We start from the raw sequence: 111,330 nt of genomic DNA, 5'->3' as shown, positions 1-111,330 counted from the left end.
CGTCGTCGCCGAGGGTGTCGAGCGCTCTGGACATCAGCTCGTCGGTGGCCATGCCACCAGCCTAGATGGGCCGCACGGAGGCCGGGACACCGGCGAAGTCGGCGCTGCCGGCGAGCTCGGCCCAGCGCTCGGTCTCCGCCAGGCCACGCCGGTGGGAGGCCGAGATGCGCTCGACCGCCTCGCGGCCCAGCGGCAGCCGGAGCGGCACCTCGGCGGCGTGCGCCAGGGTCACGATGATCTCGGCGGCCCGCGCCGGGTCGCCCTCCTGGCGGCCGTCGGCCCCGGCCAGGTCGGCGCGGACGGCGGCCAGCAGGTCGTGGTAGGTCTCGGACGGCTCGGTGAACTCCAGCACGTCCGCGGCGTTGAACCCGGTGCGGAAGCGGCTGGGCTCGACGATCATCACGCGGACGCCGAACGGCGCCACCTCACCGGCCAGGGCCTCGGACCAGCCTTCCAGGGCGAACTTCGACGCCGCGTAGGCGGACACGCCCGGAAAGGCCATCCGCCCGGCCTGGCTGCTCATCTGCACGATGGTGCCGGAGCCCTGGGCGCGCATGGCGGGCAGCGCGGCGCGCACCAGGGCGGCGGGGCCGAACAGGTGCAGGTCCATGAGCTCGCGCACCTGCTCGTCGCCGACCTCCTCGACCGCGCCGACCACGGCGCGGCCCGCGTTGTTGACCAGCACGTCGAGCCGGCCGAACCGCTCCAGCGCGGTGCGCACCAGGTCCGGGGCGGCGGCGACGTCCCGGACGTCGAACTCGGCGACCACGAGGGCGTCGGGGTGCTCGGCCACCAGGCCGGCCAGGCTTTCAGGGCGGCGCACGGCGGCCAGCACACGGTCACCCGCGGCGAGCGCCGCCTCCGTGAGGGCGCGGCCGAAGCCGCGGGAGGCGCCGGTGATGATCCAGGTCTGGGTGTTCTTGGCTGTCGTCATGGCGGGAACGCTAGGCCTTCGAGCGCGCTCGAACGCAAACCGAGCGCGCTCGAACGCAAACCCGGCCGCTCAGCACCCTGACTCGGCCAGCACACGGGCGGCCACCCGGTCGGCCGGGGCCGTGGCGTCCACCACGAAGTCCTCGACGGCCGCCTCGCGCAGGATCCGGTCGAGCTCGCCGGCCCGCTTCAGGTGCCAGGCGAGCCCTTCCGGGTCGTCGGCGTGCCGCCTGGTCAGGCGCTCGCGGACGGTGGCGGGCCCGGCCTGGAGGCGGGCGACGACGAGCTCGCCGCCGGTCGCCTCGGTGAAGCGGCGGCGGTGGTCGGCGGTCTCCGCCACGCCGGCCAGCAGGAGCACCCGGGCCCCTGCCGTCCGGTAGGTGGCGGCCAGGGCGCGCAGGTTGGTGATCACCAGCTCGAAGTTGAACGGGTCGTCGGCGGGGGCCGGCCAGAACCGGGACAGCCCGTCGAGGTCGACGACCGCGTGCGGGACGCCCCGGGCGGCCAGCAGGTCGCCGGCCGCCTCCGCCGCCGACGTCTTGCCGACGCCGACGGTGCCGATGATCAGTACTGCGCGCATCCGGCCAGTCTGCCAGTTCGGCCGAAGCAGCCGAACAGCCGGATCAGCCACATCAGCCAGCTCGGCCAGGTCAGCCTGACCGGTCAGGCCAGCCAGCTCGGCCTGACCGGCCTGGTCAGCCGAGGGGTACCAGGTCGGTGGTGACGAGGGCGGCGGCCAGGCCGGCCGCGTCGGGCGCGATGCCGATCCCCGGTCCGGACGGCACGCGCAGCCGCCCGCCCTCCAGGACGAACGGGTCGGTGATGTCCCGGTGGAAGTACCGCGCGCTCGCCGAGATGTCGCCCGGCAGCGTGAACCCCGGCAGCGCCGCCAGCGCGAGGTTGGCCGCCCGGCCGAGGCCGGTCTCCAGCATGCCGCCGCACCACACCGGCACCCCGGCCGCCTGGCACAGGTCGTGGATGCGCCGGGCCTCCAGGTAACCGCCCACCCGGCCGGGCTTGACGTTGACGATCGAGCACGCGCCCTGCCGCAGCGCGGTGACCGCGTCGCGGGCGGAGGTGATCGACTCGTCCAGGCAGACGGGCGTGTCGATCCGCGCCGCCAGCCGGGCGTGCGTCTCCAGGTCGTCGGGCGCGAAGGGCTGCTCGATCAGGGTGAGGCCGAAGGCGTCCAGCTTGCGCAGGTGCGCCAGGTCCACGGGGCTGTAGGCGGTGTTCGCGTCCACCTGCAGCGCCACGGCGGAGCCGAAGGTCTCGCGCACGGCGGCGACCGGTTCGAGGTCCCAGCCCGGCTCGATCTTGAGCTTGATCCGCGCGTAGCCCGCGCCGAGGTAGCCGTCGACGGCGGTGATCAGCTCGTCGAGGCTGTCCATGATGCCCACCGACACCCCGACCGGCACGCTCTCGCGCACCGCGCCCAGGTGTTCGGCCAGCGAGATCCCGGCCCGGCGCAGCTCGGCGTCGAGCAGGGCCATCTCGACCGCGGCCTTGGCCATCCGGTGGCCGCGCACCGGCTTCATCAGCTCGGCGGCGCGGGCGGCGCTCAGCCTGGGGTCGGCGGTCAGGACCGGCAGCAGGAAGCGGCGGATGACCTCGCGGGCGCCGGAGAGGTACTCCGAGGCGTACGACGGGTCCTCCTCGGCCACGCACTCGCCCCAGCCGGTCACCCCGTCGTCGGTGCGCAGCTCGACCAGCAGGGCGACGCGGTGCTCCTGGACGCCGACCGAGGTGCGGAAGGGCGAGACCAGCGGGAGCGCCACCTCGTGCAGCGCGACTTGTTTGATCTTCACGCGGAGCCGTCCTTCCTGGACAGGAGATACCAGCCGGAGCGGTCGAAGCCGGTGATGCGGTAGCCGTCGGCCAGGGCGCCGCCGAGCGCCTCGCGCAGGGCCAGGCGCCAGGCCCGGGCGGCGTCGAAGTCGCGGCGGCGCAACGCCTCGGCGTCCTCCGGTACGGCGCAGCGCAGCAGCGGGCCGGTGGCGGCGTGCCGTACGGGCTGCTCGCCGGGACCGGAGACCAGCACCGGCTCGGCGAGCTCGAGCCCGGGGTCTGTCGCCGGTGGCGGGGTGGCGCAGCCGGGGACGGGCCAGGTGACGAACAGCCGGTCGGTGAGGTCGCCGCCGTTGATCTCGTCGTTGATCGGCCCGTAGAAGTCGGGAAGGTACTCCTGGGCGTGCGCGCCCAGCCGGTGCAGGTTGAAGTAGGCGTTGCGCCGGATCAGCGGGTCGAAGGTCCACGAGATGCACGCCAGGCCGGTCTCGGCCGCCCACTGCCGCTGGTGCTGCTTGAGCGCCAGGCCGATGCCGCGGCCCTGCTGCCCCGGCAGCACGCCGGCGACGTGGGAGTGCAGTGACCCGCCGGCGGTGACGAAGCCGACCGCGACTCCCACCAGCGTCTCCCCGCTCAACGCGCCGGCCACGTAGCCTCCGGTGTGCGCCAGCGCGCGCATCGTGTCCAGGGGCATCGGCGCGTCGCCGGACTCGCTGCCCCAGACCGTGCGCAGCAGCGCGTCGGCCTGTCTCAGCTCAGAAATCGTCCCCAGCAACCTGATCTGGGGGCTGCGCTCCATCATGCGTAGAGTCTTTCGGCGGGGGCCGCGCAGGCCGTTGGCCGCGCGACCCAAGTTAGTCGGCCGACATTGTGCTGATCTCCTGCAGCCGGAGCTGCAGGGCCAGCGCCAGGCGCAGGTCGGGGTCGTCGAGGTCGAGCACCTCGGCCAGCCGGCGCAGCCGGTGGCGCAAGGTGTTGGGGTGCAGCACGAGCGCCTCGGCCGCGCGCGGGATGTCGTAGCCGGCGGCGATCCAGCAGCGCAGCGTCCGGACGTAGTCGGTGCCGTGCCTGGCGTCGTGTTCCAGGACGAGCGAGAGCGGCTCGGCCTCCAGCGAGGGCCGGAAGCGCATGGCGCGGAAGGCGTCGAGCAGGAAGAGCGAGGCGGCCAGGCGTTCGTGCCGGCCGATCGCGCCGCCGCCGAACGGGCCGCAGACCACGTCGAGGGCCTGGCGGGCCTGTTCCAGGGCGGCGGGCACGTCGGACAGGTCGGCCTGGGGCCGGCTGAACCCGGCCCGCCACTCGCCGCCGAGCTGGTCGCGGGCGCGGGCCAGCACGGTGGCGATGATCGGCTCCAGCACGGGCGCGTCGGCGGTGGCGCCGACCACCACGACCGCCTGCGCGTCGCGCGCCCCGGCGGCGGCGCGCAGCCGGTAGGCGCCGAGGCCGGTCCTGAGCAGGTCGCCGACGTAGGCGGCGGCCGACTCGGCGGAGACGCCCGGCGGGTGGTCGCCGGCGCGGCCGACCACGATGACGGTCGCGGGGGCGTCGGAGACCAGGCCGAGCGAGTCGGCCAGTTCCTTGGCCGAGCCGACGCCGCCCAGCAGGCGGGTGAGGCGTTCGGCGCGCAGCCGCCGGTCGTGGTCGGCGGCCAGGTTGGCCCGCGCCAGGTGCGGGGCGGCCAGCCGGGCGCCCTCGACGAGCACCTCGGCGGCGTCCGGGGCCAGCGGCTGGTCGCCGAGGAGCACCCAGATGCTGCCCAGGGCCTCGCCGCGGTCGCGTACCGCGATGGCCAGGCGGGGCCGGTACTCACGGGGCTCGTAGCTCCAGACCGCGACCTCGGAGCGCATGACCAGGGCGTACTCCTCGACGTGCGCGGGGTGGTCGGGCACGCGGCGGCCGAGGATGCCGTCGCGGCGCATGTCGTCCACCTCCTGGCCGGGGATGGTGGAGTAGGCCAGGACCCGCATCGACAGGTCCTCGATCGCCACCGCGCCGCCCGCGCGCACGGCCAGGTCGTTGGCCAGGGCGAACAGGTCGGCCGGGTAGCGCCCGTCCGGTTCGGTGGCCGGTCCGGTGATCGCGTGCAGGGTGTTGATCAGGGTGTAGAGGCGGCCCCAGCCGGCTTCGGCCGGGCACTGCAGCACGCCGACTCCCACGCGCTCCGCGGCGGCGGCCAGCGTCTCGGGGTCGCCCGCGCCGGCGCGCAGCACCACCGCGGCGATCCGGTGCCCGGCCGCCCAGTCCAGGAGTTCGGCGGTGGGCCGGCCGGGGACCAGCAGCACCGCGTCGGCCAGCCCGGTCCCGCTCTCGTCGGGGTCGTGGATGCGGGCCGCGCCGATCGCCACCTCGCGCCCGCGCGGCAGGGCCAGGGGGCGCAGCAGGTCGGCGCCCAGGCTGTCCAGGAGCACGCCCAGCGTGATGCCGCCGGGGTTCATCGCCGGCCCGGCCTGATGACGCGGCCTCGCCGCAGCCCGCCGAACTCGCCGCCGGTGAGCACGGGCTCGCCCTCCAGCAGGACGTGCACCACGCCGGTGGGACGCACCGACGGGTTGTCGTAGCCGCCGGCGTGGCCGATCGTGTTCGGGTCGAAGGCGACCAGGTCGGCGGTGGCGCCGGGGCCGAGCCAGCCGCGGTCGGTGAGGCCGAACTGGGTGGCGGTGGCGGAGGTGACCTTGCGGATCGCCTCGGCCAGCCCGGTCACCTTCCGCTCGCGCACGTAGCGGCCGAGGAAGCGGGGGAAGGTGCCGAAGGTGCGCGGATGGTTGGGCCCGTACGGCTCGCCGCTGTCGGAGCCGATGGCGATGAGCGGATCGGCCATGATCGCCAGGACGTCGTCCTCGTGCATGGTGTGGCAGACCGCGTACGCGTGCGGGTCGGCGATCAGCAGGTCGCACAGGGCGTCCCACGGCTCGCGCCCGTCCAGGACCTGGGCCAGCCGCAGCCCGGCCACCGCCGGGTCGGTGTGCTCCAGGATCTGCACGTCCTCGGGGTGCACCTCGCGCCACAGGCCGACCGAGGTGCCGTTGGCCGGGTCCTCGGCGGTGGCGCGCAGCGCGGCGCGGGTGGCGGGTTCGGCCAGCCGCGCGCGCATCGCCTCGACGCCGCCCTCGCACGCCTCGGGCGGCAGCATGGCCGCCAGCCCGGTGCAGAACGCCTGGTAGGGGTAGAGGTCGCCGCGCACGTCCACGCCCTGCCGCCGGGCCGCGGCCAGCTTGCCCAGGATCAGGGCGGAGCCGCCGTGCACGGCCCGGCCGGAGGCCTTGCAGTGCGAGACCTGGAGCCGGATCCCGGCGGCGCGGGCCACGTCGATCGCCTCGTCCAGCGCGCCGGCCAGGCCCTCGCTCTCGCTGCGGCTGTGCGTGGCGTAGACGCCGCCGTGCCGGCGGGCCACCCGGGCCAGCGCGATGAGTTCCGCGCGTCCGGCGTAGGCGCCGGGCACGTACTCCAGCCCGCTGGACAGGCCGACGGCTCCGGCCTCGAAGGCCTCCTCGGCCAGCGCGCACATGCGTTCCAGCGCGCCCGGCGGCAGCTCGCGCGCCATGCCGGCCGCGGCCAGCCGCAGGGTGTTGTGCCCGACCAGGGCGGCCAGGTGGTTGCTCGGCCCGGCGGCCTCGGCGGCGTCGAGGTAGTCGCCGAAGGTGGCGAAGGTCCGGGCGCCGATGCTGATCGGGGCGAGCCCGGCGGTGGCCGGGTCGGTCGGGGCCATGGTGAAGCCGCAGTTGCCGACGATCTCGGTGGTCACCCCCTGGTACAGCTTGAACGGCTGCGCCTCCGGCAGGAACGGCACGGCGTCGGAGTGGCTGTGCGGGTCGAGGAAGCCGGGGGCGACCACCAGGCCGTCGGCGTCGAGGGTGCGCCGGGCCGGTCCGAGGCCGGTGCCGACGGCGGTGACCCGGCCGCCGGAGACGGCGACGTCGGCGGTGACCGGCGGGTTGCCGAAGCCGTCGTGGACCTGACCGCCGGTCAGGATCAGCTCGTGCATGCGTCTCTCCCGGTGAGGGCCGGGGCCGGGGGCACGGAGGCCACCAGCCGTCGGGTGTAGTCGTGGTCCGGCGAGTCGAGGACCGCGGCGGTGGGGCCGCTCTCGACCACCCGGCCGTGCAGCAGCACCACGATGCGGTCGGTGATCTGGCGGACCACGGCCAGGTCGTGCGTGACGAACAGCAGGGCCGTGCCGAGCTCGGCGCTGACCGTGCGCAGCAGTTCCAGGATGTGGGCCTGCACCGAGACGTCCAGCGAGGCGGTCGGCTCGTCGCAGATGAGCAGCTCGGGGCGGACGGCCAGCGCGCGGGCGATGGCCACGCGCTGCTTCTCGCCGCCGCTCAGCCGGTGCGGGCGCAGCGTGGCGTAGGCGGCGGGCAGGCCGACCAGCTCCAGCAGCTCGCCGGGCGACCGTCGCTCGCCCGGCGCGGCCCGGCCGGCGGCCTCGGCGAGGGTGGCGCCGACCGGCATCGCGGGGTTGAGCGAGGTGGAGGGGTCCTGGAAGACGCACTGCACGACGCGGTGGCGCGGGGTGCCGGGCGGCTGGAAGGTGATCCGGCCGCCGCTGGGCTCGGTCAGGCCGAGCAGGCAGCGGGCCAGGGTGGTCTTGCCGGAGCCCGACTCCCCCACCAGGCCGAGCCGCTCGCCGGGTTCGATCCGCAGGTCGACGCCGGCCAGGGCGACTGCTGTGCCGTACTGCTTGCGCAGCCCTTCGACCAGCAGCAGCGGCTGGGCGGAGGGTTCGCGCGCGGCGGCGGCCGGGCCCTCGGGGGCGGAGGCGACCGGGCGGGGGACGACCTCGTGCAGGCAGGCGGTGAGCCGGCCCGCGCCGGCCGGACGCAGCGGCGGGCGCGCGGTGAGGCAGTCGTCGCGGCGCTGCGCGCAGCGCTCGGCGAAGGCGCACTGCCCGGCCACGTCCGCGGCCCTGGGGACCGACCCCGGGATGCCTTCCAGGCGTACGGCGGTGCGTTCCACCGCGGGCAGGGCGTTGATCAGGCCCAGGGTGTAGGGGTGGCTCGGCCCGGTGGCCAGCGCCTTGGCGGAGCCGGTCTCCAGCACCCGCCCGGCGTACATGACCTGGACGCGGTCGCACAGCTCGAAGGCGACGCGCAGGTCGTGGGTGATCAGCAGCACCGCCATGCCGCGCGCGGCCTGGATACGGGCCAGGAGCTGCATGATCTCGTGCTGGATGGTGGCGTCGAGGGCCGTGGTGGGCTCGTCGGCGATGAGCAGTTCGGGGTCGCCGGCCAGGGCGGCGGCGATGGCGACGCGCTGGCGCATGCCGCCGGAGAGCTGGAAGGGGTAGCGGCGGGCCACGTCCGGGTCGGTGATGCCGACCTCGGCCAGCCGCTGGGTGACCTCGCCGCGGGCGGGCCTGGGCAGCGTCTCGGCCAGGTGCGCCCCGGCGGTGAGCAGGGGGTTGAGCATGGCGAAGGGGTCCTGCATGAGCAGGCCGATGCGGCGGCCGCGGATCTTGCGCAGCACCCGTTCGGGGGCTCCGGCCAGCTCAACAGGCGGACCAGGCCGTCCGGCGGGTGCGGCCAGCCGGATGGAGCCGGTGGCGGTGAGGCCGGGCGGGAGCAGGCCGGCGACCGCGCGGGCGGTGAGCGACTTGCCGCTGCCCGACTCCCCGACCAGGCCCACGGTCTCCCCCGCGCCCACGGTCAGGTCGACGCCGTCCACGATCGGCCGCCCGCCCAGCCCGACCCCGAGGCCGCGCACGCTGAGCAGCACGCCGGGAGGCAGCTCGTCGGACGGGTCGGCGGGCAGGCCCGCGGGCAGGTCGGCGGTCATGCGCTGAGCCTCTCGAAGACGCGGTCACCGAGGATCGTGGCGGCGACCGCGGTGATGGTGATCAGCAGGGTGGGCGCCACCGCGGCCCACGGGTTGAGGTCGAGGATGGTGCGGTTCTCCGCGATCATCAGCCCCCAGTCGGGGGTGCCCGCGGGCAGGCCGATGCCCAGGAAGGAGAGCCCGGACAGGGCGATGAGCGCGAAGACGAAGCTGAGCAGGAGGTTGGCGGTCACCGTCGGCCCGAGGTTGGGCAGCAGGTGCCTGAACATGATCCGCCGCCCGCTCAGGCCCAGCGTGCGGGCGGCGTCGACGTAGGCGAGCTCGCGCTGGCTGAGCGCCAGGCTGCGGATCACCCGGATGTCGGCCGGCGCGCCCAGCACGATGAGCGCCAGCACCGCCGTGGCGTAGGAGCCGCCCGCGACGCCGACGACCACGATGAGGATGAGCAGCCCCGGCAGGGCGAACATCAGGTCGGTCAGCCGCATCAGGACCGCGTCCAGCCAGCCGCGCCGGTAGCCGGCCAGCAGGCCGAGGGTGGTGCCGAGCAGCGTGGTGCCGAGGGCGATCAGCACCGGGCCGATCAGCGCGGTGCGGGTGCCGGCCAGCAGCCGCGACAGCACGTCGCGGCCGAGGTTGTCGGTGCCGAGCAGGTGCTGGGCGGAGGGCCCGACCGCGCCGAGGTCGACGTCGTGCGCGCCCGGGTCGTAGGGCGCGAGCCACGGCCCGGCCAGCGTGATGAGCGCGAGCAGGGCCAGGACCGCCACGCTGGGCCCCCAGCCCTTCCGCAGGACGGCCCTCATGCCGCCGCCCCGTGCCGGACCCGGGGGTCGATCACCATGTAGAGCAGGTCCACCAGCAGGTTCACCGCGATCACCACGGCGCCGCCGAGCAGGACGAGGGCCTGGACCAAGGGGATGTCCTTCTGGTTGACGGCCTGGACGAGCAGGCTGCCCAGGCCGGGGAGGCTGAAGGCCTGCTCCACGAAGACCGCGCCGGTCAGGTTGGCCGCGGCCAGCAGCCCGGCGACGGTCATCACCGGCAGGGCGGCGTTGCGCAGCGAGTAGCTGCCCCAGACGCGCAGCCTGGACAGGCCGCGCGCCCTGGCGAAGGTCACGTAGTCCTGGCCGCCCACGTCCAGCGCCGCGGCCCTGGTCTGCCGGACCACCACGGCCGCCTGCCCGAGCGCCAGCGCGATGGCCGGCAGGACGTAGTTGGCGACCTGGTCGGAGCCGTAGATCGGCAGCCACCGCAGGGCGACGCCGAAGGTGTAGAGCAGGATCAGGGCGATGCCGAAGGGCGGGAAGGCCAGCGACACCAGCGTGCCGAAGGTGACACCTCGGTCGATCGCGCTGCCGCGGCGCAGTCCGGCGGCCAGCCCGGCGGGGATGCCGACCGCCAGGGTCAGCACGATGGCGAACCCGGCCAGCGTGGTGGTGACCGGCAACCGCTCGCCGATCACCGACAGCACCGGCTGGCGGAAGTAGACGGAGTTACCGAAGTCGCCGCCCAGCGCGCCGCTCAGCCAGTACCAGTAGCGCACCGGGAACGGCTCGTCCAGGTGGTACTGCAGGCGGATGGCGGCCCGGGTCTCCGGGGTGGAGGCCCGTTCGCCGAGCAGGGCCTGCTCGGGCCCGCCCGGGGCGAGGGCGAGCAGGCCGTAGGTGAGCACGGACAACACCAGGAGCAGGACGACGACCGCGCCCAGCCGCCGGGTGGCCACCCTCGCGAAGACCATCCGCTACCTCACCTTGATGGCGCCGATGGCGTTGACCGTCCACGGACCAATGGAGTGGACAAACTTCTCATTTAGTGCAACACCATACTGCGCGTAGTAAAGCGGAATATAGGGCTGCTCTTCGGCGGCCAGGGTGATGATCTCCGTCACCGCGTCCTGCCGCGCCTTGCCGGTCAGCCCCAGCATCGTGTTGATCTTGGCTTCCATCTCGGGCGTGGTGTACTGCGCGAAGTTGAAGCCCTGCGGCTGGGCCGCGACCTCGCCGAGCAGGTCGGGCAGCACCTCGCCCGGGTCGGGCGTGCCGTAGGACAGCTCGGACAGGCCCATCGTGAGGTCCTGGTGGCGCATCCGCTGGGCCCGCGCGGCGTCCGGCGGCAGCGGCTTGAGATCCACCTTGATGCCGATCTTGCCGAGGTCGGCGGCGACGGCCTGCAGCGCGTCCACGCGCTTGTCGTCGCTGGCGTAGGGGACGGTGAGGGTGAAACCGTCGGGGTAGGCCGACTTGGCCAGCTCGGCCTTGGCGGCGGCCAGGTCGTAGGGGTAGTCCGGCAGGCCGGCGACCACCTGCTCGTACTGCTCGCCGTACAGGGCCTTGAGCTGCGGCTGCGGCAGGATGGTGCGCGCGGGGGCGGCCTTGCCGCCGACGGCGAGCTGCTGGACCGCGGTGCGGTTGACGGCGTGCGCGATGGCCCGCCGGACGTGCACGTCGCGCAGGTACTTGTCCTTGACGTTGAGGGACAGGAAGGCGATGGCGTTGCCCGGGTAGAAGCGGACGTCGACCCCCTTCATGCCCTCCCACTTGCGCGCCTCCTGCGGCGGGATGAGCGTGGTGCCGTCCACCGACCCGGACGAGACCGCCAGCCGCATGGCCTCCGGCTCGCCGATGGCGGTGACCTTGACCCGGTCGAGCGTGGCCTTCGGACCCCAGTACTGGTCGTTGCGCTCCAGGGTGACGCCGTCGACGGTGAACGCGGTCACCTTGTACGGGCCGGTGCCCAGCGTCGGGACCTCGGGGGTGCCCAGCGTCTGCGGGTTGGCCTCGGCCAGCTTCTTCGGCACGATCTGCCAGATCAGCGCGGCGTTGGCGAGGAAGGTCGGGTTAGGCGACTTCAGCTCGACGGTCACCTGGTCGGGCGCGGTGACCTCGACCTTCTTCACGGTGATGACCGTGCTGGCGGCCTGGGAGGCGAGCTCGGGGTCGAGGTGGCGTTCCAGGGAGTAGGCGACGTCCTCGGCGGTGACCGGGGTGCCGTCGGAGAAGCGCACGCCGGGACGCAGCTTGAAGACGTAGGTGCCGGGCTTCGGCTCGGTGAACGACTCGGCCAGCGACGGCTTGATGGAGCCGTCCTCGCCGAGGGTGACCGGCGTGTCCAGGATCGCGAACTGCACCAGCGTCGAGGGGGTGTTGAAGCCGTGGGCGATGTCGAGCACCGTCGGCGGGGAGGGGGTGACCAGGGTGAGCGAGGCGGCACTGCCGCCTGAGCCGCTCTTGGCGCCTCCGTTGGTGGCGCAGCCGGTCAGGAGCAGAGCGCCGGCCAGCGCGCCGGCGGTCAGCTTGCGGAGCTTGGGTGGCATGGGACATCGCCTCGTATCGGGGGTGGACTCGGCTGGGGTGTGGGTCAGGTGGATCCGGGCGTGTCGCGGGTCAGGCCCGGTGGGAGGCCGAGCGGGCGGGTGCCGTCGGGCTGCCGGGTGAAGCGGAGCCGGTAGGCGCCGGGCGCGCTGATCAGCAGGTCGTCGCCGTCGGGGCGCAGGTGCAGCAGTCCCGCGGTGAAGCCGCCGCCGGGCGCGGGCTCGATCGGCTCGGCCAGGCTGAGCCCGACCTCGGCGGTGCCGCGTTCGGTGATCGTGGCCAGCACCCCGGTCTCGTGGCTGAGGTAGACGGCCGGCGGCAGCGTGGATCCCTCGGCCGGGGCCGCGCCAGGGAGGTGGGCGCGCCCCCGGCCGGGGAAGTCGGTCCGCCCGGCCACCAGGGCGCCGTCCCGAGGCTCCAGCCAGAGCCCGGCCGCCTCGTCCAGCCCGTGCCAGGCGCCGTCGGCGGCGCGGACGTAGGTGCCCGCGACCTCCTCGCCGCTCAGCGTGAGCCGGCCGCCGTCGGCCTCGGCACGGAAGCTGTCGCCGCTCAGGGGCTCGATCCAGTAGCCGCTCAGCGCCTCGGCCTCCGCCGGGTCGGCGTGCTCCTCGACGGGCGGGTCTTCCAGGGGCAGCCCGGCGGCCAGCCGCAGCGCCCGCGCGCCGGCCCGGCCGGGGTCGATCGAGGTGTTGTTGGTCAGCACCGCGACGCCGAGGCCCTCCTCGGGCAGCACGAGCAGTTGCGAGCGGTAACCGGGCGCGCCGCCGGCGTGCCCGATCGCCGGCCGGCCGGCGATCGTCGAGTGCGACAGGCCCAGCGCGTACGGCCGGGGCAAGCCGTCCTCCCCGGTGCCCGACCGCACCAGCAGGGCGTCCCGCACGTCCGTGCCGAGCACCCGCCCGTCGTGCAGGAACCCGAACCACGGCCCGAGGTCGGCGACGCAGGTCGCGATCATGCCGTCGCCGACCGCGCACTCCTCCGTCTCCGCCCGCCGTACCCGCCCGTCCGCCGAGACTTGATAGCCGTAGGCGAAGCGCGGCAGGGGCTCGGTGCTGTCGTCGCGGAAGTGCGTGGCGGTCATGCCGAGCGGGCCGAAGATCCGCTCGTCGGTAAACTCGCGCAGCGTCCGGCCGGTGATCCGCTCGATGATCGAGGTCACCAGGATGTAGCCGGTGTTGGAGTAGCTGAAGGCGGTGCCGGGCGCGAAGTTGACCTCGCGCAGCCCGGCCACCAGCGCCAGGGCCTGGCCCTGGGTGATCCGGGTCAGCGGCCGGCCGGTCAGCTCGGCCAGGGCCAGCCATTCGCGCAGCCCGCCGGTGTGGCGCAGGCACTGGTCCACCGTCACCGGCACGTCCAGCCTCAGCTCCGGCAGGTGCTCGCGGATGTCGTCGCCGAGCGAAAGCCGGCCGTCGCGGCACAGCAGCAGCGCCGCGGCCGCGGTGAACTGCTTGCTCATCGACGCGATGTCGAACCGGGTCCGCTCGTCGACCGGCACCCCGAACTCCACGCTCGCCAGGCCGGCCGCGGCGTGGCAGAGCAGATCCCCGCCGGCGTAGACGCCCACCGCGAGGCCGGGTCCGCCCGGCCGTACCAACGCCTCGACCAGCTCGGTCAACCTGCCTGCGACTTCCATGCCGGACATGGTGGCAGGGGCGCGAGCCAGGGAGTTTGTCCGTAGACGCAAAGTGTGCGGGTGCCGGATTGGCCTGCGCGACCATGGCCGCCGCCGCGGGAGGGCCTTTACTCGCAGCCCTCGAACTGGGGCACGAGCCTGGTCAGATCGAGGCCGCTCGCGCCGAACCGGCGCTGCAGCATCGTCTTGACCGCGCCGCTCTGGTACATCGCGGTCAGCGCCCGGTTGATCTCCTCGCAGCCGGCCACGTCGCCGAGCGGCAGGGCCACGCCGTACCGCTCCTCGGTGAAGGGGGCGTTCAGGATGGTGAAGGCGTCCCGGTCACGGGCCGCGTAACCGGCCAGGATCAGGTCGCCGGTCGAGACCGCCTCCACCTCGCCCCGGCGCAGCAGTTCCACGCACTCGCCGTAGGTCTTCGCCGGGACCAGCACCGCGGCGATCCCGCGCGCCTCGACGATGCGCGCGGTCGAGATCGAGCCCGAGGCCTGGCACAGCCGCCGCCCGGCCAGGTCGCGCACGTCCCTGATGGCCGTGATGCCCCGCCGGACGAGGATGTCCTGCCTGGCCACGTAGTACGGCCCGGCGAAGGTGACCTGCTCCTTGCGCGGCGGGCTGATGGAGTAGGTCGCGATGACCAGGTCGGCGCTCCCGTCGCGCAGCTTGTCCTCCCGGCCTTCCGAGGTCGTCGCCACGAAGGAGACCCGCTTGCCGAGGTAGTCGGCGATGTAGCGGGCGACGTCCACCTCGAAGCCCTCGAAGCCGCCGGACCCGGTCTTCAGGCCCAGTCCCGGCTGGTCCGCCTTGACCGCCACGACCAGCTCGTCCCGGTCGAGGATCGAGCCCGTCGCCGCGTCACACCCCACCGGCGCCGCCCCCAGCGCCGCCGCCACCATGCCCCGGAGCGCCAGGCTCCCGCTCGTCCGTCCCCGCCGCCTCACTTCTCCGACCGTAGGCAGCCGCCGTGAACCCCCGGTGAACGCCGCCCGGCCATCGGGTCAGCGGTCGGGGGCGTCAGGGGGTGCGGCGCTCCTCTTCCTCCTCGCGCAGAGCATGGGCCAGGCGGGGGGCCGGTCGAAACGACTCCGGCGGAGGGGCGATCATGGGGTGATGAGCATCCGACGTGTCGTCCCCGACCTGCCGGCCGGCGATCCGGCCGCCGCCGCCCGGTTCTACACCGAACTCCTGGGCTTCGAGCTGGTCATGGACCAGGGCTGGGTGGTGACGGTGGCCTCGCCGGCCAACCCGACCGCGCAGGTCACGCTGGTACGGCCCGAGGGCCTGCAGCCCGAGCTCTCCATCGAGGTCGAGGACGTCGACGCCGTGCACGCGGCGGCCCAGGCGCGCGGGGAGGAGATCGTGTACCCGCTCACCGACGAGCCGTGGGGCGTGCGCCGCTTCTTCGTGCGCGACCCGGCCGGGCACGTGGTGAACGTGGTCTCGCACCGCTGACCGGCCGGACCGGCGCCGTCCCGCCCAACAGGGCCCAGGAGGGGTACAACGCCGGAAAGCCGCCCCGGGCCAGGCTAGGCTCTGACCTGACGAGACGTCGGCGCGAAGGGATCCGATCACCATCAGCGACTCCCCTCCCCCGCCCCGTCCGGCGCGACGCTGCGTGGTCGAGTCGGCCATCGTGGTGAACAGCCGCGACCGCAGCCTGGCCGACGTCGCCCACTGGACCTGCCCGCACGGCGAGCACGCCGGTAACGGGTGCGTGGCCTGCTACCACGCCTCGGCCTCCCCCGACCCGGCGCTGCCGGCGTGGGAGGTGGCGGCGTGGTTCACCACCGAGCGCTCGGTCCCGATCCGGGCGCTGCAGGACGTGCACCGGCACGACCGCAACTACGTGCTCACCCAGCCGTCCACGCCGCTGGTCTACCTGCTGAGCGCCAACGTGCGGGCCGCCTCGGCGACCGAGGCGGTGGCGGGCGTGGTGGGCTTCCTGGTCCAGAACGAGCACATCGACGACGCGTTCACGGTGACCGAGATCCGCGCCGTCCACTAGCGCCTCTCCCCCGCCCCGCCACCCCGGCGCGTTTCGAGCCGGGCTCGCGGGGTTACCAATGGCTACATCCTCCCGGGAAGGGGATGTGATGCGCGTTCTGCCGCTGTCCGAGGTCCGGGCCACCATGATCGAGCTGGTGGGCGGCAAGGCCGCCGGGCTCGGCGAGCTGATCGCGGCGGGCGAGCGGGTGCCGGACGGCTTCTGCCTGACCGTCGAGGCCTGGCGGGCCGGGGATGTGCCCGAGCCCGAACTGCTCGACGCCTACCGGCGGCTGGGCGGCGGGCGGGTGGCGGTGCGGTCGAGCGCTACCACCGAGGACCTGCCGGAGGCCAGCTTCGCCGGGCAGCAGGAGACCTTCCTCGACGTCGAGGGCGAGCAGGCGCTGGTGGCGGCGGTAGAGCGGTGCTGGGCGTCGCTGGACAGCGAGCGGGCGCGCGCCTACCGGGCCAACGCGGGGATCACCGGCGCGGAGATGGCGGTGGTGGTGCAGCGCATGGTCGATCCCGTGGTGGCGGGGGTGATGTTCACCGCCAACCCGATCACCGGCTGCCGCACCGAGACGGTCGTGGACGCCGCGCCGGGCCTCGGGACGGCGATCGTCGAGGGCACGGTCGTGCCCGACCACTACGTGCTGGGGGCGGGGGCGCCTGCCGTACCGGCGGGGTGCCTGACGGGCGGGCAGCTCGAACGGCTGCGCGCGGCCGGGTGGCGGCTGCAGGCCCGCTTCGGGACGCCGCAGGACGTGGAGTGGGCCTTCGACGCGGACGGCACGTTGTGGCTGCTGCAGTCACGGCCGGTCACCACGCTCTTCCCCGCGCCGCCCGGCACCGGCGACACCCGGCTCTACCTGGAGTTCGGCCACCTGCAGGGCATGCTCAGGCCGGCCACGCCGATGGGGGTGGCGATCCTCAAGCTGGGCGCGGGCCTGTGGCTGGCGGCGGCGGGGGCGAAGGTCGACCGGCGCGACCCGATGCCGCGCCTGGTGCCCATCGGCGGGCGGCTCTACCTGGACCTCACCGACTTCCTGCGCAGCCGGGTCACGCGCGCGGGCCTGGGGGCCTCGCTGGAGACGTACGGCCCGCGGGTGCAGCGCGCGGTCGAGCGCATGCTGGACGATCCCCGCTTCGCGCCCAGGGCCGGGCTGCCCTTCCGGCTCGGCACCGCGATCCGGATGACGGTACGGCTGGGCCCGGCCGGGCTGGTGGGTGTGGCGCGCTGCCTCCTCCGGCCGGACGACGCCCGCGCCCGGGCCTACCGGGCGGTGCACCGCATCCGGAACCGCGTCAGGCCCCCGGCCGGGCTCACCGGCTCCGCCGAGCGGCTGCGCTGGATCGTCGAGGACTCCCACCGGCCGCTGACCAGCATGACCCTGCAGGGCCTGATGTGGCCGCTGGCCACCGGCCTGCTCGTCGGGCTCGCCCCCGCCGCGCTGCTCGACGGGATCGCCTCGGACGAGGAACTCGGCGAGGTGCTGGGCGGCATGCCGTACAACGTGACCACGGACATGGACCTGGCGCTGTGGCGGGTGTCGGTCGCCGCGCGCGCCCACCGGGAGCTGTTCCTGGAGACGCCGCCCGAGGAGCTGTCGGCCCGCTTCCTGGCCGGGGACCTGCCCGAGATCGGGCTGACCGGCTTCCTGGCCAGGTACGGCATGCGGGCCGCGGCCGAGATCGACGTCGGGATGCCGAGATGGGCCGAGGACCCCGCGCCGTTGTTCGCGGCCATCGCCAACTACCTGCGGGTGACCGATCCCGAGCAGGGCCCCGACCGCCGCTTCGCCCGCGCGGCGGCGAAGGCCGACCGCATGATCACCACGCTGACCCGCCGGGCGGGGCCGGTGCGGGGGCGGGTCGCGGGGTTCCTGATGCGCCGCTCGCGCAAGCTCACCGGGCTGCGGGAGATCGGCAAGTTCGCCTGGTTGCCGATGTTGCGGGCGGCCCGCGAGCAACTGCTGGCGATCGGCGCCGACCTCGCCGCGCGTGGCCTGCTGGAACGGGCGGACGACGTCATGTTCGTCGACCTGGCCGAGCTCGGCCGGATCGTGCACGACGGGGCCGACCTGCGGGCGGTGATCGCCGAACGGCGGGCGGAGTACCGCCGGGAGCTGCGCAGGCACTCGGTGCCGGGTGCGCTGCTGTCCGACGGGACCGACCTGGAGACCGTCGTCGAGCCGCTCCCGGCGGTCGACGGCGTGCTCACCGGGATGGCCGGCGCGGCCGGGCGGGCCACCGGGCGGGCGCGGGTCATCCGTGACCCGGCGGGGGCGCGGATCGAGCCAGGCGAGATCCTGGTCGCGCCCACGACCGACCCGGGGTGGACGCCGCTGTTCCTCACCGCGGCGGCGCTGGTCACCGAGACCGGCTCGCCGGTGGCGCACGGGCCCACGGTGGCGCGGGAGTACGGCATCCCGGCGGTCATCTGCGTGCGGGACGCCACCCGGGAGATCAGGACGGGGCAGCTCATCACGGTGGACGGCGCGGCGGGCACCGTCACCTTGGACGAGAGCTGAAGCCGGCCGGGACAGGGCCTGGAGCGCCGGCCGGGGCAGAGCCGGGGGTGAGCCGGGACGAGGCCGGGGGTCAGGCGGGACGAGGCCGGGGTCAGCCGGTCATGCGGAAGAAGGCGATCGCCCGGCGCCCGGCGTCGAGCTCGCGGCTGCTGACCCCGTTGGCGGACAGCCTCGGGGAGCCCGCCCAGCCCGGCCAGGCGTGGCCGCCGCCGCGCACCAGGAGGAGCTCCACCGGTGCCCGGCCGCCCTCCCAGCGGGTGCGGCGCAGGGTGGTGCCGTCGTGCGGGTCCCTGTCGGGCAGGTCGCGCCCGGTATTGGCGCGTGCCCCGGCGGGTTTGGCGAAGGCCTCGGCGGTGGCCGTCACCCCGATGCTGGCCGTACGGCCCGGCCCTGGTGAGGGCAGCGCGGTGAGCGGGCGGTGCGGGTCACGGTCGCCGTGGATGAGCAGCACGGGCACCGGGCCGCGCGGGGTGATGTCCGGCGGGAGCTGGGCGGCGACCGCCACCACGCCCCGGACGAGCTCGGGGTGGTCGGCGGCGAAGCGCAGGGCCATCCCGCCACCGTTGGAGAACCCTGCCAGGTAGACCCGCGCCGGGTCGGCCCCCTCTCGGCGGACCAGGTGGTCGATGAGGTCGCGCAGGAAGCGCACATCGCGCGCCAGGCCCGGGCCGTCGTCCCAGTGCCGGTCGAGGCCCTGGGGGTAGGCCACCAGCATGTCGCGGGCGAAACGGCCCAGCCGGGTGCCCTTGCGCATGCCCCGCGCGTCCCCGCCCCGCCCGTGCAGGGCGATGACCAACGGGACGCGAGCACCCTCGGCGGCAGTCGCTGAGGACGGGGTCGCGGGCGCGGTCGGGGTCGGGGGCGGGGACGCGGTTCCAGGTCCGGTTCCGGTTTCGGGCGCGGTCGTGGCGGCGGGCGCGGTTGCGATTCCGGGCGCGGTCGTGGGGCGTTGCAGGAGGTAGGTGCGCTGGACCCCGCCGGACTGCAGTGTCCCCCGGTTGGGCCCGGTCTTCAGCCTGCCGTGCTCCGGCCCGGGCGTCACCTCGGCGGCCCCGGGCGGCGCGGGGTTGACGGAGGGGATGACCACGCCCGTCTCCGGCGACCCGGCCGAGCACCCCGCCAGCAGGAACACCCCGGCCAGCCCGGCCGCGACGTGGTGACGTGCCATCGGCTCCCCCGTGCGATCGACTGCGCACCGACCCTACCCGCGCCCACGGCTCCCCGGTGACACCCCCTCAGGCCGGCCGCAGCCCCGGGTGCGCCCGACGGCACGCACGCCGGTACGGCCCGCACACCGTGCCCCCGTTGGCCGGGGGACGGGCAGGAGGAAGGGGTCCTCCGAGCGGGCGCCGACCCGGTGGCGGGCCAGGCATGGGAGCAGGCCCCGGGCGGGCGGCGGACCGGGGCCCAGTGCGGGCGCAGGCTCGGTGGGAGGGTCGGGCGCAGGCCCGGGAGGATGGGCGGGCGGGTCAGGGGTGGGCGTGGGCTTGGATGGCGACGCTGGTCAGGGCCAGCAGGAGCTCCATGCCCGGTTCGGTGTCGACCTGGACGGCGACCCAGGCGCGGTCCGGGCAGGCGTGCACCTGGCCCGACTCCCACAGTTGCGGTTCGAGCCGCCGGATGACCGGGGCGGTCAGCCGGAGGCGCATCTCGTTGAGGCCGCTGGTCCGGAGGATGCTGGTCCCCTGGACTGCGACGGCGACCCCGTCGGGGGTCTCGCGGACCGCCACGGCGGACCAATGGCGGAGTTCGCGGAGCGCCCGGGCCACGTACGCCCCCTGCCGGGGGGTGGACCGGTGCCTGACGGGAAACCCTGTCACCCCTCCATGCTCCACCGCCGCCCACCGTGCGGTCACCAGCCGTTCCTCAACCGTTACCAGGCAACCGGGGGCTCCCGGTCACTCCTGCGGGCGCGGCGGCCCGAAGACGTGCGAGCCGGGGGCGTCCGGGTCGTCGCCGGCCCAGAACTCGCTCCAGTGCCGGGCGAACTCGCGGCGCGACAGGGTGCCGTCGCCGTCGAGGTCGAGGCGGGCGAAGGCGGCGGTGGTGTCGGTGGGCCGGCCGTTCCAGGCCTCGATCATCCGCTGGTACTCCGCCGGGCAGATCCGGCCGTCGCGGTCCTCGTCCACGGCGTCGAACATGGCCTCGGCGGTGCCGATGACCTCGTCGGGAAGCTGGCCGAGCAGGTCGACGACGGTCAGGACGTCCTCCATGGCGACCGACTCCGGGTCGCGCGAGCGGGCGGCGAGGAGCCGCCACCAGCCGCGCATGATCGCGGTCAGCCGTTCCTCGTCGCCGGCCACCCGCGTCTGCGCCCAGCGCCGCGCGAGCGCGTCGAAGTCGCTCTCGCGCAGCAGCCCGTCGCCGTCGGCGTCCATCGCGCCGAAGACCAGTCGCACCTTGTCCCGCTGGAATGTGGTTGCCATGGCCCCGATCGTCCCCGCGGTCACGGGAGGCGACTCCTGCCCCGGGAGCCACCTTCGGCCACCGCAGGGTGAGACAACCGTCACTCCACGCGTTCGGCGTTGGACTCGTAGCCGCCACCGCCGGGGTAGACCCAGGCGCCGGTGAGCTGGCGGCCGTCGGCGCTGAAGGTGCCGGTGTAGTAGGCGGGCGAGCCGCGGTCGCCGCCCCAGATGGTGAGGGTGTCGCCCACCAGCTCGTAGGTGTAGTCGAGGGTGCTGCCGTCGTCGCCGTAGTAGCGCGACTTCAGGTCCGCGCTCGGCTCGGCCATCAGCCGCCGCTCCCGGCCGATGATCTCGAAGCCGCTGGCGTCGTCGAACTGGACGTCCTGCCGCAGGAAGTACTCGTTCAGCCAGCGGTAGGTGACCACGCCCTCGTGGCCGCCGCTGATCTTCCACGTGCCGACGAGCCGGTCCAGGGCCTTCAGTGCGGGGTCGTTGTTCATCGCCGTCTCCTTGGGTGGTGGGGTGCGCCAGTCATCCAGGTAGACCCGCGCCGGGGGCGGAACTCATCGCTCCCGGCGCCGTCGTTCTTGACACCGGAGGCCCCGATGGCCCCTCTATAGGACGGGATTTCCCGGCATCGGCCCCCACCGGCGAGGAGTGGTATGGACAACGGCTTACGCAGCAACTTCACGCCGGGCAGCACCCGCTGGGCGGTCCGGCGGGCGCAGTGGAGCGCGATGGGCATCAGCCCCGCCGACCAGGAGCGGCCCAAGGTCGCCGTGGTCAACACCTCCTCGCAGCTCTCGGTCTGTTTCAGTCACCTCGACGAGGTGGCCCGCCGGGTCTGCGCCGCCGTACGGCAGGCGGGCGGCCTGCCGTTCGAGATCCGCACCACCGCGCCCAGCGACTTCGTCACCAGCGCCGGCCGCTGCGCCCGCTACCTGATGCCCTCGCGCGACCTGGTGGTCAACGACGTCGAGGCGGCGGTCGAGGGCGCGGTCCTGGACGGGGTGGTCTTCCTGTCCTCGTGCGACAAGACCACGCCCGCGCACCTGATGGCCGCCGCCCGGCTCGACCTGCCGTCGATCGTGGTCGTCGGCGGCTACCAGCGCGGCGGCTCGTTCGCCGGCTGCTCGGTGGACATCGACACCGTCTACGAGTCGGTGGGCGCGGTGGCGGGCGGTTCGATGAGCGTGGAGGAGCTGGGCGAGCTGGCCGACGCCGCGATCGAGGGGCCGGGGGTGTGCGCGGGGCTGGCGACGGCCAACACGATGCACTGCCTGGCCGAGGCGCTCGGCATGACGATGCCGGGCTCGGCCCCGGTGCGGGCCGGGTCGGCGGCGATGTGGCGGCGGGCGGAGGAGGCCGGGGCGCGGATCGTCGCCATGATCGGCGAGGGGCTCACCGCCCGCCGGGTGCTCACCGCCGAGGCGATCGAGAACGCCGTCGAGGTCGCCCTGGCGCTGGGCGGCTCGGTGAACTGCGTCCGGCATCTGGCCGCCGTCGCCGCCGAGGCCGAGCTCGATCTCGACGTGGTCGCGCTGGTCGAGCGGCTGGGCCGCGACGCCGTCCAGCTCGCCGCGATCCGGCCCAACGGCCCGCACCAGGTGTGGGAGCTGGAGGAGGCGGGCGGCGTGGCCACGGTGCTGCGGGCGCTGCTGCCACGGCTGCACCGCGGCGCGCTCACGGTCTCCGGCCGTACCGTCGGCGAGCTGGCCGCCGTCGCCCGGCCGCCGGACGGCGTGGTGCTCCGCGAACCTCACGACCCGGTACGGCACGCGCCCGGCCTGGCCATCCTGCGCGGCTCGCTCGCGCCCGACGGGGCGATCGTCAAGCTCGCCGGGGTCAAGGCGGAGGCCGCCCGCCGGTTCGAGGGGCCGGCCCGGGTGTTCGGCTCGGAGGAGGACGCGCTCGACGCGCTGGCCGCCGGGCGGTTGCGGCCCGGCGAGGTGATCGTGCTGCGCGGGCTGGGCGTGCGGGGCGGGCCGGGGACGGTGTTCGCCGCCGGGTTCGTCGCCGCGCTCAACGGCGCGGGGCTGTCCGGGCAGGTCGCCGTGGTGACCGACGGGGAGCTGTCCGGGCTCAACCACGGTCGGTGGTCGGGCAGGTCATGCCGGAGGCGGCCGACGGCGGGCCGCTGGGTGGGGTGGCCGACGGCGACCTCGTCACGATCGACCTGGACGCGCGGGCGCTGGACGTCTCCCCGGTGCGCGAGGCCGCCCCCGCCTGCCGTACCGGCGGGGAGGAGAGCGGCCTGCTCGGGCAGTACGCCCGCCTGGTCGGCCCGATCCAGGGCGGCGCGGTGACGAGACGGCCGGGCCGGCGGTGAGCCAGGCCCGGCGGGCCGGGGTCGCCGCCCTGGTCGGGACCACGCTGGAGTGGTACGACTTCCTGATCTACGGGACCGCGGCGGCGCTGGTGCTCAACACGCTCTACTTCCCGGGCACCGACCCGACCGCCTCGCGGCTGGCCGTCTTCGCCACCTACGCCGTGGGGTTCGCCGCCCGGCCGATCGGCGGGCTGGTCCTGGGACACCTGGGTGATCGCCGGGGGCGCCGGAGCATGCTGGTGCTGACCGTCGTGCTGATGGGCACGGCGACGACGCTGATCGGGCTGCTGCCCACCTACGAGCAGCTCGGGTTCTGGGCGCCGGTGGCGCTGGTGGTGCTGCGGCTGGTGCAGGGGTTCGCGGCCGGCGGCGAGTACGCCGGGGCGGTCACCCTCGCCGTGGAGCACGCCGGTGGATCGCGGCGCGGGCTGGCGGGGGCGTGGGCGGCCAGCGGGTTCGCGCTGGCGACGCTGCTGTCGACGGGGATCTTCCAGCTCATGCTCCTGCTGCCGGAGGCGGACTTCGAGAGCTGGGGGTGGCGGGTGCCGTTCCTGCTCGGGTCGCTGCTGCTGGTGGCCGGGGTGTTCATCCGGCGGGGCGTCGCCGAGCCCGCCGCGTTCACCGAGGCGGTCCGGCCGGTCCGGGTTCCGCTCCTGGCGGTGCTGCGGGAGCGGCCTCGCGCCTTCGCCGTGGTCGTGGGGGCCCGGCTGGCGGAGAACTCCTTCGCCTACCTGTTCCCGGTGTTCGGCGTCGCCTACGCCGTGGACGTCCTCGGCGTGGAGCGGCAGGTGACCCTGCTGGCGGTGGTGATCGCGGCGGCGGTCCAGGTGGCGGCGGTGCCGCTGTGGGCGGCGCTCTCGGACCGGGTGGGGCGGCGGCCGGTGTACGCGGCGGGCGCGGTCGCCTCGGCGGTGTGGCTGGCGCCGTTCTTCCTGCTGGTGCAGAGCCTGTCGCCCGCGCTGCTCGTGCTGGGTTTCGTGGTGGGGCTCGGCGTGCTGTACCCGGCGATGCTCGCCCCGCAGGCCGCCTACTTCGCCGAGCTGTTCGAGCCGGGCACGCGGCTCTCGGGGTTCGCCGGGGCCCGTGAGCTGGGCTCGGTGCTGGCCGGCGGGCTGTTGCCGTTCGTGGCGACGGCGCTGGTGGCCTGGTCGGGGCACTGGTGGCCGGTGGCGGCCTACCTGACGCTGCTGAGCGCGGTCACCGTGGTGGCGTTGTCGTTCGGGCCGGAGACCGGCCGCCTCGCGCCGGAGCCGGCGCGGGGCGGCACGCCCGTGTCCCGGTGATCGGCCCCGCCACGGTCCGGTTCGTGGTGAGGGTCATCGCGTGCGGTGCAGCCGGGCGGCGGTGAGTGACAGCCAGGTCCAGCCGGCCACGACCGCGGCGGCGAAGGCCAGGTTGAGGCCGGGGACCCGGGCGCCGGAGGCGATGCCGAGGAAGGCGGCCAGGAACACCACGCCGGTCACCGCGGAGTAGAGCGCCCAGCCGCGCCGCCCGGCCGCGGCGTGCGCGCGGGCGAGCACGAGGCAGGCGGCGACCAGGCCGAGGAAGCCGATCCCGCCGACGGCCAGGTGCGCCAGGCCGTGCCAGGTGATCGTGGTGTCGGCGCCGATCGGGAAGCCGTCCATCGGGTCGGCGGCGAACAGCCCGGCGCCGACGACGCCGAGGCCGTAGAGCGCGATCAGGCGCGGCGCCCAGCGGCCTTCGCCGGCCCGGGCCAGGCCGGCCGCGAAGGCGAGGGTGAGCGCGCCGGTCACCAGGAAGTTGGCGATCTGGATCCAGCCGGCGTCGCCGTTGCTGAGCACGCTCACCGGGTGGCGGGTGAGGTCGAAGCCCTCGCGGGTCAGGACCTGGATCGCGGCGACCAGGACGTAGATCGGGCCCGCGACGATCCCGCAGGCCGACAGGACTCCGGTCCGCTCCCGTGCCGGGGCGGCGGCGGCCACCGCGGCGCTCATGCGCCCTCCGCCCCGAACAGCGCGCGGACCTCGGCCTCGCCCTGCCAGCCGGGCCAGTGCTTGGCGTGCAGGGCCAGGAACTGCCCGGCCAGGTCGGCGGCCTCGTCGTCGCCGGCGGCCTTGATCAGGGCGTAGGCGTCGATCTGCTCGCGCGCCGGGACGGGCGTGGTGCGGCCGTCCTCCAGCCGGAGCCTGCGGCCCATCGGCGCGGGCGCCAGCCCGGCGGTGGAGATCAGGACCCCGGCCTGGGCCATGGCCGCGCCGTGCTCGGCGATGGCGGCCATCAGCTCGGCGGGCGGCGGGCCCAGTTCGGGGTGCTCGTCGGACTTCAGCAGCAGCAGGTAGTGCATCTTCTTCTCCCTCGACCGGGCTAATACACCACTGATATATCGGTGATGTGCCATTGATACACCGGTATGCTGGAAGCTGTCCAGAGGTGGGAGGGGCATGAACAAGACCGACCAGGCGTACCAGGCCCTGGAGAAGATGATCACGTTCCAGGAGCTGCCGCCGGGCAGCCTGCTGTCCGAGCGCGCCCTGATGGAACGCACCGGCTACGGCCGGACGCCGGTGCGCGAGGCCCTGCAGCGGCTGGCCCGCGAGCGGATGGTCGACATCCACCCCAACCGCGGCGTCTTCGTCGCCGACGCCTCCATCGAGTCACAGCTCCGCCTGCTGGAGGTGCGGCGCAGCCTGGAGGAGCTGGCCGTACGGCTGGCCGCCCAGCGCGCCCAGCCGCCCCAGCGCGCGGCCATGCTGGAGCTCGCCGGGCAGCTCCAGGAGTTCACCGGCGCCGACGCGCACGAGTTCGGGCCGTTGCTGAAGGAGTCGCACGCGTTGGTCGCGGCGGCGGCGGGCAACGACTTCCTGTCGGTGGCGATGGCGCCGTTGCAGGGGTTGTCGCGGCGGTTCTGGTTCGCCAACCTGCGGGACCCGGCGCGGGAGATCAGGGCCGGGGCCGACCGGCACCAGGACGTGCTGCGAGCCGTACACGCGGGCGACGCCGAGGCGGCGGCGCGCGCGTCCCTGGCCCTGAACGACTACCTCGTGGACTTCACCCACCGAACCCTGCACACCTGACCCCGGCGGCCTTGACCACCGCCGACCCGCACGCCGTACCCCTTGCGGCTGCCGGGCTCCCACCGACCCCTGCCTGGAGCGCACCCCCAGTGACCCGCACCACCGCCCGACCCGCCGCCCCCGACGTCCACGCCCTCGGGGAGGGCCCCGTCTGGGATCCCGCCCGGCAGCGCCTGCTCTGGGTCGACATCGTCGCCGGCGTCGTCCACGAGGGCGCCCTCGACGCCGCGACCGGCGAGATCACCCCCACCGCCCGGCACACCTTCGGCACCACCGTCGGCGCGGTGGCCGTCGCCGAGGACGGCGAGCTGATCGTCGCCGAGCAGGCCGTCCTGACCCGCGTCGACCTCGCCGGCCGGCGCACGGAACTGGCCCGCGTCCTGCCACCCGGCCGGCGCAGCCGGCTCAACGACGGCGCGGTGGACCCGGCGGGCCGCTTCCTGGTGGGCAGCCTCCCGCAGGACGACCGGCAGGGCGAGGAGGTGCTCGTCCGGCTGGACGGCGAGCGCGTGACCGTCCTGGACGCCGACCTCACCGTCTCCAACGGCCTGGCCTGGAGCCCGGCGGGCGACGTGCTGTACAGCGTGGACACCGCCTCGGGCGTGGTGTGGGCACGCGGCTACGACCCGGCCGACGGCGCCACCGGGACCCGCGAGCAGGCCTTCACCGTCACCGAGGGCAAGCCGGACGGCATGTGCGCCGACGCCGAGGGCAACCTCTGGGTCGCCAACTGGGGCCTGGGCCGCGTCGAGCACCGCACTCCCTCCGGCGAGCTGCTCGGCACGATCGAGACCGGCGCGCCGCACACCAGCAGCGTCTGCTTCGCCGGGCCCGCCCTGGACACCCTGGTCATCACCACCGCCGTCCAGGGGCTGACCGAGCCGGGGCCCGCCTCCGGCCGCCTGTTCACCGCCCGCGCGGACGTCCCGGGCCTGCCGCTCCCGTACTGGCGCCCCTGACCCGGCGGTCCGCCCGGGAGGCGGGCGGGCGGCTCTATGCTGGGAGAAGGGGATCGTCGAAGCCGGCCCGCCGAGGGGAGGCCGCGACGCTCCGCAGGAGTGCGGAATCCACGACGGCTAGCGCATGATGCGGCAAATCGCTTTTGTGGATTACCTACAACACGACGGCTCTGTCCTGCCGGGTGGAGGACATTGGTGTCCTCGCCGTGATGGACCAGGCTATCGAGAGGTGCAGGCGACGCTCCGGAAGATGCGGACGTCGCCTTCGATGCTTGAGGTAGCTGGGAGGCTCAACCGGTGTTCAGTCGTGTCGCCATCGTCAATCGTGGAGAGGCCGCGATGCGGCTCATCCACGCCGTACGCGACCTTTCGGGGGAGACGGGGACGCGGATCGAGACGGTCGCCTTCTACACCGACGCCGACCGTAACGCCACCTTCGTCCGCGAGGCCGACCACGCCTACGCCCTGGGCCCGGCCTCGGCCCGCCCCTACCTCGACCTCGAGGTGCTCGAACGCGCCCTGGTCGAGTCCGGCGCGGACGCGGCCTGGGTGGGCTGGGGCTTCGTCGCCGAGGACCCGGCCTTCGCCGAGCTGTGCGACAAGATCGGTGTGACCTTCGTCGGCCCGAGCGCCGAGGCGATGCGCCGGCTCGGCGACAAGATCGGCGCCAAACTGATCGCCGAGGAGGTCGGGGTGCCGGTCGCGCCGTGGAGCCGCGGCGAGGTCGCCACCCTGGAGCAGGCGCTGCGCGCCGGCGACGAGATCGGCTACCCCCTGATGCTGAAGGCCACCGCGGGCGGCGGGGGGCGCGGCATCCGCATGGTGGCCTCCCGCGAGGAGCTGACCGACGCCTACGAGCGCACCAGCCAGGAGGCGCTGCGCGCCTTCGGTTCCGGCGTGGTCTTCCTGGAGCGGCTGGTGACCGGGGCCCGGCACGTCGAGGTCCAGGTGATCGCCGACAGCCACGGCACCGCGTGGGCGCTGGGCGTGCGCGACTGCTCGGTGCAGCGGCGCAACCAGAAGATCATCGAGGAGTCCGCCTCCCCCGTCCTGGCCCCCGAGCAGGCGGCCGAGCTGAAGGCGGCCGCCGAGCGGCTGGCCGTGGCGGTCGGCTACTGCGGCGCCTGCACCGTGGAGTTCCTCTACCACCCGGGCGAGAAGCTGTTCGCCTTCCTGGAGGTCAACACCCGGCTGCAGGTCGAGCACCCGATCACCGAGATCACCACCGGCACCGACCTGGTACGGCTGCAGCTCCACGTGGCCGCCGGCGGCAGGCTGGAGGGCGAGCAGCCCGCCGAGCTCGGCCACGCCGTGGAGGCCCGGCTCAACGCCGAGGACCCCGACCGCGACTTCGCGCCCGCCCCCGGCCGCATCGCGCGCCTGGTGCTGCCCGCCGGCCCCGGCATCCGGGTGGACACCGGCGTCAGCGAGGGCGACACCATCCCGGCCGACTTCGACTCGATGATCGCCAAGATCATCGCCTACGGCCGCGACCGCGACCAGGCCCTCGGCCGGCTGCGCCGGGCGATGGCCGAGACCACGGTGATCATCGAGGGCGGCGCGACCAACAAGAGCTTCGTCCTCGACCTGCTCGACCAGCCCGAGGTGGTCGACGCCAGCGCCGACACCGGCTGGATCGACCGCGTGCGCGCCGAGGGCCGCCTGGTGAGCCACCGGCACTCCGCCGTCGCCCTGGCCGCCGCCGCCATCGAGGCCTACCTCGACGAGGAGGAGGTCGCCCGGCAGCGGCTGCTGGCCACCGCGCACGGCGGCCGGCCGCAGGTCCAGCACGACACCGGCCGCCCGCTCGACCTCAAGCTGCGCGGCGTGGGCTACCGGGTGAGCGTCGCCCGCGTCGGCCACACCCGCTTCCGCGTCGGCGTCTCCGGCGGCGGCGAGGTGCACCCGGCCGACGTCGAGATCGAGCGCTTCGACGAGCACAGCGGCCAGATCGTGCTCAACGGCCGCCGCTTCCGCCTGGTGTCGGCCACGCACGGGCCGATCCACCTGGTCGAGGTGGACGGCGTCACCCACCGGGTCGGCCGCGACGAGGGCGGCGTGGTCCGCTCCCCCGCCCCCGCGCTGGTGGTGGCCGCCCCGCTGGCCGCCGGCGACGAGGTCGAGGCGGGCGCGACGCTGCTGGTCCTGGAGAGCATGAAGATGGAGACGGTGCTGCGCGCGCCGTTCCGTGCCCGGGTGCGCGAGTGCGCGGTCAGCGCGGGCAGCCAGGTCGAGACCGGCGCGCCGCTGATGCGGCTGGAGCCGCTGGGCGACGAGGAGGCCGCTGAGGCCGGGCAGGCCGCTGAGGCGGTCGAGATCGACCTGCCCGCCGAGCCGGCCCAGGCCTCCCCCGCCGAGCGCGTCGAGCGCGGCCTGCAGGCCCTGCGCAGCCTGCTGCTCGGCTTCGACGTCGACCCGCACGACCAGCAGCGCGTGCTGTCGGACTACCTGGCCGCGCGCGCCGAGCTGGGCGGGCGGCTGCTGGAGGGCGAGCTCGACCTGCTCACCGTCTTCGCCGACCTGTCCGAGCTGAGCCGCAACAAGCCGGTCGGCGGCCTCGACCTGGAGCCGGACAGCGCGGTGCACAGCCCGCGCGAGTTCTTCCACAGCTACCTGCGCTTCCTCGACGTCGAGCGGGCCGGGCTGACCGAGGACTTCCAGGCCAAGCTCGCCGCGGTGCTGGCCCACTACGGCGTCACCGGCTTCGACCGCACGCCCGAGCTGGAGGAGGCGGTCTTCCGCATCTTCCTGGCCCAGCAGCGGATGGGCGCCGACGTGCACGTCGTGTCCGCGCTGCTGCGCCAGTGGCTGGCCGACGCGCCGCCGCTGGAGTCGCTCGCCGAGCGGGCCGGGCTCACCCTGGAGCACGTGGTCGAGGCGACGCAGGTGCGGTTCCCGACCGTCTCCGACCTGGCGCGCGGCATCGTCTTCCGCTGGTTCGCCCAGCCGCTGCTCCGCCGTACCCGGGCCAGGGTCTATTCGGCGGTGCGGGCCGATCTGAGCTACCTCGACCGCAACCCCGACGCGGCCGACCGCGCCGAGCGCATCCAGGCCATGGTGGCCAGCGCCGAGCCGCTGGTGCGGCTGGTCGGCCAGCGCATCGGGCGGCCCGGCTGCGACTCCGCGCCGCTGCTGGAGGTGCTGACCCGCCGCTACTACGGCAACCGCGCGCTGGCCGAGGTGGCCGTGCGGGAGGCCGGCGGCTGCCGGTTCGTCACCGCCGAGCACACCGGCCCCGAGCGGGTGACCCGGGTGGTCACCACCGCCGTCGACGTCAGCGCGCTGCCCGGCGCGATCGGCGCCATCGCCGGGCTCGCGGCCGGCGTGCCCGAGCACGGGCTGGTCGCCGACCTCTACGTGACCTGGGAGGACCAGCCGGACGTCGACGCCCTGGCGGTACGGCTCGGCGAGCTGATCGCCGAGCACGCGCCTCCCGCCGGGGTCCGCCGGATCACCATGACCGTCGCCGGCACCAGCGGCGCGGTCATGCACCACCACTTCACCTTCCGCCCCGACGGCGAGCGCGGCTTCGCCGAGGACCGGCTGATCCGCGGCCTGCACCCGCAGATCGCCCAGCGGCTGCAACTGCAGCGCTGGCGCGCCTTCGACCTCACCCGGCTGCCGTCGGCCGACGAGGAGGTCTACCTGTTCAAGGCGGTGGCCCGCAGCAACCCGGCCGACGAGCGGCTGATCGCGATGGGCCAGGTGCGCGACCTGACGCCGCTGCGCGAGTCGGACGGCCGCCTGGTCGCGCTGCCCTCGGTCGAGGGCGGCCTGGCCGCCGGGCTCGACGCGATCCGCACCATCCAGATGCAGCGCCCGCAGAACAAGCGCTTCGACACCAACCGCATCATGATGTACGTCTGGCCGGCCACCGAGCTGTCGGGCGAGGAGCTGAACGCGCTGGTCCAGCGCATCCTGCCGACCACCGCGGGCGCGGGCCTGGAAGAGGTGCTGTTCGTCGCCCGCCAGCGCAACGCGGCCGGTGAGCTGAGCGAGGTGGCCGTGCGGGTCAGCCTCGGTCCCGGCCACGGCGCGCGGGTCGAGGTGGGCAAGCCGTCGATGGAGCCGGTGCAGCCGCTGGACGCCTACCGGCAGAAGGTGCTGCGCGCGGCGCGGCGCGGCAACGTCTACCCCTACGAGCTGACCGACCTGCTCGCCGGCCCGGAGGGCCGCTTCGTCGAGCACGACCTCGACGAGCACGGCGTGCTGGTGCCGGTGACGCGGCCCAAGGGCAACAACACCGCCGCGATCGTCGCGGGCGTGGTCACCACCCCGACCCCGCACCACCCCGAGGGCGTGACCCGCGTGGTGCTGCTCGGCGACCCGACCAAGGCGCTGGGCGCGCTGTCGGAGCCGGAGTGCTCGCGGGTGATCGCCGCGCTCGACCTGGCCGAGCGGCTGCGGGTGCCGCTGGAGTGGTTCGCGCTGTCGGCCGGCGCGCGCATCTCGATGACCTCGGGCACCGAGAACATGGACTGGGTGGCCGCCGCGCTCAAGCGCATCGTGACCTTCACCCAGGCCGGCGGCGAGATCAACGTCGTGGTCGCGGGCATCAACGTCGGGGCGCAGCCGTACTGGAACGCCGAGGCGACGATGCTCATGCACACCAAGGGCATCCTGGTGATGACGCCCGACTCGGCGATGGTGCTGACCGGCAAGCAGTCGCTCGACTTCTCCGGCGGCGTGTCGGCCGAGGACAACGTGGGCATCGGCGGCTACGACCGGGTGATGGGCCCGAACGGGCAGGCCCAGTACTGGGCGCCCAACCTGGCCGCGGCCCGCGACGTGCTGATGGCGCACTACGACCACACCTACGTGGTGCCGGGCGAGTCCGCGCCGCGCCGGGCGGCCACCATCGACCCGGCCGACCGCGACATCCGCGACTTCCCGCACTCGGTGGCGGGCAGCGACTTCACCACCGTCGGCGAGATCTTCTCGGCCGAGCACAACCCCGACCGCAAGAAGCCGTTCGACATCCGCACGGTGATGCGGGCGCTGTCCGACCAGGACCACCCGGTGCTGGAGCGCTGGGCGCGGATGGCTGACGCGGAGACCTCGGCGGTCCAGGACGTGCACATCGGCGGCTGGCCGGTCTGCCTGGTCGGCATCGAGTCGCGGCCGGTGCCCCGGCGCGGCTTCCCGCCCACCGACGGCCCCGACACCTACACCGCCGGCACGCTGTTCCCGCAGTCGTCGAAGAAGACCGCCCGGGCGATCAACTCCGCCTCGGGCAACCGGCCGCTGGTGGTGCTGGCGAACCTGTCCGGGTTCGACGGCTCGCCGGAGTCGATGCGCAAGCTGCAGCTGGAGTACGGGGCGGAGATCGGGCGGGCGATCGTCAACTTCGAGGGGCCGATCGTCTTCTGCGTGATCTCCCGCTACCACGGCGGGGCCTTCGTGGTCTTCTCCAAGGCGCTCAACCCGAACATGACCGTGCTCGCGCTGGAGGGCTCCTTCGCCTCCGTGCTCGGCGGGGCCCCGGCCGCGGCCGTCGTCTTCTCCGGCGAGGTCAACACCCGCACCGCCAACGACCCGCGGGTCGCCGAGCTGGCCGCGCGCGTCTCGGGGGCCAGCGGCGCCGAGCGGGCCTCGCTCAACGCGCGGCTCACCGAGGTGCAGGCGGCGGTCCGGGCGGAGAAGCTGGGCGAGGTGGCCGCGGAGTTCGACCGGGTGCACAACATTCAGCGGGCGGTCGAGGTGGGCTCGGTGGACGCCATCGTCAGCGCCGCCGAGCTGCGGCCGCGGATCATCGAGGCGATCGAGCGGGGCATGCGCGGGCGCTGAGCCCGCACGGGGTCCGCACGGGTCCGCACGGGGTCCGCACGGACCCCGTAGGGTCGGGCGGGTGGACATTGTGAATCTGCTTCTCGGCATCCTCCAGCTCATCGTGCTGATCGTGGGCGTGATCGTGACCGCCATGTCCCGCAGTCACCGCGGGCGGGGCGCCCTGCTCGGGGTGTTCGGCTGCGTCGTGCTCGCGATCGGCGTGCTCTGGACCACCTTGCTCTCGATCTTCCTGCACGACATCATGCATGGGTTCGGCCTGTCGCCGGTCTCGGGGATGATCTCCCTGTTGTTCGGGGTGGGCACGCTGCTCTCCCTCGTCGGGACGCTGCTGCTGGTCTTCGGGGTCGCGGCGCGCTCGCCCGAGCACCGGCAGGTGTCCGGCACGCCGTACCAGCAGGGGCCGGGCGGCTACCCGCAGCAGCAGCCCCCGCCCGGCCAGCCGGGGTTCGCGCCGGGCTACGGGCCGCCCGGACCGGGACACCACCCGGGACCCAACCCGGGGTACGGCCAGCCGGGCCAGGGCGGTGCGCCCTACGGCCGGTGATATTGCCGAGCTCTTTGCCGCCTTCCGCGGAGAGGGAGGCGGATCGCCGGGTAAGTAGCCGGTCATGCGAAATGCGCTCAGCGGCGAGCAGTACTCCCTGACCGCGGGTCCCTACACCGCGGTGGTGACCGAGCAGGGCGCCGGGCTGCGGGAGCTGGCGCACGGGGGCGAGGCCCTCGTGCTGGCCTACGGGCCGCAGGAGCCCGCGCCGGCCGCCTTCGGCCAGTTGCTCATCCCCTGGCCCAATCGCGTCGACCACGGCCGCTACGAGTGGGACGGCGTGCCGTACCAGCTCGACGTGAACGAGCCCGCCTACGACTGCGCGATCCACGGCCTGGCGCGCTGGCTGCCGTGGCGCGTGGTCGAGCGCGAGAACCATCGGGTACGGCTGGCCTGCCGGTTGCTCGGCACGCCGGGCTATCCGTTCCGGCTGGCGCTGGAGGCGGAGTACAGCCTGGACGCGGGCCAGGGCCTCACCGTGTCGGTGCGCTCGCGCAACGAGGGCGAGGCCGCCGCGCCGTACGCGCACGGGGCCCACCCCTACCTCACCACCGGCGAGCCGATCGACGGCTGCACCGTGACCGCGCCCGGCCGGCGGCATCTGCCGGTCAACGACCGGATGATCCCGTACGGCTCGCCGGAACCGGTCGAGGGCACTCCCTTCGACCTGCGCGAGGGCCGCCGCCTCGGCGACCTCAAGATCGACCGCGCCTTCACCGACCTGGACCGCGACGAGGCCGGCCGCGCCTGGGTGCACCTGGCCGGCTCGGCGCGCACCACCTCGTTCTGGGCCGACGCCACCCACCCGTGGCTGGAGTTGTACACCGCCGACGAGGTGCCCGAGCGGCTGCGCCGGCAGGGGTTCGGCGTGGAGCCGATGACCAGCCCGCCCAACGCCCTGGCCAGCGGCATCGACCTGCACACCCTGGAGCCGGGCGCGAGCCTCGCCGGTTCCTGGGGCATCCGGCTCGGCTGAACGCGGCAGAAAGGCGGCACCGCCATGGCCACCACCCCGCAGGCCGACGTCCTGGTCCTGTTCGGCATCTCCGGCGACCTCGTCAACAAGATGATCTTCCCGGCGCTGTACCGGCTGACCGAGCAGGGCAAGCTCACCGTCCCGGTCGTCGGCGTCGCGGCCACCGACCTCGACCTGGACGGGCTGCGCGAGCGGGCCCGCCGCTCGGTGCTGGCCGACGTGCGCGACTTCGACGAGCGGGTCTTCGCCGGCCTGGCCGACCGGCTGAGCCTGGTCGCGGGCGACTTCACCGACGAGGACACCTTCCGGCGGCTCGGACGCGAGCTGGAGGGCAAGGGCTTCGCCAGCCACTACCTCGCCATCCCGCCCTCGCTGTTCACCACGGTCGCCGAGGCGCTGGCCCGAGCGGGCCTGAACCGGCAGGCGCGGCTGGTGGTGGAGAAGCCGTTCGGCCACGACCTCGACTCGGCCCGCGAGCTGAACCGCGAGCTCAACCGCTTCTTCGACGACCAGCACCTGCTGCGGGTGGACCACTTCCTGGGCTCGGTGCCGATCGCCGGGCTGAAGGCCACGCGCTTCGCCAACGCGCTGCTCGAACCGCTCTGGAACCGGTCCTACATCGCGAACATGCAGATCAACCTGCTGGAGGACTTCGACGTCGCCGAGCGCGGCTCGTTCTACGACTCGGTGGGCTGCGTCAAGGACGTGCTCCAGAACCACCTCCTGCAGGTGTTCACGCTGCTGGCGATGGAGCCGCCGGCCACCAGCGACGACTACGCCGAGCACATCGAGCGCTGGCGGCTGCTGCGGGCCACCCGGCGGATCTCGCGGGCGCAGACCGTGCTGGGGCAGTACACCGGCTACCAGGACGTCGAAGGGGTGCGGCCGGGCTCGACCACCGAGACCTACGTGGCCGCGCACCTGAAGGTCGACACCTGGCGGTGGTCGGGGGTGCCGTTCTACCTGCGCAGCGGCAAGTGCCTGCAGACCAGCTCGACCGACGTGGTCGTGCAGTTGCGCCGGCCGCCGCTGGACCTGTTCGGCTCCATCACCGGGGGCACGCCGGCCGACCTGCTGCGCTTCCGGTTCGAGCCGACCGCGGGCATGACCTTCGAGCTGCTGCTGCAGGAGCCTGAGCCCGGCCAGCCGGCGACGCTGATCCCGCTGGAGGTCGACTATGAGAAGGTGCTGGGCCGGCAGGAGAAGCCGTACGAGACGATCATCGACGGCGCGATCACCGGGGACACGCGGTGCTTCGCCACCTTCGCGACCATCGAGGAGTGCTGGCGCATCGTCTCGGACATCATCGACGTGGACGAGCCGCCGCTGCCGTACGAGCCGGGCTCGTGGGGGCCGGAGGCGGCGGCCAAGATGCCGGGGAGCGACGGCTGGCACCCGCCGCTCAACTCCTGAGGGCCGGGTCAGGTGCGCCGCAGCAGCGGCTGGGTGCTGCACCGGAAGGAGCCGCCGAGCGAGCGGGTGACGGCGAAGTCCACGTACTCCACCGCCACGCCGCGCCGTTCCAGCTCCTCGCCGAGGAAGGCGAAGGCCGGATCGGTCACGTAGTGGCCGGGGCCGAGCGGCAGCCCGTTGGCCGCCAGCCGGGTGGCCTGCTCGAAGTCCACCTCGACCCGCTCCCAGTCGCGCAGCACCCGCGGGAGCCCGCCGGGCAGCGCCTCCTCGCAGACGACGAGCAGGCCGTCGCGGATCAGGCCGAGCGCGCAGTCGAGGTGCAGGATGCGCTCGTGCAGCCGGACCAGTTCGACCGTGTAGCCGTGCGGCGCCAGGTGCTTGGCCAGCCAGCGCGCGCCCAGCGCGTTGGAGGCCAGGCCCGAGCTGCCGACGAGGACGTGCCGGCCGAGGACCAGCACGTCGCCGCCCTCCAGGAAGGGGCCGGGCCCGAGCGTCGGGTCGCCGGGCTCGGGGATCTCCGGCACCGGGACCGCGACGTAGCCGCAGTCGGCGGGGTAGACCTCGGCCCGCATGACGTCACGCACCGGCAGCACCTCGTGGCGGCGGTGCCGGAAGCGCATCGAGCCCTCGATCACCTGGTCGCCGACGGTGAAGAAGGGGTCGCGGGCGAAGAAGTTGGCGTAGCCGTCGGCGCCCGCCTCGGCCTTCTCCGGCTCGGTGAGCAGCCGGGGCCGCACCACCCGCACGCCGTGGCGCTCCAGGACGGCGCGGAAGGCCTCGCGCTCGCGTTCCCAGGCGGCCTGCCGGTCGGGGGCGCCGGTGCGCATGTCCTGGCCCACCGGGTTGGCCGCCAGGGCGTCGGCGGGCAGGAAGCGCAGGTCCGGCGAGCTCCGGGCGGACGCCGGGAGCGCGACCTCGCTCTGGGCGAGCACCACCACCCGCAACGGCGCGAACTCGCTCTCCACGAAGACCTCGGACACGTCCCCCACCCCCTCCGGCCAGCATAAACAGCCGGGCCGGCCGGAGAGGGCAGCGGCGCGGTCAGGGCATCGGGGACCGGCGGAGGGACGAGCGGTCGCCGTGGCGCGACAGCGCGGCCTCCCGGGCGAGCAGCACGTCCAGCTTGGCGGTGAGCGCCGCCAGCTCCTCCCGCACGCCCTTGATCTCCTCCTGCGTCTCCACCTCCGCCGGCGACGCCTCCGCGTCGATCATCGCGTTGACCACGACCGCGATGAACAGGTTCAACGCCACGAAGGTCGAGACCAGGATGTAGGCGATGAAGAACACCCACGCCCACGGCCGCTGATCCATCACCGTCTGGGCCACGTTCCCCCAGTCGTCACCGGTCATGATCTGGAACAGCGTGAACAGCGAGCGCGGCAGCTCGTCGAACCGCTCCGGCACCACGTCGCCGAACAGCCGGGTGGCGATGACCGCGGCGATGTAGACCAGCAGGACCAGCAGGCCCAGGATCGAGGCCATGCCCGGAATCGCGCTGAGCAGCGCCTGCACCACGCGCCGCATGCTGGGCACCGCCGAGATCAGCCGCAACGCGCGCAGGATGCGCAACGCCCGCAGGATCGAGGCCGGCCCGCCCGCAGGCACCAGCGCGACCAGCACGATCACCGTGTCGAACCAGTTCCAGGGGTCCTTGAAGAACTCCCGGCCGTAGCCGTACAGCCGCGCGGCGATCTCGACGGTGAACAGGCCCAGGGCCACGTTGTCGACGGTCGTGAGGAAGCCGCCGGCGTGCTGCATGAGGAAGTCGCTCGTCTCGCAGCCGATGGTGACCGCGTTGACGATGATGATCAGGATGATGGCTCGCTGGACGAACTGCTTCTCAAGGAAGGAACGCACACGTTCGCGCCTTGGCAACAGGACCGCTCCCCGGGGGTAGGAGGACTTTCCCCCTGATCTCCCCCGCTTCGCCCCGCCCCACTCCCCGGCACCCTGTCCTAGCTGGGAAGATGCCCGGCTTTCCGGGGGTTTCTCCGCTTTTACCGCCGACTTCGGGCACGGCGGGAGGTCTTCCGAGTACGGCTAGCGGCGGGTGATCTCCAGGTACGGCGGGTGCGGGGAGGACAGGCCGCCGATCGCCAGGCCCGCCCCGGCCTGCTCGGCGAGGGCCACGCTGGCCTGGCCGCCGAGGCGCTGGCGGAAGTAGGAGGTCAGGTCCACCTTCACCCACGCCCACGAGTAGCCGGCCGTGGTCAGGTCGCCCAGCTTGTTGCCGACCTGCGGGCGGGTGTCGAAGGTGACGCGGGAGGTCCAGTTGTTGCCCATGGCGTGCGCCGCCGCCACACCCTCGGGGCCGTGGTCGGTCACCCGCATCCAGACGTACATCACCACCGAGCGCACCCGGGCCGGCCTGACCTTGACCGAGCCGAGGTCGAAACGGAAGTAGGTCTCGCGGTACCAGGCGGGCTTGCCGGTCTTGACCTTGCACTCCGCGCACGCGGGGTAGGACTCGCCGGAGTAGGCGCCGCCCCGGACCATGTTGGTCAGGCTCGCGGTCACCTTCAGCACCTTCGGCCCGGCGTCGGCCGAGGCCGAGGGGGACGGGGTGGGGGTCGTCTCGCCGCCGACGGTGAGCGGGAGGGCGGCGACCTTCGACCGGCCGGCCAGGGTCACCTTCGCGGTGATCCGTACCTCGCCCTCGGTCAGGACGGTGACCACGCCGTCGGGGCTCACCGTCGCCACCCGGGGGTCGGCGCTGTGGTAGACGACGGTGGCCTTGGCCAGGTTGGCCGGACGGCCGTCGGTCAGGCGGGCGGCCAGCTTGAGACGGAAGGTCTGGCCCGGGGCGGCCGGGGTGGTGGTGTCGGGGGCCAGGGTGACCTTCGCCAGGACGGCCTTCCTGGCCGGGCTCGTGGAGGGGGTGGGCAGCGGGGTCGCCGTGGGGGCGACGGGGCGAACGCTCGCCTGGACGCCGGGGCGGGAGGTCGCGCCGGTGTCGGCTGCGGCGGTTCCGCCGGGGCTCTTGCCCAGGTTCACCGCCACCGCGACACCGGCCACCACCGCCACGGTCACCCCGGCCACCGCCACCATCATCCGGGAGGAGGTACGGCGAGCCGCCCCCTCCCGTGGCGCGGTGTCCCCGGCAACCGGCGCTCCACCTGTTGGCCCCGCTCCCCCGCCCCCGAAGGCCGGGCCGGTGACGCCGCTTCCGAAGCCCGGGCCCGTGAGGCCCGCCGCCGCACTGCCCCCGAAGGCCGGGCCCGTGACGCCCGGCTGCCCTTCTGTGACGCCGCCCATCCCGAAGGGGGAGCTGGGCGCCGGCGGTTGCGGGGCCGGGAACCCAGGGGTGGACGGCTGGGCGGGCGGGAAGCCGAAGGCCGGGGAAGGGGTGGGGGCGGCGGAGAAGGGCGGGTTGCCGGGGAAAGGGGTGGCTGCGGGAGTCGGAGGGGTGTGGGCGGCGGCGGGTTCGGTGACGGGGAGGCCGAGGGCCCGCTGGATGTCCTGGAGTTCACGCGCGAAGGCCCAGGCGCCGGCCGGCCGGTCGGCGGGTTGCTTGGACATGGCCCGCTCGATGAGCGCCCGCAAAGCCTGGGGAAGGTCGGGCCGCTGCAACGGCGGCAACGGCTGGCGAAGCACCCGCAGCAGGAGAGGGGCGACGCCCACGTCGGCCGGCTCGTAGAACGCGGGCCGCCCGGCGAGCAACTGGTAGAGGGTCGACCCCAGCGCGTACACGTCGGAGTGCACCGACTGCGGCGACCCGTTGAGCACCTCGGGCGCGGCGTGGTGCGGCGTGAGCGTGAGGGTGTTGGACGACAACTGCCCCACGTCCAGCATCCGCGCGACACCGAAGTCGGCCAGCGCCGGCTCGCCGTACTTGGACATGAGGATGTTCTGCGGCTTGATGTCCCCGTGGAAGACGCCCGCCTCGTGCACGGCGGCGAGCGCGGCGGCGACCTTGACCCCGATCCGGAGCGTCTCCGGCACCGGGAGCGCTCCCGCGGCCCGGAGCCGGCTGTGCAGGCTGCCGCCGTCGTAGAAGTCCATGACGATGTACGGCCGGCCGCCGGAGGCGGTGCCGGTGTCGAGGGCGGCGACGATGTTCGGGTGGTCGCTGAGCCGGCTGGTCACCTCGAGCTCGCGCCGGAAGTTGCGCAGGGCGCGCTCGTCCAGGTCGGTGACGGACAGCACCTTCACCGCGACCACGCGCCCCACCCGTTCGTGCAGGGCGCGGTAGACGACCGCGAATCCCCCCTGTCCTACCGGCTCGATGAGCTGGTAGCCGGGAATGCGCACGCCAAGATCCCCCACCGTCACGCGTCAGATCATGGCATATCCGGAAATTGTGTGTCGGGAACCCGGCAGACCCGTCCTCCAGGGGCGGCGGGCCCGCGCGCTCAGAGCTCGGCCGACAGCAGGCTCACCAGCTCCGCGAGCTGCTCGCGGCTGAGGTTCTTGCGCAACGCCTTGGCGGCGCTCTCGGGCTTGGAGACCGGCACGCTGATCGTGCGGGCGCGGAACCCGGCCGCGACCATCGCCGCGTTCGCGCTCATCTCCCCGGCGAGCACCTTGGTGTGCAGGGCCGGAGCGTCCTCCCGCAACCGCCGCAACGCGGGCGTCTCCCGCACGACGGGCTCGGCGACCGGTCCGGCCCCGGCTGCGGTCCCGGCCGCCGCCCCGTCCGCCGCCCCGTCCGCCGCCTCGACTGCCGCCCCGGCTGCCATGTCGGCCGCCTCCCCCGTTTCCGGTGCGGCGGCCCGGTCCACCGGGAGTGCGGCGACCGGCTCGGGGCCGGGGGCCCAGGGCGCGCTGTCGTCCCGCGTCCAGACCTCTCCCGCGGCCCCGTCCGCCGCCACGAGCAGGGCCAGCGCGGCCGGGTCGTCGGCGAGCAGGGTACGCACCATGCCGGGCGTCACGCCGAGCCCGCGCGGCGGGTCGGCGGTGACGAACTCCGCGAACTCCTCGTGCAGCACCAGCTCGCCGCCCGGCCCGGTGAACTCCTGCCAGGCCCCGGTCTTCAGCACCTCGACCAGCCCGGCCGCGGCCTGCTCCAGGCCGGTCCGCGCCTGCCCGATGGCCGCCGCCAGCTCGGCCACCCGCCGCCCGTGCTCGCTCAGCTCGTTCTCCCCCGACACCCGGTCCTCCCCCGCCCTCAGGTCAAAGGCCCGAGTATAGGGAGCGCGGGCGGCCTGCCGTACCGGATGACGGGAGCCCGCCGCCTAGCCCTGGGAGCGGGCCGCGGCCGGGACGGGTGTGGCGTGCACCACCGCGACCGGGCACCAGGCGCCGTGCAGGACACCGCTGGTCACCGAGCCGAGCATGGCCTTGCGCGAGCCGACGACGACCAGGTCCGCCCGGGCGGAGGCGGCGGTGAGCGCGGCCACCGCGCCGCCGCACACGGCCTCCTCGACCACCGGCACCAGCGGGTGGCGCTCCCGCCAGGGCTGGAGGGTCTCGTGCGCGGCGGCGCAGGCGTCGTCGAACAGCTCGGTGGACAACGACAGGTCGCCGCCCACGAAGGCGGAGAAGACCGGCGGCGTCCAGGCGTGGATGGCGCGCAGCCGGGCGCCGCGGCGGTCGGCCTCGGCGAAGGCGAAGGCGAGGTCGGCCCGCGACTGCTCGTCGAAGCCGACCACCACCTCGCCCCACGGTTCGGCGGGCGCCCCGGCCACCACGACCAGCGGGCACGGCGGCTGGGCGGCGAGAGCGCGCACGGCCGAGCCGATGCGCAGGGCGGCGGTCAGGCCGTGGCCGTGCCGGCCGAGCACCAGCAGGCTCGCATAGGCGGCCTCCCGGCGCAGGGCGGCGCTCACCTTGCCCCAGGCGGTGGCCGTCGCCACGGACAGGCCCGGCTCCTGTGCGGTGGCCAGCCGCGCCGCCTCGGCCAGGATCGAGCGGGACTGCTCGTCCTGTCGCGCGGCTCCGGCCGCGGGGCGGTCGTAGCCCCAGACGCCGGAGACGTGCACGATGCGGAGGGGCCGGCTGCCGCGCACGGCCTCGGCCGCCGCCCAGCGCACGGCTTCGGCGGCGGGGGCGGATCCGTCGGTGGCGACGAGGATGTGGGCGTTCATGCCTCCATCGCACGCTCTCGCCCGCCGCCGGGCCAGGGCCGAAGGTCCCGAGAAAGGTCCCGACTCCGCTGCGCCTGGCGTCACCGATAGGGCCTTTAGTCCCTGTTCGCACGATGCGGGAGTGAGTAGCGTCGAGGCCATGATTCGCGTGTTCCTGCTCGACGACCACGAGGTCGTCCGGCGCGGTGTCGCCGCCCTGCTGGAGTCCGAGGGCGACATCGAGGTGGTCGGCGAGGCCGGGACCGCGGAGTCGGCGATCGCCCGCATCCCGGCGCTGCGGCCGGACGTGGCCGTGCTAGACGTACGGTTGCCCGACGGCAGCGGCGTGGACGTCTGCCGGGAGGTGCGTTCCGGGCTGCCGGAGCTGAGGTGCCTGATGCTCACCTCCTTCGCCGACGACGACGCGTTGTTCGACGCGGTGATGGCCGGGGCGTCGGGGTACGTGCTCAAGCAGATCCACGGCTCCGACCTGGTCGGCGCGGTGCGGACGGTGGCCTCCGGGCAGTCGCTGCTGGACCCGCAGACCACGGCCCGGATGCTGCAGCGGCTGCGGGAGCAGGCCGAGCGCAGGGACCCGCTGGAGGCGCTGACGGAGCAGGAGCGGCACATCCTGGAGCTGATCGGCGAGGGGCTGACCAACCGGCAGATCGGCGAGCGGCTGTTCCTGGCCGAGAAGACGGTCAAGAACTACGTCTCCAACCTGCTCGGTAAGCTCAACATGCAGCGCCGGACCCAGGCGGCGGCCATGGTGGCCCGCCTGAAGGCCGACCGCCGCCCCTGACCGCCGCTCTTGTGGGCGCCCCTGACCGGCACGCGTGGGGTCAGGCGGGGACGCGCCAGCGGAGGCGGGTGCCGCCGCCGGCGGGTGTCTCGACGGCCAGCGCGCCGCCGAGCTGGGCGGCGCGCTGCTCCAGGTTGCGCAGGCCGCTGCGCTGGCCCGACCCCTCCAGGCCGATCCCGTCGTCCTCCACCACCAGCGTCAGCCACCCGTCGCCGACCTCGGCCGCCACCGCGGCACGGGTGGCCTTCGCATGCCGTACGACGTTGGACAGCCCCTCGCGCAGGACGGCCAGCAGGTGGGCGGCGACCGGCTCGGAGACCTGGTGGTCGAGCTGGCCCTCCATCCGCAGGCCGGGCATGAAGCCCAGGTGGCCGCGGGCGCTCTCGACCAGGTCCACGATCCGCGCCCGCAGGCTCGGCGTGTCGGGCCGGCTCGGGGCCTGGAGGGCGAAGATGGTGGAGCGGATCTGCCGGATGGTCTCGTCGAGCTCGTCGATCGCGTGCTGCAGCCGCCCGGCCGCCTCGGGCCGCTCGACCAGGCGGACCGCGCCCATCAGCGTCATCGCCACCGCGAACAGCCGCTGGATCACCACGTCGTGCAGGTCCTTGGCGATGCGGTCGCGATCCTCCAGCAGGCCCAGGCGCTCGGCGTCCTCGCGGGCCTCGGCCAGTTCGAGCGCCAGGGCCGCCTGACCGGCGAACGCTTCGAGCATCTTGACGTCGCCGGTGCTGAACGGCATCCGGCCCGGCGCCTTGGCCAGCGCCAGCACGCCGCGCACCGCGGGGGCCGCGCCGAGCGGGACCATCAGGCCCGGCCCGAAGCCCAGCCGGCGCAGCGGCGAGTCGGGCGCGGCGGCGGCGGTCTGCAGGTTGCTCTCGGTCAGGGCCTCGCCGCGGGTGAAGGCGGCGCCGGCCATGCTGCCCTCCAGCGCGAAGCCCAGATCCGCGGGGCACTCGCCGTCGGCGATCTCCACGCGCAGCGCCTCGTCCCGCGGCAGCAGCACCGCGGTCAGGTCGGCGCCGGTCATCTGGCGGGCGCTGCGCGCCAGCATGCGCAGCACCTCCTGCGGCTCGGCGCCGGACAGCAGGCTCGTGGTGATCTCCGAGGAGGCCTGCAGCCAGGTCTCCCGGCGGCGGGTCTCCTCGTACAGGCGGGCGTTCTCGACGGCGACGCCGGCGGCGGTGGCCAGCGCGATGACGATCGCCTCGTCCTCCTCGTCGAACTCCGCGCCGCCGCGCTTCTCGGTCAGGTAGAGGTTGCCGAACACCTCGTCGCGCACCCGGATCGGCACGCCGAGGAAGCTGCCCATCGGCGGGTGCCCGGGCGGGAAACCGTACGACTCGGGGTGGTCGGCGATCCGGGCCAGCCGCAGCGGCCGGGCGTCCTTGATCAGCAGCCCGAGCAGGCCGAGCCCGTGCGGCCAGTGCTCGATCCTGGCGATCTCCTCCTCGCTCAGCCCGACCGGGATGAACTGGATCAGCGTGCTGCCCTCCCCCACCACCCCGAGGGCGCCGTAGCTGGCGTCCACCAGGTTGGTCGCGGTCTCCACGATCCGCCGCAGCACGGTCTCCAGGTCGAGGTCGCTGCCCACCGACACCACGGCGTCGAGCAGCGCGTGCACCCGGTCGCGGGTGGCCAGCACGGCGTTCAGCCGGACCTGGAGCTCGGACAGCAACTCGTCGAGCCGCATGTGCGGAATGAGAGGGTTTGACACACGCGCCAGTCTGGCACCGCGAACGCGGCAGTGCCCATCCCTCTTGGGGACGGGCGCCGCCGTAGGGGTTCACTTCAGGTACGGCTGCCGCACGTACCCGCCCAGGCCGAGCGTCTCGCCCGCGCGAGCCAGAGCCAGCCCGGCCAGGACGACGGCGTAGACCAGGTGCTCGTCCAGGAAGGGGTTGGTGGCCAGCGGCAGCGCGGCCGCCCACATCAGCACCAGCAGCAGCCCGCCGGTCACCGCGGCGACCCGGGTGCCGACGCCCAGCCCCAGCGCCAGGCCGATGCCGAGCAGGCCGGTCATGAACAGCCAGTCCACCCACGCCTGACCGGCCAGCGCCGCGAAGAAGCCGCCGAGCGCGTTGTCGACGGCGCCCTTGAGGAACCCGGTGGTCGGGCTGCCGCCGTTCAGCCAGGCCTTGGCGGCCGGGGTGGCGTAGCCGAGACCGAAGGTCTTGTCGAGGAAGGCCCACAGGAAGGTCCAGCCGAGCGCGATCCGGGCGACGGCCCAGACGTAGTCGACGGGTGCGGCGGCGGGGCGCGGGGTGGTGGCCGTCCGCTGGTGCGGGTGGATGGCGGTCATGGTGTCCTCCTGGGGTCTCTGGGTCCAGTCCACCGGGCGCGGGCTCTTGGAGGCAGAGCCGTACGGCACGCGGGCGCAGGGACCTTCGTCACCGCCTTGCCGGGACCTCCGGCGAGCGGCCTTCTTCAGGCGGCGGTCGCGCCCGGGGCGGTGAAGCGGCGGTGCAGGCCGGTGAGGCGCAGGAGGTGGGCCACCCGGGGCGGGACACCGACCAGTTCCACCCGCGCGCCGTTGCGCCCGGCATGGTTGGCCGCCCGGACCAGGGCGTTCAGCCCCGAGGCGTCCATGAAGGTGACCCCGGCGAGGTCGAGCAGGATGCGCCGGCGGCCCAGCGCGGTGGCGTGGGACACCAAGGCCTCGATCACCGGCGCGGTGACCAGGTCGATCTCGCCTCGGACGGGAAGGGCGTCCCGCTCGGCAGACGGACGATCCGCGATCCCGGTGACCATGAACCCCTCCAGGTGCCAGCCTCTCGACCCTCCATGGTGACCAGGCGTCGCCGCCGGCCGCCAGGGCCGAAAGTCCTTGTTTCCCTGACCCGCCGGCGTTGTCCTGGCCCCGAGCCGGCGACCGCTGCCTCTGCCCGGAAACCGCCGGGCGAATCCTCAGGCCCGCGCGTCGTCGGGCACTTCTTTTTCGGTCGTGCGGTATCAGCGCGCCCTTGCCGGGCAGATGCACCTTTTGTGCCGTTCGCCAGGCACACTAGGGTCAGGCAGGAACGGAGCCGGAGGGCGGGAACAGGATGGCGTGGGCACCCCGAGCGGTCGCCGCCGTCCTGGCCGTGGTCTCGCCCGCGCTGGTCATCGCGGGCGTGGTGATCCTGGCCGGCCTCCCCGCGGAGTGGACCCTGCCCACCCTGGCCACCCCGCTGCGCGCGGCCGGGCTGACCTTTCCGGTCTTCGCCGCCTTCCTGATCTGGCACCGGCCCCGATTGCGGCTGGCCTGGCTGATGGCCGCGGGCGGGCTCGGCGGCGGCCTGTTCGAGTTCGGCCAGGCGACGATGCTCGCCGCGGCGGCCGGCGGGGAGCTCATGCTGGCCGGGGCGCTGAAGCTGCCGACGGTGATCGGCTGGGCGATCGCCACGCTGACGCTGGAGATGTTGCTGCCCCTGTACTCCCCCGACAGCAGGCTGCCCTCGCGGCGCTGGCGGGTGGTGGTGTGGCTGGGCGCGGTGTCGATCGCGGTCGAGACGTTGCGGCAGTTCGTCCGGCCCGACCCGCCCTACCAGGGGTATCCGCTGCCCGCGGTGATCCCCAACCCGCTGCAGATCCCGGCGCTCGCGCCCTACGACACCGCGATCTGGGCGGTGGCGTGGGCGGGCATCCTCGTGACGCTGCCGCTGGCGGCGTTGTCGCTGCTGGTGCGGTTCCGGCGGGCCGATCCGGTGGTGCGGCGGCAGATCGGCTGGCCGCTGTTCATGTTCGCCGGCTACATCGTGCTCATGCTGGTGGGCATCGCCGCGCCCGGGCTGACCTGGCTGTCGATCGTGTGGGCCGGACTCATCCCGGTCTCGCTGGTCGTGTCGGTCATGCGGTACCGGCTGTACGGGATCGACACCGTCATCAGCCGGACCTTCGTCGCGGCCGGGCTGCTGGCCGTGGTCGGCGGGGTCTACTTCGGGGTCGCGGCGCTGTCGAGCCTGCTGGTGTCCGGGTACGACCAGATCGCCGGGGTGGTCTCGGCGCTGCTGACCGGGGCGTTCTTCCAGCCGTTGCGCCGGACGCTGCAGCGGGCCGCCGACCGCCTGCTGTACGGGCCGGTGGGCGACCCGCGGGTGCTGGCCGAGCGGCTCATCCGCGAGATGCGGCAGGGCGACCCGGCCCGGGCCCTGGCCTCGGTGGTCGGCGTCCTGCGCGAGGGACTCGCCGTTCAAGGGGTGGCCGTGGAGGTCACGGGCGCGGAGCCGGTGGTCAGCCTGGCCGCCACGCGCAGCGGCCAGGTCGGGGAACGGCCGCGGGAGGTGCCGCTGGTCTGGCACGGCGAGCGCGTGGGGCGGCTCCTCGTCGGGCCGCCCGCGGCGCGCCGGTTCCCCGTCGCGCACGACGAGCGGGTGCTGGCGACGCTGGTGCCCTACGCGGCGGACGTGGCGCACGCCGTGCGGATGGCCGCCGACCTGCAGCGCTCCCGCGAGCGGATCCTGGCCGCCCGGGAGGAGGAACGGCGGCGGCTGCGCCGGGACCTGCACGACGGGCTCGGCCAGACGCTCAGCGGCCTGGCGATGATCGTCAACATCGCCCGGATCAACCTCAAGGCCTCGCCCGAAGCCGCCGACGGGCTGCTCAACGAGCTGCGTACCGGCATGGACGCGGTCACCGGTGACCTTCAGCAGCTTGTGTACGGCCTGCGTCCGCCCGCGCTCGACGAGCTCGGACTGGCCGCCGCCGTGCACGCGCTCGCCGGGCCGGACGACCCCGTCACCGAGCTGCGCACCGAGGGGGATCTGACCGATCTGCCCGCTGCGGTCGAGGTGGCGGTGTATCGGATCGCGCAGGAGGCGCTGACCAACGTCCGCCGGCACGCCCGGGCGCGGCGGGTGGTGATCGAGCTGCGCCGGGAGGCTGAGGCGGTGCGGCTGGTGATCGCCGACGACGGCGTCGGGCTCCCACCTGGGCGGCGGTCGGGGGTGGGGCTGGTGTCCATGCGGGAACGTACGGCTGAGCTGGGCGGGCTTTGCCTGGTCACCGGCGAGCCCGGCCGCGGCACCACCGTCGAGGTCCGCCTCCCCGCCCCAGTCCCTCACCCTGGATCCACCCCTCACTCCGGTTCTTCCCCTCACCCCGGTTCCGCCCCTCACCCCAGTTCGTCTTCTCACCCCGGCTCCTCTTCTCGCCCCGGCTCGTCCGCCAACCCCGCCTCCCCGGCTCGCCCCCGCGCCCTCCGCCCCTGACCGCCGCCCACCTGCCTCCGCGCCGCGCCCCTTCCGGCCCCAGCCACCCCGCTCGCTCCGCGCCGTCCTCCACCGTCCCGCCGACCGTGGCTGAGGTCATCAGGGGGACCGGGAGCTGTAGCCAAGGTCATCGGGTTGACGGGGAGCTGTGGCTGAGGCCATCAGGGTGGACGGGGGGCTGCGGCTGAGGCCACCGGGCGGAGGGGTCCCATGGCGGAGGGGTGCCGTGGCTGAGGACGCCGAGGTGGCGGGAGCGGTCCGGGGCTGGCCTCACGCCTGGGGGCGGTGGCCGGGAGGAGGGGCGGCCACCGGATCGTGGAGGCCGGTCAGCCGGTGGGCCCGCAGCGGGTCAGGCGGTGGGTCCGCAGGCGGGGGTGGGCGGGGTACGGTACTGGGCTGGTACGGGTGTGGTTGAGGGGGTTACGGATGACGTGGCGTGGGGCGCTGGGTGTGGTGGCGGTCGCGGGGGTGCTGGCTGGGTGCGGGGTGATCCCAGGGGTCGGGGGGACGGCGGCCGGTGGTGAGCAGCAGGGCGGCGGCAAAGGGCAGGGGGCCGGTGAGGCGGAGAAGTCGCCCCGGCCCGCGGAGTCGGCGGTTGCGGCGCCCAAGGAGGAGAGCGGTTACACGTTGCCCAAGTCGCCGTGCGCGGTGCTGGATGCGCGGACCAGGGCGAGTGTCGGCCTGCGGAAGGCGGTCAAGGACAAGTACGACGTGGCCTGCAAGTGGTCGAACGAGCCCGGGACGGCTCCGCCGTACCGCTTCAGGGACCTGAAGATCACCTACGAGTCGGGGCTCCTGCGCACGGAGGGCACCGAGCGCGAGGCGAAGCTGGCCTACGACCGGATGCGGACCAGCGACTACCGCCAGCCGAGCGTGTTCGGCGGCGCGCCGGCGGTGAAGGGCACGATCAAGCAGGTCGGCTCGGTCAAGGAGGGCCAGGACTACGACGAGGGCTACTACGTCTTCTACGTGTACAAGGTCGCCGAGGCCGGCCGGGGCGAGGGCAAGGCGGTCCTGCGCAAGGGGAACGTGATCGTCACCATCACGGCCAGCGGCGCGAACGTGCCGGGGCGGCGGGTGCGGGACGGCAAGCCGATCGACAACGCGACCGCTCAGGCGATGATCGACAAGGTGGCCGACCGGGCCCTGGCGGCGATCGGCTGAGCCACTCCATCAGCCGGGCCGCATCCACCCACAACCGGGTGGGCGCTAGCGTGCTGGGCATGATGAGATGCGCGATTCTGGATGACTACCAGGGCGTCGCCCTGAGCCTGGCGGACTGGTCGGCGGTGGAGGCACGCAGCTACCGCGAGCGCTTCGCCTCGATCGGCGAGCTGGCCGAGGCGATCGGCGACTGCGAGATCGTGGTCGCGATGCGCGAGCGCACCCCCTTCCCGGCCGAGCTCTTCGAGCGGCTGCCGGCGCTGCGGCTGCTGATCACCTCCGGGATGCGCAACGCCTCGATCGACCTGAAGGCCGCCGCCGCGCACGGCGTGACGGTGTGCGGCACCGGGAGTTCCGCCACCCCGCCGGCCGAGCTGACCTGGGCGCTGATCCTCGGCCTGGCCCGCGGCCTGCTGCCGGAGACGGCGGCGATGCGCTCGGACGGCCCGTGGCAGCAGACGGTCGGCCTGGACCTGAACGGCGCGGTCCTCGGGCTGCTGGGCGTGGGCAAGATCGGCTCGCAGGTGGCGCGCGTCGGCCGGGCGTTCGGCATGGACGTGGTCGGGTGGAGCCCGAACCTGACCGCCGAGCGGGCCGAGGCCGCGGGGGTACGGCTGGCGCCGTCCAAGGAGGCGCTGCTGCGCGAGGCGGACGTGGTCTCGCTGCACCTGGTGGTGGGCGAGGGCACGCGGGGGCTGCTGGGCGCGGCCGAGCTGGCGCTGATGCGGCCGACGGCGTACCTGGTCAACACCTCGCGCTCCGCCCTCGTGGACCAGGACGCGCTGGTCGAGGCGCTGCGCGCGGGCACCATCGCGGGCGCGGGCCTGGACGTCTTCGACGAGGAGCCGCTGCCGCCCGGCCACCCGTTCCGCACGTTGCCGACGGTGCTGGCCACGCCGCATCTGGGCTACGTGACGCTGGGCAACTACCGGACCTACTTCGGCGAGGCGGTGGCCGACATCGACGCCTTCCTGGCCGGGGCGCCGGTGCGGGTGCTGGCCGGGCCGAAGGAGTTGCCCTGACGCCGGTGGCAGGGTTGTAGCGTCGGCGCGAAGGGCGACGACAGGGGTGACGATGAGGTTCGCGATCAGCTACTCCACGGCGGCCGGGCTGGATCCCGACCGGCTCGTGGCGTTCGCGCGGCAGGCCGAGGAGTGCGGCTTCGAGGGGATGTACCTGCCGGAGCACGTGGTGCTCTATCCGGGGGCGGCGCTGGGCGGGTTCGAGTTCCCGCCGGCGTTGCCGTACCCGGACCCGCTGGACTGCCTGGCGTTCGTGGCGGCGGCCACGCGGCGCCTTCTGCTGGGGACGGCGGTTTTGCTGCTGCCGTACCACCACCCGGTGGTGCTGGCGAAGCGGCTGGCGACGATCGACGTGCTGTCCGGGGGGCGGATGCGGCTGCTGACCGTGGGCCTGGGCACGCTGCCGGGCGAGGCGGAGGCGATGGGCGTCGACTTCGGCAGCCGGGGGCGGCGGGCCGACGAGGCGATCGAGGTGCTGCGGCTGTTGTGGGCCGGGGACGAGACGGGGGTCAGCTTCGCCGGGGAGTTCTTCGGGTTCGACCGGCTGACCAGCTATCCCAAGCCCCATGAGGCCGCGGGGTTGCCCGTGCACGTGGGCGGGTCGAGCCGGGCCGCGGCGCGGCGGGCTGGGCGGCTCGGGGACGGGTACTTCCCGGGCGGGTCGCTCACCGCGGAGGAGCGGGCGGCGCAGTGGGAGCTCGCCCGGAAGGCCGCGGTGGAGGCGGGGCGTGATCCGGGGGCGCTGGAGTACACGCGGTGGGGGTCGATCGACATGAGCGCCGAGCGGGTGGCCGCCTTCGCCGCGCAGGGGGTGACCCGGATCGTGGTCAGCCCGTTCTCGGCGGACCCGGCGGAGCAGCAAGCCGAGATGAGCGCCTTCGCGCGGCGGTTCGGGCTGTCCTGACCGGGAGCCGGCCGGGGGTCAGGTGAGGTTCAGGCGTGCGAGGTCGCGGCGGGTGCGGATGCCGAGCTTGCGGAAGGCCCGGTAGAGGTGGTGCTCGACGGTGCGGGGGCTGAGGAAGAGCTGGGCGGCGATCTCCCGGCTGGAGCCGCCCTCGGCGGCCAGCCGTACGACGTGGGCCTCCTGGGCGGTGAGGCGGTCGAGCAGGGGGGCGGCGGCCGGCTCGGGCTGCGGGACCGTGTCGCCGGCGGCGAGGAGTTCGGCGCGGGCGCGGCCGGCCCAGGGGGCGGCGTGGAGCCGCTCGAAGACGGCCAGCGCCGAGCGCAGGCGCGTCCGGGCGTCGGTGCGGCGCTTGGCGCGGCGCAGCCATTCGCCGTAGAGGAGTTCGGTGCGGGCCTGCTCGAAGGGCCGCTCGGCGCGGGCGTGCGCGTCGAGGGCGTGCAGGTAGGCGTCCTCGTCGCCGGTCAGCAGGGCCTGGCAGCGGCTGCTCAGGGCCTGGGTCCAGGGTTCGCCGCCCGCCTTCGCCCAGGCGGCCAGCCGGGCGGCGGGCTCCGCGGCACGGTACGGCTCGCCGAGCCGTACCGCGGCCTCGACCTGGTCGGCTGCGGCGGCGAGCAGGCCGGCGGCGTGCCGGAGCGGGCCGCGGGCGGCGGCCTCCAGCCGGTCGAGTGCGGCGGCGTAGCGGCCCAGGCCCAGGTCGAGCAGGCTGAGCGCGGCGGCGCCGGCCAGGCCGCCGGTGTCGGGCGCGCCGCTGGCCAGGCGCTCGCAGCGCTCCTGGTCGCCCTCGATGGCGGCGACCCGGGTGAGCACCGAGTGGAGGTGCGGGATGCGCCGGTCGAGGCCGGTGTCGGCGGCCAGCCGTACCGCCTCCTCGACGGCCTGCTCGGCCTCGCGGTGGCGGCCCGCGGCGATCAGCACGCCGGCCAGGTCCTGGAGGGCCTGCGGGAGCGCGCCGACCAGGCCGTGCCGGCGGCACCGCGCCACGTCGGCCTCGGCCAGGGCGGCGGCGGTCGCGTCGGCGCCGAGGATCATCGCGCAGAGCGTGGCCCAGGAGATGGTCAGCCCTCCGGTGCCCTGCTCCAGCCGGCCCGCGACCTCGGCCCCAGCCCCCTGCTCCAGCCGGCCCGCGACCTCGGCCCCAGCCCCGGTCTCGGCCCCGGTCTCCAGCCCTGCCACCGCCGCGCTTCCCGCCGCGCTTCCCGCCTGCCTCCCCAGCGGCCCCACGGTCTCGGTTCCGGGGTGCGGGGCACGGGGGTGGGCCGCGAAGCCGGCCAGCAGGGGCAGGCCGCGGGTGTAGTCCTCCTCGACCAGGGCGGCCAGGCCGAGCACCATGGGATCGGGCAGCCCCAGCTCGGCCAGCCGGTGCGCGGCGCCCAGGATGGCCTCGCGGTCGCCGTGGAACCAGCCGTAACCGGCGCTCGCCCGGAGCAGCACCGCGGCCTGCTCGGGCGGCGCGAACGCCGACCGCTCGGCCAGCGCGCGGGCGGCCAGCCGCCGCTCGCCGGTCTCGAACTCGACCGCGGCCCGTACGGTCGCCAGCGTCACCGGCGCGTCCCCGCCGGGCAGCAGGCGCTCGGCCTCGTCGACCAGGGCCGAGGCCCGCCCGGCCTGGCCGACGGAGAGCGCCAGCCAGGCCGCCTCCCCGAGGCGCTCCGCCCGGGCGCGCGGCTCGGGGCTGAGCCGGGCGGCCTGCTCGAACAGCCCGGAGGCGGAGGCGTAGGCGGTCCGCCCCCGAGCCCGTACGGCGGCGCGGGCGATCTCGTCGGCGACCGGCCCGTCCACCGAGGTGGTCGCGGCGGCCAGGTGCCGGGCCCGGCAGTCGGCGTCGCTCGCCACCTCGGCCAGCGCGCGGTGGACGGCGACCCGGCGGGCCAGCGGCGCGCCCTGGTAGGTGGCGGTGGCGATCAGCGGATGGCGGAAGGCGACGACGTTGGCGGTGATGTCGAGCAGGCCCGCCTTCTCCGCCTCGCCGAGGTCCTCCAGGCCCACGCCGAGCGCGGCGGCCCCGCCGAGCAGCGTCGGCAGGTGGCCGCGGCCCTCGGCGGCGACGGTGAGCATCATCAGGCGGGTCCGCTCCGGGAGGGCGCCGATGCGGGAGCGGAAGGTGGCGAGCACGCGGTCGGGGACGGGCATGGGGCCGGCGGCCGAGTGGTAGGGGCGCTGGGCGGCGGCGAACTCCAGCAGCGCCAGCGGGTTGCCGGCGGCTTCGGCGACGACCTGGTCGCGGGCGGCGGGGGCGAGGTTGTGGCCGGCCAGCAGGGCGGCGGCGTCCTCGGGGCTGAGCCGGGCGGGGCGCAGTTCGGGCAGGCCGGCGGCGGGGAAGCCCTCCTCTCGGGCGGCGAACAGCAGCGCGACGCCCTCGGCGGAGAGCCGGCGGGCGGCGAACAGCAGGGCGTCGGCGGAGGCCTGGTCGAGCCAGTGCGCGTCGTCCACCAGGCACAGCAGCGGGCCGTCCTCGGCGGCCTCGGCCAGCAGGGTGAGGACGGCCAGGCCGATCAGGAACCGGTCCTGCACCCCGCTCCCGGCCGGGCCGGCAGAGGGCTCCGCGCCGGCCGGGGCACCGAACGACGGGGAGGCACCCGGCGAAAGGCCCGGGGAGAGGCCCGGGGAGAGGCCCGGGGAGAGGATGGTGTGGAGGGCGGTGGCCTGGGCGGGCGGGAGGGTGGCGAGGCGGTCCTGGAGGGGCCAGAGCACCTGGACGAGCCCGCCGAAGCCCAGGTCGGCCTCGGCCTCGACCCCGACGACCGGCAGGGTGCGCACGCCGAGCTCCTCAGCCTGCCCGGCGGCCCAGCGCAGCAGCGCCGACTTGCCGATCCCGGCCTCGCCCCGCACGACCAGCCCGCCGCTGCGGCCCTGGCGGGCGGCCTCGACGAGGGCGCGGATCTCGGCCCGTTCGGCCCGCCTGCCGTACAACAACCCGTTCCGCCCCCGTAGGTAGATACGGAAACATTACCGATTCGCCCCGTATCCCCGGATTCGTAGCGTCGGACCTGCGCAAACGACCGACGACACGAAAGGCGCCCGCAGCCGTGAGCGAGCTTCTCAAACCAGTCACCCTGGGCCACCTCGACCTGCCCAACCGCCTCGTCATGGCCCCCATGACCCGCAGCCGCGCCCGCGCCGGCCTGGTGGACGAGCTGACCGCCGAGTACTACGGCCAGCGCGCCGGAGCCGGGCTGATCATCGGCGAGGGCACCCAGCCGTGCGTGATCGGCCAGGGCTACCTCGACACCCCCGGCCTGCACTCCGCCGAGCAGGCGGTGGCCTGGCGGCGGGTCACCGACGAGGTGCACCGCCGCGGCGGCCGGATGTTCGCCCAGCTCATGCACTCCGGCCGGATCGGCCACCCGTGCCTGTACCCGGGCGACCAGCTCCCGCTGGGCCCGTCGGCCATCGCCTCCGGCGAGAGCCTCTACACGCCCGAAGGCATGGTGGAGCATCCCACGCCGCGCGAGATGACCATGGACGACATCGATCGGGCGGTCGAGGAGTTCGCCGCCGCCGCCCGGTACGCGATGGCCGCCGGGTTCGACGGCGTCGAGGTGCACGGGGCGAGCGGCTACCTGGTCCACCAGTTCCTGTCGGACAACACCAACCGCCGCACCGACGCCTACGGCGGCTCGGTCGAGGGGCGCATCCGGTTCGCGGTCGAGGTGGTGCGCGCGGTCAGCGACGCCGTCGGCCCGGCGCGCACCGGCCTGCGCATCTCCCCCGGGATCACCTACAACGGCATGGACGAGAGCGACACCGCCGTCCTCTACCGCGAGCTGGCGGCGGCCCTGTCCGGCTTCGGCCTGGCCTACCTGCACGTCTCCGAGCAGGGCACGCGGGACATCACCCGGATGCTCCGCGCCGGGTGGCCGGGCACGCTCATCCTCAACCCGCATCCGCACACGCCCGGGGTGCCGTCGACCGTGCGGGACGGGGAGGAGGCGCTGCGCTCCGGGCTGGCCGACGCGATCTCCTTCGGGCAGCTCTGGCTGGCCAACCCCGACCTGCCCGCGCGCATCGAGGCCGGCGGGCCGTACACGGCGGCCGATCCGGGCACCTTCTACGGCGGCGACCACCGGGGGTACACCGACTACCCGACTCTGGAGGGCTCGTGACGCTCACCACCCGGGCTCCGGGGCGGGTGCCCGCCGTCGTGCTGGCGTTGCTGGCGGCCCCGATGGCGCTCGGCATGGCCGCGCCGCCGCTGGTGCTGCCGCAGGCGGCCGGGGCGCTGGGCCTCACGCTGGGCGTGGTGACCTGGGTGGTCACCACCTTCGGGTGGGCCATCGCGGTGGGCACGCCGCTGCTGGCCGGGGTGCAGAACCGGTACGGCGAGCGTGCGGGGCTCCTGGTCGCCGGCGGGCTCGTGCTGGGCGGGGGGCTGGTGACGGTGACCGCGCCCGGGCTGGGGTCGCTGCTCGCCGGCGGGGCGTTGCAGGGGCTCGGGAGTGCGGGGTTCACCACGATCGCGATGAGCCTGGCCGGGTCGCCCCGCGCGCTCGGCCTGGTGACCGCCTCGCTGGCGACCGTGGGGGCGACCGCGCCGCTGGCCGGGGAACTCATCGCCGGGCTGCTCGGCTGGCGGGCCGCGCTCGCGCTGCCCGTCCTCAGCCTCGCCGTCCTCCCGCTCGCCCTCCGCCGCACCCCCGCCACCTCACCGTCCCGTCCCCCCTCCCCAGGGGTGCAGGGGTACGGCGGGCGGTTCGATCCCGGTGGGGCGGTGGCGCTGACCGGGCTGGTCACGGCCCTGGTGTTCGTGCCGCACGCCTGGCACCTGGCCGGCGGGGCGGCGGTGCTGGCGGCGCTGCTCCTGGCGCTGCGGCTGCGGACGAGGCCGGACGGGTTCGTGCCGGTGACGGTGATCCGCGTGCCGCGGTTCCTGGCCGCCTCCGGGCTGGCCTTCGGGCTCGGCGTGGTCAACTTCGGCCTGCTCTACGCGCTCCCGGGACCGCTGGCCGCCGGAACGGGGTGGAGCGGCACGGCGGTCGGGCTGGCGATGACATGGCCGCTGCTCTTCGGCGGCCTCGCCTCCTACGGCGTGGTCGCGTGGACCGAACGGCTGCCGTTCGCGCTCTCCGCCGCGCTGCTCGCCGGCCTGGCGGCCACCGCGACCGTCGTCGCCCTCCTCGGCACCGCCCCGCCCGCCCTGCTGGTCGCCCAGGGGCTGGCCTCGGTGGCCGCCGCCTCGGGACAGGGCGTGCTGGCCGGTCGCGCCCGCACCGCCGTACCGGAAAAGGATCGCCCGGCCGCGATGGGCCTGTTCAACCTCGCCTACCTGCTCGGCACCGCCTTCGGCCCGGCCCTCGTGGCCGGTTGACGCGTGCCGTACCGGGCCAGGACCGCAAACACGGTCAAGCGCCGGCGCGGCCCCCTCGACCACAATCGGAGGCATGGACAAGGCGAGCCCCGACCGGTTGCGGCACCTGATCGAGGTGGTCGTCGAGAGCCTCGACGACCACCTCGACGGCGGCCGGCTGGCCGGCCGGGCCTACCTGAGCCGGTTCCACTTCGACCGGCTGGTCGCGGCCGGGCTCGGCGAGGCGCCGGGCGCCTTCCGCCGCCGGCTGCTGCTGGAGCGGGCGGCGTGGCGGCTGATCGGCCGTCACCGCGTCACCGACGCCGGGTTCGAGGCCGGCTACGGCTCGACCGAGGCGTTCTCCCGGGCCTTCCGCCGCGCTTACGGCGCCAGCCCGAGCACGTTCGCCGCCGAGCCGGGCGACTTCCGGCTGCCCGCGCCGAACGGGATCCACTTCCATCCACCCGCCGGCCTCTTCGTGACCGGCGCAGCGACGGGAACGACCATGGACCTGACCGATCGCCTGCTCGACCACGACCTGTGGCTGACCGGCCGGCTGCTGGAGGACGCCGGCCGCCTCCCGGACCACCTTCTCGACCGAGAGGTACGGCCCGGCCACGAGGTCCTGCCCTTCGACGGTCCCGAGCCCACCGTCCGCCTGATGCTCGACCGCCTGGTCTGGACCAAGGAGGTCTGGACCGCCGCCATCGCCGGCCGCGAGCTGCCCGACGGCGCCGACCGTTCCCTCGACGGCCTGCGCCGCCGGTGGGGTGTCGCCGGGGAGGAGTTCCGCACGCTGGTGCACGGCATCCGCGCCCGCGACGCCTGGAACGACGCCTTCGTCGACGCCCTGTGCGAGCCGCCGCAGAGCTTCACCCTGGGCGGCGTGGTCGCGCACGTGCTCACCTTCTCCGCCCACCGCCGCCAGGTCCTCGTCGAAGCCCTGGCGGAGCTGGGCGTCGCCGAGGTGGCCCCGGCCTGCCCGATGGAGTGGGAGCGCCTGGCCGTCACCCGCCGCAGCCACCCCGCCGATCACCTGCGCGGGACCGCCCTTCCCACCACAGAGGAGCCGTCATGAGCACGACACCCACCGCCGCCGTGGACGCCTGGTGGCAGGCCATGCAGGACCGCGACCCGGCCGCGCTCGCCGCCCTCACGCTGCCCGACTACCTGTCCAGCGGCGGCCCCGCCGGGCGTTCGCTGGGCCGGGAGGCGTTGCTGGCCGAGGCGGAGGCGTTCTTCGCCGGCGCCCGCATCGACGAGTGGACGGTTTCCGATCTGGAGGTGCGCCGGCACGGGGAGGTGGCGGTCTGCTCGTACTCCTGGCACGAGAGCGGCGTGCACCAGGGCACGCCGTTCGTCATGGCCGGGCTGGCCACCGACGTGCTGGTGCACCGCGACGGTCACTGGCTGCACCAGGCGCACCACGTCAGCCCGCTGCCCTCCTGACCACGCCCTCGGCGTCAGGTGAGGCCGGGCGGGATGCCGACGGCCACCGTGTCCTCGGGCTGTACGGCGAAGCGCAGCCCGCGCAGGCCGGGCCCGTCGAGCAGCAGGTCGCCCGAGTCCGCGACGCGGAAGCTGAAGGCGCCCGCCCGCCAGGCCCCGGCCGGTGCCGGGGCGACCGGGGCGGCGTAGGTCAGCCCCACCCGCAGTTCCCCCTTCCGCAGGACGGCCAGCACGCCGAACTCGTCGTTGAGCCACACGCCCTCCGGCGGCGTCCCGGAGCCCGGCGGGTCGCAGGGCACGAACGCGGTCGGCCACCGGATGGAGCGGTCGTCCCCGAGCAGGAGCCGGCCGTCCTCCAGCGTCAGCCAGGCGCCCGCGGCCACGCCGGTCTCGTGCCAGCGGCCGTCGTCGCCCGCGGTGAGCGTCAGCTCGCCCGGGCCGGTCACGGAGATCGCGTCGTCCGGGGCGGCCTCGATGCTGAGCGTCGCCTCGGTCTGCGGGTCGCGCCAGTGCCCGACCAGGTCCGCCCGCCGCGCGGGGGCCGGGGAGGCGACCGGGCGCGAGGCGGGGCTGGGGACGGACGGAGCGCCGAGGGTGCGGGCCAGGCTCAGGCTGAGCCCGACCGGGTCCAGGCCGCTGTGGTTGGTCAGGACCGCCACGCCCAGGCCGGAGTCCGGCAGGTGGACCAGGTTGCTCACGTATCCCGGCATGCCGCCGGCATGGCCGTACCCGCGCAGGCCCTGCGCGTCGAGGTGGCAGATCCCCTGCGCGTACGGCAGCACAGTGCCGTCCGCCAGCACCGTGCGCTCCAGCAACGCCTCGCGGACCTCGCTCCCCAGCACCCGCCCGTCGGCCAGGAAGCCGAACCACGGCGCGAGGTCGGCGACGCTGGTGACCAGCCCGCCGTCACCGACCGCGCTCTCCTCGGTGTCGGCCCGGCGTCCCTCGCCGGTGTAGCCGAAGGCCAGCCGCGGCAGCGGAAGGGAGGCGTCGTCACGGAAGACCGAGTCGTCCATGCCGAGCGGCCCGAGCAGCCGCTCCCGGGCGAAGGCGGCCAGCGACAGCCCGCCGGCCCGCCGGATCACCGCGGCGGCGAGGATGTAGCCGGTGTTGGAGTAGGAGAAGGCGCTGCCCGGCTCGAACAGGGTCCGGCGGATGCCGGCCAGCAGCCGCAGCAGCCGGTCCTCGTCGAGCCCGCGCAGCGGGACGCCGGTCACCGCGTGCAGGGCGTACCACTCGGGCAGCCCGCCGGTGTGCCGCAGGCACTGGCCGAGCGTGACCGGGACCTCCAGCCGCAGCTCGGGCAGGTGCGTCCGGACGTCGTCGGACAGCCGCACCTTGCCGTCGGCGGCCAGCAGCAGCAGGCAGGTGGCGGTGAACTGCTTGCTGATGGAGGCGATGTCGAAGCGGGTGTGCGCGTCGATCGGGACGCCGAACTCGACGGTCGCCGCCCCTCGGGTCGAGGTGTGCAGGGCCTGGCCGCCGGAGTAGACGCCGACCGCCAGTCCGGGACCGTCCGGGCGCAGGTCCAGGGCGTCGAGTGCTTGCTCCACGAGCTCCACGTCGATCACCGCTTGCCGTACAGCGCCATGCGGCTGATCATGGCGTCGGCGGCCAGGTGGTAGCAGACCGTGACGCAGCCGAGCAGGTCGCGCGGGTTGGTGAAGGTGGCGGCCAGCGTCTTGTCGGCGATGCGGCGTACCCCGGGGATCTGCGCGCCGAACTCGGCGGCGGGCGTGCTGGGCATGTCGATCTCCAGTTCGAGCACCTCCGGCAGCTCCAGCGGCGTCAGCTCGCCGGCCGAGCGAACCGTCTCGGCGGCGGCCTCGCGGATCTGCCGGGCCGCCTCGGACGGGGAGAGGCTGTCGGCGGCGGTGTGGCCGTGGGCGATCTTGACGGGCACCGTTCGGACGCCGGGGAAGACCTTCTCCGCGACGCCGCAGATCACGTCGTCGCCGGTCAGCAGCCCGATGGGCACGCCGACGGCGGCGGCCTGCAGGGCGTTGACCTCCGCCTCGGAGACCAGGGCGCCGTTCAGCCGGACCTCGTAGAAGTGCGAGGAGAAGGTGTGGGCGAGCACGCCGGGCGAGCCGGCCGCGGCGTGGTAGCCGAGGAACATGGCCACGTCGTGCTCGGCGGCGACGCCCTCGGCCATGCAGTCCAGCTTGGGCGTGCCGAAGATGAGCCGGGCGCGCGGGTCGAGCTCCTCGTGCAGGAGGTTGTCCATGGTGCCGTGGCTGTCGTTGACCAGCACGCTGTCCGCGCCGGCCGCGAAGGCGCCCTCGATCGCGGCGTTGGCCTCGGCGGTCATCAGCCGCTGCGAGCGGGGGTATCCGTGCCCGCCGCGCACGACCTGATCCATGGTGGCGATGCCCGCCACGCCCTCCATGTCGATGGAGATGTAGACCCGCACCGGTTGCTCCTCTCGCTCGCTGGCGTTCACAGGGTGTCACCCGGGACGGGCCCCGGCTTTGTCGCGGAGGCAGAAGCCGCGCCCGCCGTTTGGGCGCTGCGCACTGCGGCGGGGACGGCGAAGGCGGCCGCGACGGCCAGCAGGCCGATGGCGGCCGACAGCAGGTAGGTGTCGACGAAGGCGGCCTCGGTGGGCAGGCCGCCGACCGCGCCGGAGGCGAGCACCATGGCGCCGAGCTGCGCCCCGAAGGTGCCGCCGACGCTCTTGGCGACGAAGACGACACCGCTGACGCCGGCCGCGCGCTCGCCGGGCACGTCGCTCGCCACGGCGTTGAGCCCGGCGGTCAGGCCGACCGCGGCGCCCAGTCCCATGATCGCCACCCCGGTGACGATCTGCCACGGGCTGTCGTGCCAGTAGGCGAGCATCGCGGTGCCGCCGCAGACGAGCGCGCTGCTCAGCGCGAGGACGGCCCGCCGTCCGAGCAGCCGGGTCAGCGGCCCGACCAGCGGTGCGGCCAGCGTGCCCGTGACGCCCATCGGGAACAGGTACAGGCCGATCCACAGGGTGTCGGCGCCCAGGCCGTAGCCGGTCTCGACGGGGGCGGCCAGCATCATCGGCAGGGCGACCACGAGCCCGAAGGAGGCGAAGCCGAACACCGCGCCCATCGCGGTCACCGCCGCCGGGGTGCGGGCGGCCAGCAGCCGCAGGTCCACCAGCGGGTCGGGCAGCCGCAGCTCGACGACGGCCCACACGCCCAGCGTCCCGAGCGCGGCGGCGAACAGGGCGAGCGTGCCCGGAGCGCTCCAGCCCCAGGCCGGGGCGACGGTCAGGGCCAGCATGAGCAGTGCCAGGCCGCCGCCGAGCAGCAGCCCGCCCAGCCAGTCCACCCGCGCTCCGCGGCCGTGCGCCTCACCGGCCGCGCGGGTGGTGGCCGGGACCGCGAACCAGGCCCAGACCCAGGCCGCCGCCCCGCCCGCGAGGGCCAGCAGGAACAGCGCCCGGTAGCCGAGGGCCGAGCTGATCGGCCCGGCGAGCACCAGGCCGAGCGCGCTGGCCAGCGCGGCGACGCCGATGACCAGGCCGTTGCCGGTGGCCGCCCGCTCGGGCGGGAGGGTGTCGCGGAACAGGCCGACGGTCAGCGGCAGCATGCCGAGCCAGACGCCCTCGACGGCCATGCCCACGATGAGGGTCAGGACATCGGGCGCCAGCGCGGACAGGAGCAGCCCGGCGCCGCTGACCGCCATCAGCGTGAGCATCAGCCGGCGCTTGTCGTACAGGTCGGCCAGCCGCCCGATGATCGGGGTGCTGATCGCCGAGCTGATCAGGGAGCCGGTGAAGATCCACGCCAGCGCGCCGGGCGAGGCGCCCAGCTCGCGCTGGATGAGCGGGAGCGCGGGCGAGAGCGTCATCTCCATGGTCTGGAGGACGCCGATGAACATGACCGGCGCGCCGATGACGCCGAAGCCGGATCTGGGCATGGTCGTGCCTTTCGGGGTGGGGTGACAATGGCCGCGCGGTCCCCCCGAACCCTCGGCCGGGTGCTAGGCGGGGCCGAGCACCCTCGGTGTGATCAGGGCCAGGGCGGTGTCGACGAAGAAGCTCTCGTCCGGCTCGTGGGCGCCGAGCACGACGCCCTGGCCGAGGCCGGACAACAGTGCTTTCAGCGCTCTGGCCAGGCGCAGCGCCTGCGCGCCGGTGAGGGCGGCCCCGTCGTGCTCGCGGCCGGCGAAGAGCGCGGCCAGGTCGACCTCGGTCGATCGGATCGAGGCGGCGAGCCGGGCGAGCAGGCCGGCGTCGTTGAGCACGAGGTCGAGGACGCGGGTCTCGAACAACATCATCTTCCCGGCCGCCTCGGGATCGTCCGAGACGCGCAGGAAGCGCCGGGCGACCTCGGCCACGGCCTCCTCCAGGCTCGTGCCGAACTCGCCGGCCTCGGCCGGCCGCAGTTCGACCGGCCCGGCGTAGTCCTCGACCATCGCGACCATGAGGTCGGTCTTGCCGCCGAAGAGCGAGTAGATCGCGCCGGTGGTCAGCCCGGCGAGCTCGGCGATGTCCTCCAGCTTCGCCTTGGAGCCGTCCCGGCCGACCACTTCGCGGGCCGCCTCGACCAGCGCCCGCTTGTTGGCCGCCTTGCTCTCCGCTCTCGTCAACCGCATGCCGTAACGATAATCTGAATTATTAGAATAATCCAGATTATCTTTCGGAGGCCGAAGATGGACGTCACCCCCTTCCTGAGCCGGGTGCCCGGCTACACCGCGTTCCCGACCGTCGACCAGATGCACGCCGAGCTCGACGAGCTCGCCGCCGCCCACCCCGATCTGGTACGGCTGCGCCGCATCGGCACCTCGCGGCTGGGCGAGCCGCTGCGGGTGGCGAGCATCGGCTCAGGACCGGACGACGCCGTGATCATCGGCGGCCCCCACCCCAACGAGCCGATCGGCGCGCTCACCGTCAGCGCCCTGCTGCGCCTGCTCGTCGAGGACGCCGAGCTGCGCGAGGGGTTCGGCTACCGCTGGCACCTCATCCCCTGCGCCGACCCGGACGGCGCCCGGCTCAACGAGGGCTGGTACGGCCGGCCCAGCGACCGGCGGGCCTACGCCGAGCACTTCTACCGGCCGTGCGAGGCCGACCAGGTCGAGTGGACCTTCCCGCTCACCGGTCCCGGCTACTTCTTCGACCGGACGCTGCCGGAGACCGAGGCGCTGATGCGGCTGATGGACGAGACCAAGCCGGCCTTCGTCTACTCCCTGCACAACGGCGAGCTGCAGGGCGCCTTCTACTACCTCAGCCGGCCCGACCGCGAGCTGGCCGAGCGGCTGGCCGCGCTCGCCACGGCCGAGGGGCTGCCGCTGCACCTCGGGCCGCCCGAGGTGCCGAGCGCGGTCGCGATCGGGCCCGCCGCCTACGAGACGCCGCGAGGCGTGCACCTCGGTCCCGTCTTCGGCGTCGGCGGCGGCAGCGTCGACTACGCCGACCGGTTCGACGCCCTGCACCTGGTCACCGAGCTGCCCTACTGGGCCGACGAGCGGGTGGCCGACCAGACGCCGACCGACCGGCGCTACGCCGACGACATCCAGGCCTTCCTGAAGGGGCAGCGCGCCCTGATCGGCGAGCTGGCGGCCTCGCTCGCCGCGGTGCGGGCCGACCTGACGATCCACTCGCCCTTCCGGCGGTCGCTGGAGGACTTCGTCGGCACGCACGACGAGTTCATCGACGCGTGGGAGGACTTCCCGGACGCCGAGCGGCCCGCGACGGTGGCCGAAGTGGTCGGCAACGAGCAGGTCGTGCACAGCATGCGGCTGCGCTACTGCGGGACCTACCTGCGGATGCTGGACGCCGAGATCGGGGCGGGGAACCGGACGCCGGCCATCCGGGCCGAGCGGGCGCGGCTCGGGGCGCGGTTCGACGAGTGGTTCGCCGAGGCGGAGGAGGCGGCGGTCTCCACGCCGATCCCGCTCCGGTCCCTGGTCGCCGTCCAGCTCGGCGCGGCCCTGCTCGCCGCCGACGCCGCCCGGCGGGGCTAGGCCGGGACGGCGGTGGCGCGTTCCGCTCGCCGTACGGCCAGCAGGAGAGCCAGTACGGCGTAGCCGCAGGCCACGGCCAGCCCCGCCCAGAACGGCAGCGGATAGAACCCGGTGGCGGGCACGTAATGGCCCGCCACCTGCGGGTAGGCCGGGATGGTCTGTGTCACCGCGTACCCCGCGGCCGGCGTGAGCGCGTGCAGCCAGCCCGCCACGCCGCCCGGCACCGCCACCGCCGCCAGCGCGGGCGCCACCACGAGCAACGCGGTCACGCCGATCGCGACCACCCGACGCCGGACCAGCGCCGCCACCCCCACGGCCAGGGCCGCCACCACGGCCCAGAACACGGCGACCCCCACGATGACCCGCACCTCGGTGAGCGGCGAGACCGGCAGCGGATGGTTGCCACCGGCCCGCAGGATCGGCTCCCCCGCCAGCAACGCCACCGCCGCGACGACCAGCCCGCCGGCGAACCCGGCCCCGGCGGCGACCACCGCCTTGGCCGCCACCACGCGGCCTCCGGCCTCTTCCTCACCCGGCCGGGTACGGCTCGCGCCGAGCAGCGAACCGACCACGACCAGGGCCAGCAGCCCGAGCGGCAGCCCGGTGAGCAGGTGCTCCAGGCGCACCCCCGCGGTGACCGGCCCGATGGCGCCGACCCCGGTCAGCGTCATCGTGTCGCCCGACCGCACGAGGCCGCCGGGGTGGTGGGGAGTCACCCCGTCCTGCTCGAAGACGACGCCCACGTCGTCCTGCCGCCAGCCCGAGCTCGCGCCGGTCACGCCGATCCGGTCGAAGGTCGCGGTGGCCTCGCTGAAGCGCTGGGCGGCGCCGAGCCCCTCGACGGTCAGCGCGCCCGGGGAGGCGGCGAACAGGCCGATCCTGGCCGGACCCGCCAGGCGGGCGCGGCCGATCTCGCTCCACCGGCGGCCATCGCCGGACTCGTAGCCGGTGATCGTCTTGCCCGCCCGGGTGAGCCGCAGCCAGCGCGGGCCCTGCGCCGCGCTGCCGGCCAGGTCGCCGGTGAAGTCGTACTGCATGCGCACGCCGTGCCCGTGGGCGGTCAGCACGGCGACGTACGGCGCGCCCTGCCGTACCTCGGACTTGATCATCAGCCCGGCCTGCGACCAGGGGGCGACGCCGGGCACCGGCGGCGGCCCGACCGGGTCGCCCGGCGGGGGCGGCTCCTTGATCCGGCCGGTCATCGGGCCGACGCGCGCGGTGATCGTCCCGTCGCCGTCCAGGGAGCGGTGCACGAAGAAGAAGCGGTCCTCGACCGCCTCCCCGCCCGGCCCCAGCGGCGGCGGCGGGCACGGCCCGTCGACGACGGCGCCCTGCGTGCAGCTCGACCGGCTGCCCGCGGCGAACAGCAGGCCCAGCGCCAGGGGGATCAACATGGCCACGGCCAGCCCGGCCACCAGGCCGCGCGAGCGCCGGAACCCGGCCCACCGCGCGCCGGTGAGCTCGGCGAAAGTCATCATGGCCGCAGTTGTAGGGCCCGGCGGGTTACATCGGCCGAACGAACCCTGTCACATCGGTGTTAGGCCGGGGACGGCATGCTGGGGTGCATGAGAAGGCTGGGTGTCAGGCTGCGGTTCACGCTCCTGCTGGGCGGGCTGTTCGTGCTGTCCGGGCTGGGCCTGCTGCTCGTCCTGTTCGTGCTGGTGCTCGGGCCGACCCGGATCAGCCACAGCGTGCCGGCCGGCGTCCAGCCCGCCTCGGCGGCCCAGCAGCGCATCGAGCAGTTGGAGACGGAGGTCTCGGAGCTGCGCGAGGGCCAGACCCGCCAGCTCGTCGTCGGTGCTGGGGTGGCGCTGCTGGTGATGTCCGTGGCGTCGGTCGGGCTGGGCCGGATCGCGGCCGGGCGGGTGCTGCGCCCGCTGCGTACCCTCACCGCCGGCACGCGCCGGATCTCGGCCGACAACCTGCACGAGCGGCTCGCGGTGGACGGGCCGGCCGACGAGGTCAAGGACCTGGCCGACACCATCGACGACCTGCTGGAGCGCCTGGAAGGCGCGTTCGCCGCGCAGCGCCGGTTCGTGGCCAACGCCTCGCACGAGCTGCGTACCCCGCTGGCCACCATGCGGGCCTCGATCGACGTCGCCACCGCCAAACCGGAGCCGCCGCCGCCTCAGACGCTGCTGCTGGCCGACCGGCTGCGCACCGAGCTCGACCAGGTGGACCGGCTGCTCGACGGCCTGCTGACCCTGGCCCGTACGCAACACCAGCGCGGCGCGCTGCCCGACCGGGTCCCGGTCAGCCTGGCCGACCTGCTGGCCGAGGCCCTGGCCGAGCGCTCCGCCGCCATCGCCGACCGCGCCCTGACCGTGCACGTCACCACGCCGGATGATCAGCTCGGAGACGGGCTGGTGCAGGGCAGTCCGACGTTGCTCGCGCAGCTCGTCGGCAACGTGATCGACAACGCCGTGCGGCACAACCGGCCCGGCGGCTCCATCCGGGCCGAGCTGCGCCTCCGCGCCCTGGTCGTGGAGAACGACGGCCCGCGGCTCGACCCGGCGCAGGTCGCCCGCCTCGGCCACCCGTTCCAGCGCCTCGGCACCGACCGGGTCAACAGCGGTGGCAGCGGCCTGGGCCTGTCGATCGTCGCCGCCATCACCTCCGCGCACGGCGGCCGGCTCAACCTGACCGCCCGCCCCGAGGGCGGCCTGCGCGTGGAGGTCACGCTGTGAGAGTGCTCGTCGTCGAGGACGCCCGAGCCCTGGCCGAGGTCATCGCCGAAGGGCTGCGCGACCAGGGCATGGCCGTCGACGTCGCGCTCGACGGCCTCACCGCCGCCGCCAAGCTCGACCTGGCCCCCTACGACGTCGTCGTCCTCGACCGTGACCTGCCCGGCCTGCACGGCGACACCCTCTGCGAGATGATCACCAGCCGGGACGAGCGGGTCATGGTGCTGATGCTCACCGCCGCCGGCGCGCCCGGCGACCGGGTCAGCGGCCTCACCCTGGGCGCCGACGACTACCTCGCGAAGCCCTTCCACTTCCCCGAACTGGTGCTCCGCGTCCGGGCCCTGGCCCGCCGCCGGCCCGCCGCCCGTGGCCGGGTGCTGCGGGTGGCCGGGGTCGAGCTCGACCCCCTCCGGCGTACGGTCACCCGCGACGGCCGGCAGCTCGACCTGTCGGTCAAGGAGTTCGCGGTGCTGGAGGCGCTGCTGCGGGCCAGCCCGGGCTTCCTCAGCGCGGAGGACCTGCTCGAACAGGTGTGGGACGAGTTCGCCGACCCCCTCACCAACACCGTCACGGTCACCGTCAGCCGGCTGCGCCGCAAGCTCGGACCCCCGGCGATCATCACCACCACACCGGGCGTGGGCTACCGCCTCCTCTGAGCCGCCTGCGCCTCGGGCCCGGCTACCGGGCCGGACTGGCGCGCCCCGCCTGGCGGAGGGCCTCGCGGCAGGCGCGGACGGCCGGGTGGCCGCTGCGGCCCCGCCGTACGACGGTGAACAGGCGGCGCACCCCCTCGCCACCGGGCAGCGGACGGAGCGGGACCGTCGGCGGGCGGCCGTTCCAGACGAGGTCCGGCAGGAAGGCGGCGGCCAGCCCCTGCTCCACCAGCCGCACGTGCAGCAGCAGGTCGGCGGTCTCGAACCGGACGTCGGGCTCGAACCCGGCCGCCCGGCAACGCGCCGTAGCCCACTGCCGCGCGGCCGTCCCCTCCGGCTCCATCGCCCACACCTGACCGGCCAGATCACGCAAGGCCCCGCCACGGTGGGCCGGCGGTGTGGCGAGGTGGATGGGGTCGTCGAGGAGGTCCTCGCGGGCGAGGCCGGCGGGGCGGGCGTCGGGCAGGCCGGGGTACTCCTCCCCCACCGCCAGGTCGAAGTCCCGCGCCAGCAACGCGGGCAACGCCTGCTCCGGCTCCAGTTCCCGCAGGTGCACCCGCAGCCCGGGGTGCCGCGCCCGCAGCCAGGCCAGCGCGGCCGGGAGCAGGGCGAGCGCGGCGGTCTGGAAGGCGGCCACCCGCAGGGTCCCGGTCAGCTCGGCCGACGACCCGGCCACCTCCGCCTCGGCCCGCTCCAGCCGCGCCAGGATGGCCTCGGTGTGCGCGACCAGGATCTCGGCCGGCCCGGTCAGCCGTACCCGCCGCCCGGCCGGCTCCAGCAGCGGGACCCCGACCTCGGCCTCGAGCTGAGCGAGCTGCTCGGACACCGTGGACGGCGCGTAGGAGAGCGCGGCGGCGACGGCCGCCATCGTCCCCCGGTGCTTGAGCTCACGCAGCAGCCGCAGCCGGTGCAGGTCGTACATCGGTCGGCCTTTCCGATGGGTACATGTCGGATACATCCGCTGGACCGATGCTAGCCCTCGGCGGCAGCCTGGACCGGTGACGACTGACTGGGTCACCCGACCCGCCGCCCGCACGTGGACCTGCCCGCCCGCCCCGCGCGAGGCCCGCGCCTTCCACGCCACCCTGCCCGGCTACCATCCGACCCCGCTGCCCGAGCTCCCGGCGCTGGCCGAGGAGCTGGGCGTCGGCCGGCTGTTCGTCAAGGACGAGTCCGACCGCCTGGGGCTGCCCGCCTTCAAGGCGCTCGGCGCCTCCTGGGCGATCCACCGCGCCCTGGCGGGACGGACCGGCCCGCCGGCCACCCTGGTCACCGCCACCGACGGCAACCACGGCCGTGCCGTCGCCCACGTGGCCCGCCTGCTGGGCCAGCACGCGCACGTCTTCGTCCCGGCCGGCGTGTCCCCGGAAGCGGTGGCCGCCATCGCCGCCGAGCAGGCCCGGATCACCGAGGTCCCCGGCTCCTACGACGAGGCGGTACGGCAAGCCGCCCGGGCCGCCGAGCAGCCCGGCGCGCTCCTCATCCAGGACACCGCCTGGCCGGGGTACGAGCAGGTGCCGGGGTGGATCGTCGAGGGCTACTCCACGCTCTGCGCCGAGGTGGACGACCAGGTGGCCGCCGCGGGTGCCGGAGGTCCCGACCTGGTGGTGGTCCCGGTGGGCGTCGGCTCCCTGGCCCAGGCCGTCATCACCCACTACCGCAGCCGTACCGGCGGGCGCTCCCCCGCGCTGCTGGCGGTCGAGCCGGAGACCGCCGCCTGCGTCACCACGAGCCTCGCCCTCGGCCGGCCGGTCACCGTCGCCACCGGCGAGACCGCCATGGCGGGGCTGAACTGCGGCACGCCGTCCAGCCTGGCCTGGCCGTACCTCGACCAGGGCCTGGACGCGGCGATCACCGTGTCGGACGCCGCCGGCGCGCGGGCCGCCCGTGACCTCGCGGCCCTCGGTGTGCACGCCGGGCCTTGCGGAGCCGCGCCGCTGGCAGGACTGCGGGCGGCCCTCGCCGGGCCCGGCCGCCGGGAGGCGCTGGGCCTCGGGCCGGAGTCGGTGGTCGTCCTGCTCAGCACCGAGGGGGTCGCTCAGTTGCGTACGTAGTACCCAGTGGCCTAGCCTGGCTTTACCGCGTACGGCGTACCCAGTGGAGGCGGCGTGAGCAGGATCGGTGAAGCCGAGCGCGACGACGCCGTGCGGCGGCTCAAGGAGGCCTACGGCGACGGGCTGCTGACCCACGAGGAGCTGACCGAGCGGCTGGACCGGGCGCTCACCGCCGGGAACCGTGGGGAGCTGGCGGCGGCGCTGGAGACGTTGCCGGACGGGACGGCTTCGCTCACCGCGGTCAGCGGGCGGATCCGGCGGCGCGGGAGGTGGCGGGTGCCGCGGGTGCTCAAGGTGGAGTCGGCGCTCGCGCGGGTGCACCTGGACCTGTCGCGGGCGGTCATCGACCATCCCGTGGTCGAGATCGAGCTGCGCCTGGGCACCGGGCGGGCCCGGATCACCGTGCCGCGCGACGCGGTCGTGGACCTCGAGGACCTGCGCGCCGGCCTGAAGGCGCCGCGGTATCGCGGCGGGACGGCGGGGCGCGAGGGCGGGCCGAGGATCCGGATCTCCGGGGCGATGGGCACCGGCCGCCTGACGATCCGGCACGCCTGGACGCGGAGCGCCGGGTAAGGGTCGCGGAAGGCCGGGTGAGGGTTGCCCGCAAAGGGGCCGGGTGAGGGAGGGGACCCTCACCCGGCCCGGTCAGCAGGTCAGCAGGTGCCTCGGTTGTAGGCCCGGAAGACGTCGTTCCACGGGCCGACGTGCCGGACGCTGCCGGGGGTGACGCAGTGGTAGCGGTTCGGGCCGAAGATGCGGGTCACGAAGACGTTCTCGTTGGCGTCCGTGCAGTTCTTGTACATCGCCTGGTCCCCGTCCCGGTACAGCCCGCAGGGGTTGCGCGCCGCGGCGGCCGCCTCCGCCGCCTGCGCCGACCCGGCCGCGGCGGCGCCGGCCAGCAGGGTGGAGCCGAGCGAGGCGGCGAGCGCGAGGGCGGCCCAGCGTGCGGTGGTTGTCCTGGCCATGGTGTGACTCCTTAGGTCCGGCCCCCGCCGCCGTGGCGGGGAGCGCTACGTCCACCAGCGAAAACGGCCGGCCGGGGTGTCCAACAGGCTCTCGGACGGTCCCATCCATTCCCGGACACGGACCGTGACTGGCTTTACACTCTCCGAGTGGAGTGGAGGGTGGGGCGATGAGCGCGGGACCCGAGTCCGTGCACGGGCACGAGGACCTGGTGCGGCTGCTGGCCAGGCAGTTCGCGCTCGCCGATCTGTCGTTGCGCGAGCTGGAGTCGCGTGCGGACCGGGCGGGCGGGACCCGGCTGCCCCGGGCCACCGTCGCGGACATGCTCGCCGGGCGGCGCTTTCCGCGGCGGGCGGTCATGCTGGCGTTCCTGCGGGCCTGCCGGGTGCCGGAGGCCGAGCTGCCGGCGTGGGACCAGGCGTGGGAACGGGCCCAGGTCGCCCGCGTGACCCAAGGGTCCAGGGCGGGAACGCCCAGCCTAGCCCCACCCGAAGCCCCCGAGACCCTCGCATCCACCACCGCCCCCGCAGCCGGAGCCACCCCCGCAGCCACCGTGCCCGGAGCCACCGTGCCCGGAGCCACCGTGCCCGAGGCCGCGGCACCAGGGGCCCTCGCGCCTGGGGCTGGCGCGGCGGGCGCCTCCCCCTCGCCCGCCGAGGTCGTGGCCACCGTCCGAGCGCTGGTCCCCGAGCAGCCGGTGCACGCGAGCGAGCCGTCGCAGCCGAGCCGGACGCCGGTGCTCAAGCCGTCGCTCTTCTACCCCGCCCGGCCCGGCCGGCGCCCGGTCGTGGTGGGGGCGGTGATCGCGGGCACGGTGGTGGTGGCTGGTGCCGTAGCCACGGGCGTCCTCATCGGCCGCCGCGCCACCCCACCCCCGCCCACCCCCGCTGAACGCCTGCTGGCCCGCCCGGTGACCGGCCACATCGTCAGCGACGACGGCCGCGCCTTCGGCCCGGGCGGGTCGAGCCGCTTCACCGTCCACGTCGACCCGGCCAACACCGGCGTACGGCTGATCCGCCGCCTCGACGTCGGCGTCCCCCTCCAGCAGGCCAAGGTCACCGTGAACGGGGCGAAGGCGGGCCAGTGGCGTCCCCTGCTCGGGGACACCGACTACAAGTGGCGCGACCAGGTCTTCCAGATCCCCGCCGGCCTGACCGCCGGCCGGAGGGCGCTGGCCATCGTCAACACCTTCGTCGCCGCCGAGGGGTTCAACGAGTTCCGCTACCTGGTCGAGCACCGGGTCGGCGGCACCTGGTCGGCCGCCGACCGGCTCGACGTCGGCGACGCGGCCAGCGAGGCCGCGCACGGCTACCGGATCGTCGGGGAGGGCTGGCGTGGCACCCAGACCTTCGCCTACCCGCCCCTGCGCAAGGACTGGACCGTCCGGTGACCGTACATCCGGGTTGAAACCGGGCATCCGTCCGGCCCAGCGGCCGCAGAAAATTAGGTAACCCTAACTAGGTGGCATGTTCGGCTTTTTTCTCGCTACCGTGACCCGCATGCGCAGCGAAACGGTCATTCCTTGCCTGCCCTGCCGCTTCCTAGACGACATCCTGCCCTTCTACGCCGCCCTCGGTTTCGAGCTCACCTACCGCCAGGACCGGCCCAATCCGTACGCCGCCCTCCGCCGGGAGGGCATCGAGCTCCACTTCTTCGGCCTCCCGGAGTTCGACCCCGAACAGTCCCTGGGGAACGTGGTCGTCCTCGTCCCGGACACGGAGGCCCTGCACAAGGCGTTCGCCGCCGGGCTCCGGGCGGCGTTCGGGAAGATCCCGGTGTCGGGGATGCCGCGGATGACGCGGCCCCGGCGGATGCAGGGCACCGCGGGCGGGTTCACGGTGATCGACCCGGGAGGCAACTGGGTACGGTTCAGCCGCTACAAGGAGGACGCCGACGAACCGGGCGCCGAGGAGGGACGGCTGGCCCGGGTGGTGTCCACGGCCGCCCGGCAGGCCGACTCGCACGGGGACGAGCATGCGGGGATCCGGGTGCTGGAGATCGGGCTGGAGCGGCACGCGGACGCGCCTGCCGTACAGCGGCTTCCGGCTCTGGTCTACCTGGCCGAGCTGCGGATCCGTACCGGCGACCGGGACGCGGCGGCGGCGCTGCTGGCCGAGGTCGAAGCCCTCGAGCTCAGCGACGCCGAGCGGGCGGCGGTGGCCAAGGAACTGGCCACCGCCGCCGAACTCACCGCGGACCTCAACGCCTGACCACCCGCCCGCCAAGACAGCCGGCCGAAGAAACGGCCGGCCAGTGAGACAGCCGGCCGAAGAGACAGCCGGTCAGCGAGGGGCCGGAAATTCAAGGCGACCCCGTCGGTGAGGCGGCCGGTCAGCGAGGGGGCCGCTCCTGCTGAGGCGTCCAGTTCTCCAGCAGATCCCCCTGCCCCGCGCAGTCGCCGCCCGGCCGCACCCCGGTCAACCTGAGCGGTCTCCGCTCCTCGATGCCGAGCTTCTTCCGGCACGTGGGCCCGATCACGAACCCCAGCGACTCCGGATCCCGCAGTTTCCGCTTGCACGCCCGGCACCGCGCCGCATGGGCGCGGACCTCGGGCAGGCCGAGAAGGTCGAGCTGGCTCATCCACCCATTATCACCACGGCACCTCCCCGCGCCCCGCCCTTGGAACCGCGGTCGCGCAGTCGCTTCGACACCACCATCCGGCACGTCATCTCCTTGATCACGGCACCGAGCCGCCCGCCGACGAAGACGTTCACCACGCTGTCGTCGCGGCGGGCGAGCTGCCGGAGGCCGGCCCGCCGGCCCAGGCTGAGGCACGCCCCGCTGAAGGCCACCTCGGCCCGGGCCGGCTCGGTGCCGTCGAGGTGGCTGAGCACGGTGGCGGCGGCCTGCGCCCCGAGCGGGACCGCGGCGTAGCCGCTCATCCGCAGCGGCCGGCCCGACGGCGCGGCGGCGTCGCCCGCGGCGACGATCCGGTCGTCGTCGACGCTGGTCAGCGTCTCGTCGGTGAGCAGGCGGCCCAGCTCGTCGGTGCGGAGCCCGCTCGCCGCGGCGAGGGCCGGCACCCCGAAACCGGCGGTCCAGACGGTGAGCGCGCTGGCCAGTTCGCCCCCTCCCGCCTGGACGGAGACGGTGAGCTCGCCGCCTCCGGTCAGGACGACCGCGTCCGGCCGCACCTCGCTCACCACGGCGCTCTCCAGGACGGTGACGCCGTGCCGGGCCAGCCACCTGGCGACGTACCGGCGGCCGGGCGCGCTCAGGTAGGGCGCCAGGGCGCCGCCGCACACCAGTGTCACCCGGCGCCCCTGCTCGGCCAGTTCGGCGGCGGTCTCGACGCCGGTCAGCCCGCCGCCGACCACGGTGACCGGCGCGTCGGCGGGCGTCCGGTCCAGCCGGTCGCGCAGCCGCCGGGCGGCTTCGAGCTCGGCGAGGCCGAAGGCGAACTCGGCCGCGCCGGGCACCGACGACGGGATCGCCGCGCTGCTGCCGACCGCGTAGACGACGTGGTCGTAGCCGAGGGCCTGGCCCGATGCCAGGCGTACCGCGCGGGCGGCGGTGTCGATGCGCGTGACGCGGTCGACGACCAGGCGCACCCCCGCCCCGAGCAGCGTGCCGTACTCGAGGGTGGCCTCGCCGGTGCGGGCCACGTACTGGTGCAGCCGGATGCGGTCCACGAACTCCGGCCGCGGATTGACCAGCGTGACCTCCACATCGGTACGGCGGCGCAGCCGGTTGGCGGCGACCGTTCCGGCGTAACCGCCGCCGATGACGACGACCTGGTGACGTGCGGGCATGGCGATGATCCCTTTCGCTGGGTGGTGGTCCGTCACCGGTCCGACCACGCGGCCCGTCAGGATGTGAGGCGCTGAAGGACCTCACGTTCCGCCGCGCTGTCCGGTCGAACGGGTGACAGACCCGACAAGGGGCAGCACGGACCCGACGGCCAGGAGACCATGACCGACCACCCCGAACTCGGCGCGATCATGAACGAGCGACGCCGGCTGATCAACCTCGCCTACCGGCTGCTCGGCTCCCTGGCCGACGCCGAGGACGTCGTCCAGGAGACCTACACCCGCTGGTACGGCCTGTCGCGCGAGCAGCAGGAGGCCATCGTCTCCCCCGGCGCCTGGCTGACCACCGTCGCCGGGCGGATCTGCCTCAACCTGCTCTCCTCGGCCCGGGCCCGGCGGGAGACCTACGTCGGCGAGTGGGTCCCCGAGCCGCTGCCGGACCCGAGGGAGTGGCTCACCGGCCGGCCCGACGGCGGCACCCTCGACCCGGCCGACCGGGTCACCCTCGACGAGTCGGTCTCCATGGCCTTCCTGGTCGTGCTGGAGGAGATGACCCCGGCCGAGCGGGTCGCGTTCGTCCTGCACGACGTCTTCCGCTACTCCTTCGCCGAGGTCGCCGGCGTCGTCGGGCGTTCCACCGCCGCCTGCCGCCAGCTCGCCTCCTCGGCCCGTCGCCGCCTTCGCGCCGCTCATCCGCCCGCCGCTCCGGCGGCGCGGCAGGCCCGGGTGGTCGGCGACTTCAAGCGGGCCTGGGAGACCATGGACATCGAAGCCCTCGTCGGCCTGCTCGACCCGGCCGCCACCGTCGTCGCCGACAGCGGCGGCCTGGCCAGCGCCGTCCTGCGGCCGATCCGGGGCGCCGAGAACATCGCCCGCTCCCTCACCGCCCTGTCCGGCCGGCTGCGCGACCTGACCTTCCTGGAGAGCACCGTCAACGGCCGCCCCGGCCTGATCGCCCAGGAGGCCGGCGTCACCGTGTCGGTGTACGCCTTCGAGGTGAGCGGAGACCGGATCACGCACATCTGGAGCATCCGCAACCCCGGCAAACTGCGCGCCTGGCGCTGAGGTCAGCCGGTCAAGGACAGGGCGGCGACCTTCCGGGCCAGCAGGCGGGCCGGGTCCAAGACCGGGACGGGGAGGTGGGCGGGGTCCAGGGCGAGGACGATCTCGGTGCAGGCGGCCACGATGCGGTCGGCGCCGCGGGCGGCGAGGGAGCGGGCGACGTCGGCGAGGGCCCGGCGGTGGGCGGCGGTCGCGGCGCCGGCCTTGACGGCGGCGATGGCCGCGCTGACGTGGCGCTGCTCGGCGGGCGTGGGCTCGACGGGCTCGATGGCTCGCCGGCGCAGGGCGTCGCCGTACAGTCCGGAGTGCAGGGTGCCGGCGGTGGCGAGCAGGCCGGCGGCGGCCACGCCCGCGGCGGCGAGGGCGTCGGCGGTGACCTCGACGATGCTCACGAGTTCGAGCCCGGCCTCGGCGGCCAGCGGCGGGACGAAGGCGTGCGCGGTGTTGCAGGGCACGGCGAGCACCTCGCACCCGGCCCGCTTGAGCGCCTGGATGCCGTGCTGGAGTTGCGGGGTCGGGTCCTCGCCCAGGCCGAGCAGGCTGAGCGAGCGGTCCGGGACGCGCGGGTCGGCCCAGATGACGACCGGCACGTGGCTCTGGTCGCCGGTGGCGGGCGTCTCGGCGACGAGCTTGGCGTAGAAGTCGGCGGTGGCGGCGGGTCCCATCCCGCCCAGGATCCCGACGAGGCGAGAGGTCATGGTGCCCCAGGATCGCCGGATATGGTGACCTCGTCGCGAAGCGCGGCTATCCGGCGGCCGAAGGGGCGCGCATGCAGGATTCCGGCGGGGAGCCGCTCCGGTTGTTGTCCGAGACCGACCTGGAGCTGATCGACGCGCTGCAGGTCAACCCGCGGGCGAGCTGGGTCGAGATCGGCGCGGCGACCGGCGCCGACCCGGTGACGGCGGCGCGGCGCTGGCAGCGGCTGACCGGCGCGGGCGAGGCGTGGACGACGGTCGCGCTGGGCCCGCGGCAGATGCACGACCTGAACATGGCGATCCTGGAGATCGACTGCGAGGCGGGCGCGGCGGTGCCGGTGGCGGCCAGGCTCGCCGAGGCCAGGCATCTGATCACCGTCCAGCACGTGGCCGGGGCGCACGACCTGTTCGTGATCGCCGCGGCGGCGTCCATGCCGGCCCTGGCCGACTACCTGCTCGCCGATCTGCCCCGCGTGCCGGGGGTGGTCCGGGTGCGCACCCATCTGGCGACCCGGATCTTCGAGGCGTCGTGCCGGTGGCGGCTGCGGGTGCTTCCGCAGGCCGCGGCGGCCCGGCTGGCCCGGCGGGCGGCGGCGCCGGAGTCCACGCGGCCGATGGACGAGGTGGACCGCCGGCTGTTCCACGCGCTGGTCGCCGACGGCCGGGCCGGTTACGCCGAGCTGGCCGAGGTCGTCGGCGCGTCCGAGCGGACCGTGCAGCGGCGGCTGTCGCGGCTGCTGGCCACGGGCGACGTGGACTTCCGCTGCGACCTGGCCCGCTCGCACGCCGGGTGGCGCTCGTCGGCGGTGTTGTGGCTGCGGATGCCCGACCGGCTGCTGGAGGAGACCGGGCGGGCCCTGCTCGGCTGGCCGGAGACCCGCACCTGCGCGGCGCTGGCCGGCTCCAGCAACATGCTGCTGACCGTCGGGCTGCACTCGGTCACCGACCTGCATCCGCTGGTGGTGCGCCTGGAGGCCGGCTTCCCGCACCTCACCGTGGCCGACCGGCAGATCGTCCTGCGGCAGACCAAGCTGTACGGCAGGCTTCTCGATCCGGTCGGGCGGTGCACCGGGGTCGTCCCGGTCGACCCGTGGAGCCTGGGCGGCTGAGCCCGGGAGGGAGCGGGGGGTCAGCGGGGTTCGGGGATCGGCTCGCCGAGCGCCTCCCACGCCAGTCCGGCCCGCAGCACGACCGCCTCCTCGCGCCCGACGAGCTGCAGGTCGCCGATGGCCAGCGCGGGCAGCCCGAGCGCGGAGATCACCGCGGTGAACCGGGTGACCTCGGCCCGCACCGCGGCCTCGTCGCAGCCCACCCGCGGCGCGGGCCCGCCGAGCGTCGGCATGATCAGCAGGTCCACCCCGGCCATCCGCTCGGCGAAGGCCGCGCGGGCCGCGGCCAGCCCGGCGACCGCCGCCGCGTACTGCGCCGGCTCGACCCCGGCCGCCGCGTCGAGCTTGCGCCGCACGCCCTCGCTGTAGCGGTCGGCGTTCACCGGGTAGGTCCCCTCGTGCACACGGCGGGCCTGCGCGCCGAGGATGGTGCGGTAGTGCTCCCCGATCTCGTACGGCAGGGCGAAGTCCCGCAGCTCGGCCCCCAGCTTGGTGAAGGCGTCGGCCCAGTCCCCGCCCTCGACGACCCCCACCACCCATCCGGCCAGCGACCGAGCAGGCTCGACGCGCTCGGAGGCGAGCACCTCCCACACCCGGGCGAGGTCGGCGACCGTGGTGGCCATCGGCCCGACCACGTCGAACGCCGGCGCCAGCGGCGCGACCCCTTCCTCCGAGACCATCCCCGCCCGGGGCCGCAACCCCACCACGCCGCAGCAGGCGGCCGGGATCCGCACCGATCCGCCGGTGTCGGTGCCCAGGCCGAACCGGGCGATCCCGGCGGCCAGCGCCGCCCCGGTGCCCCCGCTGGAGCCGCCGGGCGTCAGGTGCGGGTGGCGGGGGTTGCCCACGTCGCCCCAGTGCGGGTTCTCGCTGGTGATGCCCCAGGCGAACTCGTGCTGGTTGCTCTTGCCGACCAGCAGCGCCCCGGCCGCCTCCAGCTTCTCGACGCAGGGGGCGCTCTCCAGGGCGGGATGCCTGCCGTACAGCAGGGAGCCTCGGGTGGTGGGCAGGCCGGCCACGTCGATCATGTCCTTGGCCACGAAGGTCCAGGAGTCGAGCGGCCCGCCCGGTGGCCGGCCGGGCAGGCCGGCGAGCCGGTCGATGACGGGGGCCGGTCCGGCCTCGATGAGGATGTTCTGGTCGCTGTGCCGCCGGATGGCCTCGGCCGACCGGGCGATCGCCGCCTCGCGTTCCACGGGTGCTGTTCTCCTGACGAAGGTGCTGATGAGCACGGGATCGTGACAGATCGGGCCCGTCCGCGTCGAGGGGTCAGACCTCCAGGGCGTCCAGGAGGGCCTGCAGCCTGGGGGTCTCGCGGTCGGGCCGGACCAGCGCGAAGACGCTGCGGCTGGTGTTCAGCCAGGGCACGTCGGCGACCACCACGTCCGGTCCGTGCCCGGACAGCGCCAGGTCGGCGATGAAGGCCGCGCCCACCCCGGCGCCGATCAGCGACATCGTGATCTTGAAGTCGTCGGAGTGGCAGGCCACGGACGGGTACAGGTCCAGGCGGGAGAAGACGCCCTCGAAGAAGGAGGCGTCGCTGCTGCCCGGGTGGTGCATGATCCACGGCAGGTGCACGAGCTGCTCGACGCGGTACGGCGCCAGGTCCGGCCAGCTCGCCGGGAGCACCAGCTTGTAGGGGTCCTCGGCGATCCAGCGCCGGCTCAGCGCCGAGGGCCACGACAGGCCGGAGTTGCCGACCTGGTAGACGATCGCCGCGTCCATCTCGCCGCCGGCACCCAGATGCGGGATGAGCTGCGAGGACTCCCCCACGGTGATCCGCACCCCGGCCCGGTCGGCCGGCTCCATCGTGCGCAGGACTCCGGCCAGCCGGTCCACGAGGCTGGGGAAGACGCCGAGCCGGATCTGCCGCTCGCTGCCCCGGTGCACGGCCTGCACCGAGGTGATCATGCGTTCGAGGTCGGCCAGCACGGTTCCGGCGTGCCGGGCCAGCACCTGCGCCGCGCCGGTCGGGAGCACGCTGTGCGCCGAGCGCTCGAACAGCCGCACGCCGAGTTGCTTCTCCAGCGCGGCCATCTGCTGGGAGACCGCGGAGGAGGTGTAGCCGAGCCGGTTGGCCGCCGCGGCGAAGGAGCCGAGCTGAATGACCTCACGGAGCGTGCGCAGGTGTTCCGGCTTCAGCATCAGCGTTCCTTGCTCTCAGCTTGGCTAAATGTCGTGTTTATAGCGCTTCCATGCCCATTTCACTACTTCTACAGTGATGCCCACTGTCACTCCCCTCCCCTGGGCCCGGCCGGCGCCGCCGTACACGATCACCCCGCACGGCCGCCGGCCGTGCCGCGACCGAGCGATTGAGAGCCGTCTTGAGCATCCGCGTCTACCGCAACGCCGCCATCCACACCGGGGTGGCCGGCGCCCCACCGGCCCGCGCCCTGGCCGTGGACGGCGAGCACGTGCTGGCCGTCGGCACCGAGGCCGAGGTCCGCGCGGCCGCCGGCGCCGGGGCCGAGCTCGTGGACCTGGCGGGCGCGGCCGTCCTGCCCGGCCTCTACGACGCCCACATCCACACCGCCCAGTACGCCAACAGCCTCGGCGCGGTCGACCTGCGCGACGCCCGCTCGCTGGAGGAGGCGCTGGCGCTGGTGGCCGAGCACGCGGCCCGGCTGCGGCCCGGCCAGTGGCTGTTCGGCGGCCGGTGGAACGCCAACACCTGGACCCCGCCGCAGGAGCCGGACCGGTACGCGCTCGACTCGGTCTGCCCCGACCGGCCGATCGTGCTCCCGAACGTGGACGGCCACAGCGTGTGGGCCAACTCCGCCGCGCTGCGCCTGGCCGGCATCGACGCCTCCACCCCCGACCCGGCCGGCGGCGAGATCGTCCGCGACCAGTACGGCGAGCCGACCGGCATCCTGCGTGAGTCGGCCTCCTACCCGCTGCGCGCGCTGATGGTCGAGCCCGGCCTGCGCGAGCGGCTGCTGCTGGCCCAGGAGGAACTGCTCGCCCTCGGCCTGACCAGCGTGCACGACATCGACGGCGAGGACTGCCGCGAGGCCTACCTCGACCTGCGCGACAGCGGCCTGCTCAAGATCCGGGTGCACAAGGCGATCCCCGCCACCCATCTCGACGCCGCCATCGCCGAGGGCCGGCGCACCGGCCAGGGCGACGACTGGGTCCGGACCGGACCGGTGAAGATCTTCAGCGACGGCGCGCTCGGCTCGCACACCTGCCACATGAGCCAGGCCTTCGCCGGTGACGCCGCCAACCACGGCATCGCGGTCACCCCCTACGACGAGCTGGTCGCGCTGTTCCGCAAGGCGGCCGGGGCGGGCATCGCGGTGGCCACCCACGCCATCGGCGACCGCGCCAACCACCTGGTGCTCGACGCCTACGAGGCGCTCGGCGCCACCCCCGGCCTGCGGCACCGCATCGAGCACGCCCAGCACCTGCGGCCGGCCGACCTGACCAGGATGGCCCGGCTCGGCGTCGTCGCCTCCATGCAGCCGGTCCACTGCACCAGCGACATCGACCTGGTCGACTCGCTGCTGGCCGGGCACGATCTGGCCTCCTACGCCTGGCGCGGCATGCTCAACGCCGGGGTGGCCCTGGCCTTCGGCTCCGACGCGCCCGTCGAGCACCCCAATCCCTTCGCCGCGCTGCACGCGGCGGCGACCCGCACCCGCGCGGACGGCACGCCCACCGGCGGCTGGCAGCCCGAGCAGCGGCTGAGCATGGCCGAAGCGATCACCGCGCACACCCTCGGCGCGGCCTACGCGGCGGGCGAGCAGGACCGCAAGGGCGTGCTGGCCCCCGGCCGGCTCGCCGACTTCATCGCGGTGGACACCGACCCCTACCTGGAGCCGGCGGCCGCGGTGCTGCGCACCCACGTCATCACCACCGTGGTCGGCGGCCTCGTCCGCCGGCAACGATCCTGAAGGAGCACACCCCCGTGAACCCCCGCCTCCCCGCCCTGCTCGCCGCCTGCGCCCTGCTGACCACCGCCGCCTGCGGCGCCAAGAGCCTCGACGCCGCCTCCGGCCCCGACTCCGGGGCCCCCGCCGCGGAGGTCGTCCTGGACGTCGCCCCCGACGAGGAGAAGGCGGCCGGCGTCATCAACGCCATCACCCCGGACAAGGACCTGGCCGCCAAGGTGCCGGCCCGGCTGAAGAGCGCCGGGCTCAAGGTCGTCTCCTCGATCGGCTACCCGCCCATGGAGATGTGGTCGAGCGACGGCAAGACCGCGATCGGCATCGACCCGGCCCTGGCCCGGGCCATCGCCCGCAAGCTCGGCGTGAAGTACACGCTGACCGACGAGGAGTTCAACTCCCAGATCCCCGGCGTGCTCACCGGCCGCTACGACTTCGTCATCTCCTCGATGACCGACAACGCCGAACGCCAGGCGAAGATCACCTTCGTCGACTACGTGCGGGCCGGCTCCGGCCTGCTGGTCAAGAAGGGCAACCCGGCCGGCATCGCCACGCCCGCCGACCTGTGCGGCAAGACCGTCTCGGTCGTCGACAACGGCTCGTCGATGGAGCTGGCCGAGAGCTACGGCGCCGACTGCGAGAAGGCCGGCAAGCCGGCCGTGACCGTGCTGAAGTTCGCCGGCGACACCGAGGCGATGCTCCAGGTCATCAACGGCCGGGCCGACGCGACCGTCACCGACTACGTGGTGGCCGCCTACAAGGCCGCCGACCCCAAGGTCGCCGTCGAGGCCATCGCGCTCGAAGGCACCGAGAGCCCGTGGGGCATCGGCATGAAGCCGGACGACAAGGAGCTCATCGCCTCCGTCCAGGGCGCCCTGGACGCGCTCATCAAGAGCGGCGAGTACGGCAAGCTGCTCGCGGCCTGGAACCTCGACAAGCTCGCCGTCGAGTCCGCCGTGATCAACGGCGGCAAGTGACGATGCGCACCGAACCGATCCCCGGGCCCGCCGGGACGCCCGTCCCCGTCGCCCGCGCCCGCCACTGGGGCCGGCTGCTGGCCGCCGCGGCGGCGCTGGCGATCGTCGGGTGGCTGCTGTTCCTGCTGGTGGTCAACCCGCGCCTGGACTGGGGCGCGGTGGCCACCTACCTGTTCGACGACCGGATCCTGTCCGGCGTCTGGGTCACCGTCCAGCTCTCGGTCCTGGCCACCGTCCTCGGCCTGGCGCTGGGCGTGCTCTTCGCGGTCATGCGGCTGGCGCACAACCCGGTGCTCAGCAAGCTGGCGCTGCTCTACATCTGGTTCTTCCGCGGCACGCCGGTGCTGGTCCAGCTCATCTTCTGGTACAACCTGGCCTTCCTGTTCCCGGAGCTGGTGATCAAGATCCCGTTCACCTCGATCGGGCTGGTGTGGGACACCAACCAGGTGATGACCGGCTTCACCGCGGCGATGATGGGGCTCGGCCTGAACCTGGCCGCCTACTTCGCCGAGACCGTGCGGGCCGGCATCCAGGCCGTCGACCACGGCCAGACCGAGGCGGCCTACGCGCTGGGCATGACCCCGGCCAAGCGCATGCGGGTGATCGTGCTGCCGCAGGCGCTGCGCATCATCATCCCGCCGACCGGCAACGAGTTCATCTCCATGCTGAAGACGACCTCGCTGGTCTATGCGGTCGCCGGGCACGACCTGATGACCAACGCGAGCCAGATCTACAAGGCCAACAACCTGATCATGGAGCTGCTGATCGTGGCGAGTCTGTGGTACCTGCTGCTGACCACCGTGGCCACCTTCCTGCAGGGCAGGCTGGAGCGCCGCTTCGGGTCCGAGGCCGTCCGGCTGGTACGGCGGGGCGGCCTGGCGGCCCGGGTCCTGCCGAAGGTCGCCGCGTGAGCCCGGTCGTGCACGCCACCGGCGTGCGGATGAGCTACGGCGAGGTCCAGGTGCTCAACGGCGTGGACTTCGAGGTCGCCGCCGGCGAGGTGAGCTGCGTCATCGGTCCATCGGGCTCGGGCAAGTCCACCTTCCTGCGCTGCGTCAACGGGCTGGAGCCGGTGCTCGGCGGCAGCCTGCGGGTGCTGGGCCAGGAGGTCGGGCACTCGATGCGCGGCGGGCGCTACCACCCGTGGACGCCCAAGGAGTACGCCGCCTTCCGGCGCGACATCGGCATGGTGTTCCAGCGGTTCAACCTCTTCGCCCACCACAGCGCCCTGGAGAACGTCGCCTGCGGGCCGGTGCACGTGCTCGGCACGCCCACCGCCCGCGCGAACGCGCAGGCGATGGAGCTCCTGGACCGGGTCGGGCTGGCCGATCACGCGCACAAGCGGCCCCACCAGCTCTCCGGCGGGCAGCAGCAACGGGTCGCCATCGCCCGCGCGCTGGCGATGAACCCGGCGCTGATGCTCTTCGACGAGCCGACCTCCGCGCTCGACCCCGAGCTGGTGGACGAGGTGCTGGAGGTCATGCGCGCCCTGGCTGCCGACGGGATGACCATGGTCGTGGTGACGCACGAGATCGCCTTCGCCCGCGAGGTCGGCGACCGGCTGACCTTCTTCGCCGACGGCGTGGTGGTCGAGCAAGGGCATCCCGCCGAGCTGCTGGCCAACCCGGCGCACGAGCGGACCCGGGCGTTCCTGTCCAGCGTGCGCAGCGCGAGCTCGTGAGGCAAAAGGGTTTGCGGGCCGGCCGGGGCCGGGGGTAGATCTGGGACGACCACGAACACGGAGAGGAGGGACGAGCCATGATCCGCCCGATCACCGCGCCGGAGTCCTCCAGGGGTGCGGTCCACGCCTGAGCCCCGGAGCCCGGCGCCCCTCCCCTGGAGCGTGCCGTGACCCTTGCACCTGACGACCTGACCATCCGCCCGATCACCGGGCCGGAGGAGCTCGAACTCTTCCGGCGCCTGCCGTACGTCCTGGACGAGGAGCTGGCCGGCGACCTCGCCGGCGGACGCCGCCGCCCCGGCTGGCTGTGGGTCGCCCTGCGCGGCGACCGGCTGCTGGCCAGGGCCGCCTGGTGGGGCCAGGCCGGGGCCAAGACGCCGTTCCTGCTCGACGTCTTCGACCTCGACGACGACGATCCGGGCCCCGGCCCGGTGGCGGCCGGCGAGCGCCTGCTGCGGGCCGCGCTCGCCGAGGTGGTCCCGGCCGGGGCCGTCCCGCCGGAGTACCTCCGCTTCGTCCCGCCCGATTGGCGCGACTCCGCGCCGGACCGGCTCGCCGTCGAGCGGCGCCTGGCGGTGATCGGACGGACCGGCGCGCGGCCGCTCGTCGAGCGCCTGCGCCTGGAGTGGCGGCCGGGCACGCCGTTGCCCCCGCCGAGCGGCCGCCTGGCCTTCCGGCCGATGAACGGGGACGGCGAACTGCTCGCGCTGATGACCCGGGTGCTGGACGGCACCCTGGACGCGCACAGCCGGGCCGACCTCACCCGGATGCCGGCCGCCGACGCCGCCCGCAAGCACTTCGAGCAGGAGCTGGCCCACCTGCGCAGCCCGCGCGAGTGGTGGCGGATCGCGACGCTGCCGGACGGCGAACCGGTCGGCTTCGTCACCCCTGGACACAACGACTACAACGCGGTGATCGGCTACCTCGCCGTGCTGCCCTCGCACCGGGGCCACGGCTACATCGACGACATCCTGGCCGAGGGCACCCGCCTGCTGGCCGCCCAGGACGTGCCGCGCATCCGGGCGGCGACCGACGTCGGCAACGTGCCGATGGCCGCCGCCTTCCACCGCGCGGGCTACGTGACCTTCGAGCGCGTCGTCAGCCTGACGTGGGACTGAACGAGGCGCGGGCGGATCACCACTGGTCGGCGGGGAGCTCCACGCCGACGGCCGGGTCGTAGATGACCGTCTGGTCGGCCATCCGGATCACCGCGACCCGGGTGGCCAGACCGGCCTGTTCCAGGGCGCGGGCCGACTCCACGGCGTACCGGGAGAAGTGGTAGCGGTCACGCGTGGGGCTGAAGGGCGTGCGGCGCTCGCACAGGACCTCGTAACGGTCGCCCGGCCAAGCCGGCGGCAGTCCATTCAAGCGCTGGTGTCCGCCTGTTGTCGTCATCGCACGCTCACCCCCCTCTGTCCCCGGTTTCGGGCGCCGGAATCGGGCGCCCAGAAGACCTTAACAATCGGTGGCATCTTGCACCAATCAGGAATTCCGCCGAATCACGACGAGGCGGCCAGCGGGCCGTTCTTGGCCTGTGGGAAATAGCCCTTGTCGTGCGGGGCGTCACGCTTGTAGACCATGACCGTGCGCCGCCAGGACATGATCTCGTCGCCGTCCTGGTTGAGGCCCCGGGTGTGGCAGGAGACGATCCCAGCGTACGGCCGCGAGGCCGACTCGCGCTTGCCGAGCACCAGCGACTCGGCGTAGATCGTGTCGCCGATGAAGACCGGGTGGCTCAGCTTGATCTCCTCCCAGCCGAGGTTCATGATCGCGGTCTGGCTCATGTCGGCCACCGACAGGCCCAGCACGATCGCCACGGTCAGCCCGGAGTTGGCGATGATCCTGCCGTAGGGGGCGCGCTCGGCGAAGTGGGCGTTGAAGTGGTTCTGGTTGGTGTTCATGGTCAGCAACGTGAACCAGGTGTTGTCGGCCTCGCTGATGGTGCGGCCCAGCGGGTGCTGATGGACGTCGCCGACGACGAAGTCCTCGTAGTAGCGGCCGATGCCGGCCTCGTGCACGGTCACGGATCTCTCCCACCGGGGTGCTGGACGTCAGGCGACGACGGTAGCCGGGCGCCGTTTCGGCGGTCAACGCGCCGCCTCGGGCCGGTCAGAGCAGGAAGGTGGCCAGCGGGGAGCCGGGCGGGATGCGCTCGACGGTCAGCGGGCTGGCCTTCATCCGCACCAGCAGGCTGTCCAGGTCGGCGGCGCGCTCCAGCTCGATGCCGACCAGCGCCGGGCCGGTCTCGCGGTTGTTCTTCTTGACGTACTCGAAGGCGATGATGTCCTCGCCCTCGCCCAGCACCTCGTCCAGGAAGTGCCGCAGGGCGCCGGGGCGCTGCGGGAAGGTCACCAGGAAGTAGTGCCGCAGCCCGATGTGCACCAGGGAGCGTTCCAGCACCTCGGTGTAGCGGCTGACGTCGTTGTTGCCGCCCGAGACCACGCAGACCACCGGGCCGGGCGCGCCGTACGGCAGGAGCTCGCGGGCGGCGGCGCCGGCCAGGGCGCCGGCGGGCTCGGCGATGATGCCGTCGGTCTGGTAGAGGTCGAGCATCTCGGTGCAGACCGCGCCCTCGTCCACCGGGACCACCTCGTCGACCAGGTCCCTGACGAGCGGGAAGGTGGCCTCGCCGACCCGGCCGACGGCCGCGCCGTCCACGAAGGTGTCCAGCTCGGGCAGCGCGAGCGGGCCGCCGTGGTCGAGGGCGGCACGCATGCTGGCCGCGCCGGCCGGCTCCGCGCCGACGATGCGGGTGGCCGGGGAGTGCTCGCGCAGCCAGACGGCCAGGCCGCTGATCAGGCCGCCGCCGCCGACCGGCACGACGACGGTGTGCGGCGGCTCGGCCGACTGGTCGAGCAGTTCCATGCCGACCGTGCCCTGGCCGGCCATCGTGCGCACGTCGTCGAAGGGGTGCACGTAGATCGCGCCGGTGCGGTCGCTGTCGTCGTGCGCGGCGGTGCTGGCCTCGTCGTAGGTGCCGCCGCCGACGACCACCTCCACCCGCTCGCCGCCGAGCGCGGCGATGCGCTCACGCTTCTGCCGGGGCGTGGTGGACGGGACGTAGACGCGGCCGTCGATGCCGAGCCGTGCGCAGACGAACGCCACGCCCTGGCCGTGGTTGCCCGCGCTGGCGCAGACCACGCCACGCTCGCGCTCGGCCCGGGTCAGCGAGGCGATGAGGTTGAACGCGCCGCGCACCTTGTAGGAGCGGCAGATCTGGGTGTCCTCGCGCTTGAGCAGCACCGGCCCGCCCAGCAGTCCGGACAGCCGGTGGTTGGGCTCCAGGGCGGTGCGGCGCACCACGGGCCGGAGCCGTTCGGCCGCCTGGCTGATCAGGGCGGCGGTGAGGCGCTCGGTCATCCACGGATGGTAGCAAGGTGACGCGAGTGCGAGCGGAGACCGGCCGGTCTCAGGAGCCCGAGGCAGCGTTCTGGCGCTCGCGGAATTCGGCCAGGACGGCCTTGCGCGCGGCGGCCGACAGCCGGTCGATGTAGAGCATGCCGTCCAGGTGGTCGCTCTCGTGCTGCAGGCAGCGGGCCAGCACCCCGGTGCCGTGGACGGTCACCGGCGCGCCGGTGACGTCGAAGCCGTGGCAGGTGGCGAGGTCGGGCCGTCCCACCACGGCGCGCGGGCCGGGCACCGACAGGCAGCCCTCGTCGTCGGGGTCGAGGTTGCGGTCCTTGTGCGCGGGCAGCTCCAGCGTCGGGTTGACGATCACGCCCTTCTGGTAGACGTCGTCGCCGTCCGGGCAGTCGTAGACGAAGACCCGCAGGCCGACGCCGATCTGGTTGGCCGCCAGGCCCACGCCGTTGGCCTCGTACATGCTGGCGAACATGTCCTCCACCAGCGCGGCCAGCTCGTCGTCGAAGCGCTCGACCGGGCGGCACGGGGTGTGCAGCACGGGCGTGCCGACGAGGGTGATGGGGCGTGCCGTACCGGCCATGAACAAACCGCCTTGGGGGACGTGGGAGCGTGTGGTGCAGCGACCAGAATAGGCGAATCCGCGTGCCATCCTGGAGCGGGCGTCGAGGGGCGGGTGGGGGATGACCTGGTGGCAGGCGGCGCTCGGGTTCGCCTCGGGGTTGCTGATCGCGGCGGTGACCGCGCCGGTCGGGGTGTCCGGGGCGGTGTTCCTGCTCCCGGTCCAGCTCAGCGTGCTGCAGGTGCCGAGCCCGGCGGTGACGCCGACGAACCTGCTGTTCAACGTGGTGGCCACGCCGGGCGCGCTCCTGCGGTACGGCAGGCGCGGCGAGCTCGGCGGGGCGCTGACCCGGCTGCTCGTCCTCGGCACGCTGCCCGGCGTGGTCGCCGGAGCGGTGCTGCGGGTGTTCGTGCTGCCCGGCGGGCAGGTCTTCCGGCTCCTGGTCGCGGGGCTGCTGCTGCCGCTCGGGCTGTGGCTGTGCCTGCGGACCCTGCGCCCCTCCAAGGGGCCCGCGCCCGAACCGGCCGGGCCCTCGCCGCGGGCGATCACCACGCTGGCCCTGGCCGTGGGGGTCGTCGGCGGGATCTACGGCATCGGCGGCGGGTCGCTGCTCGGGCCGATCCTGGCCGGGCGCGGCCTGCCGGTCACCCGGGTCGCGCCGGCCGCGCTGGCCTCGACCTTCGTCACCTCGATCGCCGGGGCGGCCACCTACGCCGTCCTCGCCCTGGCCACGCCGGGCGACATCGCGCCCGAGTGGGCGCTTGGGCTGCTGTGCGGGCTGGGCGGGCTGATCGGCGGCTACCTGGGCGCGCACCTGCAGCCGCGGCTGCCCGAGCCGGGGCTGCGGCTGCTGCTGGGGGTGCTGGCGGTGGGGGTGTCGGGGGTGTACGCGGTTCAGGGACTGGCCATGTAGACCCCGGTGGCCGGCCTCGGGGTGACGCGGCTCCTTGCCGTGCCGGCCTTCAGGGGCGGGGCGAGCGGTGGAGGGCCTCGCGCTGGGCGGGGGTGAGGCGTTCGGGGCGCAGGCCGAGTGTCCAGGCGCCCGCGGGCGTGCGCACGAGCTGGAGCGGGTCGGCGATCTCCGGCCGCCGGTCGAGCGTGCCGAGGGCGGCGGCGGCCCGGTCCGGCTCCCACCCGAGGGCCTGCGCGAGGTCGGCCTCGGTGCGCGGCGCACCCGCGTGCACGAGCGCCGCGACCATGGTCAGCGCGTCCCCGGCCACCGCGGCCGTGACGCCTCCGTCGCCCATGTGGTCGCTGAGCCGCCCGAAGAAGCCGCGCATCCGCTCCAGCCGCTCCGCCGCCGCCGAGCCGGGGCCGAGGAGCTCGATCCCCCGCCGCGCCGCCTCGGCCACCTCGGCGTGCGCGCCGGTGTCGGAGCGCCAGGCGCGGAACCAGACGTCGTCGTCGATGAAGTACTGCTCCCGCCGCCCGGACGGGTCGAGCCTGCGCCCGACCAGGTCCATGGCCTCCAGGTAGCCGATGGCCTTGGAGATCGAGGCGGGGCTGACCCGCAGCAGCCGGACCAGTTCGGCGGCGGTGCGGCTGTCGGTGTCGGCGGTGAGCAGGCAGGTGAACACCCGCGCGGGCATCCGGGGCAGGCCGGTGGCGGCCAGGGCCGTCGCGAGCCGCTCCAGCAAGGCCCGCGTCTGCTCGGAGTCCGTCCCCACGGCCTCGGCCGTCCCCGCCGGGACGCCTCCGGCCGGCCCGATCGTACGGCGAGGCGAGCGGCGGCCCGCGGCTCGCTGGGCTCCGTCGGCCCGATATCCGCCCGGCCCGCCGTTGCGCGCGACCTCCCGGCTGACGGTCGAGGTCGGCCGCCCCAGCCGCCTGCCGATCTCCGCGTATCCCACCCCTTCGACCAGCCAATCCGCGATCCGCCGGCGGTCGTCAAGGGTCAGCCTGCCCCCGGGCATCCGGTCACCTCCTGTGGCGTTCACCAACACTATAGTGCAACGGCTCATTGCGTTTCCCGTCAGCTCTATTGCAACGCTGCACTATTTGATGTTGACGCTTCATGAAACGCAACGTAGCCTTTCCGCAGATGCAAACGCCGAGGAAAGGCAGCTCCATGCATGTCATGGCGATTTCCGCCGTCTCCGACCAGAGCCGCTTCTGGAACGCGGTCAAGTCCGCGTACGGCAAGCTCCCCCGGAACGCCGCCTGGAAGCTGGCCGTCGCCAGCACCGACGGCACCAGAGCGGTGAACGTCGTCAAGCACGACTCCATCGACGCCGTCCGCGAGCTGTTCGAGGCCCACGCCGGCCCCTACGCCACCACCGAGTTCCTCGAGGCGGACGCCGCCAACGCGGTGGGCCTGCAGAAGTGAGCGTGGACACCACCGCCCTGCGAGCCCGCCTGGCCGGCCTCCTCGCCGAGTACCGGATCCCCGGCGCCTCGGTCGGCCTCCTGCGCGACGGCGAGGTCACCGACTTCGCGCTCGGCGTCGCCGACGTCACCACCGGTGAACCGGTCACGACCGGCACGGCCTTCCAGATCGGCTCGCTGACCAAGACCTGGACCGCGGTGACCTTCCTGCGGTTCGTCGAGGAGGGCAAGGCCGCACTGGACGAGCCGGTCCGCGCCTTCCTGCCCGGCTTCAAGGTCGCCGACCTTGAGGTCTCCGCCAAGGTCACGCCCCGCCACCTGCTCAACCACACGCACGGCATCGAGGAGGACTTCGGCGATCCCGGCGAGGACGACGACGTCTACGAGCGCATGGTCGCGGGCATCGCCGGCGCTCCCCAGGTCCACCCGCTGGGCCACACCCACGGGTACAGCGCGGCGCTCGGTTACGCGATCCTGGCCCGCGTCATGGAGGTGATCGACGGCAGGCCGTGGGACGACATCCTCACCGACCGGCTCGTCCGGCCGCTGGGGCTGAGCCGTACCAGCAGCCGCCAGGAGCTGGCCGACCCGGCGCGGATGGCGACCGGGCACCTGGTCCGCTCACCCGACGAGGGCCCGATCGTCTCCCCGCTGAGCCACCTGCCGCGGCTGTTCGGCCCCAGCGGGACGATGACCTCGACGCCGCGCGAGGTCCTCGCGCTCGCCCGCCTCCTGCTGGACGAGGGCGTGGCGGCGGACGGCACCCGGATCCTCTCGCCCGGTCTCGTCCGCGAGATGACCGGCTCGCGCGTCCCCCTGCCCGAGCCCTACTCACTCGGCCGGGAGTGGGCGCTCGGCCTGCTCGCCGACACCTGGTCCGGCGTGGAGGTCTACGGCCACGACGGCAGCACGATCGGCCACAACGCCCGGCTGCGGATCCTGCCCGAGCTGGGCCTGGCGGTCGCCATGACGGTGAACGGCGGGCCGCGCGACGGCTTCTACCGGCGGGCGATGAGCGAGATCCTCACCTCCGTGGGCGCGCCCGCCGTACCGGACCTGCCGGCTCCCGACCCCACCCTGCGGCTCGACCCGGGCCGGTACACCGGCCGCTACGAGCGGCCCGGCCTGCGCTACGACGTGGGCAGCCGGGACGGGACGCTGACGCTCAGCTTCCACCTCAACCCGATGGAGGCCGAGTTCCTGGGCCGGCCGGACCGGATCGACTACGACCTGCTGCCGGTCAGCGAGACCCACTTCGTCACCCGCTCCCCCGACCCACTGGAGGACCCTCAGGTCGTGGCGCTCTACGACTTCCAGGACGGGAAGGCGCGCTACCTGCACACCAACAGCCGGGTCACCCCGCGGGCGGCTCCGGCGGCAGGGTGGTGAGCACGGCGAGGAGCGTCGACTCCACCCAGGCCCGCCAGGCCGCATGGCTCCACCTCCGCTCGCCGACCAGGAGCGTGTAGGTCTCGGGCGATTGAACGGCCAGCGCGATGTCGGCCGCCGTCTCGGGGGTCAGGCCGGCGCGCAACGGCGTCTTGTCCGCCAGCGCCTCGGTGAAGACCCGCAGGACGGCGAGCCGCTGGGCGAGGTTGGCAGCCCACAGCTCGCCCAGGTCGGGATCGGTCGGCGCGGCGCTGCGCACCACGTCGAGCAGCGGCGCGGCGCGCAGGTAGATCTCACCCGCTCCGGCCACCTGGCGGCGGAGCTGGCCGCGCGGGTCCGGGTCGTCGAGCGCGGCCCGGACCCAGGGGCGTTCCAGCGTGGGCACGGGCCGGTCGTCCCCCGCCACCGCCTGGTCGAGCGCGGTGGCGAGGATCGCCTTCTTGGTGCCGAAGGCGTAGTACACCGTCTGCTCGCTCACCCCCGCCCGGGCCGCGATCGCGCCGATGCTCGTCGCGGTGTAGCCGTCGGCGACGAACAACTCCCCGGCCGCCCGGACGAGGCGGGCGCGGGTGGCCTGCGCGCGGGCGGCGCGGCCGTCGACCTTCTCCTGTGACGTCCCTCTCATCCGCTTGACTGTAGCAGCACTACAAAAACATTCTCTTAGTGTGACTATAAAAACCCTGTCGGACGGGCTCCGATGACCACGATCCTCGTCCTGGGCGGGCACGGCGCCGTCGGCCGGCACGCCGTCGGCGCGCTCGCCGCCGGCCTGCCCGGAGCCACGCTGCTCGTCGGTGGCCGCAACCCGCGGCCGGTGCCCGGGGCGCGTCCGGTGCGGGTGGACGCCACCCACCCCGCCGCGCTGGCCGCCGCCCTGGAGGGCGTGGACACCGTGCTCATGTGCGCCGAGCTCGACAACGCCCGTGTCGCCCGTGCCTGCCTGGAACGCGGCATCGACTACCTGGACGTCACCGCCTCGCACGCCCAGCTCGCCGCGATCGAGGACCTCCACGACCTGGCCGTGCGCAACGAAGCGACGGCCGTGCTCAGCGTCGGCCTGGTCCCCGGCGTCACCAACCTGCTGGCCCGGCACGTCGCCGAGCGCGACCCGGCGGCGAGCGAGCTGCGCATCGGCGTGCTGCTCGGCGCGGGCGAGCGGCACGGCCCGGCCGCGCTCGCCTGGACCCTCGACGGCCTCGGCGTCCTCGACGGCTCGTGGCCGATGACCTTCCCCGCCCCGTACGGCAGGCGGACCGTCCACCGCTTCCCGTTCGCCGACCAGTTCACCCTGCCCGGCACGCTCGGCGTCCCCCACGCGCGCACCGGCCTGTGCCTGGATTCGGGGATGCTCACCGGCGTGCTCGCGGCGGCCCGGATCCCCGTGCTCGCCCGCCTCCTGCGCCACCGCTGGGTGCGGCGCTCGCTGGAGCGGGTGCACATCGGCGGCGACGGCTTCGCGGTGACCGTCTCCACGGGCCGGGCGCACGCGTCCTTCACCGGCCGGGCCCAGAGCCGCGCCACCGGCCGGGTCGCGGCCCAGCTCATCGGCAAGCTGCCGGCCCTGCCGCCAGGGGTCGGGCACATCGAGCAGCTCGTCGACCCGGCCGCCTTCCTGACCGCGCTCGCCGCCGGGGGCTTCGACCTGAGCCTCTGACGCCCGCGAGGCGGTCAGGGCCGCATGGTGACCGGCAGCGGCGAGCGGGGCTTCGGCATGCCGAAGGCGAACGAGGTCTCGATCGAGGCGAGCGACGGGATGGTGCGGATCTCGGTGCGCAGCAGCTCCTCATAGCTGAGGAAGCTGTCCACCACCACGCGGAGCAGGTAGTCGGTGTCGCCCGCCATGAGATAGGCCTCGACGATGCTGTCGATCTCGCGGATGCGCTCCTCGACCTGGTGGACGACCTCGGCCGCGTGCGAGTCGAGGCGGATCCGGACGAACGCCGTGATGGTCAGCCCGACCGCCCGCGGGTCCACGTTCGCCGCGTACCCGGTGATCACCCCGTCGCGTTCGAGCCGCCGGAGCCGGCGCAGGCAGGGCGAGGGCGACAGGCCCACCCGGTCGGCCAGCTCCTGGTTGGTCAGCCGGCCGTCGAGCTCCAGCTCCCTGACGATCATCAGGTCGATCTCATCCATCCCCCATTCGTAGCAGATCCTGCCAATATCACCCCGAAATCCGGCATGATCGGCAATCGGCTGCTCCGTCCTCTTCCCTATTCTCCTAAGTCACCGAGCAGGAGGAGAGAGATGACGGGCAGCCGAACCACGGAACGGTCCGCCGTGGGGCTGGGCGCGATGATGCTCGCCGTGACCGTGTGGGCCGCCTACGCGCTCAGCATCCGGAGCGTCGCCTCCTCCAGCCTCACGCCCGGCGACCTGGCCCTGCTCCGCTTCGCCGTACCGGTGGCGCTGCTGCTGCCGTGGCTGCCACGGACGCTGCGGCGGTGCCGCGAGCTGCCGCTCCCGGCGCTGACCGGGGTGGCGGTGGGGGCCGGGCTGCCGTTCCTGCTGCTGTCGGAGGCGGGTGGCGCCGCCTCGACCGCCTCGCTCGTCGGGCTGGTCATCCCGGGCACGGTGCCGCTGTTCGTCAGCGTGCTGGCCTTCGTCCTGCTGCGCGAGCGGCCCGGCCGGGTGCGGCTGCTCGCGCTGGCGCCGATCGTGGCGGGCGTGGTGGTGACGCTCGTCCTCGGGCCGAACGGCGTGCCCGCCGCCGGGATCGTGCTCCTGCTGGCCGCCGGGGCGCTGTGGAGCGGCTACACCCTGGCGCTCGGCCGGGCCGGGCTGAAGCCGGTCGAGGTCGTGCTGGTCATCGCGGTGCCGTCGCTGCTGGCCACGATCGTGGCGATGGCCGCCGGGCTGCTCGACACCCGGATGTTGCGCGGCGACTCCACCGTCCCCGACATCCTCGCCATCGCGGGCGTGCAGGGCGTCGCCGTCGGCGTGCTGTCGACGCTCTGCTACTCCTTCGCGGTGCGGCGCATCGGCTCGCGGACCGCCTCGGCGCTCGGCGCGCTCAGCCCGGTGCTCACCGCGGTCCTCGCCGTCCCCTTCTTCCACGAGGTGCCGGACGCGGTGATGATCGCCGGCCTCGCGCTCATCCTCACCGGCGTGCTGGCCGCCACCGCCGCGAGCGGCCCCCGCCGCCGGGCCGCCGCCACCGCCCCGGCGGGCCGGGCCTAGCCCCCGGCACCCAGCACTCCCGCATTGAGCGCTCCCGAACTCAGCCCTCCTGCGCTCAGCCCTCCTGCGCTCAGCGCTTCTGGGCGAACTGCCGGAGCTGCGGGGCCAGCACGTCCGCGGTGGTCCCGTGGTTCTCGCCCGGTACGGCTCGCAGCTCGGCCGTGGGCAGCGCCTCGGCCGCCGCGCGGGCCCCGGTGACGAGCCACGGCATGGTGTCGAGGCCGTGCATGACCAGCACGGGCGCGGTGATCGCGCCCCAGCGGCCGGCCGGCAGCGGCGCACCCGACATGGTGGTGCCCATGATCCGCCCGTCGTAGGCGATGGTGTGCGCGACCGCCTCGAAGGTGGACCAGTACGGCGTCTGCCGGAACCCGGCCACGTCCTCGGCGCTGCCGCCGACCGCCGCGGTCATGAACAGCTCCATCGCGCCCCCCGGCCGGCCGGCGGCCACCGCGGCGTCGAGCCGCTCGACGTAGTCACCGGGCAGCGGCGGCCGGCTGTCGTCGACGACGAAGGGCGGCTCGAACAGGCCCACGTGCGTGATCGGCAGCCCGGCCGCCGCCGCGTCGAGGGTCAGGACCGCGCCGGAGGACCAGCCGAAGACCATGGCCGGCGCGCCGGCGTCGTCGATCAGCGCGGCGATGTCCTCGATCTCCCGCTCGATCGCGTAGGGCGGGGTGTCACCGCTCTCGCCGCGGCCCCGGCGGTCGTAGGCGTAGACCCGGAACTCGTCGCTCAGCAGGCCGGCCACCTCGGCGTTGAGCGGGTTGACCCCGCGGTAGGCGGTCGCGCCGTCCACGATGATCAGCGGGCGGCCCTCGCCCCAGACGTCGAAGGCGATGGTCGTGCCGTCCTTGGACCTGACCGTTCCCATGGCGTGGCTCCCTTTCCCGGAAGCGGTGTACCGTACGGTACTGTACTGGGGTGAACCGTACGGTACTGTACGCTCACGGTCAATCCCCCGTTCGGAGGTCCTCGCATGGCACAGGCCGAAGTACGCCGCCGGATCATGGACGCGGCCCTGGAGGTCTTCCTCCGTGACGGCTACGTCGGCGCCAAGACCGACGAGATCGCCGCCGCCGCCGGGGCCTCCAAGCAGACGATCTACAAGCACTTCGGCCGCAAGGAGGCGCTGTTCGAGCAGATCGTGCTCGACCGGCTGACCGGCATCGACGAGATCTTCCAGGACGCCCTGCGCAAGCTGGCCGCCGCCGACGACCTGGAGCCCACGCTGCGCGAGGTCGCCCGGAAGTTCGTGCACGCCCTCACCCGGCCCGCGCACCTGCGCGTGCGCCGCCTGGTGATCGCCGAGGCGGGCCGGTTCCCGAACCTGGGCAACGCCTACTTCGAGGCCGGGCCCGGACGGGTGCACGCCGCCCTCGCCGCCGCCTTCGAGCAGCTCGCCGGGCGCGGGCTGCTCCGTGTCGAGGACGCCGTGCTGGCCGCCAACCACTTCACCTGGCTGGTCACCTCCATCCCGGTGAACAAGGTGATGTTCTGCGGCGACGAGGTCACCTTCCGGGACGCCGAGCTCGAGCACTACGCCGACTCCGCGGTCCGGGTCTTCCTCGCCGCGTACGGCGTCAGGGTTGGTGACCAGCCGGCCGGGCAGTAGCCGCGGCATGAACGAGGACACGTTGCCCGAGGAACTGCCCGCCGCCGTCGGACAGGTGAACGGGGAGAGCGACATGCGGGTGGAGCGGGCCGGCGTCGAGGTGCGGCAGACCGCGCGGCCCATCCCGGCCGAACCGGTCGATCCGCCGGCCGACCCCGAGGCGAAGGCCGAGGCCGAACAGCGGAAGACCGAACGCGAGGGCCCCGACGAGCCCGATCAGGAGCCCGAACCCACCGACTGACCGAACCGGCCCCCGTTTCAACCCACCCGCTGACCTCTTGGTCCGGCTCGCCGATCGGGCGGTCACCTGGGCAGCCACCGCAGGGTGAGGACGCCGAGCGCCGCGTGCAGCCCGGCCGCGACCGCGGCCACCACGCGGAGCCCGGTGACGAAAGCCGCCTTGGCCTCCTCCGCCGCCGCGGCGGCCAGACCGGGCAGCCGCAACGTCTCGGCCAGGGTCGGCGCGAGGTCCGGCCCCTGAAGACGGAAGACCAGTACGGCGAGCGACCCGAACACCGCGATGCCCAGAGCGTTCCCCAGCTCGTTCCCGGTCTCCGCGATCGCCCCCGCCGCCCCCGCCCGCTCCACCGGAACCGCACCGACAGCGGTGTCGGCCACGACGCTGAAGCTCAGCCCGTACCCGAGCCCGGCCACCACGGTGGAGGCCACGTACCAGCCGACCCCGCCGGGCAGCAGGAGCAGCAACCCGGCGGCGATGGCGAAGTGGCACAGGATCAGAGCGGTCCGCCGCCCGATCCGCTCGACGACGTGCGGCGTGACCACACAGGTCAGGATGAGGACGGCAGCCCCGGGAAGGGCGAGCAGCGCGGCGTCCAGCACCGCCAGGCCGAGCACCGACTGCAGGTAGCCGCCGGCCAGGTACGCGGTGGCCGACCAGGCGGCCAGCGGCAGCAGCCCGGTGATGATCGCCACGGTGAAGACGCGGTCGCGGAAGAGGGCGAAGTCGATCAGCGGGTGCGCGAGCAGCCGTTGCCTGCGCACGAACCAGCCCAGCAGCACCACCCCGGCCACGCCCAGGGCGACCGGCCCCGCGGCGAGGCCCTCCGCCGCGGTGTGCTTGACCGCGTACCCGGCCAGCAGCAGGCCCGCCGCGGAGGTGACGACGCTGAGCGCGTCCACCCCGCCGGGACGCCGGGCGCGGACCTCGCGGAGCACCACGGGCGCGGCGAGCAGGAACAACACGACGACCGGCAGGTTGATCAGGAAGACCGAGCCCCACCAGAAGCGCTCCAGCAACAGGCCCCCGGCGATCGGCCCGACGGCGAAACCGGCCGCGAAGGTCGCGGCGAAGATGCCGATCGCGCGGGCCCGGTGTCCCGGGTCGGTGAACAGCTCGCTCAGCACGGCCAGGGCGGAGGGCAGGAGGGTCGCGCCGGCCACGCCCATCAGCAGCCGGGCGGCGATGAGGAGCCCGGCGTCCGGGGCGAAGGCGGCCGCCGCCGAGGCGGCTCCGAACGCGGCGGTGCCGATCATGAGCAGCTTGAGCCTGCCGTACCGGTCGCCCAGGTTGCCGAAGGCGATCAGCAGGGAACCGACCGCGAAGCCGTACCCGTCGAGGATCCACAGCGCCTGGTCGGCGGTGGGGGTCAGCTCGCGGCTGATCCGCGGCATGGCCAGGAACAGGATGGACCCGTCCATGGAGACCAGCAGGACGGGACCGAGGACGGCCAGCAGGCCGAGCCAGGACCGCAACCCAGCCGATGGCCGCCGAGTGGCAGGCCGGTCAGGGCGGTCAGGGCGGTGACCAGAGGGCCGGTCAGGGTGCTGGCCAGGGGGCTGGTCGGAGTGTGGATCAGCGGGCCGATCAGAAGGCTGGCCGGCGGGGCGACCGGGGTGCTGGTCAGGGTGTTGGGTGCGGTGTGGGGTGACATGTCGGGACATGTGGTCGAGGCTCCGCCGGCGCGGCCCGCGCAACCATCCCCCTGCCGAGGGTGCACCCAGCAGGGTCACCCACGCGCCCGCCGCCCGCCCTAGGCTCGACGGCATGGAAGACCTGGGGACGTTCCTGCGCGGCCGCCGCGCGCGGATCACACCGCAGCAGATCGGGCTGCGCACCTTCGGCACCGCACGCCGGGTGCCCGGCCTGCGGCGCGAGGAGCTGGCCCAGCTCGCAGGGGTGAGCGCGGGCTACTACACCCGCCTGGAGCAGGGACAGGCCGGCACCGCCTCCGAGCAGGTGCTAGACGCGCTGGCCCGGGTGCTGCGACTCGACCGGATCGAGCGCGCCCACCTGCACAACCTCGCCCGCCAGCCCGCGACCCCCGGCCTGGCCGAGCCGCCGCCGGAGGACCCGCACCCCAGGGTGCTCGCGCTGCTGGCGGCGCTGGGCGAGACGACGCCGGCGATCGTCCTGGGCCGCCGGGGCGACGTGCTGGCCTGGAACCGCACCGGGCACGCGCTGTTCGCCGAGCACCTGCCCTTCGACCTGTCCCCCGGCGAGCGGCCGTCGGTGCCGCGATTGTTCTTCCTCGACCCGTTCACCCGCGACCTGCACCGCAACTGGGCGGAGCTGGCCCGCATCCACGTCGCCTACCTGCGGCTGACCGCGGGCCGCTTCCCGACGGACGCGAAGCTGGCGGCGCTGATCGGCGAGCTGACCATGCGCAGCGACGAGTTCGCCCGGATGTGGGCGGTCGGCGAGGTCTCCGACTGCACCGTCGGGACCATGCACCTGAACCACCCGACGGTCGGCCGGGCCAGCGTGGACTACCAGGTGTGGCTCCAGCCGGACAGCCCCGACCACCGGCTGGAGATCTACACCCCGCACGACGCGGGCTCCGCCGACGCGCTCCGCATCCTGGCCTCAGCCGGGTAAGGCCGGTCAGGCCGCGTTGCCCACCACGCGCTCCGGCGTGATCCGGATCTCCACCCGCACCGCCTCCGGCGGCAGGGCCAGATAGGCCTCCCCCGCCCCGGCGCCCTCGTACTTCTCGGCCAGCGACACGGCCAGCCGCCGCCCCTCGTCCTCGGTGACCGTGGCCACGCCCCGCACCTCGACGTAGCTCTCGGGGTCGGCGAGGTCGAACACGCTGAGGCTGACCCGCGGGTCCCGCTCGACGTTGCGGACCTTGCGCCGCCCGGCCTGGGAGGAGATGACCACGTCGTCGCCGTCGAGGCTGACCCAGACCGCCGAGGTCTGCGGGCTGCCGTCGGGGTTGAGGGTGGCCAGGATGCCGGTGTTCGGGCCGCCGAGGATCTTACGCGCGGAGTCGCTGAGAGTGACGCTCATGATCCGACAGCATAGGCCTGGACACCCAGGTCGCAGGTTCAGTAGCGGTGACGGATACCGCTACTGAGCAAGTGCGGGGTTAGCCTCGGCCAACCGTCTTTCCCCCCAGGGCGGAGGTCCATCGGCATGCGTCACAGGCTCCGGACCGCGATCGTGGCAGCGGCCACGATCCTCGCGATCCCCTTCCCGGCCGCGGCAGCCGTACCGCGAGCACCCCAACCAGCGGCAGCGGCGGCAGCCGTACCGCGCACATCCGAACCGGCGGCGGCAGCCGCCCGGCACGTGCGGCACGCCGACCCGGTCACCCCGGTCGGCGAGCAGCAGGAGGCCGAGCTCACCCTGCGCTACGGCACGTCCGGCCGGCAGTGGTCGGCCGAGATCAGGCGGCCGGGCTCCAGCTACGTCAAGGTGCACTTCAGCGCGCTCAAGCTCGTCCCCGGCGACCACCTCACGGTGGCCTCGCCCGACGGCCGCGAGGTGCACACCTACTACGGCGACCCCACGCTCGGCGCCAACACCGGCGGCTCCGGGCACACGGTGCACGGCACGCCCGGCTTCGCCGCGTTGTCCGTCGACGGCGACACCGCCGTGGTGACGCTGCACGCCGCCGGATCACGATCCGCCTCCCGGCTCACCCGGCAGGGTTACGGCGCGGTCGTCGACCGCTACTACCGCGGCTTCACCAAGGACGAGGCCGCGGCCCGCGCGCCCCGGTCCTTCTCGGTCTGCGGCACCGACGCCCGGCGCGACGTCGTCTGCTACCGCGACAGCCACCCCACCGAGTTCGCCCGCAGCAACGCCGTCGCCCGCCAGCTCCTCGACGGCCTGGGCAGTTGCACCGCCTGGCGGGTCGGCAACACCAACCGCATGCTGACCAACTACCACTGCATGGAGAGCGCCGCGGACCTGGCGGCCAGCGAGTTCCAGTTCGACTACCAGTGCGCCACCTGCGGCGGCAACGACCCGCGCGCGGGCACCAAGGTCAGCGGCGCGCAGTTCCTGAAGTCCAGCAACCTCAACGCGCTCGACTACGCCCTGTTCAGCGTGAACAACTTCGCCGCGATCCAGCAGTACGGCACGCTCTACCTCGACCCGCGCCCGCCGGTCGCCGGGGAGCGGATCTACATCCCCGGCCACGGCGACGTGCTGCCCAAGCGGCTGTCGCTGTTCGAGGAGACCCAGGGCGGCGCCACCTGCAAGATCGACGTGGTGTCCTCCGGGGTCAACACCGGCTACCGCTGCGACACCTCGGGCGGCAACTCCGGCTCGCCGGTGCTGGCCGCCTCCAGCCACAAGGTGATCGCCCTGCACCACCTGGGCGGCTGTCCCAACTGGGGTACCCGGATCACCGAGGTCTACAACGAGATCTCGGGCCTGATCGACAACACCCCGCCCACCGGCGGCAACGACTTCTCGCTGGCGCTGTCGCCCACCTCGGCGAACGTGCCGGCGGGGCAGTCGGCGACCTCGACGGTGTCCAGCGCGGTCACCGGCGGTCAGGCGCAGCAGATCACGCTGGCCGCCTCCGGCCTGCCCGCCGGCGCGACCGCCACCTTCGCGCCCCAGGTCATCCAGGCCGGCGGCAGCTCGACGCTGACCCTGGCGACCACCGCGCAGACGCCGGCCGGGACGTACCAGGTCACCGTGACCGGCACGGGCGCCTCGGCGACCCGCACCGCCACCTTCGCGCTCACCGTCGGCGGCGGTCCCCCGCAGGGCTGCGCGGGCTTCGAGACGACCAAGACCGGCTCGCTGACCAGCGGCGCCAGCCAGTACCAGCCGGACGGCCAGTACTTCCAGACCACCACGACCGGCGCGCACCGAGCCTGCCTCGACGGCCCGACCGGCACCGACTACGACCTGTACCTGCAGAAGTGGAACGGCTCCACCTGGGCGTCCGTCGCGCAGGGCGCCACCTCCGGGCCCGACGAGACGCTCAGCTACACCGGCACCGCCGGCTACTACCGCTACCGCGTCCACGCCTACCAGGGAGGTGGCGCCTACACCCTGGGCTACGACGCGCCCTGAGCCCCCTCGCCGATCGGGCCGGCCGCCGGGAACCCGTCCTGCACGGACGCCGGGCGGCCGGCCTCCCACATGCGGTCGAACTCGCCGTGGAAGTGCCGGAACCAGCGCGGGTCGCGCTGCGCGGTGAGCGTGAAGACCGGGTCGGGCCGCGCCGAGCTGTGCGTGCCCAGCTCGACGTGGAGCACCCCGCCGGTGCTGTCCGGGTCGATCAGCACCACGCCGAAGGCCGGGACGAACGGCAGCAGCCGCACCTCCAGCCGCCCGGTGGCGTCCGGCAGGGCCGCCAGGTGGCGCAGCAGGTCGGTGGTGGCGCGGACCCGGTGACCGAAGACCTCCGGGTGGTCGGGGATGGTGCTGCGTTTGGCCGCCTGGTCGAGCACGCCGGGCTCGGCGTCGATCAGCAGGATCTTGACGGAGGCGCCCCGCCGCAACCGGTCCTCCAGCTCGCCGACCAGGTTGCGGACGGTACGGCTCAGCGTCACCCCGCACAGCCGGATGTCGTGCGCCCGGGCGATCTGCTCCTCCAGCCCGGCGCGGGTGGTCGTCAGGAAGGCCTCGGCCGACACCGACCCGGCGATCCGCTCCTCGACCAGCCGGTTGAGCCGGCCGACCTGCTCCTTCAGCTCGTCGGCCTGCTGGCGCGGACCGAGCGCGTTGACGGCGAGCAGGGCGAGCGTGGCCAGGATCGCGGCGCTGATGACCTCGGCGTCCACGGTGCCCACGACACCGAGGACGCCCACGCCCAGGGCGATCAGCGCGGTCAGATAGATCTCCAGGTTGCGGCCGGCGGCCAGGTCGGCGCGTAACCGAGCGAAGGGGTTCACCCCCTCATCATGGCCCGGAACGCTGCGACCGCATCGTCTCGCGCAGCACCGCCCAGGCGTCGGCCACCGGGCCGACGTGGGTGAGCTTGTCGGGGTTGAGCACCGCGTGGATGGCCTGGATGCGCCCGTCGAGGATGTCGAGCGCCCAGGTGTTGACCACCCGGCCCTCGCGGTCGCGGAAGATCGCGCCCGGCTGGCCGTTGACCTCGTGCGGCTCGACCGTGCCGCCGATCCGGGCGAACGGCAGCACCAGCGCGGTCAGCAGCCGGCGCACGTTGGCGACGCCGTGCACGCCGTCCTCGCCCCAGCGGGGCGCCTTGCCGCCGCTGTCGGCCAGCAGGTGGACGTCGGCGGCCAGCAGATCGGTGAGCCGCTCGACGTCGCCGTCGCGGAAGGCGTCGAAGAAGCGGCCGGCCAGCTCCTCGCGCTCGCGCCGGTCGGCCTCGAACCGGGGACGGCCCTCGTCCATGTGCCGGCGCGCCCGGACCACGAGCTGGCGGCAGGCCGCCTCCGACCGGCCGACCGTCGCGGCCACCTCGGCGAAGCCGAACCCGAAGACCTCGCGCAGCACGAAGACCGCCCGCTCCAGCGGGCTGAGCCGCTCCAGCAGGAGCAACGCGGCCATCGACACCGAGTCGGCCAGCTCGGCCGAGCGCTCGGGGTCGGCGTAGGGGTCGCTCAGCAGCGGCTCGGGGAACCACGGCCCGACGTACTCCTCGCGCCGCACGCGCGCCGAGCGCAGCACGTCGATGGCGAGCCTGGTGACCACGGCCGACAGGAACGCCTTGGGCGAGTCCGGCGGGGGCTCGACGCTCTCGTAGCGCAGCCAGGTCTCCTGCACCGCGTCCTCGGCCTCGGTGACGCTGCCGAGGATGCGGTAGGCGATGGAGAACAGCAGCGGCCGCAGCTCCTGGAACTGCTCGGCCCGGTTCACGCCGGTTCCCGGCCGGGCTCGGTCCCGACGATGGCCACGTACACCCGCATGAGCTTTCACCTTCCGGCCGGTCGACGTCCTTCCCCATCCAAGACGAGACAGGGCGGGAGTCTGTGACATGGGACCCGCCCGGGGGCGCGGAGGGGCGGAGGTAGAGTCGGATCTCATGTCGCAGATGCCCCGGGTGCTGGCCGTACAGAACGATCCGAAAGGCGGGCCAGGGCGGTTCGCCGGCTGGCTGGCCGAGGCCGGGATCGCGCTCGACGTGGCGACCCCCTTCGACGGGTCCGCGCTCCCGGACCGGCTGGAGCACGACGGGCTGATCGTGCTGGGCGGCGCCTACCTGCCGGACGACGACGAGCGGGCGCCCTGGTTGCCGGCCACCCGCGCGCTGGCCGGGCAGGCCCTGGAGCGGGCGGTGCCGTACTTCGGGATCTGCCTCGGCGGCCAGTTGCTGGCCCAGGTCGGCGGCGGCCGGGTGCAGGGCGACGCGGGCGCGCCCGAGCACGGCAGCACGCCGATCACCGTCCGCGCCGAGGCCGCCGCCGACCCGCTGTTCGGCGGGCTGCCCGGCACGGTGCCGGCCATCGAGAACCACATCGACGCGATCACCGCCCTGCCGCCCGGCGCGGTGTGGCTGGCGTCGACCGAGCGCTGCCCGTACCAGGCCTTCCGGCTGGGCGAGCGGGCGTGGGGCGTGCAGTTCCACCCCGAGGCGGGGCCCGGCCGCATCCGCGGCTGGAGCCCCGAGTCCGCCCGCCGCCGCGGCCTCGACCTGGACACGTTGTACGGCGGAGCCGTGACGGACGACGCGCTCGCGCGGGCCGCCTGGGGCGAGGTGGCGGCCCGCTTCGCCGCCCAGGTCCTGGCCCGCCGGCCGGACCTCAGCGCCCTTCCGCGATGACCCCGGCCCCCTGGGAACCGCCCGCCTCGGCGGCGGCCCCGGGGTCCGGCCGGTCGAGGCCGAGAAGCTTGGCGAGGGGGCCGTCCGGGTCGGCGGTGAGGTCGGCGAAGGTGCCCTGAGCGACCACCCGGCCGGCGTCGAGCACGACGATGTGGTCGGCGCGGCGGATGGTGGCCGGGCGGTGCGCGATGACCAGCGTGGCGCGGTCCTGGGCCGCCGCGGCGAGGGTGGCGGCCAGGCGGGCCTCGTTGCCGGGGTCGAGGTTGGCCACCGCCTCGTCGAGCACGAGAACGGGCGCACCGGTCGCCAGGGCCCGCGCGACCGCGACCCTGGCCCGCTGGCCGCCGGACAGGGTGACGCCGCGCTCGCCGACCGGCGTGTCGGGGTCGATCGCCAGGTGCGCCGCGGCCAGGGCCGGGACCACGTCGGCGTCCGGGGCGCCGAGCCGGACGTTGTCCTCGACCGTCCCGGCGAACAGGTGCACGTCCTGCGGGACCACGGTGACGTGCGCGGGCACGTCCGCCACCCGGTCGAGCGGGACGCCGCCGAGCAGGATGCGGCCCCCGTCCGGATCCCAGTACCGCAGCAGGAGCGAGACGCAGGTCGTCTTGCCCGCGCCCGAGGCGCCGACCAGCGCCACCGTCTGGCCGTGCCGGACGGTGAAGGAGACGCCGCGCAGGACCTCGGGGCCGTCGGGGGCGTAACGGAAACGCACGTCCTCGAAGACCACCGCCGGGGCGGGCGCCGGGGTCGCGGGCTCGGCCGGGGCGGGGACGTTGGGCGGGGCGGTGACCAGGGTGTGCACCCGTCCGGCCGCCGCGCGGAGCGTGCCGTACTCCTTCAGCAGCCCGGCCACCTGGGTGGCCGGGCCGAGGGCGCCGGCCGCGACCACCATGGCCAGCGGGGCGTGCGCCGGGTCCAGCTCGCCGGCGCGCACCAGGAGGGCTACGGCGAGCAGCGTCCCGGCGGCGGCCAGCGCGACCAGCAGGTCGGTGAGGGCGCTCTCCAGGCCGCCGCGGGCCGCGTTGGCCGCCTGGAGCCCGGCCAGCTCGCGGGTGCGGGCGGCCAGCAGGGCGCGGCGGCGGCCGAGGGCGCGGAAGGCGGTCAGCTCGCGCAGGCCCTGCACGGTGTCGACGACGTCCGCGGTGAGGCTCGCGGTGGCGGCGCGCAGTTCGTCGCCGTGTCGCCGGGAGCGGCGGCGCAACCACAGCGGCACCGTCGCCACCGCCGCCGCCAGGGGCAGGAGGATGGCCGGGAGCCAGGGGTGCAGCAGGGCGGTGAGCACCGTGCCCGCGGTGAGGACGACCGCCGCGGTCAGGCCCTGGGCGAGGGTGTGCGCGAACAGCCACTCCAGGGTCTCGACGTCCGACAGCACCGTCGCGGACAGGTCGCCGCTGCGCCGGCCCAGCAGGCGGGCCGGGGCGATCCTGGCGATCGCCGTGTAGATCTGGCCGCGGAGCCCGGCCAGGACCCGGTAGGCCAGGTCGTGGGCCACGTACGTCTCCCACCAGGCGGCCAGGGTGACCACCGTCACCAGCCCGGCCAGCGCCGTGGCGACCGGCGGCAGGTCGGTGGGCGTGCCGGTGAGCACGCGGCCCAGCAGCCAGGCCGCGGTGGCGGCCGCGGCCAGGGCGGCGGTCTGGGCGAGCAGGTTGGCGGCCAGCGTGGCGGCGAACGCCCGCCGGTGCCCGGCCACCGCCCCGGCCAGCCACCACATCGGCCCCCGTTCAGGGATTCTCGGATGGGTCATACGGTCACGTCCTCGACGATCGGCGGGAGGTCAGTGGGCAGATGCGGTGGTGTGGAGGGTGGCGGGCGGGCCGGACTCGACGACCTCGCCGCGGTCGAGGACGACGATCCGGTCGGCGTCACGCACGGTGGACAGCCGGTGCGCGATCACCAGGCAGGTACGGCCACGCCGCAACCGGGCGAGGGCGTCCTCGCCCTGGACGTCCACGTGCGAGGTGGCCTCGTCGAGCAGCAGCACGGGCGCGTCGGCCAGCAGGGCCCGGGCGATGGCCAGCCGCTGGCGCTGCCCGCCGGACAGCGTCGCCCCACGCTCGCCCAGCCGCGTGCCGTACCCCTCGGGCAGGGCGGTGATGAAGCCGTGCGCGCCCGCGGCCCGCGCGGCGGCGGCCAGCTCGGCGTCGGAGGCCCCGGGCCTGGCCAGCCGGAGGTTGTCGGCGACGGTCCCGTGGAAGAGGTAGGTGTCCTGGGCGACCACGGCGACGCCCGCGCGCAGCGCGTCCAGGCTCAGCTCCCGCAGATCGGCGCCGCCGATCGTGATGGAGCCGCCGCCGGGGTCGAAGTGCCGCTGGAGCAGGGCGGCCAGCGTGCTCTTGCCCGCCCCCGACGGGCCGATCAGCGCGACGGTCTGGCCGCCGCCGACCCGGAAACTCACCTGGTGCACGGCAGGCCGCGCGGCTCCCGGATAGGTGAAGGTGACCCGGTCGAAGACGAGCTCCGGCCGGGGCGCGACCGTGGCGAGCGTCCCGGTGTCGCGGACCGGGAGCGGGGCCGACAGCAGCTCTTCGAGGCCGTCGACCGCGGTGATGCCGAGGTAGCCGGCGTGCCAGTACTCCGCCAGGTTCCGCACCGGGCGGAAGCACTCGGCCGTGATCAGCAGCACGGCGAACACGCTCCACGCGTCGCCCGGCCGGGCGGCCACCAGCACCGCCGCCGCGGTGCCCGCCTGGACCAGGAAGGCGCTCACCCCGGTCTCGATCAGGGACACCCTCAACTGCCGCATCGTGCTCTCGTAGAGCCGCTGGGCCCGGCCGGCGAGCCCGGCGCCGACCCGCTGGACGGCGCCGAACGCCCGGAGCGTGGCCATGCCCTGGGTGGCTTCGAGGTAGTCGGCGGCCAGGTCGGCGAACGCGCTCCACCGGGCGCGGCCCCGGCGCAGCAGCGTGGCGTCCCAGAACCTCGGGATCACCAGCACCCCGGCCACCGCCGCCGCCAGCACGGCCGCCGCGGCCGGGTGGACGGTGAACAGCCAGCCCACCAGCGTGAGCGGCACGACCAGGGTGATCACGACCTGGGGCAGGTAGCGGCTGAAGTAGGCGTCCAGGCCCTCGACCCCGTCCACCAGCGTGGTCTGCACCCTGCCCGTCCGCGCGCCGGTCAGGTAGGCCGGGCCGAGCCGTCCCAGGCGCTCCACCAGCCGGTCGCGCAACCTGGCCCGGACGAGCGTGCCGGCCCAGGCGGTGACGCACTCGCGGGCCCACAGCAGGACGGCTCTGGCCGCGATCACGCCGAACGTCCAGGCGAGCAGGATCACCGCGGTCTCCGTGCGGCCTTCCGTCAGCGCGGCGAGGGTCGCGGCCAGGAGGAGGGCCTGGCCGACGTAGGCGGCGGACACCGCCAGGCCCAGGGTGACGCAGGCGGCCACGGGGGCTCGGACGCTGCCGGAGAGGTGGAGGAGGCGTCGATGGATGATCACGGGTGGCGGTTCCTTGGGGGATGGGGGCCCGAGTTGGACATTTCGGGATTTGAGGTTGGCGCGGCGCCAGCCTAGATGGTAATGATTTTCATTGTCCAGATTGGCAATGATTTTCATACCGGAGGTTTCGATGCGCCCTGGAGCGCTTTTCGGCCGGGTCGGCGAGGCTGCCCGATGATCCGCGCCTTCGCCGTGGCGGCGGCCTTGACCCTGGTCGCCGCCTGCGGCTCCACCCCCGCCCCGCCCGCCCGGCAGGCCGCCTCGGTGAGTGTCGCCGATCCGGCGGGCGGGGGGCGGGTGACGCTGCCCAAGGCTCCCGAGCGCATCGTCTGCCTGACCGGGCTGTGCGACGACATCCTGGTCGAGCTGGGCCTGATGCCCGTGGCCACGACCACGCCCAAGCTGCTGTCCAGGCCCGACTACCTGGGGGCGCGCGGGGCGGAGGTGCCGGTGGTGCCGGGCGGGTTCGGGAGCGAGGACGTCGCCGCGATCGCCCGGGCGCGTCCTGACCTGGTCATCGGGCTGGCCGGGGTGCACGACCAGCTCCGGGCGGCGGTGGAGAAGTTCGCGCCGCTGTGGGTGGTGCGGGTCAAGAGCTACGAGGACTCGATCGCCTACCTGCGGGCGGTGGGCGCCCTCACCGGCCGGGCCGGGCAGCAGGCCCAGGCCGAGCGCGTCTTCCGGACCAAGGTGGCGGACGGCAAGGCCGCCGCGCGGGCCAAAGGGCTGGCCGGGGTGCCGGTGCTGGCCATGTACGGCGGCAGCGGTTCGGTGGGCGTCAACACCACCGACGACGTGCTGGGGCACTTCCTGTCGCAGTTCTTCGGCTACCCATGGCCGAGCAAGGGCGGTGGCTTCGAGACGGCGCAGGCCTACAGCTTGGAGGAGATCCTGGCCAAGGGGCCGCAGGTCATCTTCGTGCAGTCGTTCTCGTTCGGGGGCGGGAAGGCGGTCACCGAGACCTACCGGGAGCATCCGGTCTGGCGGCGGATTCCGGCGGTCGAGGCGGGCCGGGTGTTCGAGGTCCGGCCGGAGCTGTGGGCCTCGGGCCGGGGCACCCGCGCCTTCGGCCTCATCCTGGACGAGGCCCTCTCCAAGGCCGCCGGGTGACCCGCATCCAGGTGGTTCGGAGCGCGCTGGGTGGCCGGGGCGGCTCCCTCGGAGACTCCCCTCCCCCAGCCCCCGCGCAGGAAGGGCCGACGCGGTTCCGGGTGGGGGCGGTCGTGGTGGCCGGGGTGGTGGTGGCCGGGGTGGTACTGGCCGGGCTGGTGGTGGCCGGGCTGAGCCTGGGGACGCCGGTCGTGGCGCCGCATCGGCTGGCCGCGGTCCTGGGCGAGCCGGGGTCGCTGGAGTACGTGGTGGTGTGGGAGCTGCGGGCGCCGCGGCTGGTGATCGCGTTGCTCGGCGGAGCCGCCATCGGCACGGCGGGGCTGCTGCTGCAGGAGTCGTTGCGCAATCCGCTGGCCGTACCCGAGCTGATCGGGGTGTCGTCGGGGGCCGCGCTGGCGGTGGCGGTGTGCGTGGTGTGGGCGTTGCCGGTGCCGGGCGGGCTGTACCCCCTGGCCGGGCTGGGCGGGGCGGCGGTGGGCGGGGCGCTGACGCTGGCCGCCGCGCGGGCGGGGCGGAGCGCGCAGAGCGTGTTGCTGATCGGGGTGGCGGTGTCGACGGCGATCCAGGCGTTGCTGCTGGCCGTGCTGGCCAGTGCCGACCGCCTGCAGTACGACCTGCTCTTCCGCTACCTGGTCGGGAGCTTGAGCGGGGTGGTGTGGGAGCAGGTGGGGCAGACGGTGCCGTGGTTCGTGGTGGCGGTGCCGCTGGTGGTGGCGTGTGTGCCGGCGTTGGGGCTGCTGCGGCTCGGCGACGAGGCCGCGGCGGCGCTCGGCGGGAAGGTCGGGCGGGCTCGGCTCGGGGTGCTGGCGGTGGCGGCGTTGCTCGCCGGGGCGGTGGTGGGGCCTTGCGGGCCGATCGCCTGGGTGGGGTTCGTGGCGCCGTTGCTGGCTCGGCGGCTTCGGCCTCGGGGGGAGGCTCGGGACTGGTTGCCGTGGACGGCCGTCGTGGGGGCGGCCCTCACCGCTGCGGCCGATCTGGCGGCGCGGGTGGCGCTGGCTCCGGTCGAGACGCCGCTCGGGGCCTGGACGGCGCTGGCCGCGGTGCTGGCCGGGGCCGTGCTGCTCCGCGGGCGGGCGGCATGAACGGGCCCGTCGAGACGGCCGGCCGAGCGGGTCGGCTGAGGTGGGCAAAGGGGGTCACCACCCGAGCGAGTCGGCTGAGGCGGACGAAGGGGGACACTCGGGCGGACCGGTTGAGGCGGACGAAGGGGGTCAGCCGGGCGGGCCGGTTGAGGTGGACGAAGGGGGGCATCCGGGCGGGTCGGCTGAGGTGGGGAGGCGGAGGTTTCCGGCTGGGGTGGTCGGGGTGGGGGGTGGGGTTGCTGGTGATCGTGGGGGTGCATCTGCTGGCGTCCGGGGTGGGGCCGGGGGCGGTGATCGGGGTGGTGGACGGGGTGCCGGAGACGCTCGACGAGCGGATCCTGTGGGAGCTCGGCCTCCCCCGCCTGCTGACCGCGCTGCTGGCCGGGGCGGGGCTGGGGGTGGCGGGCCTGGTGCTGCAGGCGGCGTTGCGCAACCCGCTGGCGGCCCCGGAGTTCACCGGCGTCAACCCGGGCGCGGTGCTCGGGATCCTGGGCGGGATGACCCTGGGCGTCGTCCCGGCCGACTCGGTCACCGGGGCCCTGGCCGCCGCGGTGGCCGGCGGGACCGCGGGCGGTGGGCTGAGCTGGATGCTGGCCGCCCGCCGCGACCCAGGGCAGGTGATCGTCGCGGGCCTGCTCGGCTCGGCGGCGCTGGCCGGGCTGACCACGCTCCTGCTGGCCTACCAGCCGAGCCGGTTCGGCAACGCCCTGCGCTGGCTGGTCGGCTCGGTGGAGGGCCGGGTCTGGGACCACCTGGCCACCACCTCGGGCTGGATCCTCGGCTGGATCGCGCTGGTCTGGCTCGGTTCGGCCGCGCTGGCCGTGCTGGCCGGCGGCGACGAGCACGCCGCGGCGCTCGGGCTGCCGCCCCGCCCGGCCAGGGTGGCCGCGCTGGCGGCGGCCGTGGCGCTGGCCGCCGGGGCGGCCGGTCTGGCGGGGGCGCTGGCCTTCGTCGGCCTGATGACACCGCACGTGGCCCGCTGGGCCGCACGCCACCGGCCGAGGGCGGTGGTGCCGGTCGCCGCGCTGGCCGGGGCGGCGGCACTGGCCGGTGCCGACGCCGTCGCCCAGACCCTGACCCGGCTGCTGCCGGGCGACCTGACCCACCGGCTCGGCCTGCCCACCGGCGTGGTGACCGCGCTGGCCGGAGCCGCCGTCCTGATCGCGGTGGCGCGCAAGGAGAGAGAGTCATGACCATCGACATCCGCGGCCTCACCTACTCGTACGGCACGCGAAAGGTCCTGAAGGGAGTCGACCTGACCATCACCCCCGGCGAGTTCGTCGCGCTCGTCGGCGTGAACGGCTGCGGCAAGTCCACCCTGCTCAAGCTGATCGCCGGCCTCCTCCCGCCGGACGAGGGCGCCGTCACGCTGGACGGCACCCCGCTGCGGGCCCTCCCCCGGCGCGCGATCGCCCGCCGGCTGGCCGTCCTGCACCAGAGCCTGCCGCCGGTGCCCGGCCTGACCGTCCGCCAGCTCGTCCGGCAGGGCGGCTACCCCAGCCACGGGCCGCTCCGCATGGTGTGGCAGCCCGAGCACGACCCCGGCACCGAGGAGGCGCTCGCCCTGGCCGGCGTCACCCACCTGGCCGACCGGCTTCTGGACACCCTGTCCGGCGGCGAACGCCAGCGCACCCGCCTGGCCCTGGCCGTCGCGCAGCGGACCCGGATCCTGCTGCTCGACGAGCCCACCGCGCACCTGGACGTCCGGCACCAGCTGGAGGTCCTCACCCTCGTGCGGGAGCTGCGGGAGGCGAGGGGCCTGACGGTGGTGGCGGTGCTGCACGAGCTCGACCACGCGGCCCGCTTCGCCGAGCGGATCGTCGCCCTGCGCGACGGCCGCGTGCACGCCGACGGCCCGCCGTACCGGGTGGTGACGCCTGACCTGCTCGCGGAGGTCTTCGCGGTGCGCGGCCGGGTGGTGGCCGACGAGGTGCTCGGCGTGCCCCGTGCCCTGATCGACGACCCGCTGACCGAATCGAGGACGATCTGATGACCACTCTGTGCCCGGAGTACGCCCGCGCCTGGCTGCGGCGCTGGGACGCGCAGCAGGAACGCTACGTCGCCGAGCGGGAGCGGCGCTTCGAGGTGGTCGGCGACGTCCTGCGGCACGCGCTGGCCGATCGGCCGCGGCCGCTGGTGCTGGACCTGGGCTGCGGTCCCGGCTCGCTGGCCGTACGGCTGGCGCGGCGGCTGCCGGACGCGCGCGTGATCGGGGTGGACACCGATCCGCTGCTGCTGGCGCTGGGCCGGAGCGCCTACCCGGAGGTCGCGCGCTTCGCCGAGGCGGATCTGCGCCGGCCGGGCTGGACGGCGCGGCTCGGGCTGGAGGAGGCGGCCGACGCGGTGGTGTCGGCCACCGCGCTGCACTACCTGCCGGTGGCCGACCTCGCCGCGGTGTACGCGGAGCTGGCCGGGCTGATCCGGCCCGGCGGCCTGTTCGTCAACGCCGACAACCTCTGCGACGAGCAGCCGGCCATCGCCGCCCTGGCCGCGGCGGTGCGCGGCGAGCGGGTGGGCGACGGCGAGGACTGGGCCTCCTGGTGGCGGGCGGCCGGTCAGGATCCCGTACTGGCTCCGCTGGTGGCGGCGCGCGAGGCGGGCGGGACGGTCGAGGGCGACCACCGGGTGTCCGTAGCCGTGCACGCCGCGCTCCTGCGCCAGG

General features: G+C 74.5%; 102 protein-coding genes and 1 pseudogene (2 of these 103 running past the window's edge). 49 read left to right on the top strand and 54 right to left on the bottom strand.

What is annotated here, in order from left to right; translation table 11 throughout:
- The 13 genes from ACIBG7_RS38770 to ACIBG7_RS38710 form a co-directional block, all read right to left on the bottom strand.
- Positions 1-52 carry the 5' portion of a MerR family transcriptional regulator gene (locus ACIBG7_RS38770; RefSeq protein ID WP_357925562.1) on the bottom strand. The gene continues 434 nt to the left of window position 1, outside the view, so 52 of the gene's 486 nt are visible here — the first part of the coding sequence; the start codon lies at positions 50-52; its stop codon lies off the left edge, out of view.
- A 9-nt stretch (positions 53-61) separates the two neighbouring features.
- Positions 62-934, bottom strand: coding sequence for an SDR family NAD(P)-dependent oxidoreductase (locus tag ACIBG7_RS38765; protein WP_357925559.1), 873 nt, complete (start codon positions 932-934; stop codon positions 62-64).
- Positions 935-1,003: 69 nt separating this feature from the next.
- Complete coding sequence (locus ACIBG7_RS38760) at positions 1,004-1,513, bottom strand: hypothetical protein (protein WP_397339489.1); 510 nt, start codon at positions 1,511-1,513, stop codon at positions 1,004-1,006.
- Between the two features lie 115 nt (positions 1,514-1,628).
- A complete protein-coding gene (gene menC / locus ACIBG7_RS38755) occupies positions 1,629-2,741 on the bottom strand; it encodes an o-succinylbenzoate synthase (protein ID WP_397339488.1) in 1,113 nt (370 codons plus the stop codon).
- Positions 2,738-3,523, bottom strand: a complete 786-nt coding sequence (locus ACIBG7_RS38750; protein ID WP_397339487.1) for a GNAT family N-acetyltransferase — start codon at positions 3,521-3,523, stop codon at positions 2,738-2,740. Before ACIBG7_RS38750 ends, menC begins: the two co-directional genes overlap by 4 nt.
- 52 nt (positions 3,524-3,575) lie before the next feature.
- Complete coding sequence (locus ACIBG7_RS38745; RefSeq protein ID WP_357925549.1) at positions 3,576-5,156, bottom strand: helix-turn-helix domain-containing protein; 1,581 nt, start codon at positions 5,154-5,156, stop codon at positions 3,576-3,578.
- Complete coding sequence (locus tag ACIBG7_RS38740; protein WP_397339486.1) at positions 5,153-6,703, bottom strand: amidohydrolase family protein; 1,551 nt, start codon at positions 6,701-6,703, stop codon at positions 5,153-5,155. The genes ACIBG7_RS38745 and ACIBG7_RS38740 overlap by 4 nt, the downstream gene beginning before the upstream one ends.
- Complete coding sequence (locus ACIBG7_RS38735; RefSeq protein WP_397339485.1) at positions 6,691-8,496, bottom strand: oligopeptide/dipeptide ABC transporter ATP-binding protein; 1,806 nt, start codon at positions 8,494-8,496, stop codon at positions 6,691-6,693. Before ACIBG7_RS38735 ends, ACIBG7_RS38740 begins: the two co-directional genes overlap by 13 nt.
- Positions 8,493-9,296 carry an ABC transporter permease gene (locus ACIBG7_RS38730; RefSeq protein ID WP_357925542.1) on the bottom strand — a complete coding sequence of 268 codons (804 nt, stop codon included), beginning with the start codon at positions 9,294-9,296 and terminating at the stop codon, positions 8,493-8,495. Before ACIBG7_RS38730 ends, ACIBG7_RS38735 begins: the two co-directional genes overlap by 4 nt.
- Positions 9,293-10,231 (bottom strand): ABC transporter permease, encoded by a 939-nt coding sequence (locus tag ACIBG7_RS38725; RefSeq protein ID WP_357925540.1) that lies wholly within the window; start codon positions 10,229-10,231, stop codon positions 9,293-9,295. Before ACIBG7_RS38725 ends, ACIBG7_RS38730 begins: the two co-directional genes overlap by 4 nt.
- 3 nt (positions 10,232-10,234) lie before the next feature.
- Positions 10,235-11,806: an ABC transporter substrate-binding protein gene (locus tag ACIBG7_RS38720; protein WP_357925538.1), complete on the bottom strand. Its 1,572-nt coding sequence runs from the start codon at positions 11,804-11,806 to the stop codon at positions 10,235-10,237.
- 44 nt (positions 11,807-11,850) lie between these two features.
- On the bottom strand, positions 11,851-13,437 hold the full coding sequence (locus tag ACIBG7_RS38715) for a serine hydrolase domain-containing protein (RefSeq protein ID WP_357925536.1): 1,587 nt from the start codon (positions 13,435-13,437) through the stop codon (positions 11,851-11,853).
- A 107-nt stretch (positions 13,438-13,544) separates the two neighbouring features.
- Positions 13,545-14,375: a glutamate ABC transporter substrate-binding protein gene (locus ACIBG7_RS38710; RefSeq protein WP_397339484.1), complete on the bottom strand. Its 831-nt coding sequence runs from the start codon at positions 14,373-14,375 to the stop codon at positions 13,545-13,547.
- Positions 14,376-14,544: 169 nt separating this feature from the next.
- Here ACIBG7_RS38710 and ACIBG7_RS38705 point away from each other — a divergent pair, with 169 nt between their 5' ends.
- The 3 genes from ACIBG7_RS38705 to ACIBG7_RS38695 all read left to right on the top strand — a co-directional run bounded on the left by ACIBG7_RS38705 (position 14,545) and on the right by ACIBG7_RS38695 (position 17,948).
- Positions 14,545-14,886: a VOC family protein gene (locus ACIBG7_RS38705; RefSeq protein WP_397339483.1), complete on the top strand. Its 342-nt coding sequence runs from the start codon at positions 14,545-14,547 to the stop codon at positions 14,884-14,886.
- A gap of 163 nt (positions 14,887-15,049) precedes the next feature.
- Positions 15,050-15,439, top strand: coding sequence for a hypothetical protein (locus tag ACIBG7_RS38700; RefSeq protein WP_397339482.1), 390 nt, complete (start codon positions 15,050-15,052; stop codon positions 15,437-15,439).
- An 88-nt stretch (positions 15,440-15,527) separates the two neighbouring features.
- Complete coding sequence (locus tag ACIBG7_RS38695) at positions 15,528-17,948, top strand: PEP/pyruvate-binding domain-containing protein (protein ID WP_397339481.1); 2,421 nt, start codon at positions 15,528-15,530, stop codon at positions 17,946-17,948.
- Positions 17,949-18,039: 91 nt separating this feature from the next.
- Here the strand turns inward: ACIBG7_RS38695 and ACIBG7_RS38690 are convergent, their stop codons facing one another.
- From ACIBG7_RS38690 to ACIBG7_RS38675, 4 genes are all read right to left on the bottom strand, one after another.
- The gene (locus tag ACIBG7_RS38690; RefSeq protein ID WP_397339480.1) at positions 18,040-19,116 is read right to left on the bottom strand and encodes an alpha/beta hydrolase family esterase; all 1,077 of its coding nucleotides are present in this window, start codon (positions 19,114-19,116) and stop codon (positions 18,040-18,042) included.
- 301 nt (positions 19,117-19,417) lie between these two features.
- A complete protein-coding gene (locus tag ACIBG7_RS38685) occupies positions 19,418-19,768 on the bottom strand; it encodes a luciferase family protein (RefSeq protein ID WP_397339479.1) in 351 nt (116 codons plus the stop codon).
- A 78-nt stretch (positions 19,769-19,846) separates the two neighbouring features.
- The gene (locus tag ACIBG7_RS38680) at positions 19,847-20,374 is read right to left on the bottom strand and encodes an EF-hand domain-containing protein (protein WP_357925519.1); all 528 of its coding nucleotides are present in this window, start codon (positions 20,372-20,374) and stop codon (positions 19,847-19,849) included.
- A gap of 80 nt (positions 20,375-20,454) precedes the next feature.
- Positions 20,455-20,856, bottom strand: coding sequence for a hypothetical protein (locus ACIBG7_RS38675; RefSeq protein WP_357925517.1), 402 nt, complete (start codon positions 20,854-20,856; stop codon positions 20,455-20,457).
- 162 nt (positions 20,857-21,018) lie between these two features.
- Here ACIBG7_RS38675 and ACIBG7_RS38670 point away from each other — a divergent pair.
- Together ACIBG7_RS38670 and ACIBG7_RS38665 are read left to right on the top strand one after the other, a co-directional pair.
- Positions 21,019-22,685: pseudogene (locus ACIBG7_RS38670) on the top strand (dihydroxy-acid dehydratase).
- Positions 22,682-23,968 carry an MFS transporter gene (locus ACIBG7_RS38665; protein ID WP_397339478.1) on the top strand — a complete coding sequence of 429 codons (1,287 nt, stop codon included), beginning with the start codon at positions 22,682-22,684 and terminating at the stop codon, positions 23,966-23,968. Before ACIBG7_RS38670 ends, ACIBG7_RS38665 begins: the two are co-directional and overlap by 4 nt.
- A 33-nt stretch (positions 23,969-24,001) precedes the next feature.
- On the opposite strand, the gene ACIBG7_RS38660 is transcribed toward ACIBG7_RS38665, so the two are convergent.
- Together ACIBG7_RS38660 and ACIBG7_RS38655 are read right to left on the bottom strand one after the other, a co-directional pair.
- Positions 24,002-24,640: a DUF998 domain-containing protein gene (locus ACIBG7_RS38660; protein ID WP_397339477.1), complete on the bottom strand. Its 639-nt coding sequence runs from the start codon at positions 24,638-24,640 to the stop codon at positions 24,002-24,004.
- Positions 24,637-24,990, bottom strand: a complete 354-nt coding sequence (locus tag ACIBG7_RS38655; protein WP_397339476.1) for a YciI family protein — start codon at positions 24,988-24,990, stop codon at positions 24,637-24,639. The genes ACIBG7_RS38660 and ACIBG7_RS38655 overlap by 4 nt, the downstream gene beginning before the upstream one ends.
- A gap of 97 nt (positions 24,991-25,087) precedes the next feature.
- On the opposite strand from ACIBG7_RS38655, the gene ACIBG7_RS38650 reads away from it, so the two are divergent.
- The 6 genes from ACIBG7_RS38650 (at position 25,088) to zwf (ending at position 35,402) form a co-directional block, all read left to right on the top strand.
- Positions 25,088-25,720: a GntR family transcriptional regulator gene (locus tag ACIBG7_RS38650; protein ID WP_397339475.1), complete on the top strand. Its 633-nt coding sequence runs from the start codon at positions 25,088-25,090 to the stop codon at positions 25,718-25,720.
- Between the two features lie 89 nt (positions 25,721-25,809).
- Complete coding sequence (locus ACIBG7_RS38645; RefSeq protein WP_397339474.1) at positions 25,810-26,679, top strand: SMP-30/gluconolactonase/LRE family protein; 870 nt, start codon at positions 25,810-25,812, stop codon at positions 26,677-26,679.
- A 297-nt stretch (positions 26,680-26,976) separates the two neighbouring features.
- Complete coding sequence (locus ACIBG7_RS38640; RefSeq protein WP_397339473.1) at positions 26,977-32,466, top strand: biotin carboxylase N-terminal domain-containing protein; 5,490 nt, start codon at positions 26,977-26,979, stop codon at positions 32,464-32,466.
- 61 nt (positions 32,467-32,527) lie between these two features.
- Positions 32,528-33,013: a hypothetical protein gene (locus ACIBG7_RS38635; RefSeq protein ID WP_357925498.1), complete on the top strand. Its 486-nt coding sequence runs from the start codon at positions 32,528-32,530 to the stop codon at positions 33,011-33,013.
- Between the two features lie 64 nt (positions 33,014-33,077).
- Positions 33,078-33,989, top strand: coding sequence for an aldose 1-epimerase family protein (locus ACIBG7_RS38630; RefSeq protein ID WP_397339472.1), 912 nt, complete (start codon positions 33,078-33,080; stop codon positions 33,987-33,989).
- Between the two features lie 24 nt (positions 33,990-34,013).
- Entirely contained in the window at positions 34,014-35,402 is a 1,389-nt protein-coding gene (gene zwf, locus ACIBG7_RS38625; protein WP_397339471.1) for a glucose-6-phosphate dehydrogenase, read from the top strand.
- Positions 35,403-35,410: 8 nt separating this feature from the next.
- Here zwf and ACIBG7_RS38620 read toward each other — a convergent pair whose 3' ends face one another.
- From ACIBG7_RS38620 to ACIBG7_RS38600, 5 genes are all read right to left on the bottom strand, one after another.
- A complete protein-coding gene (locus ACIBG7_RS38620; protein ID WP_397339470.1) occupies positions 35,411-36,382 on the bottom strand; it encodes a dimethylarginine dimethylaminohydrolase family protein in 972 nt (323 codons plus the stop codon).
- A 61-nt stretch (positions 36,383-36,443) separates the two neighbouring features.
- A complete protein-coding gene (locus ACIBG7_RS38615; RefSeq protein ID WP_357925485.1) occupies positions 36,444-37,259 on the bottom strand; it encodes an ion transporter in 816 nt (271 codons plus the stop codon).
- 183 nt (positions 37,260-37,442) lie between these two features.
- A complete protein-coding gene (locus ACIBG7_RS38610; RefSeq protein ID WP_397339469.1) occupies positions 37,443-39,653 on the bottom strand; it encodes a protein kinase in 2,211 nt (736 codons plus the stop codon).
- Between the two features lie 101 nt (positions 39,654-39,754).
- Positions 39,755-40,492, bottom strand: a complete 738-nt coding sequence (locus ACIBG7_RS38605; protein WP_397339468.1) for a hypothetical protein — start codon at positions 40,490-40,492, stop codon at positions 39,755-39,757.
- An 84-nt stretch (positions 40,493-40,576) separates the two neighbouring features.
- Complete coding sequence (locus ACIBG7_RS38600; protein WP_397339467.1) at positions 40,577-41,428, bottom strand: universal stress protein; 852 nt, start codon at positions 41,426-41,428, stop codon at positions 40,577-40,579.
- A 139-nt stretch (positions 41,429-41,567) separates the two neighbouring features.
- Between ACIBG7_RS38600 and ACIBG7_RS38595 the strand changes: the two genes are divergently transcribed.
- Complete coding sequence (locus ACIBG7_RS38595) at positions 41,568-42,209, top strand: response regulator (protein ID WP_397339466.1); 642 nt, start codon at positions 41,568-41,570, stop codon at positions 42,207-42,209.
- Between the two features lie 40 nt (positions 42,210-42,249).
- Here the strand turns inward: ACIBG7_RS38595 and ACIBG7_RS38590 are convergent, their stop codons facing one another.
- From ACIBG7_RS38590 to ACIBG7_RS38580, 3 genes are all read right to left on the bottom strand, one after another.
- Positions 42,250-43,899 carry a GAF domain-containing sensor histidine kinase gene (locus ACIBG7_RS38590; protein WP_397339465.1) on the bottom strand — a complete coding sequence of 550 codons (1,650 nt, stop codon included), beginning with the start codon at positions 43,897-43,899 and terminating at the stop codon, positions 42,250-42,252.
- 93 nt (positions 43,900-43,992) lie between these two features.
- Positions 43,993-44,508 carry a hypothetical protein gene (locus ACIBG7_RS38585; protein WP_397339464.1) on the bottom strand — a complete coding sequence of 172 codons (516 nt, stop codon included), beginning with the start codon at positions 44,506-44,508 and terminating at the stop codon, positions 43,993-43,995.
- Positions 44,509-44,633: 125 nt separating this feature from the next.
- Positions 44,634-44,957 (bottom strand): STAS domain-containing protein, encoded by a 324-nt coding sequence (locus ACIBG7_RS38580; RefSeq protein ID WP_357925473.1) that lies wholly within the window; start codon positions 44,955-44,957, stop codon positions 44,634-44,636.
- 293 nt (positions 44,958-45,250) lie between these two features.
- Between ACIBG7_RS38580 and ACIBG7_RS38575 the strand changes: the two genes are divergently transcribed.
- The 4 genes from ACIBG7_RS38575 to ACIBG7_RS38560 all read left to right on the top strand — a co-directional run bounded on the left by ACIBG7_RS38575 (position 45,251) and on the right by ACIBG7_RS38560 (position 50,485).
- Complete coding sequence (locus ACIBG7_RS38575; protein ID WP_397339463.1) at positions 45,251-47,395, top strand: sensor histidine kinase; 2,145 nt, start codon at positions 45,251-45,253, stop codon at positions 47,393-47,395.
- 426 nt (positions 47,396-47,821) lie between these two features.
- Positions 47,822-48,559, top strand: coding sequence for a hypothetical protein (locus ACIBG7_RS38570; RefSeq protein ID WP_397339462.1), 738 nt, complete (start codon positions 47,822-47,824; stop codon positions 48,557-48,559).
- A 59-nt stretch (positions 48,560-48,618) separates the two neighbouring features.
- Positions 48,619-49,581 (top strand): D-2-hydroxyacid dehydrogenase family protein, encoded by a 963-nt coding sequence (locus ACIBG7_RS38565; RefSeq protein WP_397339461.1) that lies wholly within the window; start codon positions 48,619-48,621, stop codon positions 49,579-49,581.
- Positions 49,582-49,633: 52 nt separating this feature from the next.
- On the top strand, positions 49,634-50,485 hold the full coding sequence (locus ACIBG7_RS38560; protein WP_397339460.1) for a TIGR03619 family F420-dependent LLM class oxidoreductase: 852 nt from the start codon (positions 49,634-49,636) through the stop codon (positions 50,483-50,485).
- An 18-nt stretch (positions 50,486-50,503) separates the two neighbouring features.
- On the opposite strand, the gene ACIBG7_RS38555 is transcribed toward ACIBG7_RS38560, so the two are convergent.
- A complete protein-coding gene (locus ACIBG7_RS38555) occupies positions 50,504-53,395 on the bottom strand; it encodes an AAA family ATPase (protein WP_397339459.1) in 2,892 nt (963 codons plus the stop codon).
- A gap of 116 nt (positions 53,396-53,511) precedes the next feature.
- Between ACIBG7_RS38555 and ACIBG7_RS38550 the strand changes: the two genes are divergently transcribed.
- The 4 genes from ACIBG7_RS38550 to ACIBG7_RS38535 all read left to right on the top strand — a co-directional run bounded on the left by ACIBG7_RS38550 (position 53,512) and on the right by ACIBG7_RS38535 (position 57,218).
- Positions 53,512-54,588: an alkene reductase gene (locus ACIBG7_RS38550; protein WP_397339458.1), complete on the top strand. Its 1,077-nt coding sequence runs from the start codon at positions 53,512-53,514 to the stop codon at positions 54,586-54,588.
- Positions 54,585-55,790 carry an MFS transporter gene (locus tag ACIBG7_RS38545; RefSeq protein ID WP_397339457.1) on the top strand — a complete coding sequence of 402 codons (1,206 nt, stop codon included), beginning with the start codon at positions 54,585-54,587 and terminating at the stop codon, positions 55,788-55,790. Before ACIBG7_RS38550 ends, ACIBG7_RS38545 begins: the two co-directional genes overlap by 4 nt.
- A 73-nt stretch (positions 55,791-55,863) precedes the next feature.
- Positions 55,864-56,847: a helix-turn-helix domain-containing protein gene (locus ACIBG7_RS38540; RefSeq protein WP_397339456.1), complete on the top strand. Its 984-nt coding sequence runs from the start codon at positions 55,864-55,866 to the stop codon at positions 56,845-56,847.
- Positions 56,844-57,218: a nuclear transport factor 2 family protein gene (locus ACIBG7_RS38535; RefSeq protein WP_397339455.1), complete on the top strand. Its 375-nt coding sequence runs from the start codon at positions 56,844-56,846 to the stop codon at positions 57,216-57,218. The genes ACIBG7_RS38540 and ACIBG7_RS38535 overlap by 4 nt, the downstream gene beginning before the upstream one ends.
- A 14-nt stretch (positions 57,219-57,232) precedes the next feature.
- Here the strand turns inward: ACIBG7_RS38535 and ACIBG7_RS38530 are convergent, their stop codons facing one another.
- From ACIBG7_RS38530 to ACIBG7_RS38515, 4 genes are all read right to left on the bottom strand, one after another.
- A complete protein-coding gene (locus ACIBG7_RS38530; protein ID WP_397339454.1) occupies positions 57,233-58,780 on the bottom strand; it encodes a serine hydrolase domain-containing protein in 1,548 nt (515 codons plus the stop codon).
- 5 nt (positions 58,781-58,785) lie between these two features.
- Entirely contained in the window at positions 58,786-59,631 is an 846-nt protein-coding gene (locus ACIBG7_RS38525; protein WP_357925447.1) for a M55 family metallopeptidase, read from the bottom strand.
- Between the two features lie 26 nt (positions 59,632-59,657).
- Positions 59,658-61,109 (bottom strand): MFS transporter, encoded by a 1,452-nt coding sequence (locus ACIBG7_RS38520; protein ID WP_397339453.1) that lies wholly within the window; start codon positions 61,107-61,109, stop codon positions 59,658-59,660.
- A gap of 63 nt (positions 61,110-61,172) precedes the next feature.
- Complete coding sequence (locus ACIBG7_RS38515) at positions 61,173-61,787, bottom strand: TetR/AcrR family transcriptional regulator (RefSeq protein ID WP_397339451.1); 615 nt, start codon at positions 61,785-61,787, stop codon at positions 61,173-61,175.
- 57 nt (positions 61,788-61,844) lie between these two features.
- Here ACIBG7_RS38515 and ACIBG7_RS38510 point away from each other — a divergent pair, with 57 nt between their 5' ends.
- Positions 61,845-63,155 (top strand): M14 family zinc carboxypeptidase, encoded by a 1,311-nt coding sequence (locus ACIBG7_RS38510; RefSeq protein ID WP_397339449.1) that lies wholly within the window; start codon positions 61,845-61,847, stop codon positions 63,153-63,155.
- Here the strand turns inward: ACIBG7_RS38510 and ACIBG7_RS38505 are convergent.
- A complete protein-coding gene (locus ACIBG7_RS38505) occupies positions 63,152-64,633 on the bottom strand; it encodes a hypothetical protein (RefSeq protein ID WP_397339447.1) in 1,482 nt (493 codons plus the stop codon). The genes ACIBG7_RS38510 and ACIBG7_RS38505 overlap by 4 nt on opposite strands.
- Before the next feature lie 87 nt (positions 64,634-64,720).
- Here ACIBG7_RS38505 and ACIBG7_RS38500 point away from each other — a divergent pair, with 87 nt between their 5' ends.
- Complete coding sequence (locus ACIBG7_RS38500) at positions 64,721-65,842, top strand: sensor histidine kinase (RefSeq protein ID WP_397339445.1); 1,122 nt, start codon at positions 64,721-64,723, stop codon at positions 65,840-65,842.
- Positions 65,839-66,495: a response regulator transcription factor gene (locus ACIBG7_RS38495; protein WP_357925432.1), complete on the top strand. Its 657-nt coding sequence runs from the start codon at positions 65,839-65,841 to the stop codon at positions 66,493-66,495. The genes ACIBG7_RS38500 and ACIBG7_RS38495 overlap by 4 nt, the downstream gene beginning before the upstream one ends.
- A gap of 22 nt (positions 66,496-66,517) precedes the next feature.
- Here ACIBG7_RS38495 and ACIBG7_RS38490 read toward each other — a convergent pair whose 3' ends face one another.
- Complete coding sequence (locus tag ACIBG7_RS38490) at positions 66,518-67,414, bottom strand: LysR family transcriptional regulator (RefSeq protein WP_357925431.1); 897 nt, start codon at positions 67,412-67,414, stop codon at positions 66,518-66,520.
- A gap of 76 nt (positions 67,415-67,490) precedes the next feature.
- On the opposite strand from ACIBG7_RS38490, the gene ACIBG7_RS38485 reads away from it, so the two are divergent.
- On the top strand, positions 67,491-68,546 hold the full coding sequence (locus ACIBG7_RS38485; protein ID WP_397339443.1) for a pyridoxal-phosphate dependent enzyme: 1,056 nt from the start codon (positions 67,491-67,493) through the stop codon (positions 68,544-68,546).
- A gap of 54 nt (positions 68,547-68,600) precedes the next feature.
- Entirely contained in the window at positions 68,601-69,119 is a 519-nt protein-coding gene (locus ACIBG7_RS38480; RefSeq protein WP_397339441.1) for a DUF1707 domain-containing protein, read from the top strand.
- An 80-nt stretch (positions 69,120-69,199) separates the two neighbouring features.
- Here the strand turns inward: ACIBG7_RS38480 and ACIBG7_RS38475 are convergent, their stop codons facing one another.
- Positions 69,200-69,511, bottom strand: a complete 312-nt coding sequence (locus ACIBG7_RS38475; RefSeq protein WP_357925422.1) for a DUF6355 family natural product biosynthesis protein — start codon at positions 69,509-69,511, stop codon at positions 69,200-69,202.
- A gap of 167 nt (positions 69,512-69,678) precedes the next feature.
- On the opposite strand from ACIBG7_RS38475, the gene ACIBG7_RS38470 reads away from it, so the two are divergent.
- Both ACIBG7_RS38470 and ACIBG7_RS38465 read left to right on the top strand, forming a co-directional pair.
- Positions 69,679-70,899, top strand: coding sequence for a hypothetical protein (locus ACIBG7_RS38470; RefSeq protein ID WP_397339440.1), 1,221 nt, complete (start codon positions 69,679-69,681; stop codon positions 70,897-70,899).
- Positions 70,900-71,008: 109 nt separating this feature from the next.
- Entirely contained in the window at positions 71,009-71,719 is a 711-nt protein-coding gene (locus ACIBG7_RS38465; RefSeq protein ID WP_357925417.1) for a hypothetical protein, read from the top strand.
- Between the two features lie 121 nt (positions 71,720-71,840).
- On the opposite strand, the gene ACIBG7_RS38460 is transcribed toward ACIBG7_RS38465, so the two are convergent.
- Together ACIBG7_RS38460 and ACIBG7_RS38455 are read right to left on the bottom strand one after the other, a co-directional pair.
- A complete protein-coding gene (locus ACIBG7_RS38460; protein WP_357925415.1) occupies positions 71,841-72,089 on the bottom strand; it encodes a DUF6011 domain-containing protein in 249 nt (82 codons plus the stop codon).
- Positions 72,086-73,261, bottom strand: coding sequence for an FAD-dependent oxidoreductase (locus ACIBG7_RS38455; RefSeq protein ID WP_357925412.1), 1,176 nt, complete (start codon positions 73,259-73,261; stop codon positions 72,086-72,088). Before ACIBG7_RS38455 ends, ACIBG7_RS38460 begins: the two co-directional genes overlap by 4 nt.
- 159 nt (positions 73,262-73,420) lie before the next feature.
- Between ACIBG7_RS38455 and sigJ the strand changes: the two genes are divergently transcribed.
- The gene (gene sigJ, locus ACIBG7_RS38450) at positions 73,421-74,323 is read left to right on the top strand and encodes an RNA polymerase sigma factor SigJ (protein ID WP_397339439.1); all 903 of its coding nucleotides are present in this window, start codon (positions 73,421-73,423) and stop codon (positions 74,321-74,323) included.
- Between the two features lie 2 nt (positions 74,324-74,325).
- Here sigJ and ACIBG7_RS38445 read toward each other — a convergent pair whose 3' ends face one another.
- Positions 74,326-75,018, bottom strand: a complete 693-nt coding sequence (locus tag ACIBG7_RS38445; protein WP_397339438.1) for an aspartate/glutamate racemase family protein — start codon at positions 75,016-75,018, stop codon at positions 74,326-74,328.
- Between the two features lie 71 nt (positions 75,019-75,089).
- On the opposite strand from ACIBG7_RS38445, the gene ACIBG7_RS38440 reads away from it, so the two are divergent.
- Positions 75,090-76,124 carry an AsnC family transcriptional regulator gene (locus tag ACIBG7_RS38440; protein WP_357925404.1) on the top strand — a complete coding sequence of 345 codons (1,035 nt, stop codon included), beginning with the start codon at positions 75,090-75,092 and terminating at the stop codon, positions 76,122-76,124.
- Positions 76,125-76,144: 20 nt separating this feature from the next.
- On the opposite strand, the gene ACIBG7_RS38435 is transcribed toward ACIBG7_RS38440, so the two are convergent.
- Both ACIBG7_RS38435 and ACIBG7_RS38430 read right to left on the bottom strand, forming a co-directional pair.
- Positions 76,145-77,320, bottom strand: a complete 1,176-nt coding sequence (locus tag ACIBG7_RS38435; RefSeq protein ID WP_397339437.1) for an amidase — start codon at positions 77,318-77,320, stop codon at positions 76,145-76,147.
- Positions 77,321-77,393: 73 nt separating this feature from the next.
- Entirely contained in the window at positions 77,394-78,269 is an 876-nt protein-coding gene (locus tag ACIBG7_RS38430; protein ID WP_357925400.1) for a LysR family transcriptional regulator, read from the bottom strand.
- 179 nt (positions 78,270-78,448) lie between these two features.
- Here ACIBG7_RS38430 and ACIBG7_RS38425 point away from each other — a divergent pair, with 179 nt between their 5' ends.
- From ACIBG7_RS38425 to ACIBG7_RS38405, 5 genes are all read left to right on the top strand, one after another.
- The gene (locus ACIBG7_RS38425) at positions 78,449-80,017 is read left to right on the top strand and encodes an amidohydrolase (RefSeq protein WP_397339436.1); all 1,569 of its coding nucleotides are present in this window, start codon (positions 78,449-78,451) and stop codon (positions 80,015-80,017) included.
- Positions 80,018-80,031: 14 nt separating this feature from the next.
- On the top strand, positions 80,032-80,985 hold the full coding sequence (locus ACIBG7_RS38420) for an ABC transporter substrate-binding protein (protein ID WP_397339435.1): 954 nt from the start codon (positions 80,032-80,034) through the stop codon (positions 80,983-80,985).
- A 2-nt stretch (positions 80,986-80,987) separates the two neighbouring features.
- Complete coding sequence (locus ACIBG7_RS38415; protein ID WP_357925393.1) at positions 80,988-81,896, top strand: amino acid ABC transporter permease; 909 nt, start codon at positions 80,988-80,990, stop codon at positions 81,894-81,896.
- Between the two features lie 29 nt (positions 81,897-81,925).
- Positions 81,926-82,666, top strand: coding sequence for an amino acid ABC transporter ATP-binding protein (locus tag ACIBG7_RS38410; RefSeq protein ID WP_357925642.1), 741 nt, complete (start codon positions 81,926-81,928; stop codon positions 82,664-82,666).
- A 167-nt stretch (positions 82,667-82,833) separates the two neighbouring features.
- Positions 82,834-83,784 carry a GNAT family N-acetyltransferase gene (locus ACIBG7_RS38405; RefSeq protein ID WP_397339434.1) on the top strand — a complete coding sequence of 317 codons (951 nt, stop codon included), beginning with the start codon at positions 82,834-82,836 and terminating at the stop codon, positions 83,782-83,784.
- Positions 83,785-83,800: 16 nt separating this feature from the next.
- On the opposite strand, the gene ACIBG7_RS38400 is transcribed toward ACIBG7_RS38405, so the two are convergent.
- The 4 genes from ACIBG7_RS38400 to def all read right to left on the bottom strand — a co-directional run bounded on the left by ACIBG7_RS38400 (position 83,801) and on the right by def (position 86,609).
- Entirely contained in the window at positions 83,801-84,061 is a 261-nt protein-coding gene (locus ACIBG7_RS38400) for a hypothetical protein (protein WP_357925388.1), read from the bottom strand.
- A 104-nt stretch (positions 84,062-84,165) separates the two neighbouring features.
- Positions 84,166-84,690 carry a MaoC family dehydratase gene (locus ACIBG7_RS38395; protein ID WP_357925385.1) on the bottom strand — a complete coding sequence of 175 codons (525 nt, stop codon included), beginning with the start codon at positions 84,688-84,690 and terminating at the stop codon, positions 84,166-84,168.
- A gap of 85 nt (positions 84,691-84,775) precedes the next feature.
- A complete protein-coding gene (gene ilvA / locus ACIBG7_RS38390) occupies positions 84,776-86,026 on the bottom strand; it encodes a threonine ammonia-lyase IlvA (RefSeq protein WP_397339433.1) in 1,251 nt (416 codons plus the stop codon).
- 49 nt (positions 86,027-86,075) lie between these two features.
- Positions 86,076-86,609: a peptide deformylase gene (def, locus tag ACIBG7_RS38385; protein ID WP_357925380.1), complete on the bottom strand. Its 534-nt coding sequence runs from the start codon at positions 86,607-86,609 to the stop codon at positions 86,076-86,078.
- A gap of 100 nt (positions 86,610-86,709) precedes the next feature.
- Here def and ACIBG7_RS38380 point away from each other — a divergent pair, with 100 nt between their 5' ends.
- Positions 86,710-87,501 (top strand): sulfite exporter TauE/SafE family protein, encoded by a 792-nt coding sequence (locus ACIBG7_RS38380; protein WP_357925378.1) that lies wholly within the window; start codon positions 86,710-86,712, stop codon positions 87,499-87,501.
- Between the two features lie 49 nt (positions 87,502-87,550).
- Here the strand turns inward: ACIBG7_RS38380 and ACIBG7_RS38375 are convergent, their stop codons facing one another.
- Positions 87,551-88,525, bottom strand: coding sequence for a helix-turn-helix domain-containing protein (locus tag ACIBG7_RS38375; protein ID WP_397339432.1), 975 nt, complete (start codon positions 88,523-88,525; stop codon positions 87,551-87,553).
- Positions 88,526-88,665: 140 nt separating this feature from the next.
- Here ACIBG7_RS38375 and ACIBG7_RS38370 point away from each other — a divergent pair, with 140 nt between their 5' ends.
- A complete protein-coding gene (locus tag ACIBG7_RS38370; protein ID WP_357925373.1) occupies positions 88,666-88,914 on the top strand; it encodes a hypothetical protein in 249 nt (82 codons plus the stop codon).
- Between the two features lie 2 nt (positions 88,915-88,916).
- Positions 88,917-90,302: a serine hydrolase domain-containing protein gene (locus ACIBG7_RS38365; protein ID WP_397339431.1), complete on the top strand. Its 1,386-nt coding sequence runs from the start codon at positions 88,917-88,919 to the stop codon at positions 90,300-90,302.
- On the opposite strand, the gene ACIBG7_RS38360 is transcribed toward ACIBG7_RS38365, so the two are convergent.
- Positions 90,268-90,927 carry a TetR/AcrR family transcriptional regulator gene (locus tag ACIBG7_RS38360; RefSeq protein WP_397339430.1) on the bottom strand — a complete coding sequence of 220 codons (660 nt, stop codon included), beginning with the start codon at positions 90,925-90,927 and terminating at the stop codon, positions 90,268-90,270. The two genes, ACIBG7_RS38365 and ACIBG7_RS38360, sit on opposite strands and share 35 nt — an antisense overlap.
- A 72-nt stretch (positions 90,928-90,999) precedes the next feature.
- Here ACIBG7_RS38360 and ACIBG7_RS38355 point away from each other — a divergent pair, with 72 nt between their 5' ends.
- Positions 91,000-91,956 carry a saccharopine dehydrogenase family protein gene (locus ACIBG7_RS38355; protein ID WP_397339429.1) on the top strand — a complete coding sequence of 319 codons (957 nt, stop codon included), beginning with the start codon at positions 91,000-91,002 and terminating at the stop codon, positions 91,954-91,956.
- Between the two features lie 14 nt (positions 91,957-91,970).
- On the opposite strand, the gene ACIBG7_RS38350 is transcribed toward ACIBG7_RS38355, so the two are convergent.
- A complete protein-coding gene (locus ACIBG7_RS38350; protein ID WP_397339427.1) occupies positions 91,971-92,435 on the bottom strand; it encodes an Lrp/AsnC family transcriptional regulator in 465 nt (154 codons plus the stop codon).
- Between the two features lie 111 nt (positions 92,436-92,546).
- Between ACIBG7_RS38350 and ACIBG7_RS38345 the strand changes: the two genes are divergently transcribed.
- Positions 92,547-93,479, top strand: a complete 933-nt coding sequence (locus ACIBG7_RS38345; RefSeq protein WP_397339426.1) for a DMT family transporter — start codon at positions 92,547-92,549, stop codon at positions 93,477-93,479.
- A gap of 70 nt (positions 93,480-93,549) precedes the next feature.
- On the opposite strand, the gene ACIBG7_RS38340 is transcribed toward ACIBG7_RS38345, so the two are convergent.
- Positions 93,550-94,353, bottom strand: coding sequence for an alpha/beta fold hydrolase (locus tag ACIBG7_RS38340; RefSeq protein ID WP_397339425.1), 804 nt, complete (start codon positions 94,351-94,353; stop codon positions 93,550-93,552).
- Positions 94,354-94,458: 105 nt separating this feature from the next.
- On the opposite strand from ACIBG7_RS38340, the gene ACIBG7_RS38335 reads away from it, so the two are divergent.
- Together ACIBG7_RS38335 and ACIBG7_RS38330 are read left to right on the top strand one after the other, a co-directional pair.
- Positions 94,459-95,094, top strand: a complete 636-nt coding sequence (locus tag ACIBG7_RS38335; protein WP_397339424.1) for a TetR/AcrR family transcriptional regulator — start codon at positions 94,459-94,461, stop codon at positions 95,092-95,094.
- A 7-nt stretch (positions 95,095-95,101) separates the two neighbouring features.
- Positions 95,102-95,335, top strand: a complete 234-nt coding sequence (locus tag ACIBG7_RS38330; RefSeq protein ID WP_357925350.1) for a hypothetical protein — start codon at positions 95,102-95,104, stop codon at positions 95,333-95,335.
- 62 nt (positions 95,336-95,397) lie between these two features.
- Here the strand turns inward: ACIBG7_RS38330 and ACIBG7_RS38325 are convergent, their stop codons facing one another.
- The gene (locus ACIBG7_RS38325; RefSeq protein WP_397339423.1) at positions 95,398-96,807 is read right to left on the bottom strand and encodes an MFS transporter; all 1,410 of its coding nucleotides are present in this window, start codon (positions 96,805-96,807) and stop codon (positions 95,398-95,400) included.
- Between the two features lie 292 nt (positions 96,808-97,099).
- Here ACIBG7_RS38325 and ACIBG7_RS38320 point away from each other — a divergent pair, with 292 nt between their 5' ends.
- On the top strand, positions 97,100-97,930 hold the full coding sequence (locus tag ACIBG7_RS38320) for a helix-turn-helix transcriptional regulator (protein ID WP_357925345.1): 831 nt from the start codon (positions 97,100-97,102) through the stop codon (positions 97,928-97,930).
- Between the two features lie 6 nt (positions 97,931-97,936).
- Here ACIBG7_RS38320 and ACIBG7_RS38315 read toward each other — a convergent pair whose 3' ends face one another.
- The gene (locus ACIBG7_RS38315) at positions 97,937-98,344 is read right to left on the bottom strand and encodes a PPOX class F420-dependent oxidoreductase (protein ID WP_397339422.1); all 408 of its coding nucleotides are present in this window, start codon (positions 98,342-98,344) and stop codon (positions 97,937-97,939) included.
- Positions 98,345-98,470: 126 nt separating this feature from the next.
- Between ACIBG7_RS38315 and ACIBG7_RS38310 the strand changes: the two genes are divergently transcribed.
- Positions 98,471-100,372 carry a trypsin-like peptidase domain-containing protein gene (locus ACIBG7_RS38310; RefSeq protein WP_397339421.1) on the top strand — a complete coding sequence of 634 codons (1,902 nt, stop codon included), beginning with the start codon at positions 98,471-98,473 and terminating at the stop codon, positions 100,370-100,372.
- Here ACIBG7_RS38310 and ACIBG7_RS38305 read toward each other — a convergent pair.
- Positions 100,357-101,196, bottom strand: a complete 840-nt coding sequence (locus ACIBG7_RS38305) for a hypothetical protein (RefSeq protein ID WP_357925337.1) — start codon at positions 101,194-101,196, stop codon at positions 100,357-100,359. The two genes, ACIBG7_RS38310 and ACIBG7_RS38305, sit on opposite strands and share 16 nt — an antisense overlap.
- Positions 101,197-101,203: 7 nt before the next feature.
- Positions 101,204-102,130, bottom strand: coding sequence for an RNA polymerase sigma-70 factor (locus ACIBG7_RS38300; RefSeq protein WP_357925335.1), 927 nt, complete (start codon positions 102,128-102,130; stop codon positions 101,204-101,206).
- A gap of 166 nt (positions 102,131-102,296) precedes the next feature.
- Between ACIBG7_RS38300 and ACIBG7_RS38295 the strand changes: the two genes are divergently transcribed.
- Positions 102,297-103,034, top strand: a complete 738-nt coding sequence (locus ACIBG7_RS38295) for a type 1 glutamine amidotransferase (protein WP_357925332.1) — start codon at positions 102,297-102,299, stop codon at positions 103,032-103,034.
- Here ACIBG7_RS38295 and ACIBG7_RS38290 read toward each other — a convergent pair.
- Together ACIBG7_RS38290 and ACIBG7_RS38285 are read right to left on the bottom strand one after the other, a co-directional pair.
- A complete protein-coding gene (locus ACIBG7_RS38290) occupies positions 103,015-104,784 on the bottom strand; it encodes an ABC transporter ATP-binding protein (protein ID WP_397339420.1) in 1,770 nt (589 codons plus the stop codon). The two genes, ACIBG7_RS38295 and ACIBG7_RS38290, sit on opposite strands and share 20 nt — an antisense overlap.
- Before the next feature lie 30 nt (positions 104,785-104,814).
- A complete protein-coding gene (locus tag ACIBG7_RS38285) occupies positions 104,815-106,476 on the bottom strand; it encodes an ABC transporter ATP-binding protein/permease (protein WP_397339419.1) in 1,662 nt (553 codons plus the stop codon).
- A 174-nt stretch (positions 106,477-106,650) separates the two neighbouring features.
- Between ACIBG7_RS38285 and ACIBG7_RS38280 the strand changes: the two genes are divergently transcribed.
- From ACIBG7_RS38280 to ACIBG7_RS38260, 5 genes are all read left to right on the top strand, one after another.
- On the top strand, positions 106,651-107,586 hold the full coding sequence (locus ACIBG7_RS38280; RefSeq protein WP_397339418.1) for an ABC transporter substrate-binding protein: 936 nt from the start codon (positions 106,651-106,653) through the stop codon (positions 107,584-107,586).
- Positions 107,583-108,668, top strand: a complete 1,086-nt coding sequence (locus tag ACIBG7_RS38275) for a FecCD family ABC transporter permease (protein ID WP_397339417.1) — start codon at positions 107,583-107,585, stop codon at positions 108,666-108,668. The genes ACIBG7_RS38280 and ACIBG7_RS38275 overlap by 4 nt, the downstream gene beginning before the upstream one ends.
- A gap of 230 nt (positions 108,669-108,898) precedes the next feature.
- A complete protein-coding gene (locus ACIBG7_RS38270) occupies positions 108,899-109,861 on the top strand; it encodes an iron chelate uptake ABC transporter family permease subunit (protein ID WP_357925318.1) in 963 nt (320 codons plus the stop codon).
- On the top strand, positions 109,858-110,658 hold the full coding sequence (locus tag ACIBG7_RS38265) for an ABC transporter ATP-binding protein (protein ID WP_397339416.1): 801 nt from the start codon (positions 109,858-109,860) through the stop codon (positions 110,656-110,658). The genes ACIBG7_RS38270 and ACIBG7_RS38265 overlap by 4 nt, the downstream gene beginning before the upstream one ends.
- Positions 110,658-111,330, top strand: the 5' portion of a protein-coding gene (locus ACIBG7_RS38260; protein WP_397339415.1) for a methyltransferase domain-containing protein. 77 nt of this gene lie beyond the right edge of the window; the window shows 673 of its 750 coding nt (coding positions 1-673); it begins with the start codon at positions 110,658-110,660; its stop codon lies beyond the right edge, outside the window. Before ACIBG7_RS38265 ends, ACIBG7_RS38260 begins: the two co-directional genes overlap by 1 nt.

This window comes from Nonomuraea sp. NPDC050328 (genome assembly GCF_044459405.1).
GTDB lineage: Bacteria > Actinomycetota > Actinomycetes > Streptosporangiales > Streptosporangiaceae > Nonomuraea.
The sequence above is the reverse complement of the archived record's forward strand: the minus strand, read 5'-3'. Positions and strand labels throughout refer to the sequence as shown.

What these genes read in the sequence shown, in the direction of transcription:
- ACIBG7_RS38315 (WP_397339422.1), bottom strand. Translation starts at nt 98,344, where the DNA reads ATGAGCGTCACTCTCAGCGACTCCGCGCGTAAGATCCTCGGCGGCCCG.
- ACIBG7_RS38510 (WP_397339449.1), top strand. Translation starts at nt 61,845, where the DNA reads ATGGACGTCACCCCCTTCCTGAGCCGGGTGCCCGGCTACACCGCGTTC.
- ACIBG7_RS38340 (WP_397339425.1), bottom strand. Translation starts at nt 94,353, where the DNA reads ATGGGAACGGTCAGGTCCAAGGACGGCACGACCATCGCCTTCGACGTC.
- ACIBG7_RS38540 (WP_397339456.1), top strand. Translation starts at nt 55,864, where the DNA reads ATGGACAAGGCGAGCCCCGACCGGTTGCGGCACCTGATCGAGGTGGTC.
- ilvA (WP_397339433.1), bottom strand. Translation starts at nt 86,026, where the DNA reads ATGACCGAGCGCCTCACCGCCGCCCTGATCAGCCAGGCGGCCGAACGG.
- ACIBG7_RS38750 (WP_397339487.1), bottom strand. Translation starts at nt 3,523, where the DNA reads ATGATGGAGCGCAGCCCCCAGATCAGGTTGCTGGGGACGATTTCTGAG.
- ACIBG7_RS38575 (WP_397339463.1), top strand. Translation starts at nt 45,251, where the DNA reads ATGGCGTGGGCACCCCGAGCGGTCGCCGCCGTCCTGGCCGTGGTCTCG.
- ACIBG7_RS38570 (WP_397339462.1), top strand. Translation starts at nt 47,822, where the DNA reads ATGACGTGGCGTGGGGCGCTGGGTGTGGTGGCGGTCGCGGGGGTGCTG.
- ACIBG7_RS38560 (WP_397339460.1), top strand. Translation starts at nt 49,634, where the DNA reads ATGAGGTTCGCGATCAGCTACTCCACGGCGGCCGGGCTGGATCCCGAC.
- ACIBG7_RS38355 (WP_397339429.1), top strand. Translation starts at nt 91,000, where the DNA reads ATGACCACGATCCTCGTCCTGGGCGGGCACGGCGCCGTCGGCCGGCAC.
- ACIBG7_RS38265 (WP_397339416.1), top strand. Translation starts at nt 109,858, where the DNA reads ATGACCATCGACATCCGCGGCCTCACCTACTCGTACGGCACGCGAAAG.
- ACIBG7_RS38500 (WP_397339445.1), top strand. Translation starts at nt 64,721, where the DNA reads ATGAGAAGGCTGGGTGTCAGGCTGCGGTTCACGCTCCTGCTGGGCGGG.
- sigJ (WP_397339439.1), top strand. Translation starts at nt 73,421, where the DNA reads ATGACCGACCACCCCGAACTCGGCGCGATCATGAACGAGCGACGCCGG.
- ACIBG7_RS38720 (WP_357925538.1), bottom strand. Translation starts at nt 11,806, where the DNA reads ATGCCACCCAAGCTCCGCAAGCTGACCGCCGGCGCGCTGGCCGGCGCT.
- ACIBG7_RS38595 (WP_397339466.1), top strand. Translation starts at nt 41,568, where the DNA reads ATGATTCGCGTGTTCCTGCTCGACGACCACGAGGTCGTCCGGCGCGGT.
- ACIBG7_RS38580 (WP_357925473.1), bottom strand. Translation starts at nt 44,957, where the DNA reads ATGGTCACCGGGATCGCGGATCGTCCGTCTGCCGAGCGGGACGCCCTT.
- ACIBG7_RS38295 (WP_357925332.1), top strand. Translation starts at nt 102,297, where the DNA reads ATGTCGCAGATGCCCCGGGTGCTGGCCGTACAGAACGATCCGAAAGGC.
- ACIBG7_RS38705 (WP_397339483.1), top strand. Translation starts at nt 14,545, where the DNA reads ATGAGCATCCGACGTGTCGTCCCCGACCTGCCGGCCGGCGATCCGGCC.
- ACIBG7_RS38465 (WP_357925417.1), top strand. Translation starts at nt 71,009, where the DNA reads ATGCGCAGCGAAACGGTCATTCCTTGCCTGCCCTGCCGCTTCCTAGAC.
- ACIBG7_RS38290 (WP_397339420.1), bottom strand. Translation starts at nt 104,784, where the DNA reads ATGACCCATCCGAGAATCCCTGAACGGGGGCCGATGTGGTGGCTGGCC.
- ACIBG7_RS38350 (WP_397339427.1), bottom strand. Translation starts at nt 92,435, where the DNA reads ATGGATGAGATCGACCTGATGATCGTCAGGGAGCTGGAGCTCGACGGC.
- ACIBG7_RS38520 (WP_397339453.1), bottom strand. Translation starts at nt 61,109, where the DNA reads ATGCCCAGATCCGGCTTCGGCGTCATCGGCGCGCCGGTCATGTTCATC.
- ACIBG7_RS38650 (WP_397339475.1), top strand. Translation starts at nt 25,088, where the DNA reads ATGAACAAGACCGACCAGGCGTACCAGGCCCTGGAGAAGATGATCACG.
- ACIBG7_RS38320 (WP_357925345.1), top strand. Translation starts at nt 97,100, where the DNA reads ATGGAAGACCTGGGGACGTTCCTGCGCGGCCGCCGCGCGCGGATCACA.
- ACIBG7_RS38400 (WP_357925388.1), bottom strand. Translation starts at nt 84,061, where the DNA reads ATGACGACAACAGGCGGACACCAGCGCTTGAATGGACTGCCGCCGGCT.
- ACIBG7_RS38330 (WP_357925350.1), top strand. Translation starts at nt 95,102, where the DNA reads ATGAACGAGGACACGTTGCCCGAGGAACTGCCCGCCGCCGTCGGACAG.
- ACIBG7_RS38655 (WP_397339476.1), bottom strand. Translation starts at nt 24,990, where the DNA reads ATGCACTACCTGCTGCTGCTGAAGTCCGACGAGCACCCCGAACTGGGC.
- ACIBG7_RS38440 (WP_357925404.1), top strand. Translation starts at nt 75,090, where the DNA reads ATGCAGGATTCCGGCGGGGAGCCGCTCCGGTTGTTGTCCGAGACCGAC.
- ACIBG7_RS38765 (WP_357925559.1), bottom strand. Translation starts at nt 934, where the DNA reads ATGACGACAGCCAAGAACACCCAGACCTGGATCATCACCGGCGCCTCC.
- ACIBG7_RS38585 (WP_397339464.1), bottom strand. Translation starts at nt 44,508, where the DNA reads ATGACCGCCATCCACCCGCACCAGCGGACGGCCACCACCCCGCGCCCC.
- ACIBG7_RS38505 (WP_397339447.1), bottom strand. Translation starts at nt 64,633, where the DNA reads ATGATGACTTTCGCCGAGCTCACCGGCGCGCGGTGGGCCGGGTTCCGG.
- ACIBG7_RS38430 (WP_357925400.1), bottom strand. Translation starts at nt 78,269, where the DNA reads ATGCTGAAGCCGGAACACCTGCGCACGCTCCGTGAGGTCATTCAGCTC.
- ACIBG7_RS38745 (WP_357925549.1), bottom strand. Translation starts at nt 5,156, where the DNA reads ATGAACCCCGGCGGCATCACGCTGGGCGTGCTCCTGGACAGCCTGGGC.
- ACIBG7_RS38680 (WP_357925519.1), bottom strand. Translation starts at nt 20,374, where the DNA reads ATGGCAACCACATTCCAGCGGGACAAGGTGCGACTGGTCTTCGGCGCG.
- ACIBG7_RS38445 (WP_397339438.1), bottom strand. Translation starts at nt 75,018, where the DNA reads ATGACCTCTCGCCTCGTCGGGATCCTGGGCGGGATGGGACCCGCCGCC.
- ACIBG7_RS38735 (WP_397339485.1), bottom strand. Translation starts at nt 8,496, where the DNA reads ATGACCGCCGACCTGCCCGCGGGCCTGCCCGCCGACCCGTCCGACGAG.
- ACIBG7_RS38725 (WP_357925540.1), bottom strand. Translation starts at nt 10,231, where the DNA reads ATGGTCTTCGCGAGGGTGGCCACCCGGCGGCTGGGCGCGGTCGTCGTC.
- ACIBG7_RS38370 (WP_357925373.1), top strand. Translation starts at nt 88,666, where the DNA reads ATGGCGATTTCCGCCGTCTCCGACCAGAGCCGCTTCTGGAACGCGGTC.
- ACIBG7_RS38630 (WP_397339472.1), top strand. Translation starts at nt 33,078, where the DNA reads ATGCGAAATGCGCTCAGCGGCGAGCAGTACTCCCTGACCGCGGGTCCC.
- ACIBG7_RS38760 (WP_397339489.1), bottom strand. Translation starts at nt 1,513, where the DNA reads ATGCGCGCAGTACTGATCATCGGCACCGTCGGCGTCGGCAAGACGTCG.
- ACIBG7_RS38415 (WP_357925393.1), top strand. Translation starts at nt 80,988, where the DNA reads ATGCGCACCGAACCGATCCCCGGGCCCGCCGGGACGCCCGTCCCCGTC.
- ACIBG7_RS38715 (WP_357925536.1), bottom strand. Translation starts at nt 13,437, where the DNA reads ATGGAAGTCGCAGGCAGGTTGACCGAGCTGGTCGAGGCGTTGGTACGG.
- ACIBG7_RS38490 (WP_357925431.1), bottom strand. Translation starts at nt 67,414, where the DNA reads ATGTACGACCTGCACCGGCTGCGGCTGCTGCGTGAGCTCAAGCACCGG.
- ACIBG7_RS38590 (WP_397339465.1), bottom strand. Translation starts at nt 43,899, where the DNA reads ATGCGGCTCGACGAGTTGCTGTCCGAGCTCCAGGTCCGGCTGAACGCC.
- ACIBG7_RS38280 (WP_397339418.1), top strand. Translation starts at nt 106,651, where the DNA reads ATGATCCGCGCCTTCGCCGTGGCGGCGGCCTTGACCCTGGTCGCCGCC.
- ACIBG7_RS38690 (WP_397339480.1), bottom strand. Translation starts at nt 19,116, where the DNA reads ATGGCACGTCACCACGTCGCGGCCGGGCTGGCCGGGGTGTTCCTGCTG.
- ACIBG7_RS38475 (WP_357925422.1), bottom strand. Translation starts at nt 69,511, where the DNA reads ATGGCCAGGACAACCACCGCACGCTGGGCCGCCCTCGCGCTCGCCGCC.
- ACIBG7_RS38600 (WP_397339467.1), bottom strand. Translation starts at nt 41,428, where the DNA reads ATGAACGCCCACATCCTCGTCGCCACCGACGGATCCGCCCCCGCCGCC.
- ACIBG7_RS38380 (WP_357925378.1), top strand. Translation starts at nt 86,710, where the DNA reads ATGACCTGGTGGCAGGCGGCGCTCGGGTTCGCCTCGGGGTTGCTGATC.
- ACIBG7_RS38675 (WP_357925517.1), bottom strand. Translation starts at nt 20,856, where the DNA reads ATGAACAACGACCCCGCACTGAAGGCCCTGGACCGGCTCGTCGGCACG.
- ACIBG7_RS38310 (WP_397339421.1), top strand. Translation starts at nt 98,471, where the DNA reads ATGCGTCACAGGCTCCGGACCGCGATCGTGGCAGCGGCCACGATCCTC.
- ACIBG7_RS38460 (WP_357925415.1), bottom strand. Translation starts at nt 72,089, where the DNA reads ATGAGCCAGCTCGACCTTCTCGGCCTGCCCGAGGTCCGCGCCCATGCG.
- ACIBG7_RS38740 (WP_397339486.1), bottom strand. Translation starts at nt 6,703, where the DNA reads ATGCACGAGCTGATCCTGACCGGCGGTCAGGTCCACGACGGCTTCGGC.
- ACIBG7_RS38345 (WP_397339426.1), top strand. Translation starts at nt 92,547, where the DNA reads ATGACGGGCAGCCGAACCACGGAACGGTCCGCCGTGGGGCTGGGCGCG.
- ACIBG7_RS38695 (WP_397339481.1), top strand. Translation starts at nt 15,528, where the DNA reads ATGCGCGTTCTGCCGCTGTCCGAGGTCCGGGCCACCATGATCGAGCTG.
- ACIBG7_RS38455 (WP_357925412.1), bottom strand. Translation starts at nt 73,261, where the DNA reads ATGCCCGCACGTCACCAGGTCGTCGTCATCGGCGGCGGTTACGCCGGA.
- zwf (WP_397339471.1), top strand. Translation starts at nt 34,014, where the DNA reads ATGGCCACCACCCCGCAGGCCGACGTCCTGGTCCTGTTCGGCATCTCC.
- ACIBG7_RS38410 (WP_357925642.1), top strand. Translation starts at nt 81,926, where the DNA reads ATGAGCTACGGCGAGGTCCAGGTGCTCAACGGCGTGGACTTCGAGGTC.
- ACIBG7_RS38565 (WP_397339461.1), top strand. Translation starts at nt 48,619, where the DNA reads ATGATGAGATGCGCGATTCTGGATGACTACCAGGGCGTCGCCCTGAGC.
- ACIBG7_RS38730 (WP_357925542.1), bottom strand. Translation starts at nt 9,296, where the DNA reads ATGAGGGCCGTCCTGCGGAAGGGCTGGGGGCCCAGCGTGGCGGTCCTG.
- ACIBG7_RS38660 (WP_397339477.1), bottom strand. Translation starts at nt 24,640, where the DNA reads ATGAGCGCCGCGGTGGCCGCCGCCGCCCCGGCACGGGAGCGGACCGGA.
- ACIBG7_RS38535 (WP_397339455.1), top strand. Translation starts at nt 56,844, where the DNA reads ATGAGCACGACACCCACCGCCGCCGTGGACGCCTGGTGGCAGGCCATG.
- ACIBG7_RS38470 (WP_397339440.1), top strand. Translation starts at nt 69,679, where the DNA reads ATGAGCGCGGGACCCGAGTCCGTGCACGGGCACGAGGACCTGGTGCGG.
- ACIBG7_RS38360 (WP_397339430.1), bottom strand. Translation starts at nt 90,927, where the DNA reads ATGAGAGGGACGTCACAGGAGAAGGTCGACGGCCGCGCCGCCCGCGCG.
- ACIBG7_RS38335 (WP_397339424.1), top strand. Translation starts at nt 94,459, where the DNA reads ATGGCACAGGCCGAAGTACGCCGCCGGATCATGGACGCGGCCCTGGAG.
- ACIBG7_RS38515 (WP_397339451.1), bottom strand. Translation starts at nt 61,787, where the DNA reads ATGCGGTTGACGAGAGCGGAGAGCAAGGCGGCCAACAAGCGGGCGCTG.
- def (WP_357925380.1), bottom strand. Translation starts at nt 86,609, where the DNA reads ATGGCCGGTACGGCACGCCCCATCACCCTCGTCGGCACGCCCGTGCTG.